Here is a 115,343-nt window from a genome sequence, read left to right as displayed (position 1 = left end):
CATCAAGTTTTTTTATTTCACTTTCCGAGACATCAATGATATAAAGCAGGTTTAAGTATTCAGCGAATTTGTACTGAATCATTCGGTAGATTTTTTCGTGAAGCTGAATTTTTAATTCATCAGGAGAAACACTTAACGGAAAATCGATGCCTTCATTTGCTAAATTAAAGTCCTTATTAATTTGCTCAATCAGGTTTAGATATAAATTTTCTTTTTCGGCATCAGCCAATAAAAAATCGGTATTTTCAGGAATTGGAAACATTGATGCTTTTTAAGAATTGACGCAAAGTTAAAACTAAAAAATCATTTAACTGTCGATTCTCTTTCAATGATTCTTGTAGGGAGTTCAATAATTTGGTGTGTTACAGGCCGGTGCTCTTTTATGTCAACAATTTCATCAATTAAAAGTGAAACTGCCTGATGTCCCATTTCAAATCCGGGCTGATCAATTGTTGTTAATTTTGGTGAAATAACCGTACTCATAAACCAATTGCTAAATCCGAAAACAGCCACTTGTTCGGGTGTTTTTATTCCCGCTTCATTAAAATATTTAATAATCCCGATGGCAACCAGATCGGTAATTGCAAAAATGGCATCAATGTCCGGATGTTCATTCATTATTTTCTGAGCATTTTCGTAACCATCTTCAAAATCGGTATTGTTATCACAAACGTACACCAATTTCGAATCGTACTCGATTCCGTGTGCTTCCAGAGCTCTTTTATACCCTAAAAACCGATCAATAGAATTTTGAGGAACATACGAACCTCTAAAATGTGCGATTTTTTTATATCCTTTATTAATAAGATAGGTAACAGCATCATAAGCTGCTTTGGCATCATTGATCACCACTTTGGAACAGTCGACTCTTTTTGCAATTTTATCAAATAAAACAACAGGAGTATTTTTTCGAATTGCTTCATTAATATGAGTAAAATCATCCGTTTCGTTCGAAAGCGACATCAAAACGCCATCAACACGTTTTTGAATTAATAAGGCAAGCTGTTTTTTCTCAAGTTCGTATTTTTCATTCGACTGTAATATAATGACCAAATAACCTCTTTTTTCCGCTTCTTCTAAGATGCCATTCAAAACGCTGGAAAAGAAATGATGAACCGTTGCCGGAATAATGACGCCAATGGTTTTGGTTTCGTTTGTTCTTAAATTTACCGCAACAGAATTGGGTATATAGTTCATCGTTTCGGCCATTTCGATAACTCGGGCACGGGTAGCTTTACTAATATCGGTATACCCTTTTAGTGCCTTTGAAACCGTTGTAACCGAAATTCCTAATGCCGAGGCTATATCTATTAATTTAGTATCATTCATGAAATAAAAGTACTAAAAATAAACTGCATTGATAAAATTTTAAGTTCCGAAAACGTTTTAGGTGTTTTCGAAAACGTTTTCGATTTTTAATTCCTATATTCCTTATAATTAGTTATTAAGTTTGACAGTGATAACCATAATTACTAACTAACCGAACAAAAAAATGAAAAAGCTACACCATTATTTAGGCACATTACTTTTGATGTTTTGCCTATTTTTTTTACCAAATAATCTGTTTGCCCAAAATCAAAATACTGTTTCAGGAAAAGTATTCGACGATAGCGGAGCAACGATTCCCGGAGCCAATGTATCTATTAAGGAAACAGGAAAAGCAACTATTACGGATGAAAACGGAGGATATTCATTCTCCAATATCGGCGCTGGAACTTATACCATTATCGCAACAAATGTGGGTTATAAAACTTTCGAGAAAAAAATTGCAGTAAAAGAAGGAGAATCAGTAGTGGCAGATTTACTGCTTGAAGGCGAATCGCAAAGTTTGAAGGAAGTTGTAGTTACGGGATCGTCAAGTCCAAGATCAAAGCTAGAATCCAGCGTTGCCATTACGACAATGGGAGCGAAGGCAATCGAAGACAGAGCGCCATCCAGTACAGCAGCTTTATTGCAGACAATTCCCGGATTTGTAGTGGAAGCCTCTGGAGGAGAAATTGGAAATAACCTTTTTGCAAGAGGAATTCCGTCAGCCGGAGCTTATGAATATGTACAAATTCAGGAAGACGGTTTGCCGGTTTTTGAAGATGGTGCCTTGCAATTTGCAAACGCTGATACCTTTTACAGATTAGACGAAACAGTAAGCAAAATGGAAGCTGTCCGCGGAGGTTCAGCATCTATTTTTGCCAACAATGCCCCAGGTGGAATTATCAATTTCATTTCGAAAACAGGTCAGAATGAATTTATGGGGAGAGCCAAATTCACGACTTCAGATTATGGAATGTTCAGAACAGATCTTAATTTGTCAGGTGCGTTAATTCAGGATAAATTATTCTTTAATGTCGGAGGTTTTTACAGAGCCGATAATGGTGTAAGAAATACAGGTTTTACAGCTAATAAAGGAGGACAAGTCAAAGGAAACATTACTTATAAATTTGATGATAACGATTATTTAAGAGTAAACTTCAAACACCTTGATGATCGAAATACATTCTATTTGCCAATTCCTTTAAAAAGCAATAACGGAAAAATTGAAGGTATAGACGGTTTCAATCCAAATTATGGAACGTTGACTTCAGTAAATTTCAGCCATTTAAATGTACCTCAATATGGTGGCGGAACATTTAGTGCTGATTTAGAGGATGGTTCTCATCCTGTTATCAACTCTATTGGAGCTGAATTCAAGAAGAAAATATCTGAAAAAGTAACTTTCAAAAATGCATTCAAACAAACTAATATTGATTTGAATTATAATGCGATTTTCCCAAATGGAGGTCCCTGGACACAAGACGCTTATGCAACAAGCGTTCAAAATACAACCGCCAGTAATTTAACTTATTCGTATGTAGACAACGGGCAAACCCTTGATCCAAATGCTTTAATTATGAGAGCAGACCTTTGGCACATCGAGAAAAAAATGAACAACTTTGCGAATAATTTCTCTTTTTCTTTCGATTTAGATCCTGTGCAATTGACCGCTGGTTACTATTACTCTAACTGGAAATCGAATCAATACTGGAACTGGAATTCTTATTTAGTAGGCGTTTCAGACAATCCAAGATTGTTAAACGTAAAAGATAATACAACCGGAGTTGATCATACCTGGAATGGTGTAGAGAGAATTACCTGGTTAGAAAGAGATGCCCAAACAAAAGGACTTTTGAATGATATTTATGCTGACGCAGAAATTAAAGCGACAGATAATCTGACCTTCAATGCAGGTTTAAGATACAATAAAGACAAATATTCAGGATACAGGGATAATGCGAGGTTTTTTGCAGAAGATTTAGGAATTCTGGACAACAATACAGCCGATGATGCGGTGACAACTGTAAAAGGAAATCCGTACACCTATTGGAGATATGATGTGAGCGAGTGGTCGTATACAGCTGCCGGAAATTATAAGTTTAATGACAACATGGCTTCGTATGTTCGTTACAGCCACGGTTTTAGGTCTCCAATTGAAGAGTCATTTTATGATAACGCAGCTGACTTAAGTAAGTTAGAAAATACAGAAGTAAATCAATTTGAATTGGGTTATAAGTATTCTAATTCATTCTTCAATGTGAACGCCAATTTGTTTCACATGAATTTGAAAAATGTGGCTTTTACCGATATTTTATCTGATGGATCTTCAGAAAATAAGTTTGCCGATGTAAACAATATTGGTCTTGAAGTAGAAACCAATGCGAGGTATGAAATGGTAAAACTGAACTTTACATTTACCGTTCAAAAACCGGAATATGATAATTTTACCGGAACAAATCCAGACGGTTCTACATTTGATTTTAACGGAAATACGGCGAGAAGAATCCCTAAGTTTTTCTGTAACCTAAGACCAGAAGTAGATATTACAAAAGATTTTACAGCTTACGTTCAGTTTTCTTATTACGATAAAAAATTCACGAATCAGGATAACAGACAAGTTTTGCCAGCTTATAAAGAGGTAGGAGCAGGTTTAAATTACACGTATAATAATCTTCGTTTTGCAGTTGATGCTTCGAACTTATTTAATGAAATTGGTTTGACAGAAGGAGATCCGAGACAAACAACATCTGCAGCAAGTGATGTGTTTATGGCAAGACCAATTTTAGGACGCGCCTTTAGATTTTCGGTAGCGATTAATTTCTAAATTTATATAAAATCAAATGGTATGCGGTATAGTAGAGGCGCACAGCAGTGCGTCTCTCACACCGTAACCACAAAGCATAGACAAACAAATAAAAAAATGAAAAACATAGGAATTAAGATCTCACTTTACCTCAATTATTTTGTCTTTGCTATTTTATTAAACAGCGTAGGTATTGTGATTTTAAAATCACAAAAAAATTACGGAGTCGATGAAGTTGAGGCTAGTATTTTAGAAGCTTTTAAGGACATGCCAATTGCCATTGTTTCTTTTTTTATAGCTTCTTTTTTACCAAGAATTGGCTATAGGAAATCGATGCTTATCGGTTTAGGTCTGGTTACTTTGGCTTGTATTTCTATGTATTTTGGAAACTCTTTTGATAACGCTAAAATTCTTTTTGCAACCGTTGGGGTTTCATTCGCTTTAATTAAAGTTTCGGTTTATTCGTTAATCGGAACTGTAACCGAAACCAAAAAAGAACACAACGCTTTAATGAGTAGTATTGAAGGATTTTTTATGGTCGGAATTGCATTGGCTTATTTTTTATTTCCGGCTTTTAATACCGAAAACGATCGGGATTCATGGTTAAATGTCTACTGGTTCTTGGCGGGATTATCATTCTTGTCATTTCTGTTTTTACTTTTTGTAAAATTCGAAGAATCCGAAGTTTCGGCCGGAGCAAATCTCAAAGACGATTTCATGCAAATGTTCAAACTAATGGCAAAATTGCTTACGGTTATTTTCGTCATTAGTGTTTTTTTGTTTGTCATGATCGAACAGGGAATTTTGTCGTGGTTGCCTACATTTAATACAAAAGTGCTTCATCTGCCAGAAAACATCAGTATTATGATGGCGAGTATTTTAGCCATTTCATTAGCTATAGGAAGATTGATTGCAGGTATTGTAACAAAAAAAGTAAATTGGATCTGGGTTTTAAGTTTCTGTATACTTTCTGCCATGTTGATTGTCATTTTTGTACTTCCAAAAACAGTGGGATTAGAAGTAAAGAGCATCAATACACTTTCGGATATTCCTTTAATTGGTTTTGCATTTCCTTTAATCGGATTATTTATTGCACCTATTTATCCGTTATTAAATTCGATTGTATTAAGCGCTTTGCCTAAAAATCTGCAAAGTTCAATGACCGGATTAATTGTGATTTTTTCTGCTCTTGGCGGAACACTAGGTTCCAGAATAACAGGTTGGCTGTTTAAAAACGAAGGACCGGAAAATGCCTTTTATTTTACATTAATTCCGATGACTTTTTTACTGATATCCTTTTTTATTCTTAAAAAAATAACTGCAAAAGATGAAATTTAAATTACATATAACTCAAACAATCGAAAAATTATTGGCTCAGGAAGATACTGATGGCGATAAAAAAATAACGATTGATGATAATGGTCCAAAAAGGTTTTTATTGAATGATGAAAACGGGAATTCTGCAGTTATTGAGGGAACGTATCAGCTTTCGAACTTGTTACAGGAATTGGCGCTAGCTAAAAAAAATAATACTGATTTTGCTGAAATCAATCTAAACGAAATTACCGAAGATCCTGTAAAAAGGATTTCCAGAAAAATAAAAGACTTATATTGGAATGGCCTTACCCGAACAATTGATGCTATTGGAGTAAAGAAGATTCTGGAAGATGATAAAATCGAAAATGAATTTGCCTATTTATATGTGCCTTTTGGAGATGAAATCGTTTTTGATTATTTCAGAAAGTTAGAAGCTGCTATTCCAAAATTAAAAGTGGTGCAAATGCCAAAGAGCATTACACCAGAATATGTATTGTCTCTCAATAAAAAACCCGGAATTTTAGCTTTGGCACTTCAAATAAAAAACAATGAAATTTCAGGAGTTCCGTTTGTGGTGCCAGGCGGAAGATTTAACGAGATGTACGGTTGGGACAGTTATTTTATTGCCAAAGGACTTTTAATCGATGGCAAAATTGATCTTGCTTTAGGTATTGCCGAAAACTTTAAATATCAAATTGATCATTACGGAAAGATACTGAATGCCAATCGAAGTTATTATTTAACCCGAACACAGCCACCACTTTATACTTCATTAATACTTGATGTTTTAGAAAAATCGAATCCTGATATTTTTTGGATTGAAAGACATTTAAAAACCGCCATAAAAGAATACCAAACCGTTTGGATGGAAGAAGGAAAACGACTTACTGCAAATGGACTGAATCGTTATAAAGCAGAAGGAATTGGGCTTCCGTTTGAAGTTGAAGAAGGACATTTTGATGATATTCTGGAACAATATGCGCCAAAATATAATTTGTCTACCCGCGAATTCGAAAAGAAATATCTCGAAAGAGAAGTTGTGGACGCTGAACTCGATAAGTACTTTATTCACGATCGAAGTATGCGCGAAAGTGGTCATGATACAACCAATCGATTGGTCGGAATTTGTGCTAATTTGAATACGGTTGCTATTAATAGTTTGCTTTATAAATACGAAACTGATATTGCTTTTTTGATCGGGAAATACTTTAAAAATGAATTTCAATATTTTGAAGACAAATCTTTTTCGGGCGAGTATTGGATTTCAAAAGCGACTTCCAGAAAAGAAAAGATCAATAAAATGTGCTGGAATCCCGAAAACGGAATCTATTTTGATTATAATTTTGTAACCGAGGAACAACATTTCTTTGAAGCTGCGACAACATTTTATCCGCTTTGGGCAAAAATAAGTACGTATGAACAAGCGGAGATTTTGGTGAAAAAGACGCTTCCAAAATTTAAAATGAAAGGCGGAATTTCGGGTAGTACCAAAGAATCAATTGCAGGTTTAGATCACAATTCGCCAATTCGCCAATGGGATTATCCTTTTGGCTGGGCACCGCATCAGATGCTTTTGTGGGAAGGTTTGCTAAATTATGATTTTACGGAAGAAGCGCAGGAAATGGTGTATCGCTGGCTTTGGCTGATTACAAGAAATGCTGTTGATTATAACGGAACCATTCCTGAAAAGTTTGATTTATCGATCAGTTCGCACAAAATTTTTGCTGAATATGGAAACGTAGGAACCGAGTTTGATTATATAACCGAAGAAGGTTTTGGATGGATGAATGCTTCTTATCAATACGGTCTAACAATTTTAGAAAAGGATTTAAAACAAAAACTATCGGATTTAGTAGATCCGGATGATTTATTTTAATTATGTTCAATTTTTTAAGATGTTATTCATTCCGTAGGAATGTCTGGTTGGTAGTAGATTTTTTTGATTGGATTCAAAAGGTATACGTTCCGTAGGAACGTTTGATTATGTTCACCCACATTCATTCCGCAAAACAGGTGTCCCTACAGGACACTGCGCAAATGCGTTACTATTTTTTACCAACCAAATATTCCTAACGGAATAATTTATTCAAAATAATAAACCCGACAAATTAAAAATGTTGGGTTTGTTGTTTACAAATGTGAATTTTTTTGCCACGAATTACACAAATCTCCACGAATTCATCATAATTGTATTTGATTCTGGATTTTACTGAAAACTGAGACTGAGACTAAATTTATACTTTTCTTCCCATTAAATTCTCGCCGAAAGTTCTTAAAATATTTTTCTTTTCAGCGTTAATATCCATTTTTTCTAACGTTTCAAAAGCTTTAAAAGTGTACATTTCTATCGCTTCCTGAGTCGCTTTTGAAGCTCCGGATTCGTTAAAAATTGCTTTTGCAGTTTCTATTTTTTCTGTATTATCCTCTAATTGCAATCCCAATAATTGTTGCAATTCTGCTGCTTTTTCTTCAGATGAAAACTCAATTGCTTTTAGATACAAATACGTTTTTTTGTTTTCGATAATGTCTCCTCCAACTTGTTTTCCAAAAGTTTCCGGATCTCCAAAAGCATCTAGATAATCATCTTGTAACTGAAAAGCCAATCCTAAATTAAGTCCGAAATCATAAATTAAATCAGCTTCTTTTTCAGAAGTTTTCGCTACGATCGCACCCATTTTCATGGCTGCGGCAACTAAAACAGCTGTTTTGTATTCTATCATTTTCAGGTATTCCGGAATGGTTACATTGCTTCTTTCTTCAAAATCAACATCCCATTGTTGCCCTTCGCAAACTTCAAGAGCCGTTTTGCTGAATAATTTCGCTAAATCCCTAAAAATAGTTGGTTCGTATTGCTCAAAATACTGATAAGCCAGAATTAACATCGCATCACCGGATAGAATCCCAGTATTGATATTCCATTTTTCATGAACCGTTACCTGCCCTCTTCGCAAAGGGGCATCATCCATAATATCATCATGAACTAAAGAAAAATTATGAAAAACTTCTACTGCCATTGCTGCCGGAAGTGCTATTTTATAATCGGCATCAAAAACTTCTGAAGTCATTAAGGTAAGTACCGGACGCATTCGTTTTCCGCCAAGCCCTAAAATATAGGTAATAGGTTCATAAAGATTCTTGGGTTCTTTGTCTATGCTTTGGTTTTCTAAATAGCTAATGAAAAATTCCTGGTACTGACTAATATCGTGCATAAAATGAAAATCTGTTTATCGAGGCTCAAAGATACAACTCAAATATGAATTATTCCTCGCTAAAATTTAAATGCAAAATCAAGCTTTAAAATCATACAGAATTGAACTCATTTTTAACCGGTTAAAATTATTTTAAAAAAAACTTGGAAACTTGTTTGGTGTTTAGAGTTTCCTGTTTATATTTGCATTTTTAAATGGAAACCCCGAACACTGTAAAAGTTTCCTTAAGAGGTTTAAAGATTTATAAACCAAACAAAACCAAATAATATGAAAACAACATGGACCTTAGATTCTAGTCAATCAGATGTTTTGATTAAAATGAGACATTCGATCATTGCCTACTTAGGAGGAACTACGAATAAATTTGACGGTTATGTTAATATTGAAGACAATGAAATTGAAGATGCTTCAGTTGAATTTTCATTAGATATTAATAATAAAAATGACAGTTTTCAGCACGTCGATTCTCATATGCAATTGAATGATTTATTCAATGTAAATGAGCATCCGATTATCAGTTTTAAATCGACTTCATTTCAGAAAATTAATGACAACATCAATTTTTTCAAAGGTGATTTAACTATAAAAGATGTTACTAAAGTAGTAGAACTTGATGCAGAATTTATTGGTATCAACTCTTATAACGGGCAAAAGAAAGTTGCTTTTGAAATTAAAGGTGATATTAAACGCAAGGATTTTGGTTTAGATTATAATGCATTTAACTACAACGGTGGTTTAGCATTGGGAAAAGATATAAAACTAATTGCAAATTTAGAATTTAGCATATAAATCTTACATAATGAATAAATTAATGTAAAATTATTACAAGTATAACGGAAACTGTTTTTTAGGTTTTAGTTTCCTAATTATATTTGTAATGCAATTTGAATTAAAATGAAAGAGAAAATCATATCAAAAGCGAGTGAATTATTCTTAAAACTTGGTTTTAAAAGTGTTACAATGGATGATATTGCAGGCGAAATGTGTATTTCTAAAAAAACGATTTACAAATATTTCTGTAATAAAGAGGTACTGATTGAAGAAAGTACTTCACTGGTTCATAAACAAGTCCATGAGGTTATTGATACCATTGTTGCAAAAAATTATAATGCGATTCATGAGAATTTTGAAATTCGTGAAATGTTTCGTGATATGTTTAAAAATGCAAGTGATACTTCGCCCCTTTATCAGCTGAAAAAACATTATCCGGAAATCTATCAAAATGTAATGACACATGAAATAGATCAGTGCAATCTTTATTTTAAAGATAATATCTTAAAAGGAATAAGTGAAAATTTATACAGAGCAGATTTGAATATTGATATCTATGTGAAATTTTATTACACCCTGATTTTTCATATTAATGAAACTACTGTCTCTGAAAGAGAAGCTCAAAAAATAGAATTAGAAGCTTTGGAATATCATACCAGAGCTATGGCAACCGAAAAAGGAATAATCGAATTAGAAAAACAACTTAAAAAAATTAGTACTTAATCAATCAATCTATATGAAACGAATAATTCTTATATTTTTGTGTTCAATCGGCTTGACTGCCAACGCACAAGTCAAAACCCTAACCTTAAAAGAGGCACTTACATACGCGTTGCAAAACAAAGCGGATGCTAAAAAATCTAAACTACAGGTTGAAAATAGTGAGTATCAAATTCAGGAAATTCGCTCAAGAGCTTTACCACAAATCTCAGGTAACGCAAGTTTAACTTATAATCCAATTCTACAAACGAATGTTATTGATGGAGGGTCTTTTGGACAGCCAGGAACTACTATTCAGGCTACTTTTGGTCAAAAATGGACTTCCGGAGCCGGAATTTCTTTAACTCAGGCATTGTTTGATCAGTCTGTTTTTACAGGATTAAGAGCTGCTAAATCTACTCGTGAATTTTATCAAATCAACGATCAGTTGACTGAGGAGCAAGTTATTGAAAGAGTTGCAAATAACTATTACGGAGTATATGTACAACGTGAGAGATTAATTTTATTAGATAGCAATTACGTTAATACTACTAAAGTTCGCAATATTGTACAAGGACAATTTGACAATGGCCTAGCTAAAAAAATTGACTTAGATCGTATTATTGTAAAAATGTCAAACATTGATACGGAACGTCAACAAATTAAAAATCAGATTACTTTACAGGAAAATGCTTTGAAGTTTTATATGGGGATGCCTATTGAAGCTCAAATCGAGATTCCAAAAGAAGAATTTGAAGTCGTTCCTGCTGCATTAACTGAAGTTCCGAATGTAGAAAACAGAACGGAATATTTGCTTTTGAAAAAACAAGAAGAATTGTTAGTGTTTAATAAGAAAGCTACTGAAGCATTGTATTATCCAACATTAAACTTGGTTGCAGGTTATAACTATATAGGTCAGGGTCCTGAAATGCCTCTTTTTGCTAAACCAAAAGATGGTGTGTATTGGTCTGATTACTCTTCAATTGGATTGAATTTACATGTGCCAATCTTTACAGGTTTTGGAACTCGTGCCAAAGTAAGACAAGCTGATGTTGAAATCAGATCGCTTCAGGAAGATATAAAAGATACCAAACTTTCATTGGATCTTGATTACAGAAACGCAATGGCTCAAATAGAGAACAACCTTATAACGATTAATAATCAAAAGGAAAACATGCGTTTGGCTAAAGAAATTTTAAGCGATACAAAAAACAATTACCTTCAGGGATTAGCATCATTAACCGATTTATTGGATGCTGAAAATGAATCTCTTGAAGCTCAAAATAATTTTACAAGAGCAGTTTTAAATTACAAAATTGCTGAAATAACATTAATCAAATCAAAAGGCGAACTAAAAACTCTTATTAAATAACTAATTACAATGAAGAAAACTATTATAACAATCGTAATCATAATCGCAGCCTTAGGGGTGATTGGATATGTCTTAAATAATAATAAGAAGGAGAATAAAGCTAAAACCGATATCGTTGCAGAAAAAAATGCTGCGGTTTCAGTAAAAATTTCTCCGGTAAAAACAGAAGAAGTTTCATTAGACTTCGTTGCAAATGGAAACTTCCAACCAATTCAACAACTTACTTTCTCTGCTGAGAAATCAGGTAAAGTAATCAGTGTTTTGGCAAAAGAAGGAGATTACGTAAGAGTAGGTCAAACTTTATTGACAATGAGAGGAGACGTAATTAATGTAAATGCACAACAAGCACAGGCTGTATATGCAAATGCAAAATCAGATTATGCGAGATATGAAAATGCTTTTAAAACAGGCGGTGTTACAAAACAGCAATTAGATCAGGCAAAATTAGCCTTAACAAATGCTCAGTCTAGCTTAACTGAGGCAAACATTAATGTTGGAGATACAAGAGCAAAAGCGCCAATCAACGGATTTATCAATAAAAAATATATTGAGCCAGGATCTATCTTGACAGGAATGCCGGCAACTGCATTGTTTGATATCGTAAACGTTTCTAAATTAAAATTAGTAGTTACAGTAAACGAAAATCAGGTTGCAAGTTTAAAAGTTGGAAATACTATCAATGTAACTGCTAGTGTTTATCCTGATAAAAACTTCTCCGGAAAAATCACTTTTATTGCTGCAAAAGCAGATGAAAGCTTAAACTTTCCTGTTGAAATTGAAATTGCAAACAACACCAATAATGACCTGAAAGCAGGTATGTACGGAACTGCAAATTTTGCTTCGAACCAACAAAAACAACATTTGATGGTTGTACCTAGAAATGCATTCGTAGGAAGTGTAAGCAGCAACGAAATTTTTGTAGCTGAAAATGGTATTGCAAAATTGAAAAAAGTAACTGCTGGAAGAATTTTAGGAGATCAGGTAGAAATCATCAATGGATTATCTGATGGCGAAAAAGTAATTACTACTGGTCAGATTAACTTACAAGACGGTAACAGAGTAGAAATTATTAAGTAAGCTTTAAGCTTTAGGCAATAAGCTATAAGCTTTTTAGAAAGCCTATAGCTTACAGCCTAAAGTCTAAAACAAAATAATGAATTAAACCTTAAAGCTTAAAGCCTACAGCCTAAAGCCTATAGCATTAAAAAATATGAAATTAGCCGAAATATCCATAAAACGTCCGTCGTTAGTAATTGTATTGTTTACAATTCTGACACTTGGTGGATTGTTCAGTTACAGCCAGTTAGGTTATGAGCTGATCCCTAAATTTGAGCAAAACGTTATTACAATTTCTACGATTTATCCTGGAGCTTCTCCAAGTGAGGTAGAGAATACGGTAACCAAGAAAATTGAGGATGCGATCGCCTCCTTAGAGAATGTCAAGAAAATTGACTCGAAATCATACGAAAGTTTGTCTATCGTTTCGATTACATTAACTTCAAATGCAAAAGTCGATTTCTCATTAAATGATGCGCAGCGAAAAATCAATGCGATTATTAGTGATTTACCAGATGATGCAGAAACACCTTCGTTAACCAAATTCTCGCTGAGTGATTTACCAATTATGACATTGGGTGCCAACGGAAAAATGGATGAAGCAGAGTTTTATGACTTAATTGATAAAAAAATTGCTCCTATTTTGTCTCGTGTGCAAGGTGTTGCTCAGGTTAACATTATTGGTGGTGAGGAACGTGAGATTCAGGTAAATCTTGATGCATTAAAAATGCAGGGTTACGGATTATCTATTCCTCAGGTTCAGCAAAATATTTTGAGTTCGAATTTAGATTTCCCAACAGGAAACATCCAAACCAGAAATCAAAAAATATTAATTCGTTTAGCGGGTAAATATAAAAGTGTTGAAGAATTAAGAAACCTGGTTGTTTCTTCTCAAAACGGAATTCAGGTTCGTTTAAGTGATATTGCTGATGTTCAGGATACTCAAAAAGTAGCTGAGAAAATATCTCGTGTAGATCAAAAAAGTGCGATTGTTTTACAAATCGTTAAACAATCTGATGCAAACGCGGTTGCGGTAAGTGAGCAATTATTGAAAACAATTGCTACACTTGAAAAAGATTATGAAAAAAATCATTTAAAACTAGAAGTAGCAAAAGACAGTACAATTTTTACTCTTGAAGCAGCAGATTCTGTTGTTCACGATTTATTAATTGCGGTAATTCTGGTAGCATTTGTAATGTTGTTCTTCCTGCACAGTATTAGAAACTCGCTGATCGTAATGGTATCGATTCCGGCATCTTTGATTGCAACATTTATTGGTATTTATTTAATGGGATATACTTTAAACTTAATGAGTTTATTAGGATTATCTCTGGTGGTTGGTATCCTTGTGGATGATGCGATTGTGGTATTAGAAAATATCTACAGGCATATGGAAATGGGTAAAAGCCGAATCCGTGCATCCTATGATGGAACAGCGGAAATTGGTGGAACGGTAACTTCGATTACTTTAGTAATTGTGGTGGTATTCTTGCCTATTGCAATGAGTTCCGGTTTAGTTTCTAATATTATTACACAATTCTGTGTTACGGTAATTATATCAACTTTACTATCACTTTTAGCTTCATTTACTATCATTCCTTGGTTATCATCTCGTTTTGGTAAATTAGAGCATATTGAAGGAAAGAATTTATTCGGAAGAATTATTCTTGGTTTCGAAAATTATTTAACACGTTTTACTAACTGGGTTTCTGAATTGCTAACCTGGTGTTTAGACCATTATGTTAAAACTATTTTAGTTGTATTGGTGTTGTTCTTCGGATCAACAATAGGGTTAATGGGCGGAGGTTTCATTGGAGGAGAGTTTTTCGCATCTTCTGATAGTGGAGAGTTCTTAGTACAAATCGAAATGCCAAAAGATGCTTCGTTAGAACAAACGAACTTCATGACTCAAAAAGCTGAAGCTTATTTGAAAGCTCAGGAATACGTTCACAGTCAAATTACAACGGTAGGACAAACTTCTGAAGGTTTTGGAGCATCACAAGCTACAGCATATAAAGCAGAGATTGACGTAAAAATGATCGAGCAAAAAGATCGTACAGATGATGCAAATGTTTACGCTGCAAAAATCAAACGTAAACTTGAAAAAGTATTAGTTGGAGCAAAAGTAAAAACGGTTCCGGTTGGTATTTTAGGTACTGCGGAAGATGCGACTTTAGGATTAATTGTAACAGGTCCTTCAACAGAAGCGGCTATGGCATTTGCTAAAAAAGCTGAAGCAGAATTACGTACCATTCCAGGAACAACAGAGATCAAATTAACAGTTGAAGACGGTAACCCTGAGATTAACGTTAAAGTAGATCGTGATAAAATGGCCGCTTTAGGATTGACATTACAAACAGTTGGTTTAACGATGCAAACTGCTTTTAGTGGAAATACAGATGGTAAATACAGAGCTGGAGAATACGAATATGATATTAATATCAGATACAATGCATTCGACAGAAAAAGTATTACGGATGTTAGTAATTTGATTTTCATCAACGCAACTGGTCAACAAATTAAATTATCTCAATTTGCAACAATTACAGAAGGTTCAGGACCTAGCCAGTTAGAGCGTAGAGATAAATCAGCGTCGGTAACTGTAAAAGGACAAAACGTTGGGGTTCCTTCAGGAACAATTGTTACGCAATGGCAAGCGAAGTTAGACAAACTTGAAAAACCAGCTGGTGTTAACTATATCTGGGGAGGTGATCAGGAGAATCAATCAGAAGGTTTTGGTACTTTAGGAATCGCGTTATTAGCTGCTATTATTTTGGTTTATCTTGTAATGGTGAGTTTGTATGACAGTTTCGTTCACCCGTTTGTGGTATTATTTGCGATCCCGCTTTCGTTTATTGGTGCGATGTTGGCATTGGCTTTGACAAATAACTCATTAAACATCTTTACCATTTTAGGTATCATCATGTTGATTGGTCTGGTGTGTAAGAATGCGATCATGCTTGTCGATTATACCAACCAAAGAAGAGCAGCCGGTGAATCAATCAGAACGGCATTAATTCAGGCGAATCACGCTCGTTTACGTCCGATTTTGATGACGACCATTGCGATGGTATTTGGTATGTTCCCAATTGCATTAGCATCTGGAGCCGGAGCTGAATGGAAAAACGGATTGGCTTGGGTAATTATCGGAGGATTAATTTCTTCTTTATTCCTAACCCTGATTGTGGTTCCGGTTATTTATAATATCATGGAGAAAATAATTGCTAAAGTTAGCAAAGGAGAAAAAATCGATTACGAAGCTGAAATGGTTGCCGATTATGAGCATACTGAATTAAGCGAAGACGGTTTTAATCCTAAGCATACCCATTAGGAAATTCCAATAAAGAAATTCCAAATTCCAATTCTTTGGAAGAATTTTAGAATAAAAAAAATCCCAAATTCCAATTAAGGAATTTGGGATTTTTTATTTAGATGAAAGTTCTCAAATTTGGATTTTGGAATTTCTTTATTGGAATTTCATTCAAGTTATTTCTTCACAATTTTGACTGTTTTCGTTTTGCCTTCAGATTTTACTTTTAACAAATAAACCCCTGAAGAGACATTTGATAAATCAATTTCAGAATACTCACTATTTATTGTTTTAGACAAAATAGATTGTCCGGTAACTGAAACTATTTCAACCTCATCAATTATAGAACTATTGCTTATCGTTAAATTATGCAATACTGGGTTTGGATAATATTTGAAATTTGAAAGCACAAAATCTGGTGTTGAAAGCGCTCCATTCAATTTTACAGTTACCGCAAGACGTTCTTTGCTTTCAATTCCGTTTATGGTTTGAGAGGCATAATAAGTTGTTCCGTCAACCAAAACTGTTGTTAAAGGCAAAGGATTTTCGTTAGTTTTACTCGTTTTTCCTTCTAAAGTATTAGGAGCGCTATACCATTTAATGTTTTGACCTTCAACAATAAGATCTGCTAAAGTTTGTTCAGGTTTAAAATCAACAGTTATAGCCTCTTTACTTTCTATTAAAGGAGCTGGCGGATTAATAACGAAATCAATAGTTACAAAACATCCATTTTTATCTTGTGTAATGATAGTGTAATTGCCAACTTCTAAATTGGTAAAGGTATTAACTGTAGAAAATGCTGCCAAATTAGTTGAAATAGCATAGACATAATTACCAGCGCCACCAGTTGCATTTACTGTAACAGAATTATTTTTAATATCAATGGTAGCTACTAATACAGCAGGTTCAGTTATAGTAACCACCATAGTAGAAGAACATTCATTACTGTCTTTTACAGCTATCGCATAATTACCAGCAAACAGATTAGAGAAGATATTGCTAGATTGATAAGTGCTTCCATTTAATGAATAGAGGAAAGGAGCTTTTCCTCCGGAAACAGTCATCTGTATAACAGCATCATTACTTCCATTGCAGTGTATTGGAGAAGTAACAGCAGTTGTCGCCACCAATGGATTTACAGCATTTAAAGTAGCAGAAAGGGTAATTATAGCACCTCTCGCATCTTTAACTTTTATGGTGTAAGTTCCTGCTTGTAAATTTGAAGCAATATTAGATGAACCGTAATTAATACCATTATCAAAAGAATATTGATGAGGGTATTTACCGCCTGCAGCATTTATTGTTATGCTTCCTAAAGCTGTGCAAGTAAGAGGTGTCGTCATAAGAGCGCCAAAAAGCGTTTCAGACGTGATTGTTATGCCACTTTTAGTGACTTTACATCCGAGTGCATCAGTTACTTCTATAGTGTATTTTCCAATAGATAAACCTTGAAAAATAGAAGAAGTCTGAGGGGCAACTATTTGTGAGCCATTTTCATATTTCAGAGAATAGGAATAAGGGGCCGTTCCGCCTGAAGCAGTAATTGTTATTGTTCCGTCATTACTGCTAACATTTGTAGTATTTGAACCCAAGTTCGACAAGGATAAAAGAACGGGTTGTGATATTGTAACGCTAGTGGCAGCAATACACCCAAAAGCATCTTTTACACTGACAGTATAGGTTTGAGATGTTAGATTAGTAAAAATACCCGATGCAGTATATCCATTTCCTATAGAATAGGTATAAGGTGCATTTCCTCCTACAGCAGTAGCAGTTATTGAAGCATTGCTTAAGCAATCTATAGCTTTAGTAACAACTGTTGTGATGGCTAAAGGATCAAGAGGTTTTATAACTGCAGTAGAAGATCCTGTAGCATTTTGAGCATCTTTAACGGTTACCGCATAACTTCCGGGAATTAAACCAGCAAATAAATTTGAAGACGTATATGTAATCCCATTATCTATTGAGTATTGATATGGAGCGACACCTCCAAGAGCAATTATATTAAGTTTTCCTGTCGTGCTATCGCAGGTTAAAGGTATTATTTCAAAATTTGCTAAAAGGGAGGTTGGCTCAGAAATGCTTATGTTAGAATGCATTGCTGTACAACCTTTATAATCTTTGATATAGACAGTGTAAATACCTTTTTTTAAATTAGAAAAAATATTATTAGACTGAAAAGTGATGCCATCCAGAGAATATTCATAAGAGCGGCCTTGACCGAGTGCTTTTACTGTAATAGTTTGGTTTTCGACAATTACTTTTGAGATAATTGGATCTGGTTCTTCGATTGTAAAATTCTGTGTGTCTGACGTGCATCCATTGGCATCTTTGATTGAAAACGTATAGGTTCCTGGCTTTAAGTTTTCATATAAATCATCATGTACTGCAAAAGGACCACCATTTAGTGAATAGGTATAAGGAGATTGCCCGCCCAATGCTGCAATGGTCACGCCACCGCCGTCCAGATCAGACGCAGAGCAAACTCCCTTATACGTATTATAGTAAAATGAAGGAGCTGTTTGAGCGGCAATTGTAGCAGTTAAGACTGTTGTGTTATTATCGGCATCACGTACTTTTAGCGTATAAGATCCTGATGTAAAATTGAATACATTCGAAGAGGAATAGGTAATTCCATTATCTTCAGAATATTGATAAGGAATAGTGCCGCCAGCAGCTGTAACAGTAATTGTTCCAATAGGATTGTTACATGTTATTTGCGTAACAGCAGCTGTTGCTGAAAGTGTATTTATTTTATGTATAATTGAAATATCAGTTTTTGAAGCAATGCACCCATTTTCATCCTTTACTTGAACACCATACAATCCTGCTTGTAAGCTGTCAAAAATATTTGAAGTTTGAAAAGCTCTAATTGTTATTCCGTTAAAATTTGTCAAAGCGTAACGATAAGAGGAAACTCCTCCCGTTGCTGCAACCGTTATTTTTCCATTATTATCGTTAATAGTGGTTGAGTTTTCTGCGCTGGCCGTTATTGTTATTGGAGAAGGTTGTTCAATATTAATGAAATAGGAATTTACACATCCATTTGCATCTTTTACAGTTACATTATAAACACCTGCGATTAAATTTGTAAAAACATTTGTTGGAACAAAACTACTGTTGTTGATTGAGTACACATACGGTGCTTTTCCTCCTTGTGCATATATGTCTATTCTTCCGTCGCTGGCTTGATAACAGCTTACATTTGTTTTTGATACAGAAATTATAGGAGAGCTTAAAGGCAAAACAGTTAAATTGTTTGAAGTTGCTAAATCGTTATTGGCATCTTTGACAACAATTGAATAGGTTCCTGCATTTACATTGTTAAAAACATTATTGAGCTGAAAAGTTACTCCTTCATTAATAGAATAAGAATAAGGAGGCATACCTCCGGCAGCATTAGCAGTTATTACTGCATTACTCATACAATCTGCTTCTTTAGTAATTACGACCGAAGCCGTTAATTGATTTACATTTTCAATAGTAACTTTAAAAACGAAAGATTGACAGCCTTTTGAATCTTTTATATAAACTTGATGAATGCCAGGGCTTAAATTTGTAAAGACATTATTAGTTTGAAACGGACTGTCGTCTACAGAATATTCGTAAGGCGCAGTTCCAGCCAGTCCATTAATAGTCAAAGTTTGCTTATCAATTAAAAAGTCAGCATAAATAGGCATTAACGGACTTACTGTTATTGATTTTGTATATAATTTATCATCGTTATCTTTTACTGTAATAGTATAAGTTCCAGCAACCAGATTAGTAAAAATATTGCTGGCCTGAAATGTTGTTCCACCATTTATAGAATAAACGTAAGGCGTAAATCCGCCGGTTGCAGTAACAGTAATTTCTGCATTACTTGTACATTCTATTGGTTTTGTAATTGCAAGAGCAGCCGAAATCGGAATCGCTATTTCAGCCCAAAAACTGCCTGGTTCGCAATTATTAGAATCCTTTACTCTCAAATGGTGTAATCCGACATTAACATTTGTAAAAATATTATTGGTTTGAAAATTACCGTTATCAATTGAATAAAAATAGGATCCGGTTCCTCCTTGCGCGCCGAGAATTGATATCGTATTTCCGTCAATTACCATGTCTGCATTTACAGCTGATGGTTCTGTAATCGTATACGGAAGCGTACTTGTACAGCCTGTAGCGTCGATTACTTTAATAGTATAATTTCCTGCTTTAAGATTGGCAAAAACATTGCCGCTTGTATAAGGACTATTATTTATAGAGTATTCGTATGGAGCTTGCCCGCCAACAGGATTAATTATTATAGATGCAGTACTGCCATAACATGAAATTGAAGTGTCTGACGCTGTTATAACTAAAGGCGAAGGAGATTGAACTATTTTTGATAGTATTGGTGAAACACAACTATTGCTGTCTTTTACAACTATATTATAAGTTCCAGTAAGAACATTAGTAAAAACATTAGCAGGGCCATAAGTTACTCCTCCATCTATAGAATAAATATAAGGTGCTTGTCCTCCTGTTGCCTGAACAGTTATTGAATTATTAATACAATCTGAAGGTGTAACCACAGCAGTTGCAGTTATCGGACTAAGTGAATTTACTACAATTGTGTTTGAATTAGAGACCGTATTTGCAAGGTCTTTAACAATTACAGTATATGTTCCGGCCGGAATATTAGTAAAAGTATTATTCAATTGATATGATACTCCTCCATTTATTGAATATGCGTATGGTGGTTGGCCACCGGTAGCATTAACAGCTATAGAAGCGCCACTTATACAATCTGATTCTTTAACGAGTATTGCCGAAGAAATTAAAGGATCCGGAACCACAACCGATGCCGAAAATGTTCTTGTACAGCCGTTAGAATCTCTTGCTTCTGTAAGATAATTTCCTGAAGTTAAAACAGTAAAAACATTACTAGATTGATAAGAACCTCCATCAAAAGAATATTGATAAGGAGGGGTTCCTCCAGATGAAGTTAAGGTTATGTTTTGACCGGAAGTTTCTAAAAGAACAGTTAAAGCTGTTGGTTGATTGATTACATGATCAATAGTTGACACACAACCAGCAGCATCTCTTACTTTAAGTGTATAAGTTCCAGCATTAAGTGTGGTAAAAATATTGCTACTTGTATAAATACCATTATTTATAGTGTACTGATATGGAGCTTTTCCACCACTAGCATTAATTGTTAAGGAAGCATCACTACCACCATTACATGATACTGATGTATTTGACGCTGTTATAAATAAAGGTGTAGCAGGCTGTATTGTTGTAGTTACAGATGAAGATAAACAACCCTTACTGTCTTTTACAATTATAACATAGGTACCAGGATTAGGAGTGCCAAAAACATTAGACGAGATAAAAGTCATTCCGCCATCAAAAGAGTAAATATAAGGCGCTTTTCCTCCTGTTGCTATCGCAGTTATTGTTCCTGTACTACAATTTGTTGGGTTTGTAACAACAGCAGTTGCGCTTAAAGCAACAAGTGGATTTATAGTTATTGCAAATGGATTTGAAATCGAATTTACAGCGTCTCTCGCGATTATAGAATATGTTCCAGGAATTAAATTATTAAAATTATTATTGACTTGAAAAGGACTACCATTTAAAGAATAAGTGTAAGGAGATTGTCCTCCGGCTGCAGTAGCAGTTATTACTGCATTGCTATTAGCGCTACAATCTATTTCTTTAGTAATAAAAGCTGTTGCAGTTAAAACGGGTAATATATTTGCTGGAACCGTAGTTATACAACCTTTGGAGTCTTTCACCATAAAAACATAATTTCCAGGTGTTAAGTTTGGAAAAAATGCACTTGATTGAAAATTAACTCCTTCTAAAGAATATTGATAAGGTGCAGTTCCTCCAATTGCTGTAATAGTTGCCATTTGACCGCTAACCATTGAAGTTGCATTTAAGGTCGTTGGTGCAGTTATTGTATAACTAGCCGTAGTTGGGCAGCTGGTAGAAGTATCTAATACTTGTATGCTATAAACTCCAGCCGATAAATTAGTGAAAGTATTGCTACTTGTAAAAGAGCCTCCGTTTAAAGAATAATAATATTGTCCATTTCCTGCAGAAACACTAACTGTTAATGATGCTTTGTCTCCACTACATAAAATAGCGGTATGAGTTGCTGCTATATTTAAAGCAGGAACAACTTTTACGTTAAAAGAATTGGTTGTAATAGTCCCATTATTATTAATTCTCGCATATATAGTTGTAGAAATTGCAGCAGTATTATAATTTGAAGGATTTGCAATTGCATTTGTATTATTGGTTGCATCTGCAAGGCTTAAATGATAACTAACAACGGTTTGATCAGGATCTAAATTGCCAATTAAGAGATATTTTTGCTTCGATAAATCAAAATTATTGTCTCCGGAGCAATGCACAATATCCTGAGCATAAAAAACAGTAGTAAACAAGAAAAGAAAACAAAGTAGAGTTTTTTTCATAGTATTAGATTTGTTAAAATGGACATAACAAATATAATACAATAAATATTGTTAAAATTGAGGTTTCCCGTAAAGACGTGAAAATTTGAACCTAAAGTGAAATTTTCATTTTAAATACAAATAATGATTGTAATAATCAATAATAGCCTTTCCCTCTAATAAAACATCAGCACCAATAATGCCGTGAACCGTCTTTGCTTTGTAGGCTTCTAAAGCTTCATTTACATGTGAAAGATCAAAAATAACCAAGCTGAAATCCGAGTTTTTCCAGCTACCGATTTGTAAAAGGTTATTGTCCGAAATTTGTGTTCTCATGCCCGTTCCTCCAGCTCCCGAAGCTTTGGTTTTTGATTTTTTTGCAGTAATACTAAAACGTTCAATACTTTCAAAACCTATGCAGGTATTAGAAGCTCCTGTATCAAGAATAAAATTCCCCGAAACACCATTGATTTTTGCTTTTATCAAAAGATGCTGTGTTTTGGTGACTTTGAATTTTATTTTCTTGTATTGCTCTTTTTTAAGAACCTCGTGAAGATTTTCCATTTTTGATAATGATTGAAAATCAAAAATAAACCAATTACAATCAATAAACTAATGATGTAATAGATATAATTTGATGCTTTTTCTTCCTGTGAAATTGAACCGTAATACACAAACGAGCTCCAGTAATAAGGAGATTTCTTCGCATTTGGAATCGATTTGTCATTCAAAAAAGCAATTTTAGCATTAGTATTAGCTTCAAAATAAGAAACATCATTTTTGACATTTTTATAAAAATCTGTCATAAAAACGGATGTTGTATAATCGTTTACTTTCCATAAAGAAAACAACAGATTCTGTGCGCCGGCAAACTGAAATCCTCTCGCAACGCTCATCGCACCTTCGGCTTTATACAATTTCCCGATTCCGGTTTCACACGCACTTAAAACCACTAAATCAGGATTGATGTTGAGATTGTACAATTCAGTATATAAAATTTCCTGATCATAAAATTTAATACTCGCCGGAGTTTCAATATCGCCCGAAGAAGCATGTGTACTCAAATGCAAAATCGAATAATTTGCAGCATTCTTTTTAAAATTAGAGAAACTGGCTTTCGAGTTTTCTAAATAGTTTCCTTTGAAATTATTTCGGATCGATTCTAATTCTTTCTTCGAATAAGTCAATTCATAAGCTGATTTTTCGAAAATTGGAAAAAGGCCTAAAACTGTTTTTTCTGAATTTGAAACAGGTTTTGAATTCAAATAAAAACTAGCCGAAGTATTATAAGCGATCTTAAAGTCATTCAACAAATAGTGCATTTTGGCAAAATTGGTTGTGTCTGATTCTTTGGTAATCAAAGCTTCAAAAGGCAGGAAATTTAAAATTCCATCAGGGATAATGATGAGGTTTTTGTAAATAGTATTTTGTGGCAATTTCAGCATATTATAAATAGTATTTCCAGTGTGATTATATCCGGAAATATCATTAACAATAGCATTTGCATTGTTGAAATAATCTATAAATCTTGCAATGATAGGAATTGCAGTATCTGTAATATTAATATACTGGAGATTAATTTTGTTATTTTGCAAGGTGAAATAAAACAAACTTTCATCACCCATAAAATAATAAACCATTACTGCTTTGTCTTTTTCCAATTTTGAAAGAAGAGCTTTTAAATCACAGTTTTCAGAGGAAGAATTAAAATCTTTAGATTGAATTTTTTTCAATAAAAGCATCAATTCGTTTTGCTTTTTTATTACCGAATTTATTTTTGAAATATTGGCTAACGCTCCTTTTTGCTGTTCTTTTAAAATGGAATTATTTAAGTTTTGAAGTTGCTTCAAAAGAGATTTTTCTTCTGCAGAAGCAGTTTTAATAGTCGAACGATAACGTTGCAAAATGCCGGATTTTGTTTTTTCTGATAATTGAAAAGCCTTTTCTAAATATTGAATTTTGTTTTGTTCCTGATACAATCGATCATAAATCAAAAGACATTTTTCAGTACGATTTCTTGCTCTCATCTGACTAATGATTTTGGAGTTTTCGTAAACTAAAATATTCATCATTAAATCTTCAAGATGAAAAGAAAGCAGATAAGCCAAAAGTGCTTTTTTGGGTTGATTTTGTTTGATATAAATATCAGCTTGTAAATCAAGAACATCTAATAAAGCCGTCTCAGCATACAAATCATTTTGTTGTGGAAGAATGTTTTTTGAATTATAGTTCGGAATTAAGACTTTAAAAACAGCTTCAATTTCTTTAGAACTTTCAGCATATTTTTGTTGTTCAAAAAGCAATAAAGCTTTTTCATAATATAATTTTGCGATTTGTCTTGGTTGTTGATTTGGAGTTTCAAAAAACAGTTTTTCTGCCTTTTTTAAATAAGAATTAGCAAGATCATAGTTTTGCCATCTTATGTTTAAGGAAGCCAAATTTCTGTAACAATTTGATAAAGTTTCAGATTGGCCTTTTTCTTTTTCCAAATATTTAATGGCGGCCTTAAATGATTTCTCTGTATTATCAGTTGAACTCACAACAAATAAAACCTTATTTGAATTCAGCATATAACTATTCCCCAGATTATTCAATAAAATGCCTTTCTGCGAATTCGATAATTTCTCCGTTTTTAAAGTATTTTCCAATAATTCAATCGCTAAAGAAGTTTTCCCTGAACTCTGATAAACATTCGATAGATTTAAAATCGCAGCAAATTTCTGTTTCTGAGCATCAGGATAATTTTTGGTAGTATTAACAATAAAAAAATATTGCTTAATCGTGTTTTCGGCGTTGTCATAATCCCCTAAAACAGTATATAAATTCCCCAAAGGTTTCAGGCAATATTCAATAATATCATAATTAGAAAGTTGCTGCTTCTGATAAATTTGCCAGGCTTTTTCATAACTTGAAATTGCTTTTTCAGTTTGCCCGAATTGATTTTCATAATATGCTTTATTGCAGTTTAAAACCACAATTGACAATAATTCGTCTTTGATTTTTGGTTTTGGACTTTTCCAGAAATCAGCTTCTGTATTGGTTAATTGTTGTAACGCTTTCGCGGAAGGATGAGCGACAAAAACATCAATTGCAGTATATATTTTATCTTCCTGAGAAATAGTTTTCTGCCCGAATAGAATCAGCGTAAAGAAGATGAAAATATGGCAATATAGTTTTTTCATAAATGATTATTTATTCCACAGAGATACACAAAGTTTTTCGCAGAGATTCACGAAATATTTTAAAGTTTTTTTGCCACGAATTTCACCAATTTTCACCAATCAACAAATGAAAGCAAAGTGTTAAAAAAATTAGTGAAAATTAGTGAAATTCGTGGAAAAACCTTTTATACATATCTCTGTGCAAACCTACGTGTATCTCTGTGGTAGAATCCTAAAACTTCCAAATTCCATAAAACTGAAAATAATTAAAATTCTGCTCAAAGTTGATTACATAACGTGCACCCAGACTCGGACCAATTCTTGCGAAACCAGCCGTTAAATCAAATAAAAGACCGGTTTTAAAATCAGCAAATGAATTTTTTACCGTATTGGATGTTGTAGTTGTACTAATTAAAAAACTCTCTTTGTCGCCTTCAAAAGTCTCGATTTTTATATTCTGATTTTGTTCTTCTGAGACATTTATATTCGCCTGAATTCCGGTACCAATTCCGATATAATTATTAATGTTGTACCGAATCAAAAGCGGAATTTCCCAATTAACATTTTGGTTTTCCGTTTCAGTAGTGGTGCGCACCAATTGTCTTACTCCGTTTGCGTTTGTGTTTATTTCATTTTTAATATCAACGTCACTGTCATATTTATTCAAAGCATTAACCCATTCTGCCTGCCAATAAAAACGATACGATTTAAAAGGCGAGATCGTGGCACCCACAAAATAACTCGTCGATTTTTCCAGATTTGGATACAAATTATATCCGGCTTTTGCACCAATCGAAATTCCGGGCAAGAATCGGGTAGTGGCGTAATTGGTAATTATGGGTTCGTTTTTATCAAAAATAATAGCGGTTCGGCTTCGGGTTTTTACTTTATGAAAGTCCTCTGCAAATTTCATGGAGTATTTTACAAAACCTTTTGTAGAATCTTTTTCATGTACATTTTTTTGTTCGCTTCCTGGTAAATAAATGTTTTTGAAAGTGAAGAAAATCTGCTTTTGTTTGATGATGGTGTCGAGACAACTTACGGTTGGTTCTTCATCTTTTGGACAAATCGGACATTTAGGATACATGTCTTCAATCTGAAAAGTCTTTTTATCAAACATGTCCGGAACATCTGTTTCTAGCCGAATCATTCTCGCGGGTCCTTCGCCGTTGTTTTGAAAACGGGTTTTAAAATTCACTCTTTTAAAACGCACCAATCTGTAATTCATAAAACTTCCATTAGATCCCATTTTGTTTGGATCATGAGAAGTCACAATTTCCATTTCCAGATTTTTTATTTTGTGATTTTTATAACTCCGATTCGGAACAAAAATCCCGCGCATTGTAACCGTAGCGCTGGTATCTTTTATCATTTCCGGAGTAGTTTTAAAGGTATAAAAAACATTGCGTGTTTCTCCCGGATTAGCACCGTCAAATTCTAAAACATTGACATTATGATATAATTTATTTGCTTCTAATAAGGAAGCATCCAAATCTTCTTCTGTCGTTGTATTCCGATATTTTTTGAGTTTTATTGTATTTTCGGCGGAAGCCAGATAATTTTTAGAATCGTCCAGGTCATCAACCGACGCAACAGCATTTTCCTTTACTTCGCGTTCGTTGGCATACGTTCTAAAATCGACCAATTCGAAATTGTTATTTTTGAATTGCTTCTCATTATAAAACAAATACAGTTTCCCGCTCGCAACATAATTCTCCAAGTTTTGATAACCTACTACGACTACCATTTCCTGTTCCGGAATGGGGTCGCAGTTTTTGATTATCGCAAATCCATTTTGATCTTCTATGGAAGCGATGTCTTTATAATTGGTATCAGTAATATCGTTTATCGCAACTTTTTTAGGTCGCGTTGCAGGTGGTTTTCCGTTATCGTAATTGTTGGTTACGGCAAGTCTTGTGGTATACGTTCCTTTGTTTTTATAGACGTGTTTAGGCTCGGCTTCTTTGCTGTAATGGCCGTCACCGAGTTCCCATAAATACGAATAACTTGGTTTTGGCGCACCCGCAATCGGAATCAAAGGTGGAGTTTCCGGTTTATAAGTAACGGCATTTCCATTTTGAATAAAACCAATAGTGGCTCTTCGGGTTATGGTGTCTTTTACTTTGGTTTGTCCTATTGCGAGAATAGAGAATAGAATAAAGAAAATAGACGTTAGTAATTTCATAACTAGAGGTTTTTTAGCTTTAAAATCATCTGAATTAATTTCAAAACAGGTTTAAATGTAAAAAAAAGTGATGAGCAAATCACCACTTTTTCTTAAAAAGTATTTTGTAAGTTACTGAATAGCATTGATTGCGGCCACCAGTTGCGCTTCTGTCCCAATAACAGTTTCTGCAAGTGTAAAGGTGTAAACATCGTTGGCTGCAACGGTTACGGCTTTTATTGCATAACGCCAATTGCCATTGTCCTCGGTCACAAAAATCACATGACATTTTAAACCAATTGGGATTTGACCGTAGTGTTCGCTGAATAATCCAGCCGTAGTATAGGTATCTAATTTAGCCAATGCGTTTGTTCCTTCTCCATCATAAGATAGATAAACAGCGCTATTATTATTGTCATAACCATCAGGAGCATCAACAAGAAGGGTTGTTTTAGGTCTTGGATCGCTGTAGAAACGATCCACATTTGTCCAGCCAAAGTTTCCAAAAGTTACATAATAGTTGGCGCCTTCACCCTGAACACCACCTTTTCCGCCATTAGCATCTTTAGCTTCTCTCCAGGCTAGTTCTCCTTTATCGTCGATTACACCAGCCCATAAGGTCATGGCATTGTCTAAACCATCTGTTAAATCAGTCGGAATCATCATATTCATAGAACAAGAGTTTTGAAGTTCAACGCCGCCCTGTTTTGCTTTGATGAAGATTTCTCCTCCTGAAATTAACAGGTTTTTCTTTCCGTCAGGCATAATTCCCATTGTTGGTTTGTTGGTCACCAACATGTTTCCTTTGTCAAAAAGTTCGATATATTCGATATCGACAGTTCCTGTTACCGGATTTCCGTTTTTAGTCAGACAGTTTCCGTTGATGTTTACTTTTACTCCTTTTGCAGAAGTAAAGGTTACCACTCCGGCTCCGGCTGTAATAGTAAAATTTTGTGTGTTTCTTTTAACTCCTTTTTCGTTGATGCTTTTAAAGGCTGCAGAAGTTGGTGGCGAAATAATAATGTCATCGCCGTCACTGTTGGTATCACAACTTACTAAAGTGATTACTAATAAAAATAAAAGACTGATAGTTTTAAATTTTGTGTTCATGATTTCTAGTTTTATAAATCTGTCTTGATTAGTTTCAAGTGGTTTCAGATTCTGGTTGTTAATTTTAATTTTATATTCTTATATCAATTCGGGTTTGATATTGTTACCCTAATTTTTAAAATTTATTTTTCTGCTTGTTTTATACGGTTATATCAACTCACGATAAAAATTGTTACCCCCTGTTTTTTAATTTTTTTTAATTTATACGGAGAGACATTTATCTTCAAAGAGGTTTCCATCTTCGTCGACAGCGACTAATATGTTTTTCTTCCGCGAAAGCGTAATTATTAAATACAGCCAAACAATCGACCAAAGCCCAAATGTGAGACAGGTAAGAAAGAGATGAAAGAATGTTTAATGGATTTTTTTTCTTTGGATAAAACCACATAAGGCAGCTTTTCATTATGTTCAATAATTACAAAACCATTTCGTTTTTTGGCCGAAATCATTTCGTAAAACTGATCCAGATTTTTATTATTTGTAAATTGATACGTTTTCATTTCTCTTAATTTTTTATGGTTTTAAAAGATTGTTGTACCGTTATATCAATTTGATTTTGTAATTGTTACCCCTGTAAATGAGATTTATTTCAGATTCTTTTTCTAAATTAGCTATCAAAAAGTTTTTTTATGGGCGCAAATAAAATTCATCCTGACCAAATGTATATTGAGGGACTTGCTGCAAATGATTCGGCAATCATTCAGTCTATATATAAGAAGTTCGTTCCAAAAGTCGTTTTTTTCGTCATGAATAATTCGGGCGATAAAGAACAGGCACAGGATATCGTTCAGGAAGTCATGATTTTGCTTTTTAATCAGGCGAAAGCCAATACATTAAAATTAACGTGTCCGTTTGATGCCTACTTTTTTTTATTATGCAAAAGGAAATGGCTCAATGAGTTAAAAAAAACATCCAATAAAGGGGTAACAATTAATGAAGACGTTGTATCTATGAATGAATCTGCACTTGAATTAATTGGACAAACAGAAGAATTTGACGAAAAACAACAACTTTTTGATACCATGTTTCAGAAATTGGGGGATAAATGTCAGGAACTTTTAAAACTGAGTTTTTCAATTAAGTCGATGGAAGAAGTTGCTGAAAAACTCAACGTTACTTACGGTTATGTCCGTAAAAAGAAATCGTTGTGCGTGGGTCAGTTAACGCAGTGGATTCAGGAAGCTAAAAATTTTAATTCTCTAAAAAACAATTAGTCATGAACGAAGAACGCTACATATTATTTGATCAATATCTTCAAAGCGAAATGACTGCTGTCGAAAAAACTGATTTTGAAAAACAATTAGCCGAAGATCCGGAATTTGCATCAGAATTTGAGACTTTCAAAGGGGTACAACTTCAATTGGAAAACAAATTTGGATTTGAAGCCGAAAGAGAAGCGTTTAAGGAAAATCTGACTCAAATTTCAGAAAAACATTTCAATAACAGTAAACCAAAAGTAGTATTAATGCGTCCGTGGTATTATGCAGCGGCAGCCTCTGTCATTATTTTATTTGGATTGTTCTTTTTTGACTACAATCAAAATCCGGCCTTTAATGATTACAATCACCCCGGACAAGCTCATTTTACAGAAAGAAGCACTACGAATGTGCATTTATTACAAGCCGAAAAAGCTTTTAATACCAGAAAATTTAAGGAAGCCGTTCCGTTTTTTGAAGCAGCTTTAAAAGAAAACAAAACACCGGAAGTTCAGTATTATTATGGTATTTCTTTATTACAAGTTAGTCACTATCAAAAAGCCGAAGCTGTTTTTAACGAATTGAAAGCCAACAGCCCTATTTATAAGGATAAGTCAATTTGGAATCTGGCTTTAATAAAATTAAAGAAAAAAGATTACGAAGGCTGCAAACAAATCCTGCAAACCATTTCTCAGGATTATGAGGATTATGACGAAGTTCAGGAGCTTTTAGATGCATTGGACTAGGAATTTATTTCGCAGAGATACACGAAAAAATACACAGAAAGTCGCAGAGTTTTAAAGAGCTTTGCGATTTTTTTTTAACCGCAAGGTGCGCAAAGGGTTTACGCAAAGATGCAAAGTTTTTAATTTTCTTTGCGTTCCATAGCGTAAACTCTTTGGTACCTTGCGGTTAAATTCTTTCTGGCCTTTACGTAAAACCGTAATTGAATTTGATTTTTAATAGCTACATTCGGTTTTAATTTATACCAAAACAAACCCAAAAACGATCTAAATTTAATGAAAAAAATTACCCTCTTTTTCTCTTACTTCTTTCACAAATTACCTTCGGCCAGGCCAAAATTACCGAAACCGAAAAACTTTCTGCAGTCTGCAAAGTTTGGGGATTCTTAAAATATTATCATCCGAAAGTGGCCAATGGCGATTTCAATTGGGATCAACAGCTTTTGGATATTTTACCAAAAATTGATAAGGCACAAACTAAAGCAGAGTTCTCTTTAGTTCTGGAAAACTGGATTGATGATTTAGGGCCCATAAAAGAAATTGGGCCAATTACTGTACCAAAAGATGTCCGGTTTTTTGATAAAAATTTTGATTTAAGATGGATTAACAGTAATAAATTGTTTTCAAAAAAGCTTTCGAAGAAACTTAAATTTATTGAAGAAAACAGATTTCAGGGCAAACAGTTTTATGTTGAAGGAAAAGAACATGTTGAGAATGTTTCTTTGATAAATGAGCGTTATGATGATCCCAATTTTAATGATAAAAATTCAAAACTGCGAATGATATTTATGTATTGGAATGTTGTCGAATACTTTTTTCCGTTTAAATATTTAATGAGTCAGAAATGGGATGAAACTTTAACAGAAACATTGCCTGAGGTTGTCAAAGCTGAAAGTCAGAATGATTTTTACACAGTAATGAAGAAGATGATTTCAAAAATGGATGACAGCCATACAGAGTTTTTTGTATATCCTTCAGCTTCTACAAGCGGAGAAAGAAGAAGATTTTTTCCTGCTGATGGAAAAATAATTGATGAAAAAATAGTGGTAACAGAAATTTTAGGCGACAGTCTGGCCGAGGCTTATAACATAAAAGTAGGCGATGTAATCACAAAAATAAATGACAAAACAATTAAGGATTTTATCTCAGAAAAAAGAGATTTAATCTGTGCTTCAAATGAGGCTGCTTATTTAGATAAACTAGCAAAGATTGTCTTGGTGAATCCCTCAGATAATGTTAAAGTAGAATTTTTGAAAGATGGAAAATACGAAACAAAAGAAATGATTTGGTTTGATTATCATGATTCTCACAGGAATGAATTTAAAAAGGGAGCCATGAAAAAGAGAGACAAGTTTAAGTTTTTGGGTAATAATATAGGCTATGTCGATATGGGGATTATAAAACCGAAAAATATTCCAGCAATGATTGAAGCTTTAAAAGCTTCCAAAGCAATTGTTTTTGATATGAGAAATTATCCAAACGGAACTTTTAGAGAGATATCGCAATTTTTAAATCCGCAGGAAAAAGAATTTGCCATTTATACCCGCCCATATTATGGTTATCCTGGTAAATTTATTTGGGATGGCTCAACGAAAAGCGGTTCTGAAAACAAAGATAATTACAAAGGAAAAGTGATTGTTTTGCTTAACGAAAAATCAATCAGTCAATCTGAATGGACGGCAATGTGCTTCCAGACGGCGGGCAATACGACAATTATTGGAAGTCAGACAGCTGGAGCAGATGGAAATGTAAGCCAGTTTGATTTTAAGGGATTTCATACCTTGTTTTCAGGAATTGGGGTTTATTATCCAGATGGAAGAGAAACACAAAGAATTGGTATCGTTCCGGATATTGAAGTAAAACCAACAATCAAAGGAATTAAGGAAGGAAAAGATGAGGTTTTGGATCGTGCTTTGGTTTTTATTGAAACTGGGAAATAACAGCTAGGTTGCGTCCAAAACATTTTCAAATAAAAAAATCCGTTTCAATCCGCGTTTTCACGAAGTGAATCCGTGTCATCCGCGTGCCATTTCCTCAAGATTGGGAAAGTTTTTAATATTGTCGTAATTTTGGCTTCTTAAAAATTATACCATTGAATTCAACACCCATAATTACCGATACACATACCCATTTATATTCTGAAGAGTTTGATCAGGATCGCGACGAAATGATGCAGAGAGCCATAAATGCCGGAGTAACACGTTTTTTTATTCCCGCCATTGATGCCGCTGCCACACAGTCAATGTATGATTTAGAGCAAAACTATCCGGACTATGTCTTTTTGATGATGGGTTTGCATCCTACTTACGTTAAAGATAATTATGAGGAAGAATTACAGCATGTAGAAACTGAATTGGCCAGAAGAAAGTTTTATGCTGTTGGGGAAATCGGAATTGATTTGTATTGGGATAAAACGCATCTGAAAGAGCAGCAAATTGCGTTTAGAAGACAAATTCAGTTAGCAAAACAATATAAGCTACCAATCGTAATTCATTGCCGTGAAGCTTTTGATGAAATTTTTGAAATTTTGGAAGAAGAAAAATCAGATGATTTATTTGGAATTTTTCATTGTTTTACTGGAACTCACGAACAAGCTTTACAGGCAATATCCTATAATATGAAGTTAGGAATAGGAGGAGTTGTAACTTTTAAAAACGGAAAAATCGATCAGTTTCTAAATCAAATCGATTTAAAACACATTGTTTTGGAGACTGATTCTCCTTATTTAGCGCCGATTCCATATCGTGGAAAACGAAATGAAAGTAGTTATTTAACCAATATTTTAGCAAAATTATCTTATATTTATAGTATTTCTGAAGAAGAAATTGCAGAAATTACAACGCAAAATTCAAAAGATGTTTTTGGGATTTAATTATCAACTAACAATACTTTAATTTTTTTTTTGTTCTTTTGCCCACCTAAATAAATAAAACAGATATTTATAATGCAGAGATTTGATGCCATTCGACCGTTTTATGATTCAGAAATAAATGAAGCACTTCATGATGTTGTGAATCATCCGATGATGAAAACCATGATGAACTTTACTTTTCCGGAAGTAAATGATGAGGTTTGGAAAGAGCAGCTTAAAAAAACACATTCAATTCGTGATTTTCAATGCAACTTTATATATAATACAATACAAAAGGTTCTTGAGAAAAGTTCTGAAGGTCTCACAACTTCAGGATTTGAGAAACTTGAAAAAAATACTTCTTACTTATTTATATCTAATCACAGAGATATTCTTTTAGATACAACATTGCTGAATGTTTGTTTATTTGAACACGGTTTAGTCATGACAGCCTCTGCAATTGGAGATAATCTTGTTAAAAAAGCATTCTTGAGTACTTTGGCAAAACTGAATAGAAACTTTTTGGTTTTAAGAGGTTTAACTCCAAGAGAAATGTTGCAGAGCTCTAAATTATTGGCTGAATATATGGGGCAATTATTGCTTCGCGAAAATCGTTCGGTTTGGATTGCACAGAGAGAAGGACGTACAAAAGATGGAAATGACGAAACTAATCCGGGAGTTTTAAAAATGATTGGAATGGGTTCTGATGAATCGAATTTGATGGATTATTTTAAGAAATTAAAAATCGTTCCGGTTTCAATTTCATACGAATATGATCCGACAGATGTTTTGAAAATGCCACAATTAATGGCAGAATCAAAGAACGAAGTTTATATTAAAGAGAAAAATGAGGATTTCATGACCATTTTAAGTGGTATTATGGGAACTAAAAAAAGAATACATATTTCCGTTGGAGATGTTTTAGATACTGAAATTGACCAAATTGTAGCAGAGAATGATAACGCAAACAAGCAAGTTCAGGCTTTGGCACAAGTTATTGATGACTCCATTTTATCTAGTTACCGATTATGGCCAACAAACTTTATTGCTTACGATATTTTAAACGAAACTGATAAATTTTCTCATTTGTACAGAGAAAGTGAAAAATCACTTTTTGAGCGTCGTTTAGAAATGAGAATCGGAAGCGATAATCCGGTTACAAGACAAGGATTTTTATCCATGTATGCCAACCCGGTTGTCAATAAATTAAAATACCAGGATGTCATCTAAAGCTAAAATACTTTTGATTTATACCGGAGGAACTATCGGTATGAGCAAAGACTTTGAGACGGGTGCGCTTAAGGCGTTCAACTTTGGAAAATTATTGCAAAATATTCCTGAAATCAAACAATTAGATTGTGAGATTGAGACGTTTTCGTTTGAAACACCAATAGATTCATCTAATATGAATCCTGAAATGTGGACGAAAATTGCCGAAATCATTGAAGAAAAGTATGCCGCCTTTGACGGATTTGTCGTGTTACACGGTTCAGATACCATGTCGTATTCGGCTTCAGCATTGAGTTTTATGTTAGAGAATTTGGCAAAGCCGGTAGTGTTTACAGGATCTCAATTACCAATTGGAGATCTTCGTACCGATGCAAAAGAAAACCTGATTACGGCAATTCAGATTGCTTCACTTCAGGAAAATGGGAAACCGGTAATCACTGAAGTGTGCTTGTATTTTGAATATAAATTATACCGCGGTAACCGAACATCAAAAGTAAATGCAGAACACTTTAAAGCATTTACAGCACCCAATTATCCTGAATTGGTAGAGTCTGGAGTTCACCTAAAATTAAACCGTCATTTATTTCTTCCGATAAAAGAAAATGCCAATTTGATCGTCCATAAAAACTTAGACAATCACGTTGCCATCATAAAAATGTTTCCCGGAATGAGCGAAGTGGTTTTGGCTTCAATTCTCGAAATCAAAGGTTTGCGAGGTATAGTATTAGAAACGTACGGTTCAGGAAATGCTCCAACTGAAGAATGGTTTTTGAATTTAATTCAGAAAGCAATTCAGTCCGGTTTGCACATTGTAAACGTAACGCAATGTTCCGGAGGAAGTGTCAATATGGGACAATATGAAACCAGTACAGCATTAAAATCCCTAGGCGTTATTTCAGGAAAAGATATTACTACAGAAGCCGCCATTACAAAATTGATGTATTTGTTAGGACATAATATTCAGCAGGAAAATTTCAAAACTATTTTTGAAACTGCTCTGCGCGGGGAGATTTCGCTGTAAAGTTTTCCACCATATAAGTAATATAAGTTCATTTTAGTTTTATGCCAAAAAAATGAATTCACATAGTTTGTCATTTCGAGGAACGAGAAATCTCCGCAAGTAGCTCGACAAAGATTGTCACCAATAGGAACGGAGCTGCTTGCGGAGATTTCTCGTTCCTCGAAATGACAAGATTGCGGATAATTGGAATTTGGAATTTTTTTTGTTTTGGAATTTCCTTCCCAAAGTTGGAATTTGGAATTTTTTTATTGGGATTTTTAAGGTTTAATCTTTATAACGAACCGGACAAGTTTCCAACTCTTCTTCAGAACTATGTCTTTTATAATAAACATAAACAATCACAGAAATAATACAAATGATTCCCTGAATCGCAACTGTGTTTCGAGTTCCAATAATGTGCGAAACATATCCAATTATCAAGCTTCCTACAGGAATCATTCCCTGATATGCCATTAAATAATAGCTAATACTTCTGGAACGCATATTAACAGTACTTTGTGTCTGCACATAAATGTTTATAGCAGAGGTTTGCGCCATCATTCCAACGCCACTTAATGCCATGCAAATAAGCGCTACGGTTAAACTATTTGAATACGCGAGTATAATTATACTAAAACCTAATAATAAGCTCGCAGCAATCATGATTTTGTTCATATTATCGGCTTTTTTAAGATTAGCCAAATAGATCGCTGATAAAATTGATCCAATTCCGGCGGCGCTTTCGAACCAACTGAAAGTTTGAGCATTTCCGCTGAAAAGATCTTTGGCGAAAACAGGCATTAAAGTATTAAAAGAGATCACGAATAAACTACTACACATTAACATCAAGAGCATTTTAGCCATTTCTGTTTCTTTTTTTACATAATCTAATCCTTCAATAAAATCATCCCACATTTTTAATTTGTCAATTGCTTTAATGTGGGGTGTGATTTTCATCATAAACAATGAAATTAAAACCGGAATATAACTTAGAAAGTTTCCAATAAAACAAATGTCTTCGCCATACTGGTGCAAAATAATTCCGGCTAAAGCCGGGCCGGCGATTCGGGCAAAATTATTTAATGTTGAGTTCAAAGCAACCGCATTTGGTAAATCTTCCTTGTCATTGACAATATCAATCATCATGGTTTGTCTGCAAGTCATATCAAATGAATTGATGATTCCCTGAAAAAGACTTAAAGCCAGAATAAAGTTGATGTTGTATATTTTTAAGTAAATCAGCAAAGCCAGAGCTCCAGCCTGAAACATAGATAACGATTGTAGCAAGATCATGCTTTTATGTCTGTCGTAACGGCCAATGATACTTCCGGCAATTGGCGCCAGAAATAAAGATGGAATCATACTTAAAAAAGTGGCTAAACCCAATAAAAAAACAGAACCGGTAATGCTGTAAACCATCCAACTTACAGCTGTTTTTTGAAGCCATGTTCCGATAACCGAAACAGATTGTCCGTAAAAGAACAATTTGAAGTTTTTTGATTTTAACGCTTTAAACATAACCTTTTATATTTTTTTACAAAGTTCGGAATTATGATTTCATTAGAAAAATTAATAATTTTACTGATAATAAGTAGTAAAACTTATCATTATGGAGATTTATCAACTTGAATATTTTATAAAAACAGCTGAAGTTTTACATTTTACAAAAGCAGCTGAATTGTGTTTTGTAACACAATCCGGATTGTCACAGCAAATTAAAAAACTCGAGGAAGAGCTCGGAATGCCTTTGTTTGTCAGGATCGGAAAAAAAGTACAGCTTACAGAGGCGGGTTCTGTTTTTTTAATTCACGCCAGGCAAGTCATCGAAAATGTTCAGAATGGAAAACAGGCCATAGATGATTTAAATCAGATGATTGGAGGAGAATTGCGAATTGGGGTAACCTATATTTTTGGACTTTTGGTTTTACCTGTTGTGAATTCATTTGCCAAAACCTATCCGAACTTAAAGATTGTGGTAGAATATGGCACAACAGAACCTTTGGAACAAAAATTATTGAATAACGAATTAGATTTGGTTTTGGTGATTTCTTCTAATGAAATTAAACATCCTTTTCAGAAAATTCCATTATTCTCTTCCAATTTGGTGATGGCCGTTTCAAGATTGCATCCGTTAGCGGTTTTAGATAAAATTGCATTTAAGAAAATCGAAGATGTAGCCCTTATTTTGCCTGTGAAAGGATTTAATTCAAGAGAATTTTTAGATGAATTATTTCTAAAAAACAACATGAAACCTAAAGTTTCGATTGAATTAAATGCCGTTCATGCTTTATTGCGATTAGTAGCTGATAGTGATTGGGCGACAATAGTGACGGAAAAAGCCATGAAAGGCTGGGATAATTTAAAGGCAATTCAGATCACCGGTGTAGGCACACAAAGGGATTCCTTTATATTGACCATTGAAGGTGCCTACCAAAAAAAGGCAGTAAAACTTTTTATAGAAGAATTTAGAAAAAGTATGTAAAGTAAATTTTTCTAACTCAATTTTTTTTGTGTTCTTTGCAGACCAATAAAGAGAGGTGTCCGAGTGGTTTAAGGAGCTAGCCTGGAAAGCTAGTATATGGGTAACTGTATCGAGGGTTCGAATCCCTTCCTCTCTGCGAAAACTAAAAACCGCAATTTCATATTTTCATGAAATTGCGGTTTTTTATTTAATAGAATACTGAGATAAATATGTAAATGCTAGTAAAAATCAGGTGTACCTCTTAACTTTTCAAAGTTTTTCTTACTACGTTCAATAGATTCTTTATCTGCTTTTTCAAATTCTTTGTCTGATACCTTATATTTCTTTTGTAAGGAATTCAAAATTACTAATAAATGTTCCTCTATTTGATTATAGGAATCATCGTCAATAAGATTCTTCAATTCGGTTGGGTCAGTTTTTAAATCGTAAAGTTCCCATTGATCGATATCATCATACATATGTATCAGTTTGTAGCGTTTTGTTCTTACTCCATATTGCTTTTTAACCATGTGAAAAGCAGGATAATCGTAATAATGATAATATATAGCCTCTCTAAAATCGTCATCGGATACTTTACCTTCTAAGAGAGTTTTTAATGATTTTCCCTGCATATTTTTTGGGATAGCGACTTGCGCGAAATCTAAAAAGGTTTCAGCAAAATCGAGGTTTTGAGTGAGTGCTGCTATTACAGTTCCCTTTTTAATTCGGGCTGGATACTTCATAACCAACGGCATCCTTAAAGACTCTTCATACATAAATCGTTTGTCAAACCAGCCTTTTTCACCCAAATAGAACCCCTGATCAGAGGTGTAAATAATAAGTGTGTTTTCAGAAAGATTATTGGCGTCTAAATAATCTAAAATTTTGCCAACACCTTCATCAACCGAAGCTATTGTTGCCAGATAATCCTGTAAATAGCGCTGTCCTTTCCAGATGGCAAGCTCTTTTCCTGACAAATGGGCGTCGTGCATGGCATCATTTTTTGGCTGATAGGCTTTATCCCATAGGGCACGCTGTTCAAATGTCATTCTGTCAAAATCAGTTTTCCAGGGATTGTTTGCTAATTCATTGCTGCCTTTTGCTACAGTCATTTTAAGATCATACCCTTCGTACATGTCTTTATAAATAGTTTGCAATTGCTGTTGTGATGCCAGTGAACCTTCATACGACGTAAAATAAGTTTCCGGAAGTGGAAATTTCACTGAATCATATTTATTTAAATGGCGTAACGCAGGCATCCAGTTTCTATGAGGCGCTTTTTGATGAACCATTAACATAAACGGTTGTTCATCATTCTTAACTTGTCTAATGTAATCAATGGCATAATCTGTAATTATATCTGTTACATATCCATTTATAACCGTGGTATCAGATAATTTACTGTTTTGCGGTGTTTTTTTCGCGCTATTTTTCTTTTTAATGTTTAAGGTATCCTGAATTTTAATAAACTGGGGATTGTAGTAATTCCCCTGATCGTTTAAAATATTCCAAAAATCGAATCCTTCAGGATACCCATGTAAATGCCATTTTCCAATAATCGCTGTCTTGTAACCTGCTTTTTGAAGTAGTTTTGGGAAGGTTTGCTGACTGTTATCAAAGCGGTCACCATTCATTCTAAAACCGTTAATATGGCTGTGTTTTCCGGTTAAAATTACCGCTCTACTGGGGCCACAAATAGAGTTGCTACAAAAAGCATTTTTGAAAATTACACCATCTTTGGCGATTCTGTCTATGTTTGGTGTCGGAGCTAACTTGCTAATAGGATGCCCATAGGCACTAATAGCCTCCGCCGCGTGATCATCAGCCATTATAAATATAATATTGGGTCTCCTCAATATTTTCCTGTCACCTACTTCTTGTTTCGTGCTTTTACAAGAGTGCAGCGCTGTAGCTATTAGAATAAAGCAAAAACATTTTTTAAACATTAATTTTTTTTTAAAATGAATTATATAGACCCAACGATAGCGATGTACAAAAGAGTTTTTAGTGATGTATAAAACTAATCAGGTACTTTTCTATCCGTGGATCGCATTAATGAACCTTAATTTTTAATTTCTCGAGAAATTTTTTGACTCGCTTCCTCTGGAATCCTGAATGGTCACAACATAAATTCCTCTCTTGTAACTGGAAACATTAATTTGATCCTGGTAAAGACCTGTTGTGGAAAACAATGTTTTTTGTAAAACCAGTTGCCCGTTAGTTACTTTCGTAATTTTTAATGTCGCACTAGGATCAGGAGACTCAAAAGTTACATTCAATAAACTTGAAGTCGGATTTGGAAAAAGGACGACATTATAAACAGGCGGAGGCGGAGGCAGAGTTTCACATAGTGCAACATGATTTTTACCGTCTAAACTCCAGGCTGGCTGAATAGGAACGCACATCCAGTTTAAGGCAGTAACGGCATTATCCGGTTCACGTGTTGTTGCAGCATAATCATTTACAGCGAAAGTATTAGACTGATCGGTTTGCCTTGTTACGGATCCAGTGATTGTAGCGTTATTGCCATTTGCACTAGAGTCTGTTAAAGTTGTCCCTGCAGTCTCATCACACTTATAGTTGGCCAATAACTGACTGTAAAACGGATGGCCTGAACTTACCGGTTTTGTTGCCCATTCTACTAAAACGTCATTAGGGATTACTGAATTCCAAACCCTGATATCTCGGTAGCTTCCATCGAACTTTAAACTATAGGTTGTGGTACCATCCTGATTAATAACAAAAGGCAAACCTGAGTTGATACTGTTAATGTTTTGCATTTTTTCATAGCCCACTACCGCTCCGTCTTCGTAAGCTGTCATTAGTCCATCCCTGTCAAAACTCACTGCCAGATGATGCCAAACGCCAGGCTGTAAATTACCGCCTTCAATATCTATTCTATCTGTTCCATCGCCCACATTTACTTTCCAGAATTTACCGCTTTGAGCAGAAATTACAAATCCCGCGTTGGCACCTCCGCCCCAGTTCTTGTTACTTATCAGTGCCGGATCGCCCGTATAATTATTGGCTTTTACCCAAAATTCAATCGTAAAATCCTGCGTTGTTCCAAACGAAAATGGTGTTTGATTAACTGGCTTGGCAAAAGATGTCGCCACAAAACGAGATTCATTAAAAGTTGCTGCATTACTAACAACAGTTTTACTAAGCTGCTGCGTTGTAAAATTTGGATTAGAGTAAATATTAAAAATGGTTCTTTCCTCGATTGTTCCTCCGCCATGCCCGGCCAAATTTCCCCCATGGTCTGTTGTAACCACTACCAGCCAGTCTTCGTTGGCATAATTAGGCCTGCTTTTCATTGCAGCAATTACCGCCGCTACATAAGAATCTGTCGTTTCAATAGTCGAAACGTACTGCGGGATTGTGGAAGCAAACCCATACGTATGACCTGCATGATCGACATCATCAAATGCTACGAAGAGCACATCCGGATTATCATTGGTTAATGCCAGTACTGCACCATTCTTCACTTCTAAATCTGTGGCGTAAGTGTTTTTTATATTGGCATTTTGTATAATGGTAGTATTAATTGGACCCCAATGTACACAGGAAATTGTTTTCAGGCTTGAGTTGAAAGTTTCGATCCTTGAAATAAAATCTGGATAATTGGTGAAATTCGCACCTGAAAATGTATTATCACTAACGCCATGTTTGGTATGCCAAACTCCTGAAAGCATAGTGCTCCATCCATTTCCACTCCAGGTTTTGTAAGCGCAAAGACCATCAGTGCTATAAACAGCATGGGTGAGCAAATCATCAATTGCCGGCGTATTGGCAGCAGTTAAAACATCGGCACGACAACCGTCAATTCCAATAAAGAGCACCTTGCGTGCCTGGCTTTGGACATTTAAAATGACAGTTAGAACTAAAATAAAAATAAATTTTTTTTTCATAATAAGATTTTTTATAAAGTCATTTAACCGCTTTATGTACAGCACAGAAGCGGAAAACAACGATAAGGGTTAGGGTTAGAAATTATTTATTGTATTGCATTATATTAAAGGTGAATTTGAGAATTCATAAATTGCTGTTTTATTGTTTTATAAACTTCTTGCAGTCACCTTTTTTTTCATCCTGAACCAGCAGAATATAAACGCCGTTATTCAATCTGGATACATCGAACTGGTCTTGGAAAATTCCGTTTTGGGAGAATATATTTTTTTCTAAAATAATTTGTCCACTAGTATTTATTACTTTCAATTTGCCTTTTTTGCCTTGAGATTTAAAATTTAAATTCAGAAAACGTGAGGTCGGATTCGGACTAAGGATAATTTTTAGCATATCAGAAACAGGTTTATTAATAGATAAATTATTACAGGGCGCAACATGGCTTTTTCCATCCAGATTCCATAACAGGAAAGAGTTAATTCAATTCCTATTAGGATTCTGTTTTAGTATTTGCTGGTTACTTTTTTGTAATCTTTGAGATTGTTTCTTCTTTGTCAGTAACTGTTTTGATAATATATATACCACCTGGAAGAGAATTTGTTTGAAGTCGAACGAAATTAGTTTTCGGCGTTTTCATTATAACTTCTTGTCCCATAATGTTATAAATAGAAACGTTCTGGATAAGATCACTAGATTCAATTGTCAAATTATCTGTAAACGGATTGGGATATACAATAGTTTTTTTTATTACATCGGTCACAGGTTTATTAATTGCCATCTTTTTAAGATTTGTCGGATTTCCAAGCGAATTGTTTACTGAAAACCAATTCGCTCCAAGATATTCAGGTAAGGAAGCTAGTCCGAATAACATAGTCGAAAAGTCTACAGCCTGAATATAAGAGGCTCTCGGCGTGGTGTTACTTCGCATGTATCTCCATAACACTTTTTTTGTTGGATTGCTGGGCAGGCTATATACAGCAGGTCCTGTTCCGTTATTATATAATGATAACAGATCTGATTTAGTATTAGAATAAATAGAGCTAAATCCTGCAATAATATGCGGTGAAACAATTTTGTTTGGATTATTGTTTATTTTGTCTGCAGAATATCCTCCTCCTGGTATTTCTCCGGCTCCACATCCCCATTCATAACTATTAGTTGCTCCTGCATTGGTGGCGAATAATTTGTCTGAACTTAACCAGTTGTTATAATAGCTCATATAATTGGCATCATTTTTAAAATAATTCACAAAATAGTAAGCAAACTGCGGGACAAAGCAGGAGGTGAATCCACCATCAGAAAGCGTTACATATCCATTGTAATTAGGATGAGCTACGGGTGCCGTTACCGGATTTGCAAAGTAAGTATTCCAAAATGTTTGGGATTTAGCATAACCAGGATTCGATGGATTTGCATTTTTAGCTAACCAGGATACCAGCATATATTCGTTAAACGGGGTGGTAAATGCAGAACCTACTTCGCCTGACTGATCCATAACCATTGCAATTTGTGTTGGATATATTGCTTTGGTATAATCCATAGCACCAAGTAAAGTATTTACATTGGCAACAATTGTTGCATTGCTAGAAAAATAATTCCTGCACATAAATAATCCCATTGCAAAAATGGCATTATCAACGGTACTATATTCGGTCGACCATGAACCATCCGGACCTCCGGTATCCCATTTAAAATAACGTGGAAACATTCCTGCTCCATTTACTTTGCCATTATTTTTAAAATCAATAAAGGTTTGCGTGGTTGCAATAACCTGATTTGCTGCTGTAGCATCCCAATTTACGGCATCCCCAGTTTTGGCGTGCATAGCACCAGATATACATAAAGATATAAGCCCAATTCCGTTTGCAGCTATGGCAGCCGGCTTAGGTCCGGCTCCATTAAGCGCCAAGGCATCCAGATAAACACCATTTGACTGGCGGATATCCTTAAAAACCTTATAACTATTTTGAAAAAGTTCTGTAATATAAGCCGGTTGATTAGAATCATTGTTGATTAGGATATCGTCAAAATATAAGGTGATATCCTTATTTAGTCCTACAGGATTGTTAAAATCCGGCATTAGGCTAATAGTAGTATAATTTCCGGTTAAACTACTGAAATCGAATACAAGATCTTCCCATTCATTTACTTTTGTCTGCGGACTCATACTCGCTATTTCAAGCGGTCCGTTCGGTCCTCCCTCTAATTTAAATTTAACCGGCGAAATTCGGGTTTTATACACTTTAACGTGTACATATTTATTTACCGTTAAATCTACTGTGAGGCTCGACCAAAAACCTTCCCAGGGTAATCCGTCTTTATCACGTAATAATTTGCAAACTTTATTACTGGTATTAATTCCCGTTTTAAAAGGATTATTAACAACAGTCAAAGTACTAAGATCATTCGAGCCGCCTTTTATTATATTCATCGTCATCGGCGTACCCTCATAGTTTTCTATCATTTGAGAATAAAGAAAAGGGGCATTTCCTAATAACAAAAACAGCACTATGCCTCTAAAATAATTTTTAGTTTTTTTCATTTTTATTTGGTTTTAGTTAGTAAATAAGGTTATTCAACTTTGTTATTTGCAGCTTTTTGTGATTAGAAAACTTTCTGCAAACCTGTAATTCGCACTTCAGATTAATTTTAAAAACCGTGTTTGCCAGAATGAAAACCGAGAGTAATTAAACCCTGTTTTACCTCGGGAGCATTCATGAACAAATTCCATAATAAACCGGTGCGGTAATTTTCTAACATGACTACTTCCGGTCCCTGATCAATGGCTAAATAGCGTTGGGCTGTCCATTGGTAATGTTGGCTGTGGGCATCATAAAATCCTGCCACTCCCCAGGTGTCGGTTTTATAATTCTCATATAAATTACGTATAAGCGCTTTAGATTCTGCCGGGGTATAAACAATAGAACTTATGGCTGCAGTGGGTGAAATAACGCCTTTGTCATTGCTTGGCATGTGGGCGTCATAACCTATTGAACCATCTGTATTTCGTGCATAAGAGGCAGTTAGACCCCAATAATTAGCCCCATAACCTTTATAATTTTTTGGATTGCTAACACAATATAAGTAATCGATCTTGGCATGGTTTACATTCAAATCCCAATAATTAGCATAGATATCTGATAGCTGAGTAGGATCTAAACCCAAATAGGAGTAATGCGCCCAAAACAAAGGGCCACCATACTCTTCAGCTCCATTATGTTTTAGAATTAAAGGCAGGTTGTATTTTACATTAGGCGAAACAATACCGCCACTTCTGGCCCAACCTTGATGATACGCTGCAGGAGAAATTGGATGTGAAGGTGAAGCAGCAGCCATGACATAGGTAATCAAACATTCGTTGTACCCTTCGAGAGGAAAATTCTTTTGCCATTCATAGTTGGGGGACCAGTGCCAAAATAATTTATTCTGATTGTTTGTGTACCATTGCCAATCGACTCCTTTCCATAGATCATCGTATTTTTGTGCCAGGGCTTTTTCGGTCGTTGTTCCGTTTTTAAGGTATTCGCGAACAGTAATCATTCCTGCAGCCAAAAAAGAAGTTTCTACTAAATCACCTCCATTATCCATAGTTCCAAAAGGAATAACATGACCTGTATTTCCATCTATCCAATGCGACCATGCTCCATGAAAGCGGTCAGCAGTAGAAAGGAAATTTGCCATTTTTTTTAATCGTTCTGTACCCTGATCTCGGGTAATATACCCTCGGGACATGGCTGACACTATAGCCATCAACCCAAAACCTGAACCGCCTGTTGTAACTGTATTTTGATCAAAAGCAGGATTTTGAGGATGGTATCGCTCTCTAGCCATTCCGGAATTGGTTTGGGCATAATCCCAGAAATAAGCAAAGGTTTGTTTTTGCACCAGATCCATAAGTTCCTCATCAGATAATTTTACTACCGGAGGAGTTACTATGGGAGGAGTTACAACGGGAGGAGGAGTAACCGTTTCCTTTTCTGAATCGGAACTACATCCCCAAAAACAAAAAAGTATTAATAAAGCAGATAATTTTGTCATGTTTAAATTTTTTTATAATTAGTACCAATTTTGTTTGGGGCAAAAACAAGAAATAGGTAGTATTGAAAAAACTCATTTATAGTCTTATAAAACAGCTTGCCATAGAAACCATCATGGCAAGCTTATTTGTATTATTTCTTTTTGCTGTATAAAGTGGTTACTTCAGCAGCAGTCAAAGCAGTAGAATACATTCTGAACTGGTCTAATCCACCAAGCCATGAAGACATCCAGCTGTCTGTGCCACATGCACCTCCGATACGCAAAGACGTAATTTTTGAATCGTCTAAATTGATAGCACCATGAGCACCCCAGGTTCTTGTGCTCACCGAAATACCATCTTTATAGAAGGTAAGACTGGAAGTGTTTGCATTATAAACAAAAGCACAGTGATGCCAGGCATTATCAAAAAGTCCCGAAACAGCAGAAGAGCCTTCCCAGGTGAGCCAGGTGTCTGCCATATATTTATCTACAATTACAAATTTCACGGCAGTGGCACCAGGAGAGCCTTCCATTAATAAAAACATAGCACCTCCGGACCAATGTCCGTTAGAAGATTTCAGACTAAATGCAAATTCAGCACCACTTGAAGCACCATTATGTTTTTCCCAAAATGCAATAGTAAAACTGCCTGCCGTCGTAGCAAAATCATTAGGTTTAGCAAATGAAACAAATTTTCCTGCTGTGCCCTGGGTTGCTTTACTTGCAGGGCCATCGATTACTGCGAATGGATTATCTGTAGGGAACTGCGCACGAATACTGTCTACGGCATTCATCAAAGGATTAGTGGTATTGCCATCAAAAGCAGCGTAAAATTTTAGTGGCCCGCCAACTGCATTGGCATCCTTAGGATAGTCTCCTAATGCCGGAGTATCCATTTCCTGACATCCAATAAATGCCAGTGAAATAAGCGCTATTCCAAAAGCTTTTCTAAAAAGTGATTTATTAATTTTCATTGTATATATTTTTATTAGTTTGAATAGTGTTAATAATTAGGATTTTGAATTAAAACACCGCCTGATTGATCAATTGCTGTTTGAGGAATTGGATAATATTTGTTTTTATCCAGGTATCCTAAACCACCTAATACAGATGCAGCATCACCCCATCTCACTAAATCGTAAAATCTTTCGCCTTCCATTGCAAACTCAATTCTTCTTTCTTGTTTGATAGCTGTTCTTAATGTAGTCTGACCGCCTGTAATGGCAGGTAAAAGGCTACTGTTTCCCCCTCTTGCTCTGGCACGAACTTTTTCTAAATAAGAAGCCGCTTTAGGGTTTCCAAGTTCATTAGCTGCTTCAGCCGCTATTAACAATACATCGGCATATCGTATTATTTTTATGTTTTTCCAAAAATTCTTATTAACGCCATAGCTGGCACGTAGAGAAGGAGTAGTGTAAGCTTTTTTATTCCAATATTTTTGAGCCAAAGGGGGGCTGGCCGGAAGCGTATTTCCAAATCCATCATTTTGCCCTGAAAATAGGATAGTTGTCGCTTTACGGGGATCACCAGTTTCGTAAGCATTAACTAAATCCGTTGTTGGTACATTGAATCCCCAGCCTAAATCCCAAGTACTTGTTCCTCGAACTCCTTGTGATTCCCAGTAATTATTGGCGTAATTAGTAGTCTGCAGTCTTAAAAACTGCACTTCGAAAACGGATTCTTTAGAATTATCACCAGCTTCTGAGAATAAAGTTTCATAAGAAGATACCAGAGCGTATTGTCCTGAATTAATAACTTCCTCACTTTTTGCCAATGCCTTTGCATAATTACCCTGATACAAATACAATTTTGCCAATAGACTATTTGCAAAACCTTTAGTGGCTCTACCTGGGTAGGCTGGCCAGTTTAAAGGTAAGTTGTCAGCTGCAAATTCTAAATCACTAATAATTTGAGCATCTATTTCGGCAACCGTGTTTTTTGCTTTGACACCATCGCTTGGTTTTATGATCTTGTTTAAAATTATTGGCACAGCACCATAGTCCCTGCGCAAATCAAAGTAAGCAAATGCTCTAATTGCTTTTGCTTCGGCACTGTTTACAATTGTTCCCTGATCTTTTAAGCCCGAAGCCTCAATATCAACAATCAAATCATTACAGGCATATATTAAGCTAAAATGACCATTCCAGTTACTGGCAAATTCTGTTTTTGCATATTGATATTTATCCATAACATTTCCTAATGTCGCTGCATCTGTTGGTGTACTGCCCTTGGCTGCATCATCTGATCGTATACTTTGAAACCAGTATCTGTTCCAATCAGCAACTCCTCCTTCGGTACGTATTTTTCCATACAATCCAAAAGCTTTTTCTTCATAACCACCGGCTGCTAAATCGCCATCTGTTGCTACCCCTAAAGGTTTCATGTTAAGAAAATCATCATCATTACAAGAATTTAATATTGGTAAAGCAAGCGCTGCGATGAATGATAATTTTATAATAAATTTATATTTTTTCATTTTTTTGTCTTTTTTATTTATTATTTAAAAAGTAACATTTAAGCCTAAAGTCGTAATAGCAGGAAGTGGGTAACCGCCAGAATCTCTGCCAAATGCAATAGGAGAACCACCAGCTTCCGGGGTAAATCCGGAATTATGTTTCCATGTTATGGGATTTTGAGAATTAATAAATAATTTCAATCCCTGGATATTCACTTTATTCAATAATTTAGAATTGAAATTATAAGCCAATTGAATGTTTCTTATTCTGATATAACTTCCATCTTCAATCATATAAGTTGAATTTTGCTTGTTATATCCTGAACCATCATTTAATCTTGGTTCCCAATTTGAAGTACCTGCACCAGTCCATCTGTCTAACCTGTCGGTTCTGTAGTTAAATTGCGCAAAAGTGGAACCATTACCCCAATCTCTCCATACCTCGTTACCGTATACGCCCTGAAAATCTGCAGCCAATGAAAAGCTCTTATAGGTAACGCTTCCAGAGAATCCGTACATAATATCCGGGGTTGGATTTCCGATAATTGTTCTGTCGTCTGTAGTGATTTTTCCATCTCCATTTACATCTTTATATTTTAAATCGCCAGGAGCATAAGTACCAAGTGCACTTGCCGGAGAACCCAAAATATCAGCATAAGATTGATAAACTCCTTCAGCAATATATCCGTAGAAAGATCCAATTGGAGCACCTGCAGTCAAGATAGAAGGTCCGTCTGAAACTTGAAAACCATCCTGATATACAGATTTTACTGTATTGTTTAAAGTGGTAAGATTTCCACTTATGGCGTATTCAAAATCGTTATTTATTCTATCATTCCAGGAAGCAGAAAACTCAAACCCTTTATTTTCTATTTTCCCGGCATTGGTATAAAATCTCTCGCTGCCTAAATCAACAAAAGTCAATAGGTTATCGGTTGTTTTGTTAAAGTAGTTCGCTTCAATTTTTAATCTGTTTTGTAGTGCACTCATTTCCAGTCCTCCTTCGTAAGAAGTAATGGTTTCCCATTTTAAATTTGGATTATTTCTATAAGATAAAATATAGGCTGGAACTAGTGATTCACCAAAAACTGCTGAGGAACCGGTCGTATAACTTGGGTAAGAAGGATAATGAATTGACGTATATTGATTCCCTAATTTGCCATAAGAGCCTTTTAATTTTAATGAATCAAAAATTCCAAGGTTTTTCATGAAATTTTCTCTTGAAATTTCCCAGGCTCCACCTACAGACCAGAAATTTTCAAATCTGTTATTTCCGGTAAAAGCAGAAGAACCATCTCTACGGAAAGAGGCATTTAAGATATACTTTCCGTCATAATTATATAATGCTCTGGCCAAATAAGAAACTGTCCCATCTTCATATTGATCTGAGCCTGATTTACTTTTTGAAGGATCACCGTATGGATATACATTTAAATACCACCATCTTTTATCATTAGGAATCGGATTTCCATTTATGTATTGTGAAACAGATCCGTTAACAGAATCATATCCAAAATAATATCTTGTATAACCAGCCATTGCAGCTATACTATGTTTTCCAATTGATTTATTGTAACTTAATAAATAATCCTGTTGCGTTTTTTGATAATTATTACTGTATTGGTTGACAGAAGTTTGCGAACTGCTCCCCGCATTAGTAACCTGATCGGTTTCGGCAGCATAAATATTAAACACAGGGCTATATCCGCGGCCTTTGTTATAACCTAAATCTGCATAATAGGCTGCTCTAAATTTTAAATCTTCAAATAATTTGAATTCAGCAAATACATTTCCAACAAATCTGGTTTCGCGATTTAACTGAGTGCCTTTTGTGCCCTCGACATATAATAACGGGTTACCAATTTGTGCCCCTCCAATTTGAACTGGTAATTGATTATAAATACCTAAAGCAGAGTTAAAAGCCTCAACAATTGGAGTGGCATTTATTGCAGAACCAAAAGAATGAAATTGGGCTGGTCTGGCATCAACACCACTAAACCCAACACCCACTTTTATACCATTTGTTAATTGTAACTCATTGTTTAAATTGAATGTGAATTTCTTGTATTTTTCATAATCAATTAAACCTTCGTCTTCTAAGTATCCTGCACCCAAATAAAATTTATTTTTATCTGTTCCGGTTGAAACACTAATGTTATGGGTAATTAAAGTTGCATTATCATTTGAAATTGCATCAATCCAGTCTGTGTCGCCGGTAAATTTGTCATAATAGGCATATGGTACAGCAGCTTCATTTACTCTCTGTTCATTATACAGGGTTTTAAATTCTGAAGCATTGGTCAACGATGGTTTTCCAACAATTGTTTTAACACCTAGTGTTGTATTATAATTGATGGTTACCTTTCCTTCTTTTGCTTTTTTAGAAGTAATAATAATAACACCATTTGCACCACGCACACCAAAAATAGCTAATGATGATGGGTCCTTTAAGACCTCCATTGATTCTATATCATTAGGATTGATAAAATTGATATTATCTGTAAATATTCCATCAACAACATACAATGGTTTTGTGTTATATCTGCTTACAGTACCTCTGATCCTGACATCTGGCTCAGCGCCCGGTCGTCCGGAATTTACAACTGACAGACCTGCGACCTTTCCCTGAATAGAAGCGATCGGATTTGAGTTTGGTTTGTCGGCGACAAGCTTTCCTTCTACTTTTACAATAGATCCTGTTAAATCTCTTTTCTTTGCTACCCCATATCCAATAACGACAACCTCTTTCAGTTCAGAATCCTTAAAATCTTTTAGCGTTATTGTCATCGGATTTGAGGTTGCGGTTACTGAAACAGTGTCAAATCCAATCATGCTGATTTTTAGGGCTTCACCTTCTTTGGCATTTATGGTAAATTTTCCATCAAAATCGGTATGAGTTGTAGTATTAGAATTAGTGGCAAAAATAGTTACGCCCGGAATGGCGAATCCTTGTGGATCAATAATTTTTCCTTTGATTACTTGACCAGACATATATGCCGGCAGCGCAATGAGTGCTAAAAAGCTTAAAATGTAATTTCTCATATATTAATATTTTGTTAAAGTTTAGTTAGGTCAAAGTAAATACATAAGAAAGCTATAGTGGTCACTTTTGAAATACTACACTAGTACATCAAAGAATAGAAAATTAAAAAAAACGCAATGTTTTCGGGCTCTGGGAAGGGCATAAAAAAACACATCACTCGCTTATGATGTACGAATGATGTGATTTAAAAACGCAAATAATTAATAAAAAAAGTATATTATCTGTAAAAAAATCAGCTTTTTTTTACAGATAATAAAAACCTCGAAAGGTTTTCTTCTGAAGTAAGGTTTAATTTCTTTCTCAATCGATAACGATGGAGATCAACTCCCCTGAAAGTAATATTCATCATTGGGGCAATTTCTTTTGAGGAAAGATTCATTACCAGATAAATGCAAAGCTTAATATCCTTTGGAGTCAGATTTGGATATTGTTGAGATAGATTAATAATAAATTCATTATGAATCTGATTCAGGTTTGCTTCAAATGTTTCCCATTCATGTTTATTAAGTGCATTGATTTTTATAGCTTTTTTAATTTCGCTTTTTATTTTATTAAGGTCCATATCCTGGTTCAAAATATCCTGAATATTGTAAATCATTTCACTTTGTTTTGCGATCGAAAGGGATTTAACGGCAACCTCAGATGATTTTGATTGTAATTCCAGCTCAAGAATATGTCTTTCATATTCCTGAATATTTAATTCGTTTTCTGCATGTAATTCGATTTCCAGAATTTTCTTCTGGTACTTCAATTCTTCTTCCTTCAATTCCAGTTTCTGGATGTATTTCATCTTATTCCATCGATAATAAACAGATAATATTATGCCTATTGCAATGAGATATAATAAAATCATCCAAAAAGAAAAATACCAGGGGTTTGCAACAACGAAATTAAAATCGGAAATCGTATTATAGTTCTGCCCATCATATCCGTAAATCGTAATAGTATGGGAACCGCTGTTGAGGTTATTTAAAAGGATTAGTCCTTCTTTTACAGGAATAAAAGATTTGGCATTGCGCAACTTATAAAACAAATCCTGTTTTGCTGTTCCGTATTTTCCGGATATTACATTTATTTTTAATTCAGAATTAAATTTTATCGTCGATCTGTCTTTTAATAAGTTATCATTATTGAAGGCTTCAATCTTAACCTTTATATTTGGTCTGTTGCCATATTTTATGTTCAGAGAAATAAACCCGTCGTCCAGATTTACTACATAATTTTCCTTGTTATTGAAAACATACACATCATCATTAATAATTTTTCCTTTATAATATTTCTCAGGAATACTATTCCAGACAAATTTATTTCCCTTCGCATAAATATGGTATAAAAGACCCTCCTGCAGCACTATAAAACGACTTTCATCAATAGCAACAATGTCTGAAATGTTTTTAAAGTGAGAATTAAACAACTCATTTTCTTCTAACTGACCAGTAATTGCATTAAAAGTGTACCAGGTATTATGAATCAAAAAGAGCATTTCATTTCTGAATTCAAATATTTTTATTCTATAATCATTTGTAATTTTATTCCGCTGGCTAATATTTTCAACTTCCGTTGTTTCGAAAGCATCGTTGTATAAAATTCGATACAATCCTCTGTATTTATCTGCAGCCCATATTTCATTTTTTCTATTTTGTGCAACATGTTTAATGGGATTTAAAAGTTTTTTCACCTCTATCTTGCTAGAGAGATCATTGATTTTATTATAAATCATTACACCACTATAAGTTCCTTGCAAATACGAATTATTAATGCTGCTTTTTGTTAAATTCCCACCTCCGTGTACGTTATGCAATTTCGAAAACACATTGTTCTTATAAACAAATATTCCTTCATCATGGCCAATAATATATTTGTCATTTATCTTACTGATAGACCAGGCCTGTCCTTCTGAATTAGGAATTAGGGAAAGCTGCTTGTCTTCATATTTGAAAACACCATGATTGGAAGCCATTAGATATCCTTTTGGAGTACTTGCCACAGAATATACGGATCCTAAAATCCCAGAGTTATCATTAAAAATTGAAATTGGAGAATTGACTTCAATGTGCGAAATTCCGTTATCCAGCCCCAGCCACAAATCATCTTCTTTGTCGAGGGTTAAATTTAAAATTGAATTGTTTGTTAAACCGTTATTTCGATTGATATTTTTAAAGGAACCATCATTCAAATCGACGATATAAAGCCCTTTATGTGCTGTTCCTATTATCAGTTTATTGTTTTTTATAAATCGGGCAGCATTTATATTAGCTGTTTTCAAAATGGTGTTTAATGAGCTATTCCATGGATTCAAAATACCGTTCCCAGTAACGAAAACACCATTTTTTCTGGTGAAAATATATATTTTGTTCTGGTATTTTTCGATGCCGTGAATGACATTGTTCTCCACAGCAGACCAGCCTTTAACTTTTTGAATATGATCATTGGTCATCTTATAAACCCCTTTGTCTACTGCAGCAATCAGTAACTGATTGTCTATCGTATAACAATAGGAAATAAGAAATGGCAGTTTAACTTTCTTAATCTGTTTGCCATCATACCAAAAAACTCCGGTAAACGATTGAAAGTAAATTTTGTTATTAAACTTGAAAATCTTCCAAATTTCTTCATTCTCCTTTTCATCAAAAACCTTTTTCCCATTAGAAATGGAAACATAATGCATCTTTCCATCTTTTCGAAACCAATATCCAAATTCTTTATAAGATCCTGAGTAAATCTTATTGCCATCAGCCAATATAGATCGAATAATCGTTTTATGGGGTAACATGTTTTTCTCCCATTTTACCCCATCGTAACGCAATAAATAATAATGATTCGCAAAATACATCGCATCGTCATTTCCTTGGGTCAAACTCCAAATATGATTATCACCCTGGTAATTCGATTTGCCGAAATTTTCTACAAAAGGAAGTAATTCCTGAGAATAGAGTAGAGGTGATAAAAAATTCAACAAGATGAGTATTAATGCTTTATATTTCAAAATAAGGGAGGGTTATGTTCAAATATAAATACATTTATTTAATATGCAAATGGTCGCAACTACCTTAACTTGTCCTTGCATATTTTTTTCTTTGGAATAAAATAATGCTGACAAAACATTTTGAAGATTTACAAGAAAAGCAAGATGACCACCGTTTTAGGCACACCAGTAAACAATTTAGAGGCCTTATCGTTGTATAAATTTTAATTTTGTCGAAGCTGATCGATATTAATAGGATCAAAAAAATATAAATTTTTGTAGTATTGTAATGAAGATATGTACTATTTCTCTTAGGTGACGTCTGATTCTTATTCAATAAGTACCTGAAGATACTCTTGAAAAAAGTTTCGCCGTTTTTGCCCGATATATTATTGTAGAAATAAGGACCAGATAAAAATTATAAAAAGCCTATCCAAAGTTGAATTGAAAGGCTGTTTATATAAGAGAGACTGTCTTTTTTAAAGTTTAATTTCAAACAAGCTAAAAGAACCTTCTTTATAATGTTCGGGCAACTCATTAGTCCATTTGATAGTACTGATTCCTTTGTAATCGAAACCGCAACTTGTGTAATATTTATTTATTCTTTCGTTTCCGCTGTGGGTGTCAAGTCTGATATAGTGTTTACCATTTTCCCTAGCATAAATTTTAGCCCATTCTATGATTTTTTTGACATAGGATTGCCCTCTGAATTTTGGATTTGTTGCAATACGATGTAAGTATATTGCAGGATCTTTAGCAGCTTCTTTCCAAATAATTAAATCATTAAAAGTAAGTACAAAGGTGCAGGCTACTTCATTTCCTTCTTTGATAATAAAATGGCGATTTTCAGCAATTTCTTTTTCGATCAGGGTTCTTTCAAAACCTCTCCAGCTTTTATTATTAACTGTTTTTTGATAAGATGTAGCTTCGTTATAAATATTGAAAACAGCATCAATATCTTCATTTGTAGTTTTAAAAAATTCCATTATTGAGAGGTATACTGTAGATTAATTACTCCTTCAAAGGTAAATCTTCAGCCGTTTAAAGTTTGGTGAATTGTATTAGTTTTAACTTTTTTTATCCGTATTTAACCAAACTACATTTTGCTCTGATTCGTGATTTTGACCAATAATATCTCGATATAATTCTGGCCTTCGGGCTTTTATATAACGATTTCCTCCTGCCTGAAAACATTTTTCAGGAGTAATTACAGCTGTTGCGAAAGAGTTTTCAAAAGTTCTGCATTCGGCTAAAACATCTCCAAAAGGGTCAATAATCATAGAGCAGCCATTTTTTAACTGATCATCATCCATGCCAATCGGGTTAGAAAATATCGCATAAATTGCATTGTCGTATGCTCTTGCAGGTAACCATTTCATTAGCCAGTCGCGACCTTTCATTCCGTCGAATTCTAATCGTAAAGAAGTGGGATCAGCTTCGCGGTTTTCCCAGAGCTGAGGCGCAACAAAACCAGCGCCGGGGCGGGTAGAAGGGGTGCACATTGTAACATGGGGCATAAAAATAATATCGGCGCCTAAAAGCTTTGTTGCACGCACATTTTCGATAATATTGTTGTCGTAACAAATTAAAATTCCGCATTTCCACCCTTCAATTTCAAAAACGCAATATTCATCTCCCGCTGTGAGATATGGATTTATAAACGGATGAAGTTTTCTGTATTTTGCAACTAAACCATTTTTATCTACACAAACATAAGCTTTGAAAAGATTGTCGTTTTCATCTTTTTCAAAAAGGCCGGCCAGAATTACAATTTCATTCTTTTTCGCAATTTCAATAAGTTTCAAAATGCTTTCTCCAGTCGGAATAATTTCTGCTAAATCCAGCATTTGTTCTTTCGATAAATGCCTCGCAAACGTATATCCTGTAATTGAACATTCATGAAAAGAGATAACGTCGCAGCCTTCACCGGAAGCTTTTTGCGAAAGTTTTTCGATTACAGATAAATTGTATTTTTTATCACCGCTTTTATTCTCAAACTGAGCGGTAGCTATTTTTAAATTTTTCATTTTTTAAGCTATTAATTTGAGTCAAAAATAGCAATAGGAAAAAGCTATAAATTGTATAAAACCGACATTTTATAGTGTAATGGAAGGAAAGGTTTTCAGAAGATTATTAGCCAATTTTCCTGTATTATGTAAATATTCTGTTGGAGTAATTCCGGTTTGTTTTTTAAATTCTTTTATCAAATGCGATTGATCTGAAAATCCTGCATCGTAACAAATTGCTGTCAGATTAAGATCTTCGGATTTGTGGTTTAATAATTTTAGAAAATGATGTAGCCTTACAACGTTGCCAAATTTCTTCGGATTTAATCCGATGCATTCCTTAAATTTTCTTTCCAGATGCCTTTCCGTATAACCGGTATGATTAACTAATTGTTTTACAGAAACATATCCTTTATTGGCAAGAATAAATTCTAAAGAACTATTTATTATTAATTGGTTTGATTCTGATTTTTTAGAGATAAGGGTTTTAAAAAATTGATTTAAAAGTATAATTTTTTCATCATTATCATTTTGTTCAGATAATCTTTCCTCAAGAGAAATACCTTTTTTGCCAAAAACAGCATCTGTACTAATAATAGAATCCTGAAATTCATTGGCCGGAATTTGTAACAACTTATTTATTCCGTTAGGTTGAAAAACGACAATTACTAAAGCAATTTCATTATCAGAATAAATATCTTTAAAACCGTTGAGTTGTCCGTACAAAAAAGAGCCTGGCAAATAGTTTTTTATTTCATGATTATTAATATCAGAAATGAGTTTGCTTTTTAAAGAAAACACAACACCCATATTGCCATCAGAAAACAAACGAAGTTTTTGAATCGTCGTTTCCTTATTATCCAAAAAAAGATAATGTTTGATATAAGGAGATAATTCTTTTGAGGGTAAAACTTGCATGAAAGTAATTTAATCAAATTTAAAAAGAAATTCTGAATTTGGTTTTAAAACGATGAAAAACAGCATCAATTTATCTGGAATTCGGAAATATCTTAATTCTGCAAAGCCATTTTTACCTGAGGCAGCATTTTTTCTACAAACATTTTATAAGCTAATTCAGAAGGGTGTAATCCATCTGAAGCTACTAAACTGGTATTGCTTAATCCTTGTCTGGTAATATCAGTAATAGAAACAAAAGTGATTCCATTCATCATACAATAATTCTCAGCGAAAGTATTGTATTTGTTTATTTCGGAACTAATTTTTTCCTGATTCATTGACATTTTTCCAAAAGGGGTGTAGGCGTAATCAGGGATAGAAAGAACGATCACATTTTTTTTATCGCCTTTTACTAATGTAATTGCTTTATTGACCAATTCAGGAAATTCCTTTTCATAGATAGAGAAATCTCTGCCCTGATATTGATTGTTTACACCAATTAATAATGTAACCAAATCATAATTTGGGTCAGGATTTTGAGTGTTTATTGCCGAAATTAAATTCGTAGTTGTCCAGCCTGTAGTCGCAATTATTTTTAAGGAAAAGCTGCTTTGTGGATAAATTGATTTTAAACTTGCTTTGAGCTGTTCCGGAAAACGGCAAGTTTCGCACACACTTTGCCCAATAGTGTAACTGTCGCCTAAGGCCAAATAATTTATTGAACCTGAAATTGGTATAGTTGGAACTTGTGTCGTTGGAGGAATAACAGGCACTGGTGTTGTAGCCATTTCTGAAGGAGTTTCTTCAGCGCTGCAGCTTAATAGAAATATAGAGAGAACAATAGTAACTATTTGTTTGAAATGCGGTTTCATAATTTTTATAAATTAAGTTTTAGGGTTATTCTAAACAAATAGTTACGTTAAATAACTTCTTTTGGTTTTTACGGCATCGCTGTTTTTTGTAGAATTGGATTGAATTGAATAGAGCTAATTTTGATTATGGTTGGGCTTCTTTATAAATGTTTCTGTCCATGACGATATTTAATCTTTCCAACATTTCAGAAATATTAAAACCTTCTTTTTTATATTCGGCCTGAACCGTTTCTTTTGCTTTTTTCAAAACAGCTTCGTTTTCCCAAACGGCAATTGTCATATAAATTAAATTTCCCTTTTCATCAGTGCTTTCATAAGCGTCATCTTTTATAAATCCGTTTAAGTGTTTGATAAAGTTTCTGTTGATGCGTACTCTTTCTAAGAATTCTTGTTTTGATTTTTCGGGAACGATAAATTTATCGATAAAAATTTGCTTCATGGCTTCTGATTTTTTGGCTTCTGTTTGTGAGTTTACAATTGCTGTTTGTGCATGTGTTTTACTGGTAAATAATGCCAAACAGATGATTCCGATTAAAAGATTTGTTTTCATAATTCTTAATTTTTGTTGATGTAAAATTCAGAATTGCAAGCACCAAATCATTGTAAAAAATCAGTGATTTACCAGAAGGAAGGAAATTTGAAAAATTCAGACGGAGTTTGTCCCGTAAATAACCTGAAGTCTTTATTGAAATGTGGCTGGTCAAAATATCCTGCATCAAATGCCAGTTCAATCAGGTTTTGATTGTCTTGTTTTTGATCGATAATTGATTTTATTCGAACAACATAACAAAACTGTTTTGGAGATGATCCAATTGTTTTTCTAAACCTTTTTTCAAAAGCATCCTGACTGATATAAAGTGTGTCGGCGAGTTCTTTTATTCTGACAACACCTTTTTTAGATTGAATTATAGCAACTGCTGCAGAGATTAATTTATCGGGTTTGTAGTCGTGCAACCTCGATAAAAGAAATTGTTCTATGATAGCAATTTTTTGGTTGTTGGTTTTTGCTTCCGCCAAAAGTTCTTCTATGATTGCTATTTTTTCCTGCGGAATAAAATTATCCAGTGAAACACTTTCTTCAAATAATTCGTGAAGCGGTTCTTTAAAAAAGGCTTTGGCTCCAGCTTCTTTAAATTGAATTACTATGGTTGCCGTATCTTTTGAGTAATTGATTAAACGCACAGATTTACGAATTCCGGAAATTGTAGAAATTGGTAAATTATCATAACGATTTTCCCTGATATAATTTACATTTCCTTTGCAGCGAAAGGCTATAGCAAGAGAAGTGTTGGGCAAAACCCGATTTACCAATTCATCCTGACTTTCTATAATTTTGTAAGTCCTTACGAAAGGTTTTAATTGGTCTGTTGGGATGAAATCTACAATTTTCATTTTGTATGTAGTTTACAGTCAATGGATATCAAAGATAAGGAAAACAATTTTTAGAATAAAACGGTATTGTTTAAATAATAAAATCCCAAAACTTAAAATGAAGCAACGTTCAATTAAGTTTTGGCATTATTTTGATTAAGTATTGAATCAATACTATTGTTCTGGTTTTATACCATCTCTGCTTTCATGACGATTTCTTCTTCAATGGCATTCCAAAGACCAATTCGTTTTTCTAAGGCTAGAATTGAAATTTCTTCGACATCTTTCCATTTTTGAGCATCCTCTTCGCATAAATCGGTGATCATTTGCATTGCCATTGGTCCGTGTTCATCTGCATCCAATTCAATATGTCTTTCAAAGTAATAAAGCAGTTTACTTAAATCGGTTTCGGGTAGGTTTTTTTGAAAGTTTTTTAGGATTGCAGTAAACATACTCGGAATCAAATCTTCCCTTCCAAAAGTAAAAGCAGCGGCAATTTCATGTGGTTTTCCTTGTTCGATAACTCTGAAGGTAAAATCTAAAAAAGCTTTTACATCCGGATGTAAAGAACTTTGTTTTATGGCAACAAAAATATTATGCAGCGAATGTACTTCTGATAGAAATTTATTGATTCCAGTGGTGTCAGCTCCACAATCTTCCATGGCTTCAAGATACATTTCGTAATGACTTTGTCTGCGTCCGTCAATTGTTAAATCAGTTTCTTCGGCAAGAACAATTTCGTTGATTAAGTATCTTGTTTCAGGATTTTTTGTAGCAAACCAGGGGGTTGTTGTGCAGGTAAGTTTGGCCTGTAAAGCTTTTAATAGTGACATAAAATCCCAAACGGCAAAAACATGGTTTTCTAAGAAAACATGCAAATCATCAATGCTTTGGATTTTGTTGTATAAAGAATGTTGTAAAAGTTGTTCTTTTTGAGGTTGAATGCTATTATTTATAGTTTCAATATTCATTTGCGGTATTTTTTGCAAAGATAAAAAGCTTCCCGATAAGAAGAAGCTTTTAGTATTGTTTTTGTTTATATTTTAATAGTCTCTATTATTTAAAGGCCGAAATTCCAGTTACATCCATTCCGGTAATTAATAAATGAATGTCATGAGTACCTTCATAAGTAATAACACTTTCAAGATTCATCATGTGTCGCATAATCGAATATTCTCCCGTGATTCCCATTCCGCCTAACATTTGTCTGGCTTCTCTGGCAATATGAATCGCCATATCAACATTATTACGTTTTGCCATCGAAATTTGAGCAGTTGTAGCTTTTCCTTCGTTTCTTAAAACACCTAAACGCCAGGTTAATAACTGGGCTTTGGTAATTTCGGTGATCATTTCGGCTAATTTTTTCTGTTGTAATTGCGTTCCTCCAATTGGTTTTCCAAACTGAATTCTTTCTTTAGCATAGCGTAAAGCAGTATCATAACAATCCATCGCTGCGCCAATTGCGCCCCATGCAATTCCGTATCGCGCTGAATCTAAACAACCAAGTGGTGCTCCTAATCCGGATTTATTTGGTAAAAGATTTTCCTTCGGAACTTTTACATTATCAAAAATTAATTCTCCGGTTGAAGATGCACGAAGGGACCATTTATTATGCGTTTCCGGAGTTGTAAAACCTTCCATACCACGTTCAACGATTAAACCATGAATTCTGCCTTCTTCATTTTTGGCCCAAACGACAGCAATATCTGCAAAAGGAGCATTTGAAATCCACATTTTGGCACCATTTAAAAGATAATGATCTCCCATATCTTTAAAATTGGTGATCATGCTTCCGGGATCTGATCCATGATCTGGTTCCGTTAAACCAAAACAACCCATGAATTCTCCGGTTGCCAGTTTTGGTAAATATTTCATGCGTTGTTCTTCATTCCCGTATTTCCAAATAGGATACATTACTAATGAAGACTGAACAGATGAAGTCGATCGTACGCCAGAATCACCGCGTTCAATTTCCTGCATAATTAAACCGTATGAAATTTGGTCTAATCCTGCGCCACCATATTCAACCGGGATATAAGGTCCGAAGCCGCCAATTTCTCCAAGTCCTTTTATAATTTGTTTAGGAAATTCTGCTTTTTGAGCGTACTCTTCTATGATAGGAGAAACTTCTCTTTTTACCCATGCACGTGCAGACTCACGAACTAATTTGTGTTCGTCTGTCAATAAATCGTCAAGGTTGAAATAATCTGGAGCCTGAAATAAGTCTGGTTTCATTTTTTGATAGTTTTACAGAACAAATTTACGTAATAAAAATATAACAAAACAAAGCTAAATTGTTATATTTTTTTAATTTCGTAACAAAATTAACAACAGTATGGCAAATAAATTTTAGTTTATTGAAAATTTAAGCGTTATTTTTGAAATCCAAAAACAAATAAATGAGGCTAATCATCTCTTTTTTACTATTTTTTGTTCTAAATATTGGTTTTTCTCAAAAAAAACAAATTAGCGAACAGGAATATTTACGTTTACAAGATAAAATTCGACTTCATTTTAATGCAAATGTCGACAGTGCTCTTGTATACGCCTACCAAATGGAGAAATCAAACAATAATAAACATTTGGCCTTTGCAAATGGGGTAATGAGTGTTTTTTTTCAAAGAAAGGGTAATACAAAAGAAGCACAAAAAAGATATAAAGCTGCATTTTATTATCTTGAAAAGATTCCTGAATCTAATGAGAAGATTCAGATGAAGTCTTATATTTATAATTATGGAGGATTAGCAGAGTGGACAAGAGGTAATTTTAGTAAAGCTCTTGAAGATTATCAAACCGGCTTGAAGTTTTCTACTCAAATAGGTGATGTTAAGCAGATTATTAAAATTAAGGGTAACATTGCACTAGTTAATGAGGCAGTTGGAAATTACCAATTATCTATTAAAAATCTAAAATTTCTTACTGTTTTTGTTGATGAAAATGAAGGTGTTTTTACTAAAGTGGAATTATTGAATTATAAAAGTAATTACAATCTTGGTTTAGGAACAGCTTATGAAAGCTATTTCATGAAAAACCTAAGTAAAAGATACTTACTCGATTCGGCAGAATATTATTACAAGAAAGCAATTAATTATTCTCAAAATTTTGTCGATAATAAAATTTCCGCGCAATTGAGTTTAGGAAATTTATACAATTGGAAGCACGATTTTAAAAGTGCAGAAAAAACATATTACGATGTTATTTTTTTGGCACAACAAAACAATATAATAGATGCGGTGTGTATCGCAAATTATAATTTAGGAGATATTTATTATACGACTAAAAAATATGATAAAGCTTTGGTTTTCTTTAAAAAATGTGACTCAGTTGCAGCAATATCAGATACCAATAAGATTGCTTATTTAAAATCTAATTTTTATCAGGCCAAAATCTATAATATTCTTAAAAAACCAGATTTAGCATATAAACATTCCAAAATTTATTTGGATAACTATGAATTGTATGAAGCGAAATTAAGTAAAGAAGCTTTAGAAGTAAATTATAAACAAGGCGTTGATGGTTTGGCAGCTGAAATGATCTCTATTGAAAAAAAATATCAAAATGATGTTTTTTTAAGTAGAGGTTTGAAAGTTTTTTATGTGTTGATGTTTGTTGGAATTGTTTTTTTATTAATTAAAAATATAAGAGATAAAAATAAGGCACATAAAAAGATGAATGCTTTAATTGAAGAATTTAAAGCAAACATTGAAAAGAAAAACAATACTGAATTTGAGATTGAAGAAAAAGAAGAATTGGTTTTCGAACAGGAAGAAATTCAGCTTAAAAAGGAGAACGTTAATTTAAGTATCGACGAGGCTAAAGAGAATAAAATAGTCGAAAAATTACTGGCACTTGAAAGTAAACATGAATATTTAAATGCCGATTTTACATTGCCATACGTGGCCAAAAAAATAAAAACAAATACAACTTATTTATCCTATGTAGTAAACAAGCGATTTGGTAAATCTTTCGGTGAATACTCCAATGAATTAAAAATTAATTATGTAATCAACGAAATGATTACCAATCATATGTATAGAAAATACTCTACACAGGCTATTGCAGAAAGTGTAGGTTTTAAAAATGCAGTTTCTTTTGCAAAATCCTTTCGTAAAAGAACGGGAGTTTCTCCGGCTCAATTTGCGAGCAATGTTTAATTTCGTAATGTTCCCGATTACTTCGACCCTTTCAAAAACAAATTCAATACGATTAATTATCTGTTTGTTGTCTTTTTTTGTTTTCAATTCAGCACTTTCTCAACAAAAAAATACGGTTATTGAAGATGATTACGAAACATTAAAGGAAAAAATTCGACTCTATTGGAATATATCTGTGGATCGTTCATTACTATATGCCGAACAAATGGCGAAATCTACTAATTATGAACATTTGGCTTTTGCAAATGGAGCAATATCGTGTTTAGTACAGTTTAAAGACGAAACAGAAAAATCTAAGAAAAAATATAAAGAGGCACTCTTTTACTTAAATAAAATTCCAAATTCAAATGATAAAAAACGTTTGACGGCAGATATATACAATTATGGTGGATTAGCCGAATGGAGTAGAGGAAATTTTGGTCTTGCACTGGAAAAATTTCAGGATGGGATTAAAGTATCGTCACAAATTGGTGATGTGAAGCAAATTATAAAATTCAAATCTAATATTGGCTTAATTAATGAAGTTGTTGGGAATTATAAAATGGCGATTAAGTACGCTAAAGAGTGCCTTGACTTTATTGATAAAAATGAAAATCAATATACCAAAGTTGAAATTGTAAATAAAAGAAGTAACTTAAATCTTGCTTTAGGAGGTGCCTACGAAAGTTCTTTTATGGCAAATCAGGATAGATGGCAACTACTTGATTCGGCGGCATATTTTTATAAACAAACAATTAGATATTCAGATGTATATCCTTATAATTTAACGAGCGCAAAATTAAGTTTAGGTAATATTTTCAATTGGAAAAGTGAGTACAAAAATGCAGAAAAAAAATATTTTGAAGTTGTGTCCTTGTCAAAACAAAATAAGATATATGATTTATTGTGTGTTGCTTATTACGACTTAGGGGACATTTATTTAACAGCCAAAAAGTATAATAAGGCGCTTCTTTTTTATCAAAAAAGTGATTCAGTTGCGATTTTAACCAATTTAAATGAATATACCTACTTTAAATCAAATTGTTATCAGGCGAGAATTTATAATATACTCAACATGCCTGAACTGGCTCACAAACATTCTAAAATTTATTTGGATAGATTAGATAAATTTGAGAGTAAATTAAGAGAAGAAACAGTAGAAGTAAACTATAAACAGGGAGCAGATGATTTGACTGCCGAAATGCATTCCATTGAAAAAAAATATAAGCAGGATCTTTTTTTAAAAAGAGTACTTAATGTATTTTATGTGCTTTTATTTCTTGGAATTGTATTTTTTCTGATAAAAAACATAAGAGATAAAAAGAAAACTCGTAAAAGAATGATTGCAATAATTGAGGAAGGACAAGTAAATAAAAATGATATTAATCAATTTGATGATCAACCGGATTCTATTAAAACAAAAAAGTAAAGTCAATTTAATAATTGAGGTTTTATTTTTCAAAAATAAATTTATGAAGTCAATTTTCTATTTTCTATTCTTTCTTATCCTGACTACTACATTTGGCCAGCAAAAAAATGCGGTAATTGAAGATGATTACGAAATATTGAAGGAAAAAATTCGATTATACTATAATGCAGATAATGATCGTGCCCTGATGTATGCCGAGCAAATGGCGAAATCCAGTAATTATGAACATTTGGCTTTTGCCAATGGAGTAATGTCTTGTTTGTTGCAAAGAAAAGGTGAAGTAGAAAAATCGAAGGAAAAATATAATAAAGCATTTGTTTATTTAGCGAAAATACCAGATTCTAAAGCTAAAAAAAGTCTTACGGCTGACATTTATAACTATGGAGGTTTAACAGAATGGATTAGAGGAAATTTTAGTGCCGCCTTAGAAGAATTTCAAAAAGGGATCGAAATTTCTTCACAACTAGGTGATATTAAGCAAATTATTAAATTCAAGGCGAATATCGCATTAGTGAATGAATCTGTTGGGAATTACCAATTATCAATTAAAAATTCAAGAGAGCTACTTGAATTTATTAATAAAAATGAAGGATTATTTACTGACGCCGAACTCTTAAATAGAAAAAGTAATTTATATCTTGCTCTGGGTAGTGCTTATGAAAGTTATTTTGTAGATAAGGGCAAAATGGAAATACTTGATTCTCTAGCGTATTTTTATAAAAAAACAATTCAGTACTCTGAAAAATTTCCTTACAATACAATCACTGCAAAATTAAGCTTAGGAAATGTTTTCAATTGGAAAGGAGATTATAAAAACGCAGAAAAAACCTATCTTGAAGTTGTATCGTTGGCAAAACAGAATGGAAACAGCGACTTGAGTGCTGTTTATTACAATTTAGGAGATATCAATCTTACAGTTAAAAAATATAATAAGGCATTGTCTTTTTATAAAAAAAGCGATTCAATTTCGCTTTTAAATGATGTAAATACACTAAGTTATTTGAAATCAAATTGTTATCAGGCAAGAATCTATAATATACTTAACATGCCTGAACTCGCTCACAAGCATTCCAGAATTTACTTGGATCAATTAGATGAGTATGAAAGCAAATTAAGAGAGGAAAGATTAAAAGTAAATTATAAACAGGGTGAAGAAAATCTCACTGCAGAAATGCTTGCTATAGATAAAACATATAGGGAAGATCTTTTTTTCAAAAGACTCCTTAGTGCTTCATATTTTATTATATTTTTCGGAATTATTTTTCTGTTGATAAAAAATATTAGAGATAAAAACAGAATACGTAAAAAATTAATTGGTTTAATTGCAGAACCTAATGCAAAAGCATAAATAAAAAATATTCATTTAATAAATTACAACCTGAAGAACTTGCTCTGAGAATAAAAAATCAAAAATGAATATCCTTTTGTATAATTATTTCGCAAAAGAACTGAAGTATCTCCAGTTCTATTTGCGAAATGTTTATTATCTACAATGAGTAATAATTATAGTATGGTTAGAATTTAGTTTTAATTAACTATTTCATTTTCTATTTTATCCTAGACCGGTTCCTTTTTTGTTTTCCGGATCAGTTTCTCCATCTCCCCCTCGAACCATTTTTTGTTGGTTCTTAGATAATTTTTCTGTCTCGAAATCTTCGAATTTTAATTTTTGATTTGCCATGTTATTAAGTATTAGGATTATTACATACCAAAACTAGACAAAAAGCAAAACGCTTCATCGAGATTCGGGCTTTAAGGGGGTGTAGTGAATATTTAAGCTCGTAATTAATTGGTAATCAATAATTTGTGTTTTTATTCAGACTGATATAATTTATAAATTGTATGTAGTATAATTAATAAAATGTCTGTGTTGAGCGTTTTTTTTTGGATAAAAACACTAATCTTTGCATTGTAATTATGATTTAAACGATCAAAAACGATGTTAAAACTTGTCCAAAAATTTTTACAAATTAATAGATACTCAGATATAAAAAATGAGTTTAAGGATTTGTTTCTTTCTCATCCCAATTATCCAAGTCTATTTGCGATAACAGATTCGTTAGATCTTTTGTCAATAGAAAACGCAGCAATAAGAGTTCCGAAAGAACAGATAGTAGATTTGCCGGCAAATTTCTTAGCCTACTTTCAGGATGAACTTATATTGGTAGAAAAGGCTAAAAATGATGTGCGTATTACAACAGAAAAAAAAGGGCCATTTAAAATGGCTTATGAAAAATTCCTTTTAGATTGGAATGGAGTAATTGTTGCAATCGAACCAAATAATGTAATTGCAAGAGAGAATTTGAAAGTAGAATATAATTGGTTAAAATATTCTTTACCTCTTTTTCTTTTGATTGGTTTATCATTTTTTTATAATACCTATAATTTGTTTAGTCTTGTTTTTTTAACAACATCTATACTAGGTTTTATGGTTAGTATATTTATAGTACAGGAGAAGTTAGGTTTTAAAAATAGTATAATTTCAAAATTTTGCAATCTGAGCTCCAATTCTTCATGCAATTCTGTTATGAATGCCAATGAAGGAACTCAAAACAAATTATTTAATTTTTCAGATTTACCGTTGATTTTTTTCGGTTCAGCTTTGATTTCAATTTTAGTAAGCCCATTTAATTCTGCAATTTTTGTTGGATTTTTAAGCATGCTGGCTATTCCTATTATAGTATCGTCTATTTGGATTCAGAAATTTGAGATTCAAAAGTGGTGCGTGATGTGTCTGGTAGTTTCGCTCTTAATTTTTACGCAAAGTGCAATATGGTTTGCATCAGATTTTTTTACACTGACTTTTGCTTTTGAGAGTATATTTCCATTCTTGTTTTCTTTGGTTCTTCTTGTTCCAATGTGGCTTGTTGCAAAGCCAATGATAAAAAATATATTGAAAAGTGATAATTCTATTAAAGATCTGAAAAAATTCAAAAGAAATTATTCCTTATTAAACTTCTTGTCCAGAAAAGTTATAAATACAAATGGTTTTGATGATTTGAGAGGTTTGAATTTTGGCAACAGAAATGCAGCAGTGAAACTTTCTGTAATTATTAGTCCGAGTTGTTCACATTGTAATACGACATTTCAGGAAGCATTTGATTTGGTTTTGAAATTTCCGGACAGAATATTTTTAAAAGTTTTATTTAATATCAATCCGGAGAATACGGATAATCCATATAAAGCAGTTGTAGAAAGGCTATTAACAATAAACAGATCAACACCCGGAAAAACGGTAGAGGCAATTTCGGATTGGCATATCAAGAAAATGAACCTAAAAAAATGGTTAAAAAAATGGCATGTAGAATCTGTAAGCATGATGATTAATCAGGAGATTAATAAACAATACGAATGGTGTTCTAAGAATAATTTTAATTATACACCGATTAAAATTGTAAATGAAAAATTATTCCCGAACGAATATGAGCTAAACGAATTGAAATATTTTCTAAACGATTATGTTGAAGATATTGAGATTCTTGAAAAAATCGCCTAACAGGAGAAAAGAAAAAAGACAGAAGCTTCAAATGTCTTAAAAGGATTGAAGCCCAAAAAAATAGAACCTATGTTAAAGAATATTTTAAACCTCGAAGGAACACAGGAATTAACAGCAAATGAGCAAAAAATGATCATTGCTAATAATGTAAAAGAAGCAGCTCCAAGATGTGAGGCCTGGATTAATGACGAAGATTGTACAGCATAGTCTTTGGTTAAAAAAAGTTATAGCAATTAAATTTGATTAAAAATTAAAGTACAATTCGCTTTTGATTTTTTAATTTTTATAAGTATTACAATATAAAGCCTTATCAGAAATTTAGTCATGTTTTTTTTTGAATTTGTAGGCGCTCGATCGTGGAACATTGAGCAAATATCCCAACATTGATGATTGGTGTCGGGATTCTCAGGAAATTGGTCACTGTGTTGATTTTATTTGGTTAGGGTTAACCAGTGCCATGTCCTAGAGAAATTATAATGCTTAATTAATTAATAATAACAAGAAGAGTTTAGCAGTTTTTACTGTTAAAAAATAAAACATTAAGCCTTATCAAAAATTTAGTCATGTTTTTTTTTGAATTTGTAGGCGCTCGATCGTGGAACATTGAGCAAATATCCCAACATTGATGATTGGTGTCGGGATTCTCAGGAAATTAGCCGCTGTGTTAGTTTTATTTGGTTAGGGTTAACCAGTGGCACGTCCTAGAGAAAATCTTTATTGCTAAAATTTTATTTTTTAGATAGTTAACAGAGAAGATTTATTTCTTCTCTGTTTTTTTTTTACTATTAAATCAAAAAATATAATCTTAAATTGCTCCTGAATAAATTAATTAAAAATTGAAAAAATTTACGCACTATAAACAAGCTGATTTTAAAGATTGCGGACCAACATGTTTGAAAATTATTGCCAAACATTATGGCAAAACAATCAATATTCAGGATTTACGAGACATTAGCGAAACAACTCGTGAGGGAAGTAATTTGCTTTTTTTAAGTGATGCTGCAGAGAAAATTGGCTTTAGGACTTTGGGCGTAAAATTGAATTTAGAGAGATTACAAGAGGCACCTTTACCGTGTATTTTGCATTGGAATAAAAATCATTATGTAGTTCTCTATAAAATCAGGAAAAATACTTATTACATTTCAGATCCGGGTTTTGGACTCATCGAATACAATAAAGAAGATTTTATTAAATTCTGGATTGGAAATAATGCCGATAATATGACGAAGGAAGGTGTCGCATTATTGATGGAAGCAGCACCTAAATTTTACCAGTCTGAATTTGATAAAGAAGAAAATAAAGGATTAGGTTTTAGATTGTTATCACAATATGTATTGCGTTATAGATCTTTTCTGACTCAGTTGAGTATTGGCTTGGTTGCGAGTAGTTTATTAATGCTTATTTCACCGTTTTTAACCCAGAGTATTGTTGATGTTGGTATACAGAATCAAAATCTTCATTTTATTTATTTAATACTTTTTGCTCAATTATTTCTTTTTGCAGGAAAAACTGGTTTAGAACTTATTAGAAGTTGGATATTATTGCATCTATCTACCCGAATCAATATCTCGCTCATTTCAGATTTCTTTATTAAACTAATGAATCTGCCAATTTCGTTTTTTGATATCCGAATGACAAGTGATATCATGCAGCGAATTAATGATCATCGGCGTATCGAGAAAATCCTGACGACATCATCTTTAAATGTCTTGTTTTCAATGATTAATATGGTCGTTTTGGGTGCTGTTCTGGCTTACTTTAACCTAAAGATATTCCTGGTGTTTTTTATAGGAAGTCTGCTGTATTTTGGATGGATCACTTTATTTTTAAAAAGAAGGGAAATTTTAGATTACAAACGTTTTGCCGAGGTCTCGCAAGAGCAAAGTAAGGTGATGGAATTGATAAACGGAATGCAGGAAATCAAACTTCATAATGCTGAAAAACAAAAACGCTGGGGTTGGGAATATGTACAGGCAAGACTTTTCAGGGTTTCAATAAAAGGCCTCATTTTAGAGCAAACCCAGACAACAGGCTCTTCATTTATTAATGAATTGAAAAATATTTTCATCATATTTCTTTCGGCTAAATTAGTTATCGACGGCTCAATTACACTCGGAATGATGCTGGCGATTAGTTCGATTGTTGGAAGTTTAAATGGGCCAATAACACAACTAATAGAATTTGTTCGGGAATTGCAGGATGCCAAAATATCATTGGCACGACTATCTGAAATTCATGAGAAAGAAGATGAAATACAACAAGAAGTGCATCAGACAAATGAAGTCCCGATTGATTGTGACATTACGTTAAAAAATGTTTCCTATCGTTATTTGGGATCAGATATTCCTGTTTTGGATGATTTGAATTTAATAATTCCGGCCAATAAAGTAACAGCAATTGTAGGTGTTAGCGGAAGCGGCAAAACAACGCTGATGAAATTGCTTCTTAAATTTTATGAACCTGAAAAAGGAGAAGTAAACATAGGAAATGCACAACTAAAAAATATTGCCCAAAAAGCCTGGCGGTCTAATATTGGCGCGGTGATGCAGGAAGGTTTTATTTTTAGTGATACGATTGCTCATAATATTGCTTTTGGAGTTGATAAAATAGATAAAGATCGTTTGGTATATGCGTCAGATGTCGCCAATATAAAAGAATATATTAGCGGGTTGCCATTGGGCTACAATACAAAAATTGGTGCAGAAGGAGTGGGAATGAGTACCGGACAAAAGCAACGTTTGCTTATTGCAAGGGCCGTTTATAAAAACCCGGAGATATTATTTTTTGATGAAGCAACTTCGGCCTTAGATGCTAATAATGAAAAAGCAATTATGCAAAAACTGGATATTTTTTTTAAAAATAAAACGGTTATCGTGATCGCACACCGACTAAGTACGGTAATGAATGCGGATCAGATAGTTGTTTTGGATAAAGGGAAAATTATCGAAATTGGAAATCATTCAGAGTTGGTAGAACAAAAAGGAAATTATTTTGAGTTGGTTAAAAATCAATTGCAATTAGGGAATTAATTATGGCAGAAGATAATACTACATTCGAATTAAGAAGTGAAGAAGTTCAGGACATTCTCACCAAAGTGCCACATTGGATGATCCGATGGGGAACTGTTTTGATATTTGCCATCATTTTTATACTCTTTTTTGTGTCCTGGTTTATAAAATATCCTGATGTTGTAAATACGGAGATTGTAATTACAACCAATATTCCACCGGAGAAGATTGTGTCAAAATCATCGGGTAGAATTGAAGCCATTTTGGTAAAAAATAAAGCGATAGTTTCAAAAAATACTACACTTGCTATTATTGAAAATACGGCCAATTATAAAGATGTTTTTTTACTGAAAAGTATCGTTGAAAATTATAATATCAATGATTCAAAAAAAGCGTTTCCGTTCGCTGTTTTGAGAAATAGCCAATTAGGAGAAATTGAAAGTGCTTTTGCTGTTTTTCAAAAAGATTATGAAGCAGAGCAGCTTAATAAAAATTTACAGCCTTTTGAAGTAGAAAACAGGGCACAAATTTCTGAGAAGGTTCAGATAAAAGAAAGACTGGATATTTTGCAACAACAAAAAGTAATTAACGAAAGCGAACTTCAGCTTCAGAAGAACGAAATTGCCCGTTTTGAAACCCTGTTTAATAAGGGAATTATTTCAGCTCAGGAAATGGAAGCTAAGAAATTAGGGTATCTTCAGGCTCAAAAGAGTTATAAGGGCTTATTAACGTCAATATCTCAATTAAGGTCCTCTTTGATTGATAACAAAAAATTGAGCCAGAATTCGCAGATAAGCGGCACTAAAGAAGAAGTTAACCTTGGTCGTAGCATGGCACAATCTTTTTATCAGCTTAAAAAAGTTATAAAAGACTGGGAATTGGCCTATACATTAAAATCATCAATCAGCGGTGTGGTTACTTTTTTACAGGTCTGGAATGAAAATCAAACCATAAATTCCGGCGATAATGTATTCTCGATTATTCCTGATGCAAAAAATGGTTTTATCGGAAAAGTAAAAGCTCCGGCACTAAATTCCGGAAAAATAAAAGTCGGACAGAAAGTGAATATCCGCCTGGCGAATTTCCCAGATAGAGAGTTTGGTGTATTGAAAGGTAAGATTCAAAATATATCGCTGGTTCCGGATAAAGACGGAAATCTGCTTTTGGATGTCGCGCTCCCAAATGGCTTAAGGACATCATATAACAAACAAATTGTATTTCAGCAGGAAATGAAAGGAAGTGCTGAAATTGTTACCGAAGATTTACGATTGATCGAAAGAATCTTATATCAGTTTAGAAGTGTTTTTGAGCAAGTTTAAATATAAATTTAGCCCCTCTATTTACATCTTCAAATAAAACTCTTTAGTCAACTCAATATATTCAGAAGTGTAAACATGCCTGTCGATTTCGATGATTAATTCATCGATTTCAATTTTTGGATTTTCATTTCGGCTAAAAGCCAACAAACTGCGTTTGATTTCAGATTTTGGAGTTCCTTTTACACGGGTAATTTTTATTGGATACAATTCATATTCTTTTGCTAGAGCGATAAATTTTTCTTCTTCTTTGAATGGGATAATTAAAGCAAATATTCCGTTTTCTGAAAGTAGTAAATCGGCAGCTTCAACAAGTTCTTCAAAAGGCATTGCATCTTGAAAACGGGCTAAATCGCGTTGTTCATTTTCTGTTTTATAATCTTCAGCATAAAAAGGCGGATTTGAAACAATCAGATCATATTCGTCTTCAGGCTCTTCAATAAACTCATCTAAGCCGGCATGAAAACAAAATAAACGATCTCCCCAAGGAGAATTTTCGAAATTATCTACTGCTTGTTCATACGCGTCTTCATCAATTTCTAAGGCATCAATTTGTTCCGCATGAGTTCGCTGAGCAAGCATCAAAGCAATGATTCCGGTTCCTGCACCAATATCCAAAATGCTAAACGGATTGTGATGAATTGGAGCCCAGGAACCCAATAAAACACCGTCAGTTCCAACTTTCATGGCAGTTTTATCTTGTTCAATAGAAAATTGTTTGAATGTAAACATAAAAAAGAAATTCCAATTTTTTAAATTCCAAATTCCAACCAAATAATGGAAATTCCAAAAATAAAATTCCAAATTCCAATTGAAAAAAGTAAACCTTGAGATTGATTTGTCTTGCAAAAATAAGATTAAAATCTCAATTAATTATTTTGATGTTTTAGTGATTATTGACGATAAAATTTTTCTCAATTCTTCTACTTCATATAGCAAAGAATCTGAATTTATTTTTTGATCAGGATTTAATTCGTGTAATAATCTTAACCAATATTTTGATTCTTTAGCTTCTTTTCGAGAAATTTTTAATCTAAATATTAAATCTTTATCGCCAAGTTTTTCATTTGCTTCAATATAATTTGCTCCTATCGAACCGGAGGATCTTACTAATTGTTTGCCATCCTCGATATTTGATGTTGTTTTAGCTAAAGTTCGAATATAAAGTCGACACTCTTTTGCAAATAAAAAAGTTCTTTCTTCTAAATTGTATGGTTTGTTCATTTGATATAAATCCCAATATTTTAAATCCAATAAAGATAAGAATATTTAAAATAAATAAGTTTTTTCCTTCAATAAAAATATAAGACAAATTTTTACAACACAATATTTGAAATTTATAGTTGACAATGATTGGAATTTAAAAGAATTGGAATTTATCTTTTGTTTGGAATTTGGAATTTAAAATATTGGAATTTTAACCTTAAAGATACATCTCTACCAATCCTTCTGGAAGATTCATGATAACTTTCTTGTTTTCTCTGTCAATTTTTACAAGAAAATGATCGATCATCGGAATTAGCATTTCGACTTCGCCATTTAAAACTTCAAAAAGAGGTTGTGCTGTAGTATCGTTTACAGCGACTATTTTTCCAAAAACGCCTAAACGCTGGTCTTCGATTTCAAAACCAATAACCTCGTGGAAATAAAATTTGTTGCCGGAAAGTTTTGGCAGCATATTTAAAGGAAGATAGATTGCGTTACCCATAATGGCATCTGCATCTTCTTCGGTATTCATGTCTTCAAAACGAATTCTAAGAAAATCGTTTTTGTGTAATGAACTTTTTTCAATAAAAAAAGGAACCAGGTGTTTGTTGCATTCAACAAACACTGATTCCAGGTTTTCGTATAACTCAGGTTCGTCCGTGTCTAAATAAGCCAGAACTTCACCTTTGAAACTAAATTTTTTAGCGATTTTACCTAAATAAAAACATTCTTCTTTACGCATTCTCGCTAAGTAAAATTATGCTTCAGTTGTTTCGTTATTTTCTTCAGCAGCAGGAGCTTCTTCAGTTGCAGCTTCCGCTTCAACTTCAGCAACTTCTTCTTCTTCAACTGCAGGAGTTGCAGCAGCGATAGCATCAGCTTCAGCCTGAGCCGCAGCAGCTAAACGTTTAGCATTAACTTCTTGTTCTGCTTTAAAAGCTTTAGCTTTAGCATCAGCTTGCGCTTTTGTTAAACCGTCTTTTTTAGCATCAACTTTTCCAGCTTTAGCTTCTAACCATGCAGCTAATTTAGCATCAGCTTGTTCTTGAGTTAAAGCACCTTTACGAATACCTCCATCAAGGTGGTGTTTCAATAAAGCACCTTTGTAAGAAAGAATTGCTCTGGCAGTATCAGTAGGCTGTGCACCATTGTGCAACCATTTTACCGCGCTATCAATGTTTAATTCGATAGTTGCAGGGTTTGTGTTTGGATTGTAAGTACCGATTTTCTCTAAGTATTTACCATCTCTTTTTGAGCGTGCATCTGCAGCTACAACCCAGTAAAAAGGTTTTTGTTTTTTACCGTGTCTTTGTAATCTAATTTTTACTGACATAATCTTATGATTAAATTTTGAGGTACTCGACCTCTGTTAATTAAGGGCGCAAAGATATAATTTTTTTGTGAATTATACGTTCCAAACAATATTAAATATATTTGAGATGGATTTTTGCTGTTTTTTGAGGTTTTTCGACTCTAATTTTTAAATATCTATTTCAAATAAAACGGTACTTTTGCATCAAATTCATTCTATATGAAAAAAATCTTTTATTTTTTATCACTTCTTTTTATCGTTACATCTTGTACTGAAGACGTAAAATTCAATAATCCGGCATTTCAAACCTTAAAGGATAATGTTTTTTGGAGGGCTATTGGGTATAAAGCACAATCAGTGACAAATGGGAATATGATTATTGAAGGAACTTTAGGATACGAAAAAGTAAGTTTGCAAATACCGTCACCCATAGTACAAACATACGTTCTCGGACGTGATAATGTTGCAAAGGCATCTTATTCAAATACTTTTCCGAGGCAATTAGCAGAATTTAATACCGGCGAAAATAAAGGTACGGGTCAGATTGTTGTTACAGAATTTAATACTGAAACAAATACGATTTCAGGGACTTTTAAATTTACGGCTATTAATAAGGACGAAACTGAAGTTGAAAACCCTAAAGTTATTTTTACAGAAGGTGTTTTTTACAAAGTTCCTGTTTCACCGACGAGTAACTTTCTTGCAAATTAATTTTTTAATTTGTGATAGCATTGATTTTAGTGGATTCTGCTTTTTAAATCAAAATAAAAACATAAATAAACTAATATATAGTAGATTACGGAAAAATAAGACTACATTTGCTACATTATTATAAATAAGTACATATGAACATTTTTGTTGGAAGCCTTCCATTCAGTATTGAGGAAGCAGATTTAAGAGAGTCTTTCGAGGCTTACGGAGCAGTAGATTCAGTTAAGATCATTACTGATAAATTTACAGGAAGAAGCAAAGGTTTTGGTTTTGTTGAGATGCCAAACGATGCTGAAGCTCAAAAAGCAATTGATGAATTGAACGGAGCTACTGTTCAAGGTCGTGCAATTGTGGTTAATAAATCTGAACCGAAACCAGAAGGCGAAAGAAGAAGCTTCAACAATAACAGTCGTGGTGGAGATTCACGCGGAGGTTATGGTGGAGGAAACAGCCGTGGTGGAAATGACCGTGGTGGTAACAGAGGAGGATATTAATATTTTTTTCTAAATATATAAAAGGGATCAACGCAAGTTGATCCCTTTTTTTATGTGGTAAAAATTATTGTTTTTTTCCGTAGAGATGCACAGCAGTGTATCTAACACAAGCAGAAGACGCACTGCTGTGCGCCTCTACATGAAACTTGAAACAAATAAAACTTGAAACAATATTATAAGTTAGCTACAAGCCAATCTCCAACTTCACTGGTTTTGTATGCTTTTGATCCTTTTGGAGCTAAATCTTCAGTAACAATTCCTTGTTCTAATGATTTATTTACAACCGCTCTAATAGCTTCAGCTTCGTCTTTTAATCCGAAAGCATCTTCAAACATCATGGCTGCTGATAAGATAGTGGCTAACGGGTTTGCAATATTTAATCCGGTGGCTTGTGGATAAGATCCGTGGATTGGTTCGTATAATGAAGTATGTTCTCCAACAGAAGCAGAAGGCATTAATCCCATAGAACCTGAAATTACAGACGCTTCGTCAGTCAAAATATCTCCAAATAAATTTTCTGTAATTAATACATCATAAGAGTTTGGCCATTGAACCAAACGCATGGCAACAGCATCAACAAATTCGTATGAAACAGTAACTTCAGGATAATCTTTTTCCATTGCCTGAACTGTTTCTCTCCATAAACGTGAAGTTTCCAAGACGTTTGCCTTATCAACACAACAAAGTTTTTTGCTTCTTGTCATGGCTAATTCAAAACCTTTTTTAGCCAAACGCTGAACTTCGGCTCTTGTGTAAACACAGTTGTCGAAAGCAGTTTCTCCGTCGTCTCTTCTTCCTTTTTCTCCAAAGTAGATTCCGCCAGTTAATTCTCTTAAGAAAACCAAATCAGTCCCTTCGATTCTTTCTCTTTTTAAAGGAGAATTGTCAATTAAAGAAGGAAAAGTAAAAGTTGGACGTACGTTAGCAAACAATCCTAATTTTTTACGCATCAACAATAATCCTTGTTCAGGACGTACTGGTGCGCTTGGATCATTATCATATTTTGGATGACCAATTGCTCCGAATAAAACAGCATCGGCTTTCATACAAACTTCGTGAGTTTCATCAGGATAAGGAACTCCAACTGCATCAATTGCACAAGCTCCTGTTAAAGCTGGTGTCCATGTTATTTCGTGATTGAATTTTTTTGCAATAGCATCAGACACTTTTACAGCTTCATTTATTACTTCTGGTCCGATTCCGTCACCGGCTAAAAGGGCTATATTAAATTTCATTTTTTAAGTATTTATTATTTTAAGGTTCAAAGAGGCAAAGGTTCAAAGGTTCAAAGTTTTAAAAGCAGGTTATAAAAACCTCTGTGCCTTTGCCTCTTTGAACTTTTGTGCCTAAGTATTAAGTAATTACATTAAGCATTTTTTGTGTTGCAATTATCGCTGCAACGGTTTGATCTGAATCTAATCCGCGGGTTTTAAATTCTTTTTCGTTGTTTACCCAGGTGATGATCGTTTCGCACAAAGCATCAGAACTACTTCCGGGCGGAATTCTCACAGCGTAATCAATTAATTTAGGAAGCGTTAGCTTTTTGCTTTTGTAAATTTTTGATAAAGCATTCATAAAAGCATCAAACTGACCGTCTCCCTGAGCATTTTCTTCAATGACTTCGCCGTCAATTTTTAAAAGTAAAGTAGTTGACGGACGCATTCCTTTTGAATGCACTAATATATAGGATTCAATTGTAATTTTATCTTCGTAAGTATGACTGTCCAAAACATCTGAAATAATATAGGGCAAATCTTCTTTAGTAACCGTTTCTTTTTTATCACCTAATTCGATGATTCTTTGTGTAACCAATTTCAAATCTTCCTGGTTTAGTTTCAAACCTAATTCCTGAAGATTTTTTTCGATATTGGCTTTTCCGGAAGTTTTTCCTAAAGCGTATTTTCTTTTTCTTCCGAAACGTTCCGGAAGCAAATCATTAAAGTATAAATTGTTTTTATTGTCTCCGTCAGCATGAATTCCTGCTGTCTGTGTAAAAACGTTATCTCCAACAATTGGTTTGTTCGCCGGAATTCTATATCCGGTAAAAGTTTCAACCAATTTACTCACAGAATATAAAGATGTTTCTTTGATATTGATGCTTACTTCTGGCAAGTAATCATTAATTACTGCAACAGTGCTTTCAAGAGGAGCATTACCAGCGCGTTCTCCCATTCCGTTTACTGTAACATGGAGTCCGTGAATTCCGGCCTTTATTGCTTCCATAACATTGGCAACACTTAAATCGTAATCATTATGTGCATGAAAGTCAAAATGTATATGAGGATATCTAGATGTAATTTTCGAAATAAATTCAAATGCTTTCGACGGAATTAATACCCCAAGCGTATCCGGAAGTAGAATTCTTTTTACCGGCTGCTGTGTCAAAAAATCCAAATATTGAAAAACATAATCAGGAGAATTTCGCATTCCGTTGCTCCAGTCTTCCAGATAAACATTAGTTTCTATGTTGTTTTCCTTTGCTAATGCAATAGCCTGAGCGATTTCAGAAAAATGCTGTTCCGGTGTTTTTTTTAATTGATGAGTAAGGTGATTCAGAGAACCTTTAGTTAATAAATTCTGAACTTTAGCTCCGGATTGTTTCATCCATTCAATAGAAAGGCCTCCGTCTACAAAAGTTAAAACTTCGATTCGGCTCGTGTATCCTTTTTCCTGAGCCCACGACATAATGCCTTTTACACCTTGAAATTCGCCTTCACTTACACGAGCAGATGCAATTTCTATTCTATCAATATTTAATTCTTCCAACAATAATTGTGCAATGGTGAGTTTTTCTGCAGCAGAAAAAGATACTCCGGAGGTTTGTTCACCATCACGAAGTGTCGTATCCATTATTTCAATTTTTCTTTTTTCCATATTGATTTTCTATATTTCTTTAATTGAATTATAGGTGTATTAATATTTTTCCCTTCATTTAATTTAGAAAAACCCGACAGGTTTCAAAAAAATCTGTCGGGTTTAATAGATTGAACAAGATTTTGTTAGTAAGGAAGTTTATCGGCGAAAGCCACAATATCTTCTTTAATATTTTGTAAATAATCAATGTCATCGAAGCCATTAATCATATTGTTCTTTTTGTATCCGTTAATTGCAAAAGATTCTGATTGGCCAGTTGCCAATAAAGTAATCGTTTGGTTTGGCAAGTTGATTTCTAATTCTGTCTTAGGATCAGCTTCGATTGCTTTAAAGATTGTATCAGCAAATTCAGGGCTAACCTGAACTGGCAAAACACCAATATTCAAACAATTTCCTTTGAAGATATCTGCAAAGAAACTTGAAACCACAGCTCTAAAACCGTAATCGTAAACCGCCCACGCAGCGTGTTCTCTTGAAGATCCTGAACCGAAGTTTTTTCCTCCAACCAGGATTTTTCCACTATAAGTTGAATCGTTTAAAACGAAATCAGCTTTTGGAGTATCATCTCCGTTATATCTCCAGTCTCTGAAAAGATTATCTCCAAAACCTTCACGTTTTGTAGCTTTTAAGAAACGAGCCGGAATAATTTGATCTGTATCTACGTTCTCAATTGGCAGTGGTACTGCACTGCTGGTAAGTATATTAAATTTATCGTATGCCATTTTGATTTTTGCTTTAGGCTGTAGGCTGTAAGCCTTAGGCTTTTCCTACAGGGAGTATTATGTATTGTGTTTTTTGCTTAAAGCCTATAGCTTATAGCGTAAAGCTTTTTAAAAAAGCTCTCTAGGGTCTGTTAGTTTTCCGGTAACAGCAGCAGCGGCAGCCATAATTGGACTTGCTAATAATGTTCTTGAACCAGGACCCTGACGACCTTCAAAGTTTCTGTTTGATGTACTCACAGCATATTTTCCAGCAGGAACTTTATCGTCGTTCATTGCTAAACATGCTGAACATCCCGGTTGACGTAATACGAAACCAGCTTCAGTTAAAATATCTAAAATACCTTCTTCTTTAATTTGAGCTTCAACAACGTGAGAACCCGGAACTAACCAGGCGGTAACATTCTCTGCTTTTTTTCTTCCTTTTACAATTTCAGCGAAAGCTCTAAAATCTTCAATACGGCCATTTGTACAACTTCCTAAGAATACATAATCAATTGGTTTTCCAATCATCACATCATCTTCCTGGAAGCCCATGTAAGCAAGGGATTTTTTATAAGTTTCCTCACCACCTTCAACTTGGTTGGCATTCGGAATATGTTTTGAGATACCAATTCCCATTCCAGGGTTAGTACCGTAAGTAATCATTGGTTCAATATCTGAAGCGTTAATGTTTAATTCAGCATCAAAAACTGCGTCAGCATCTGTTTTTAGAGTTTTCCAATACGCAACCGCTTTATCCCAAGCCTCGCCTTTTGGAGCATATAATCTTCCTTCAAGGAAATCAAAAGTTTTTTGGTCAGGAGCGATCATACCACCACGAGCACCCATTTCGATACTTAGGTTACAAACGGTCATACGACCTTCCATAGTCATGTTTTCGAAAACATCTCCGGCGTATTCAACAAAATATCCAGTTCCTCCAGAAGTAGTTAATTGCGCAATAATATAAAGTGCAACGTCTTTTGGACCAACACCTTTACTCAATTGACCATTTACGTTGATACGCATTTTCTTTGGTTTTGGCTGCATAATACATTGTGTAGAAAGCACCATCTCCACCTCAGAAGTTCCAATACCAAAAGCAATAGCTCCAAAAGCACCGTGAGTAGAAGTGTGTGAATCTCCACAAACAATAGTAGCACCTGGCAAAGTAATTCCGTTTTCAGGACCAACTACGTGTACAATTCCATTTTTAATGTGACCTAATCCCCAGTGTGAAATTCCGTATTCGGCAGCATTATCTTCAAGTGCTTTAAGCTGATTTGCAGATAGTGCATCTTCAACTGGTAAATGTTGGTTTATGGTTGGTGTATTGTGATCTGCAGTTGCAAAAGTACGCTCTGGGTAAAGAACCTTAACGCCTCTGGCTTTTAATCCTAAAAAAGCAACAGGACTCGTAACTTCATGAATGAAATGACGGTCAATAAAAAACACATCTGGTCCATCTTCAATTTTACGCACTACATGTGAATCCCATACTTTGTCAAATAATGTCTTACTCATTTTTTATTTTTTTTAATTGTAATTTCTATAATCACAGCGATTTTCTGATAATAGCAAAACAAAAGTAAAAAAAGATACAAAGTGGTCAATTTCAATATTTCATTATATACGATACCCAAACTAAATACAAATTGCTATTCGTAATTTATACGTTTAATTTTGGTCGGAAAATGAATGATAAATCGCTTTTGTTTTCTTTTTTCAGATTAATTTTGACTGGTTTGCTATTAATTTTAATAGTTTGCAAATTTATCTCAAAATCACTATAAAATACCGGTTTTCATTTAAAAAAATGTAACAAAATGAATGAAAATAGTAATAATTGTTAGTTTTTGATTCTTTGAAGTAATTTAAGAAGTTATCAATTAATATCATTTTAAAGGGTAAAAAATCAATTTAGAATGGATATTGGTAAGTTCAATTTAAATTCAAATACTACGACATCCAAGAAGTGCATTTTTATGAAAATTTATGAATTTTAAGAGAAAAATTGAGTTGGAATATGGTGAGAATTTATTCAAAAACTAATTCAGTGAATTTTTAAACTCTAATGGTGTCAGGCTGGTTTTCTTTTTGAATAGTTTACTGAAAGACTGAGGATATTCAAAACCAAGTTGATAGGCTATTTCTGCTACGGAAAGATTAGTAGAAATCAGGAAGTCTTTAGATTTTTCAATCAATTTTGAATGAATGTGTTGTTGCGTATTTTGTCCGGTTAAATTCCGAAGCATGTCACTGAGGTAATGTGTGGAAACATTAATTTGGGAAGCAAGAAAATCTACTGTAGGCAATCCTCTTTTTAAGGTTTCGGCATTATTCAAATAATTGTCAAGTGTTTCTTCTACTTTAAGCAATAAATCGCTGCTGATTGTTTTTCGTGTAATGAATTGACGTTTGTAAAAACGATTGCTATAATTAAGTAGAACGTCGATATAGGAAACGATTACGTCCTGGCTCATTTCGTCTATAGCAGTATGAAGTTCATTATCAATACTGGTTAATAATCCTATAATAGTTGTTTTTTCGCTGTCAGAAAGATGCAGTGCTTCATTGGTATCATAGGAGAAGAAACCATATTTTTTGATGTTTTTCCCCAAAGGATAATTTCTAATAAAGTCGGGATGGAAAAACAGCGTAAACCCATGGTATTCGGTTCTCTCTTCATTATCCGTAAAAATCAACTGATTGGGTGAAGTAAACATTAATCCGCCTTCGTTAAAATCATAATAACCCTGACCATAACCCATTTTTCCGTTGGTCGAATATTTATAAGATATTTTATAGAAATCAAGTAGGAAAGCGTTATTTGTCAATTCGGCATTTATAACCAGTTTGGTATTATCAACCAAGCTAATCATAGGGTGAAGCGGTTTTGGTAACCGAAATAAACTATGAAATTGCGATATAGAAGAAAGTCTCGACGGATTGTTGTTTTTCTTTTCCATGATATAAAGGTATAAAAAATCAAAAACCAATACCGCGCAGCATATCAAAATCTGAACGGTATCGGTTAGGAATAAATGAATTATGCTCCTAAAAATTGTTTCCCAAAAGCAGCACGAAAAACTTCATCTCCTTGTTCCAGTCTTTGTTTGTAAAGTGCTTTGGCATCTTCTCCGGCCACATATCTAAGTTTGTTTTTTCCATCCGTAGCTGCTTCAAATACAACATCGGCAATTTGTTCCGCAGTAGATGCCATTTCAAACATTACATCTACATTCTCAAACATTTTGTTTGCCATGGCTTCATATTCAGGTTTAACTCCTGTATCAAGCGAGCCGTGCAGGAATTCTGTTTTGATACCGCCCGGAGAAACTGTTTTAATGTTTACTCCAAACGGATTTAATTCGTAAGCCATACTTTCGCTCCAGCCTTCAAGTCCCCATTTTGTTGCGTGATATACAGAACCTAAAGGAAAAGAAATTAAGCCGCCAATAGACGTAGTTGAGATAAACAATCCGCTTTTTCTTTCTCTGAAATACGGAATAAAAGCATTTGTAACACGAATTACTCCTAATAAGTTGGTGTTAAGTTGTTTGGTGATCTGATCATCAGTAAGGCTTTCCAAAGGACCAATCAGGCCATATCCTGCGTTGTTAAAAACAACATCAATATCGCCCAAGTCAAGAGCTTTTTGAACTGTGTTTTGTATTTGGTCATAATTGGTAACATCCAGTGGTAAAAGTGTTACGTTTTTTAAATTAGAAAGTTCTGTTTCCTTTTCAGGATTTCTCATTGTTGCGATTACATTCCATCCTTGTTTGTGGAATAATTTTGCCGTTGCTTTTCCTAATCCGGAAGAAGCGCCTGTGATAAAAATTGTTTTCATGATAATTTGTTTTAATTTGATAAGGCAAAGTTCAGAATAGAGTCCAGTTTAAAAGTGTTCATTTTGGCGCGATGAGTATCCAAAATGAATAATCGAATTTTTTAGTGTCAAATAATCGAATTTTTATCATTTTTATTGGTTTTTAACAGTTTCTAATGATGATTTTGATTAATACTTTTTGTTTAATTCTTTATTTCCTGAAGCCAAAAAAAAGCGTAAATTTGGACTTCCTCCATATTTTACATATCGTTTTTCATAGTCCATATAATCAATGATTTACAATGGTAAGAATTGGAATTTGGAATTTATAAAATTGTCTTTTTACAAAACTTATGTATTTAATATTCGATACCGAAACAACCGGATTACCAAAACGCTGGGATGCTCCAATAACCGATTCTGATAACTGGCCTCGCTGTATCCAGATCGCATGGCAGCTGCATGATGAAATGGGGCAACTTATCGAACATCAGGATTATTTGGTAAAGCCGGACGGATTTAATATTCCGTATGATGCCGAACGTATTCACGGTATTTCGACCGAATTGGCTGAAGCCGATGGAATTTCGCTTTCTGAAGTTTTAGAGAAATTCAATATCGCTTTAAGCAAAACCAAATTTATTGTTGGACAGAATTTAGGTTTCGACGTTAACATTATGGGAGCTGAATTCCATAGAATGGGCGTGGATTCTCCCATGAGTACGATGCCGGTTTTGGATACCTGTACCGAAGTTACGGCTTCATTGCTACAACTTCCCGGAGGTCGTGGAGGAAGATTCAAACTGCCAACCTTAACCGAATTACACAGTTATCTTTTTAATAAACCTTTCGCGGAAGCGCACAACGCAACTGCCGATGTTGAGGCAACTACGCGTTGTTTTTTAGAGTTAATCAGAAGAGAGGTTTTTACCAAAGAAGAGTTAGATGTTCCGAAGGATTATTTCAAGGAATTTCAGGATAGAAATCCACAGGAATTTCCGTTAATCGGATTAAAACACATCAATTTAAAAGCGGCTTCTGATAAAATCAGGGAGCAAATAAAAGCGTTACAATCTGATGACAAACAAACTACGGTTTCAGAGTCAGACAGAGCCGATTTTAAAGCGGCAAAATATGCGCATTTGCATAATCATACGCAGTTTTCGGTTCTTCAATCGACTATCGGAATTGGAAATATTGTGGCTGCTACAGCCAAAAACGGAATGCCGGCCGTTGCAATGACCGATACAGGAAATATGATGGGGGCTTTCCATTTTGTGAGCGCTGTTATGAACCACAATAAAGCAGCATCCGGAAAAAATAAGGCTTTGGTTGAAGCTGGAGAGGAGCCTACAGAAACCGAAATAAAACCAATTGTAGGTTGCGAATTTAATGTTTGTGAGAATCACTTAGATAAAAGTAAAAAAGACAACGGAAATCAGGTTGTGCTATTAGCCAAAAATAAAAATGGTTATCACAATCTGGCAAAAATGTCATCGATCGCTTTTACCGAAGGTTTTTATTATGTTCCGAGAATTGATCGAAATATCATCGAAAAATACAAAGAAGATATTATGGTTTTGTCCGGGAATTTATATGGAGAAATCCAAAGTAAAATTCTGAATATCGGTGAAAACCAAGCCGAAGAAGCTTTGATTTGGTGGAAAGAACAATTTGGAGATGACTTTTATCTGGAAGTCATGCGCCACAATCAGGAAGATGAAAATCGTGTAAACAAAACCCTGATTGAATTTTCTCAGAAACACAATGTCAAATTAATTGCGACCAATAATACTTACTATTTAAATAAGGAAGATGCCAATGCGCACGATATTTTATTGTGTGTAAAAGACGGAGAAAAACAAGCAACGCCAATTGGTCGTGGCCGGGGTTACCGTTACGGATTACCAAATCAGGAATATTATTACAAGTCGGAAGAAGAGATGAAAAAACTCTTTGCCGATTTGCCGGAAGCCATTATCAATATTCAGGAAATTATTGATAAAGTTGAAGGTTATTCGCTTTATCGTGATGTATTGCTTCCAAAATTTGATATTCCGGAAGAATTTATTGTTCCCGAAGATGAAGCTGATGGTGGTGTAAGAGGTGAAAATAAATATTTGCGACACCTTACCATGGTGGGTGCAAAAAAGAGATATGGTGAAATTACAGAATCGATTCAGGAACGTTTGGATTTTGAGTTATTAACGATTTCAAATTCCGGATATCCGGGTTACTTTTTGATCGTTCAGGATTTCATCGCCGAAGCCAGAAATATGGACGTTTCGGTAGGTCCGGGCCGTGGTTCTGCAGCTGGTTCTGCAGTGGCGTACTGTTTAGGAATTACGAATATCGACCCGATTAAGTACGATTTGCTTTTTGAGCGTTTCCTAAATCCGGATCGTGTATCCATGCCCGATATTGATATCGATTTTGATGATGAAGGCCGTGGTCGTGTTATGGATTATGTAATCAATAAATACGGAAAAAATCAGGTGGCACAAATTATCACTTATGGTAAAATGGCAACCAAATCTGCGATTCGTGATACAGCGCGTGTATTGGATTTACCTTTATTTGAAGCCGACAGAATAGCAAAACTTATTCCGGCAATGATGCCATCAAAATGGAATTTGGCGCGTTTTATTTCTGAAAACGAAGATGAAGTTAAAAAAGCGCTTCGTTCTGATGAATTCGAGAATGTAAAAGAATTGATCGCCATTGCCAACGAAGATGATTTGGCTGGAGAAACAATTCAACAAGCAAAAATTCTGGAAGGTTCGATGCGAAATACAGGAATTCACGCCTGTGGTGTAATTATTACGCCATCGGATATTACGAATTTCGTTCCGGTTACCACAGCAAAAGATTCTGATTTATATGTAACGCAGTTTGATAACTCGGTTGCAGAAAGTGCGGGATTACTAAAAATGGACTTCCTGGGTCTAAAGACCCTTACCTTAATAAAAGATACGGTCAAACTGGTAAAATACAGAACCGGAATTGATTTGGATCCGGATACTTTCCCGATTGATGATGTTGAAACGTATGCACTTTTCCAAAGGGGAGAAACGGTTGGAATCTTCCAATACGAGTCACCCGGAATGCAGAAATACATGAAAGATCTGAAGCCAACGGTTTTTGGAGATTTAATTGCCATGAACGCCTTGTATCGTCCGGGACCTTTAGAATATATTCCATCTTTCGTTCGAAGAAAAAATGGAGAAGAGGAAATCAAATACGATTTAGATGCGTGTGAAGAATATTTAGGAGAAACGTACGGAATTACGGTTTACCAGGAACAGGTAATGCTTTTGTCACAATCGCTGGCAGGTTTTACAAAAGGTGAGGCCGACGTTTTGCGTAAAGCGATGGGTAAAAAACAAAAGGACGTTCTGGATAAAATGAAACCGAAATTTGTTGAACAGGCTGCCCTAAAAGGTCACGATGCCAAAATTTTAGAGAAAATCTGGAAAGACTGGGAGGCTTTTGCGAGTTACGCCTTCAACAAATCGCACTCGACTTGTTATGCCTGGATCGCTTACCAAACAGCTTACTTAAAAGCGCATTATCCTGCGGAATATATGGCGGCGGTACTTTCAAATAATATGAACGATATCAAACAGGTTTCGTTTTTCATGGAAGAATGTAAGCGTATGGGATTGCAGGTTTTAGGTCCGGATGTGAATGAGTCGTATTATAAGTTTACCGTAAATGATAGTTACGCTGTCCGTTTCGGAATGGGAGCGATTAAAGGTGTAGGTTCCGGAGCTGTAGCAACAATTGTAGAAAACAGAAAAGACGGCAGATATAAATCAATTTTTGATTTAGCCAAACGAATTGATTTGCGCGCTGCCAATAAAAAAGCGATTGAAAACTTAGCACTTGCAGGAGGCTTTGATTCTTTTGAAGGAACAACAAGAGCGCAATATTTTCATGATGATGGTGACGGAATTACATTTTATGAAAAGGCGATACGCTATGGATCCAAGTTTCAGGAGAACGAGAATTCATCACAGGTAAGCTTATTTGGTGAAGCAAGTGAAGTTCAGATTGCAGAACCAGTTGTACCTCCGTGTGAAGACTGGAGTACAATGGAAAAACTAGCCAAAGAAAAAGAAGTTGTCGGGATTTATATTTCCGGACATCCTTTGGATGATTTTAGATTTGAAATGAAATACTTCTGTAATGCCAGATTGGAAGCGTTGAAAAGTATGGAACTTTATGTAGGTAAAAATCTAAATTTTGCCGGAATTATTAATAACGTGCAGCATCGAGTGGCTAAAAATGGAAAAGGCTGGGCAGTGTTCAATTTAGAAGGCTATGATGAAAGTTATGAGTTTAAGATTTTTGGGGAAGAATATTTAAAGTTCAGGCATTTCCTGATTCAGAATAATTTTGCTTACCTGAAAGTTTTAATAAAGGACGGATGGGTTAATCACGATACAGGGAAAAAGTCAGAACCAAGATTACAGTTTGTTGAGGTTAGACAACTACAGGATATATTAGAGGTTTTTGCCAAAAAGTTAATCTTGTTATTGAATATTAAAGATTTGCAAACTGATTTTATTCATACACTGAGTCATTTATTCAATGCTTATAAAGGAGATAATACGGTGACTTTTGAGATCATGGAATTAGAAAACATAAAACGTTTGGTTGCGGTTGAAACCAATACCGATTTTGAAGAAACTGAAGACGCTGTTTTTGTGGATGAAAATGAAGATGTTGATTCTCCATTAGGAGAAACCAAAATTCAGGAAGTAAAAGAGGTCGAAGAAATAAAGGTAGTTACTAAATTAACAATGCCAAGCAGAAGATTAAAAGTAAGAATTTCTACTGAATTATTACAGGAATTAGAAAAACTCCAGGTCAACTTTAAGCTGAATTAAATTTTAACAGTTAAAATTTAGAGCTATGCGAATTTTTTATGTTAAAAATATGCATGCATAGTAGTTTTTTAGTAATATTGCCCGAAATTACAACGATTTCGTCCCAAGTCCAACTTTGCAAACCAAAAGAATGTGTTAAAATATTATAAGTTTGCATAAATTAATTAAATCAGAATTATGAAAAAGAACCTATTTTTATTAGGATTATTAGTTTGCTCTATGGCCACAATGGCGCAAACAGAAAAAGCAGATAAACCAGAAAGCTGGTATTTTAAATTAGGAGGATCTTATTTTGTTCAAACAGCTGCTACAGAGTTTCCAATTGTAAATGGTGCATTACCTAATACAGATGTTTATGCTGCAGATGGTACAACTTTACTTTCAAGAGAAACAAATCATGGCTCATTTGGAGAAGGTTTCCGTACAGGTTTAACTGCAGGATATCGTTTTTCAACTCGTTTAGGTGTAGAAGTAGGATTTAACTATTTCAGTAGTGCCAGTAAAACTATGGTTGAAACCACTAATAGATTAGTTGCTGCTGGTCCTGTTTTTGCTACTGGAAAAGCAGTAGGAAAAATTCAGGCTTTTGATGTTGCTCCAGCTCTTGTATTGTTTTTAGGTGAATCTCACGGCTTTGAACCTTACACGAAAGTAGGAGTTATTGTTCCTGTTCATGGAGATTTGACAATTAAAACAAATAGAACTTATACAACCCCAGCAGGTATTGTGAATAGTTATGCTAAAGATGTAGTAAAGCCTAACCCAACAGTTGGATTTTTGGCTGCATTAGGAACATCTTATAAATTAGGAACACACATTGCTATTTTTGGAGAATTAGAATACCGTAATTTTACCGTTCATGGTAAAACTAAAGAAACTGAGGTATATACTGAAAATGGTGTAGACAAGTTAAACACTCCTACTAATTTCCGTGGAGACGCTTCATACTCTGCGAGTCATGTTGATTATGTTAAGCAATTAAACACAGGTTCTAATCACTATTTGTTTAATCCAAATACAGCAACAACAAACATTACTACTGACACAACTAGACCTAATGATGCTATGAATGATATTAGTTCTTATGTTGGAATTTCAGGTTTAGGTATGACTTTAGGTTTAAGATACAGCCTATAATTCTAAAGGAATTTATAGTTTATAAAAAAAGAGGATATTCATTTGAATAACCTCTTTTTTTGTTGTCATCCTGAGGAACGAAGGATCACACTAGAAACTCCGCAAAGAATGTCGCCAATCTTTGTCGAATCCCGAGTGTGATCCTTCGTTCCTCAGGATGACAACACTAGCGATAAATTATTATTTCAAATTCCTAAACTCCTTCAAAACTTCATCAATTACCCAGCTTGTTCTTGCGGCTGAGGTTCCTTTTGAAGGATTAGCACCTTCGCTACCCAGAATTTCAGCAACAACAGTTTCAACAAGAGGTTGTTGAATATGAAGCGGGTTTTCAATTGTAATACTTTCTTTTTCTCCACTTGCATATTGAATGTGAATTGGATCATTTCCGAAAGTAGAAAAGGATATTTTTCCTTTGTCACCTACAATATCGGTATTGTCGTAACGCTCAAAACTGGCAAAATTCCATAACCCGGTTCCGTGAATTCCGTTTTCGAATAAAAAAGACATGGAAACTGAATCTTCGGCAGGATAAGCTTTAAGTTGTGAACTCGCATGCCCACGAACAGACTTAATCGGTCCGAAAACAAAATCCAGAAAGTCTAAAGTGTGACAAGCCAAATCAACAAATATTCCACCGCCTGAAATATGCGGTAAAACGGTCCAGGGCAAATTGATTTCGTCATCATAACGCTCTTCAAAAGGATGATATAAAACACAGTTTACGTGTCTTACAGTTCCAATTTTATTCTGATCGATTAGTTCTTTTATTTTTAGGAATCTTGGTAAACTTCTTCTATAATAAGCCACAAACAAAGGAACATTATGTTCTTTGCAAACGCTGATCATTTCGTTGCATTCTTCAAATGTCAATGCCATTGGTTTTTCTACATAAACCGGTTTTCCTGCTTTCGCGCACAATATCGTATATTCTTTATGAGAAGATGGAGGAGTGGCGATATAAACGGCATCAACTTCCGGATCATTGATTAGATCAATTGCATTAGAATACCATTTTGGAATATTATGACGTTTGGCGTAATCTTCGGCAAGTTTGGCATCTCTTCGCATTACAGCTACCAATGCTGAGTTTGGAGTTTTTTGAAAAGCCGGACCGCTTTTAACTTCAGTTACATTTCCACAGCCTATAATTCCCCATTTTATGATTTTCATTTTTTGGTTTTTTTAGTTTTTCAAATTTAAAAAAGGTTTGCCACGAATTGCACGAATTTTAACTAATTCTTTGCGGTTAAAAAAAGCCACGAATTCACGAATTATTTTTTCACGCAGATTTAAAAAAGATTTAAGCAGATGCACACAGATTTTTTTATCAAATAAAATCTGCGTGAAAACACATGTAGCAGCGTTAAAAAAGAAAGCCACGAATTTCGCGAATTTCCACAAATTTAATTCGTGGAAATTCGTGAAATTCGTGGCAAAAGAAAGTCACAGATTAGAAAATCATTTTAATCTGTGGCTAAAACAGTTTGTGTTTTTACTTTTTAGGCAAAGCAGTAAAGCCCATATTGTAAAGCGTGAATGCCTGAACATCTACATTTTCCTGAATGCTGGCAGCAACAGATTTTCCTGCTCCGTGACCTGCTTTTACATCAATACGAATTAAAACCGGATTGTCGCCAGTTTGTTTTTCCTGTAATTCAGCTGCAAATTTAAAACTGTGTGCAGGAACAACGCGGTCGTCATGATCTCCGGTTGTTACCATTGTTGCAGGGTATTTAACGCCTGCTTTTACATTTTGAACTGGAGAGTATCCTTTTAAATATTCAAACATTTCTTTATTGTCCTGAGCGGTTCCATAATCATAAGCCCAACCTGCTCCGGCTGTAAAAGTATGGTAACGCAACATATCCATTACACCAACCGCTGGCAATGCAACTTTCATTAAGTCCGGACGTTGTGTCATGGTTGCACCAACTAATAAGCCTCCGTTAGAACCTCCACGAATCGCTAAGAAATCTGATGAGGTATATTTTTGGGCGATTAAATATTCGCCGGCAGCAATAAAATCGTCAAATACATTTTGTTTTTGAAGTTTGGTTCCGGCATCATGCCATTTTTTTCCGTATTCACCACCACCTCTTAAATTGGCAACGGCATAGACGCCTCCGTTTTCCATCCAAACTGCATTTGCAATGCTGAAAGCGGGTGTTAAACTGATATTAAATCCGCCGTATCCGTAAAGAATCGTTGGGTTTTTACCGTTTAATTTTAGTCCTTTTTTATAGGTAATAATCATCGGGATTTTTGTTCCGTCTTTTGAAGTATAGAAAACTTGTTTGGACTCATAATCTTCACTTTTGAAATCTACTTTAGGTTTTTGATAAATTTCAGATTTACCAGATTTTGGCTCTAATGAGTAAATCGTTCCAGGAGTAGTATAGTTGGTAAAACTGAAGTATAAAGTTTTTTCGTGTTTTTTTCCACCAAATCCGCTTGCAGTTCCTACTGCCGGAAGTTTGATCTCGCGAACTAATTTTCCGTTGTAATCGTATTGTTGTACAAACGAAACAGCATCTTTAGTATAATTGGCAAAAAAGTATCCACCACCTGTTGAAGGCGATAAAATGTTTTGTGTTTCTTTAATGAAATCTTTCCAGTTTTCTGGTTTCGGGTTGCTTACATCAACAGTAACAACACGTTTGTTTGGAGCATTTAAATCGGTTTCGATAAACAATTTGCTTCCTTCATTTTCGATAATTGAATTGTCGCTGTCAAAGTTGTCTACAATAGTAATGATTGGACTGTTTACAACAGTTAAATCTTTAATATATAATTCATTTCCGTAAGTAGAATTCGATGCTGAAATCACTAAATAACGATCGTCTTCAGTTACATAACCTCCAACATATCTTCTTTTCTGATCTGCGCCAAAAATTAGTTTATCTTCTTTTTGAGGAGTTCCAAGTTTATGAAAGTATAATTTATGCTGATCTGTTTTAGCAGATAATTCACTTCCTTTTGGTTTGTCATAACTAGAATAATAAAAACCCTCATTTCCATGCCATGAGATTCCGCTGAATTTCACATCAACTAAAGTATCTTCTAAAACTTTTTTAGACAAGGCATCAATAATAATCACTTTTCTCCAGTCGCTTCCGCCTTCAGAAATCGCATAAGCTGCTTTTGATCCATCTTTAGAAAAATCCATTCCACCAAGTGAGGTTGTTCCGTCTTTAGAAAAAGTATTTGGATCCAGGAAAACTTCTTCTTTTTCATTAGAATCTTTTCTGTAAATAACCGATTGATTTTGAAGGCCATTATTTTTCGAATAATAGGTATATTTTCCTTCTGTAGAGGGAGCACTTATTTTTTCATAATTCCAAAGTGTTTCCATTCGTTTTTTTAGTTCATCACGAAACGGAATTTTATCCAAATAGCCATAAGTAACTTTGTTTTCAGCTTGTACCCAGGCTCCGGTTTCAGCAGATTTATCATCCTCAAGCCAACGATACGGATCGTTTACTTTAGTGTCAAAATACACATCGACAGTTTCGCCTTTTTTTGTTTCCGGGTATTGAATTTTATTTTGTCCAAATGAAATTCCAGCAGTTGTAATAGCCATTATAAGAAATGTTTTTTTCATAGTTTATGTTTCTCAATTGTAACAAAAATAGTGGTTTTTGTGAGACTGATAAATATTTAACCGCAAAGTACACAAGGTTATTTTCGCAAGGAGCGCAAAGTTTAAATAAAGCCTTGCGAACCTTGCGGTTTAAATTAAAAGTTACAGATTAAAATTTACTCCTAAAACAATGTTTCTTCCAATATTCGGGATACCGTCTGTTTTTAACCTTGAAAGGTGAGCAATATATTCTTTATCAAATAAGTTGTTTCCGTTCAGGTTAACATCAAAAGCAGTTTTACCTAATTTTACTGTTCCTCCAAAGCCTAAGTTCACCAAAGTATAGCCTTTTGAAGCCGTTTCAAAGCCACTTACATTATCCTGTTTAAAAGTGGATGAAACATTTAAAGTTGCAAAACCTTCCTGGAACCAATCTTTGATTTTGAATTCGGTTCTAATGGTATTATTCCAATTATTAGCCGGAATTAATGGCAAATAATCTTTGTTGTCTTTTTTACCGGTTACGGTTTCAAAACTCGTTTCAAAGTGCAACCAGTCTAATGGATGCGGGTGAAAATGCAATCCGGCCTCACCACCATACAATTGGGCGTTATCCTGTACATAGGCAAAAACGTCATTATTATCAATAATATCTCCGGTTGGCGAAGTGTAGATGTAATTGTTTATGTGATTGTAAAATCCATTTACGAAGAATTCAAAGTGCGAATTTTTATATTCTAAGTTTAAATCCGTCTGAACGTTTTGTTCGGTTTTCAAATTAGCGTTTCCAATTTCATAACGATTTGTTCCTTCATGAACTCCATTTGAAGTCAATTCGGCTAAATTTGGCGCTCTAAATCCAGTTGCCACATTTAATCGAAGTGTTAAAGGTTCTGCTAATTTGGTTTTATATCCCAAAGAAGCATTAAAGCTGTCAAAAGATCTGTCTAAGGCTTCAAAATAACCTTCTTCACCTGCGATTCCATGCGCTTCTGACGTAACGTTTCTATTGTCAAAACGTAGTCCGGCTTGTAAAACACTATTGTTCCATTCGTAATTTGCAGTTCCAAAAACACCAAAATCGTTTGTTGTTGCATCCGGAATCAAATATTCTTCACCAAAATTAGTATTCGTCTGATGCATTCCCTGAACGCCTAAAATCGTTTCAATCTTGCCCATTTTAGGAAAATGATATTTGGCGTTGTAATTGAAAGTATTCAGTTTCATTCGTAAAGAGGCGTTATTGCTGTCTTCAAATTCGCTTCTGTCATTTGCTATATAGCCCAAATCAACATCTAATTTTGAGTTTTCAAAAAAGATCACATTGTTTAAACTCAATAAATGATTGAAAATTCCTTGTCTCGGAAACATTGTATTTTTGCTCGAAGATTGTTCTGCGATTCCGTCTTCCGGAATTCCAAGATCCAATTTGTTGTAGTTATATCTTAGCACACTTGAAAAACTTGAATTGCTGTATCCAATTCCGGTTTTAAAATCGGTTTCATTGTAACGTGAATTCGTTACACGGTCACCATCGGCAATTTTATAATCAGAGTGTGTGTTGAAACTTCCTCGGGCTAAAAATTTCCAATTGTCTGTAGACGTTTTTAATCCAATTGATGAATTGCTTCCTTGTGTATTCGTGAAATATTTTTGACTGAAATTAGCCTTGAAAGTATTCGCATCGGCAAATTTTTCAGGATTGAAATACAAAACCCCACCCAAGGCATCAGAACCATATAATAAAGAGGCAGGTCCTTTAATTACTTCGACACTTTCAATTCCGGCATCGTTTAAACCTAAACCGTGTTCGTCTCCAAACTGCTGATTTTCGATACGAACACCTTGAGAATAAACCAAAACACGATTACCGCTCAAACCGCGAATAACCGGTTTCCCGATAGAAGTTCCGGTTGAAATTTGTGAAACTCCGGGAATTGTTGCCAAACCTTCAATCAAAGTTGAGGTTCCTTTTTGCTGTAAGGTTTTAATGCTTTCATGCTCTACTTTCATAACGTTTTGCGATTGCAATTTGTTGAAAGGAGTCGAAACAACAACTTCATCCATTTCAAAAACAGATTCTGAAAGTGTAATATCTAAAGTGTTTTCTTTTAGTAATTTAGTAATTGTCTTGTTTTGAGTGGTAAAACCAACAAAAGTAAAAGCAACCCTGAAACTTCCGTTTGGAAGATTGGTGAATTCGTATTTTCCGTTTGCGTCAGTGGTTGTTCCTTTGTGTAATTCCGGTGCATAAACCGAAACACCCGGTAATGGTTGATTTTGAAGATCAGTTACTGTTCCGGTAACAGAATTTTGAGCAGTTAGTATGCCCGAAAACCCTAAAATAAGGGCTAATATGATTTTTTTCATTTGAAAATGATGCTATAGTTTAATTGATTTTTTTTAGAATAAAAACAGAAATCAGATCAAACTTGCCAATCCTGATAGGTTTCAGGATGGAAAATTTATTCTTTTTCGAATTTTATAATAAGAATTTGAGTTTACTTCGAATATTTCGAAATCTAAGAAACTATAACTGTAGGAGGACCACGTAATAAATAAGCACTTCCTGAAAACGAAAATATGTTCTCTGAAAAGGTAAAGAAAAAAGGTATTTCTTCATGAAAAGTTTGAAATGAAAAAGAAAAATTTTCAGGAACAATATAACTTCCAAAAGCAAAATGACACACATAACACAAATCATAATCATGATGCTGATGCGTTATTTCACCACTCGGATCACTATAGTCGTGATGACATTGTTTTTCTGAAAGTTGCTTTACAATATGCTCATAACTGTGTATCGACTGAAACAATATCGAGAACAATATTGTCAGCGCGAAAGAAACACTTAATATGAGCTGCTTTTTTTTCATGCAGGACAAAGGTATAAAAGAGCAATGAAAAATTGATTCATTTTTTAGATTCTGTTGCTAATTTGTTGAAAAAAAAGCAACAAATAGTTTTATTCGTCGTGAAAAAGAGAATAATTACTTTCAAATGGTATCCTGAACTGGCATTATATTATATTTGTGTGAAATAAATTAACGCTAAAAAACGTTTATTTGAAAACCACTTTAAAACCAAAATACGATATGCGATTCCTTTTTAGTTGTTTGTTTTTAGTTTCGTTTTTAAACGTTTTTTCGCAGGACGAAGTGAAACCTGAAATAAAACCGGTGATTAAAATTGATTCCTTATATCGTGAAGATCAGTTTTATTTCTCCGTTACGTATAATCTTCTGGTTCAGGGGCCGAATGGCTTAAAACAAGATAAATTTTCTGCCGGACTTTCCGGTGGTTTTCTACGCGATTTTCCTCTCAATAAAAAACGAACATTTGCGATAGCTCCTGGTTTAGGAATAAGTTATCAGAATTATTATCAAAATCTGACGGTCTCAAAAAGTGCTGACGGATCATTAATTTATGGTGTCAATAGTTATGATGAATTTGTTGCAAATAGATTCAGGCAATATTTAGTTGATGTACCAATAGAATTTAGATGGAGAAATTCAACTTATGAAAGCACCAAATTTTGGAGAATTTATGCGGGTTTAAAATTTAGCTATGTTTTTGCTGCTAAATCAGTTTTAAAAGATGGTGAAAACACTTATAAAATTAAAAATAATCCTGATTTAAATGATTTTCAATACGGGGTTTATCTTTCAGCGGGATATAATACCTGGAATATTTATGCCTATTATGGCTTAAATACATTGTATAAATCTGATGTTAAGACATTAAATGGCGAAGATGTCAGTATGAGAACATTGAATCTGGGTTTGATTTTTTATATTTTATAACCACAAATACAAAAACAATAACTGCGGTAATACACCCAATAATAAACCAATTAGTACTTCTTTGCCCGTGTGTGCTTCCATTTCCAGTCTTGAAGAAGCCACAACTCCAGTCATTAAAATCATAAAAGCAGCCCAATACGGATTTTGCATTTGCAAGTGGATGTTCAAACCAATCACAAAAATGGTAAAACCACTCATAGCCATGGTATGTAAACTTGCTTTTATTTTAAAAAGCGAACATATCAAAGCTAAAATAGTACTGAACAATGCACCCAGAAAAAAGAAATGAAGTTCAGGATAACGCATAATTACAATGCTTCTTTTTACCAGTAGGATATATAAAAAACACTGTAAAACAAGTGGGATTTTACGTTGCGATGTTTCTGCTACCATTATAGAATCGACATGTCCTGTGGAGCGAAGCAGCAAGAAAAATAAAACCGGAACTAAAATCGTAATAATCAAAATTTGAAATAATACATAATATTTCTCCTGATTGGTAAAAATATCTCCTTTGCAAAAAAGATAAAACAAAGTAGCATACATCGAAATAAAAATCGGATGTAATATATAGGAGAATAGTGGAAGTATCTTTTTCAAAATGCTATATTTTGTGGTATTCAACAAATATAATAATGTTTTTTGCCACGCATTACACAAATTTTCACAAATTATATTTAAAATCTTTACCTCATTTTAGAAGTGAATAAGAATTAAATCTATGAAAATCTCTTAATCTGTGGCTAATTATTTAAGCTAAATATTAGTGAAAATTTGTGAAATTCGTGGCAAACCTTTTTCTAAATTTGACAAAAGAAACTTTCTAAATGAGCATAAATTTAAAAAACCTTATTTCGGTTCTTGACGCCAAATGGATCGGTCTGGGCACTGATATTTTTGTTGACCATATTTCTATCGACAGCCGTTCGTTGCAAAACGGATCAGAAACATTATTTTTTGCTTTATCAGGTGTTAATAATGATGCTCATTTATATATTCCGGAATTGATAGAAAAAGGTGTTCAGAATTTTGTGGTTCACCACATTCCGAAGAATAGTGAAGGAAAAGCTAATTTTTTGGTGGTAAAAAACACGCTCAAAGCTTTGCAGCAATTTGCAGGTTATTACCGTGATATCTTTGATTTTCCGATACTCGGAATAACCGGAAGCAATGGAAAGACGATTGTAAAAGAATGGCTTAATTTTTTATTAAGTCCTGATTATAATGTTATCAGAAGTCCTAAAAGTTATAATTCTCAGGTTGGCGTTCCACTTTCGGTGATTGCCATTAACGAAAAACATAATTTGGGTATTTTCGAAGCCGGAATTTCGACGGTTAATGAGATGAATAAACTCGAAAATATCGTTAAGCCTACAATTGGTGTTTTAACCAATATTGGTCCCGCACACGATGAGGGTTTTGAGCATTTAGAACAGAAAATCAAAGAGAAATTATTGCTTTTCAAAAAATCAAAAGTTATTATTTATCAAAAAAACAAACTTGTTGATCAATGTTTAAAGGTATTTTCTGAGCAATATCCGATAAAGGAAAGGGAGCTTTTTTCCTGGAGTTTTAGCGATAATTCTGCAGATGTGTTTATTCTGGAAAAGGAAAATAGAAATGAAAAAACCACTATTCAATATCAATATCAAAACGAATTTTTCGATTTAGAAATTCCTTTTCAGGATTCTGCTTCTATCGAAAACGCGATTTCCTGTTTATTGGTTTTGCTTTATTTTAATTATGATTTTGAAACGATTCAGGGTCGCATGAAAATGTTGTATCCGGTCGAAATGCGTTTGGAAGTAAAAAACGGAATCAACAGTTGCAGTATTATTGATGATAGTTATAGTTCCGATTTTCAGTCCCTAAAAATCGCTTTGGATTTTCTGGAAAGTCAGCAGAAAAAGAACGCAACAAAAACCGTAATTTTATCAGATATTTTCCAAAGCGGATTTTCAAATGAAGAGCTATACTCAAAAGTAGCACAACTTATTGCTGATAATAAAGTCAACAGGGTAATTGGAATAGGAAAGACTATCACATCTTTCAAAAACAAATTTCCCAACATTGTTACATTTGAAAATACAGCCGAATTTATTTCGAAGTTCGAAAGCTTGAATTTCAATAATGAGACGATTTTAATTAAAGGTGCGAGATCGTTTCAATTTGAAGAAATTGTTTCTTTACTTGAAGAAAAAACGCATGAAACGGTTCTCGAAATAAACCTAGATTCAATTAGTCATAACCTGAATTTCTTTAAAGCTAAATTGAATCCTGAAGTAAAAATCATGGTGATGGTGAAAGCTTTTGGATATGGAAATGGAGGTCTTGAAATTGCAAAATTACTTGAACATCATAAAGTAGATTATTTAGGTGTGGCATTCGCCGATGAAGGAATCTCATTGAAAAATGGAGGAATTAAATTGCCTATTATGGTTTTGAATCCGGAGTCCACCAGTTTTCCTTCTATAATCCAATACCAATTAGAACCTGAAATTTATAGTATAAAAGGATTAAATGCCTTTTTGAAGATTGCCCGTGAAAAGAATCTGAAGAATTTCCCGATTCATATAAAATTGGATACAGGAATGCATCGTTTGGGTTTTGAAGAAAATACAATTGATGAATTGATTGAAACTTTAAAAGGAAATACAACCGTTCGTATTCAGAGTGTTTTGTCGCATATGGCAACGAGTGACGAAATGAAGCATTATGAATTTGCGCTTTCGCAGATTAATTTGTTCGAAAAGTTGTCTTCAAAATTAATTTCAGAATTAAGCATTAATCCAATTCGCCATATTCTGAATACTTCCGGAATTAGTAATTTTCCGAATGAGCAATATAATATGGTACGATTAGGAATTGGTTTATACGGAGTTTCCAATGATCCATCGGAACAAAAATATCTGGAAAATGTGGGGACATTAAAATCGATTATTTCCCAGGTGAGAACAATTCCTGCTAATGATAGCGTTGGTTACGGACGTCGTTTTATGGCAGAGAAAGAAACAAAAATTGCCACAATTCCAATTGGTTATGCTGACGGAATTTCGAGATTATGGGGAAATCAGGTTGGATTTGTTACAATTAAAAATCAAAAAGCATTTATTGTTGGAAGTGTTTGTATGGATATGTTGATGGTTGATGTAAGTGAAATTGATTGCAAAGAAGGAGATTCAGTTATTATTTTCGGTGAAAGCCCAACCGTGATGGAAATGGCAGAAGCGTTAAAAACGATTCCGTATGAAATTATGACAAGTATTTCACAACGAGTAAAAAGGGTATTTTTCAGATAGTTTTCAGTATTTTTTAAAGAAAAATACGTATTTTCGATATACTTAATTATAAATTTAAAGAAACAATTATGAGTGTACTTTCGGAATTTAAGGAATTTGCAATGAAAGGCAACGTAGTCGATTTGGCTGTCGGTGTAATCATTGGAGCTGCTTTTGGTAAAATTGTAAGCTCATTAATTGAAAATGTAATTACTCCATTGATGTTAAAACCGGCATTAGATGCGGCGCATTTATCTACAATCGAAGAGCTAACTGCTTTTGGAGGTGTAAAATATGGTTTGTTTCTATCGGCAGTAATTAACTTTGTAATTGTAGCTTTTGTATTGTTCTTAATTATTAAAGGAATAAATAGAGTAAAAAAGAAAGAAGAAGTTGTTGCGCCACCTGCAGGACCAACGCAAGAAGAATTGCTTACTCAAATTAGAGATCTGTTAAAAAATAAACAATAATATACTATACCGCTACACTAAGTCTAATTTAACCGTTCCTTAATTGGAGCGGTTTTTTTGTTTTTGTTTAATTTGTAACATTTTGTTATTTTTTGTGAAGCGTCTTGTTTTGACTTGTATTATGTATACTTTTGCATTATAATTTAGATTTAATTCATACTAAAAATATAAAAATGAGAATAGCGGTTGTAGGTGCCACTGGTATGGTTGGCGAGGTAATGCTTAAAGTTTTAGCAGAAAGAAATTTTCCGGTTACAGAATTGATTCCTGTTGCATCTGAAAGATCAGTAGGAAAAGAGATTGAATATAAAGGAACAAAATATAAAGTTGTAGGAATGCAAACAGCAGTTGATATGAAAGCTGATATTGCAGTTTTTTCTGCCGGAGGTGATACTTCATTAGAATGGGCTCCAAAATTTGCTGCAGCCGGAACAACAGTTATTGATAATTCATCTGCGTGGAGAATGGATCCTACTAAAAAATTGGTAGTGCCTGAAATCAATGCTTCAACACTAACTAAAGAAGATAAAATTATTGCAAACCCAAACTGCTCTACTATTCAAATGGTATTGGCATTGGCTCCTTTGCATAAAAAATACAACATTAGAAGAGTTATCGTTTCTACTTACCAATCGATCACCGGAACTGGTGTAAAAGCGGTAAAACAATTAGAAAACGAATACGCAGGAATTCAGGGTGATATGGCTTACAAATATCCAATTCACAGAAATGCGATTCCACATTGCGATAGTTTTGAAGAAAACGGATACACTAAAGAAGAAATGAAGTTAGTTCGCGAAACTCAAAAGATTCTTGGTGATAACACGATCAGAGTTACGGCTACTGCAGTACGTGTTCCTGTTGTTGGCGGACATAGTGAGGCAGTAAATGTTGAGTTTACCAATGATTTTGATGTAAACGAAGTTCGTGAAATTTTGCACCACACTGATGGAGTAGTAGTGCAGGATAATTTAGACACTTTTACATACCCGATGCCATTATATGCAGAAGGTAAAAATGATGTTTTTGTTGGAAGAATCCGTCGTGACGAAAGCCAGCCAAATACATTAAACATGTGGATTGTTGCTGATAACTTAAGAAAAGGTGCAGCTACAAACACCATTCAAATCGCTGAATATTTAATTGCAGCTGGTTTGGTATAAAAAGAGAGATTAAAGAAAATTGTTATAAAGGAAAAGCCGTAATTGCAGTAATGTAATTACGGTTTTTTTGATTTAATCAATTTGATGAGTAGCTACTAATTGAATATATTCATTTCTTCGAACTAAATAAATAATATGTTTATTTATATAATTTTGATGATTCTGCAAATTTTTTAAAGCAAAGAACCTCTCGAGGCTTATTGCACTTTACATCCTTATGTTTTTTAAAATAAACTGCACCTTCCTTGCATCATAATTATTCTTAATTATGTATCGTTTAGGTTCATCATTTTTAGATGTAAAAAGATACTTGCCATCTAATTTAAAAAAAAAGCGTGTCTTTCCTTTTTCCTGAGCCCTTAAGGTATTCATAGGAAAGAATGATAAAATAATTATAATAATATATATATTCACTAGATGCTTCTTTTACTTATTCAATTTCATAACTTGATTTTACTTGAATGTATTTCTTTTTGCTATCTACCTCCTTGACTAAAAAAACAAAATAATCTCTAAGGTATTTCCAAAGTTCGTAATCATTTAATTTTGGGTCTGTGTTTTTATCAAAATATTTTGAGGAACGTACAAATTTCCTAAGACAAATTTCTTTTGATTTTATTTTTTGATTTTCCAAAGTTTTAACTTCCGTAAAGTAAAAAGCACCATTGTTAGTGCCATTGCTATCTTTTAAATAAAAATGATTTGGAATCTTAACATAGGTTCTAATGTAATTTTTATCGTAAGAAAAGAAAAGCGTGTCTTTTGGATTTTCTTGAGCCGCTATAAATGTTGAAAATAGAGACAGTAAAATAAGAGCAACTGTTTTCATAATATTTTTTTTGAATTTAATTAGTACAAGGAGTCCCTTTGCTTAACATAGTCGTTCTGCTAGCAAGAGCTTCTATTACTGCTTTTTTGTCCGCAGGTAAATCTGACCACGCTTTTACATTGTTTTCACGTAATCCACCCCACGCTAATGCTTCATAGAAAGCATCATTTGGAACTTCACCATAATATTGAGTGTATTTATTATAATCATCAACAAGAACATTTTTATGAAATGTCTTTAAAGCTTCTTTCATGCTATTAAGATATAAATTTGCGATAGTATTATGTTGATTTCCATAGGCATCAAATGTTGTTTTAAAATCTAATCTTTCTGCATTTGTTCCGAGTTTTGTTTCTAATTTTCTAAAAATATCTGCATGAATGTATTCGTGCAAAATTGTTCTAGCAACTTCAAGAGAAGCATTACTATTAGATTTTGATGTACTAATCTCTATTGTTATTGATTTACCTTCTGGGGGTAAAGTTCTTCCATTAATTTCTCTCTCCACGCCCTGACTATCCTTACCTGTAATTACATCTTTAGAAACAATCAAAACATCAAACTCCGATTGACCCTGAAAATTAGATAATAAATTCTGAACAAAAGAGTCTCCATTTTTATTTAATAAATCATTAAGACATTTTGCTTTTCCTATAAGTGCATCTATAATTTTTACCGGTGAAGGTGCTGTAATACCTCCACCACCGCTACTCCCCCCGCCACCATTAGGTGAGGTATAGCCACCTGTAGTTGAACCTCCAATTACAGGTGAACGTGGCCCGTAGTATACGATTGGAGTCCCTTTACTTGGAGCATTTACAATAACCGGTCTTAGAGGAGTTGCGGTATCACCGCCTGATTTACCACCACATCCACCATCACCAAAATCAGCATAAATACAAGGAGCTTCAATTGGAGCTTTGTTTGTTGTGTTTCTTTGAGTATAATCTATAACTTCGACACTTCCAGTTTCTACAACCTGATTGTTTTCAAATCTGGCAGCTCTGACAAAACCATTTTTTAAATCCCAAACACTCATGAACCCTGTAAAATCAACACCATCGATGGATTGACTACTCGGTTTAACCTCTTTATTAGTATATATTTCGTAAACCAATGCCTTATAATCTTCTTGGCCTGTTTTATAAATATACAATCTTTGTTCCCAAAAGTCGCGTTGATCTTTTTTCAATTCATTGACGGGAACAATAATTGTCTCTGTTCCGTCTTGTGATTTTGTAATCTGAGCATCGTCCCAGTTGTAATCTAGATTTTGCATCAATACAATATTGTCACCTTTATCGTGATAATCATCAAACCACTTTTTAGCTGATTGAATATTTTTAGCCTGAGAAATTTGTGTACCAGATGATGAGCTATCATTTTCACAGCTAAATAAAATTAAGACAAAAGAGATTAAAACTACTCTTATAGTCCTTTTTAATGGTTGCTTCATATTTATACAAATTAATTATAATTATTTAAAGAAGAAAGGTTATTAAATTTTATTTTATAGGTTTTCAACTATAAAATAAAAGCTTTTCAAAACTAATGAAAAAATTAATAATGTAAAAAAAACACTACATAATTAATATCTAAATTGTTTAAGACTTTTCTATTTCAATCGATGAGATTATGATATAAAAAAAGCGAGAACCTAATTCTCGCTTTTTTGTATTTTAATATTTCGGAGTCAGATAGTTCCAAACAAAAATTCCAAATTCCAATAGTATGAATGTTCTATTGGAATTTGGAATTTTACAATATTGTAATTTATTATTTTAATATTCAGGAGCCAGCTCTAATTCCAGTCCTTCTAATTCTGTAGTAATCGGAATCTGACAGCCTAAACGACTATTAGATTTAACATAAAATGCCTCCGAAAGCATGGCTTCTTCATCATCGCCCATTTCTGGTAATGCAACATCATTTAGAACATAACACTGACAAGAAGCACACATGGCCATTCCGCCACAGGTTCCTTCAACAGGAAGTTCGTATGCCTTGCATAACTCCATTATATTCATTGCCATATCAGTTGGAGCCTGTAACTCGTGTATAACTCCTTCTCGATCCTTAATCTTTATTAATACATCCATTTTAATTAATTGGAATTTTATGGGTCAGGATTTTATAACGTGAAAAAATCCTTGTTTATAGTTAGTTAACTAGTTGGTTTTAGACTGAATGCGTATTCCTTTTTACTGCTCTCTTTAAGATGCATTTTTAAGCCAAGTGTGTTACCGCTTTTTTCTAATATTGTCACTATCGCAATAACCGAATAATAATCTTTGTCTGACTGAAAAATTAAAGTTCCCTCATATGTTGAGTTTACTACACCTTGTTTATCAGTTGTTACAGTTAATTTTCTCGGATGTGAAAATTCTGCAGCGCTATATGTTGCCTTGTTTGAAAATTTTGCTTTTCCTTCACAGATATCATATAGAAAATCATAATTGCCAATTCTTAAACTTCCTTCTTCAGCTGCAGGATTAATTGAAAAAACAATTTGTCCTGCATATTTAAAATCTGACCATTCTTCTGAATCATTTACCCAGGCTTTGTCAACAATTAAAGTTTGACTTTGTTGTGCGTAATTTACAGACACAAGAAAGAACAATAAAAATAGAACGTAAAATTTCTTCATAGTTTAAGATTTAGGGATGTTTACAAATTTAAGTTAAATCTGTAATAATTCCTTAAACAAAACTCTTAAATCTTTAAGTTGTTTTTTAATAATTTCGCAATATCTGTCATTGTTTTCAATGTTTTATTTCGAAATTATAAGATAAATGCGTAAAAGGCATACTATTCTTGTTAATGACACAAAGTCTTAAAGAGCAGAAAAGTACTTTTTTATTACATAATATTTACCACAGTTTCTATCTGCGGAGCGTATTTTTTTATCGTTGTTTCAACTCCTGCTTTTAGCGTCATCTGATTTACACTACAGCTAATGCATGCTCCTTCAAGACGAACTTTGACATGTTTGTCATCGTCTATGGAAATAAGCGTAATATCTCCTCCATCAGAATTTAAAAAAGGTCTGATCTCATCCAGAGCTAGTAATACGTTGCTTGTTAATTCTTCTGTTGTCATAATTTTATTTGTCAATTAAACAATGTGCCAATTAGAAAATGAGATAATTAGATAATTTTCTAATTGGCACATTTTCTAATTTTCTCATTATCTCAATTATCTAATTCTTTTTAACCGCTGAACATCCAGCCATTGTTGTAATTTTAATGGCTTCTGTTGCAGGTAAACTATCGTTTCTGTTTACTACTTCCTGTACCACATTTCTGGTAATTTCTTCAAAAATAGTTTCAATTACAGAGGCTGTCTGCAAAGCTGCCGGGCGACCGTAATCTCCTGCTTCACGTATTGACTGTACAATTGGCACTTCTCCTAAGAATGGAACATCTAAATCTTCTGCAAGATTTTTAGCTCCTTCCTGTCCAAAGATATAGTATTTATTGTCAGGTAATTCTTCTGGTGTAAAGTACGCCATATTTTCAATAATTCCCAAAACAGGAACATTAATATTGTCCTGCATAAACATCGAAACTCCTTTTTTAGCATCGGCAAGAGCCACGGCCTGAGGTGTACTTACAACTACAGCTCCGGTAATTGGCAATGATTGCATAATCGAAAGGTGAATGTCTCCGGTTCCGGGAGGTAAATCGATTAGCATGAAATCCAATTCTCCCCAATCTGCATCAAAGATCATTTGATTTAGCGCTTTTGCAGCCATAGGACCTCTCCAGATTACTGCCTGACTTGGTGCTGTAAAGAATCCGATAGAAAGTATTTTGACTTCAAAACTTTCAATTGGTTTCATTTTTGATTTTCCGTCAACGGTAATAGAAATTGGTTTTTCATTTTCAACGTCAAACATAATTGGCATCGAAGGCCCGTAAATATCAGCGTCTAAAACTCCAACTGAAAAACCCATTTTGGCAAGTGTTACGGCAAGATTTGCGGTAACAGTTGATTTTCCCACACCACCTTTTCCAGAAGCAACGGCAATAATATTTTTGATTCCCGGAATGGCTTTTCCTTTTATTTCATTAGGATTTTCCTTCGCTTCTACCTTGATGTTTACTTTAACTTTAGCTTCAGGAGATACCAATTTATGAATTGTTTTTTTGATATCATCTTCAGCTCTTTTTTTAATGTGCATTGCCGGTGTGTGTAATAGTAAATCTACGACAACTTCATCACCAAAAGTAATAACATTGGCAACAGCACCACTTTCAACCATATTTTTTCCTTCTCCGGCTATGGTAATTGTTTCCAGAGCTTTAAGAATTTCTTTTCTATCTAATTTCATTTTTAATGTAGGTGTTTCTATTGGTGAAACGTATTTAAACACTATGTTTATTTAAACTCGTTTCAGACTGCAAAGATAACAGATTATGTTTGGATTTCTGCCCTTTTTGAATCGTATTTATCGATATCGAAATTATTCAAAATGATACTATTGCGCTTTTTAGGCCAGCAAATAAAAATTATGAAGTCTGACAACTTAGTTTTCTAAGAAAAGAAACCCGTCAGATTTACTAAATCTGACGGGTTTCTTAAAAAAAATGGTCTACAAGTCTATTCGTATTTTAAATATTTTAAAATGTCTATTTTGGTTACCTGATAGGCTTTTGCCAAAACAATCATTAAAGTCAAAACTAATAAAGAAACTAACGCAATGCTAAAAGGAACTATTGAAACATTGATTCTGAAAGCGAAATTCTCCAGCCATTTTTGTAACAAAATATAGGCAGGAACAATTCCGATTGCAAATCCCATCAAACAAAAAATCACATATTGTTTTGATAATTCTTTAAGCAGAATATCTGTTTCTGCGCCTAAAGTTTTTCTGATCGCAATTTCTTTTAATCTTCTTTCCATCGAAAATGATGCCAAAGCAAATAATCCAAAAATGGCAATCACGATAACAACAAGATTTAAGATAAAAAACAAATCTTTTTGTTTCACCTGTTCCTGATAGGTTTTAGCAAAACCTTTATTTACAAATTCATAGTCAAAAGGATAATCCGGATTTACATTTTTCTCCCAGTAGCTTTTAAGTTTTGCTAAAGTTTCGCTTAAATTATTGGGAGAAACTTTTATGTAAACATTATTAAAGTTATTCCACTTTAAAGTTTTAAGGTTGACAAAAACCATAGGCGGAACTTTGTCCTGAAGCCCTGTAATATGAAAATCTTTTACAACACCCACGATTTTAAATTTTAAATTTTCTCCGCCTTCGTCTCCCCAACCAGATGTTATTACTGTGTTTATTGGGTTTTTAAGGTTTAAAGTTTTTACCAAAGTTTCGTTCATCAGCATATTACTAACCGTATCTGAAGCAAACTCAGGAGATAAATCACGACCCTGAACAATTTTGATTTTCATCATTTCAAGAAAACCAAAATCCATTTCAACATTTCTTGGTTGAACGACAATACCATTGTGTGTGAACCCTGAACTCGAATTGGTACTGTTTCCAAAAGTTCCTGCAAAAGTAGAAATTTCCTGAACTCCTGAAATTTTCCTGATTTCTTGTTTCATCGTCAGGTATTGGTCTGTTCTTTGTTTTCGTTCAGGAGTATTAAACTGAATCCTTAATACCTGATCACCATTAAAACCAAGTTCCTTGTTCATCATATAATCAACCTGCGAATTTACAATTAAGGCACCAATGATAAAAAAGGCAGCAATTCCAAACTGAAAAATCAACATGGAATTTCGGATCCAGATTCCGCTTTTGCTTCGGGAAAAATTACCTTTTAGAACTTTTAATGTTTCAAAATTGGAGATATAAACAGCAGGGAAAATACCCGCAAGAACAATTACTAATCCAAATATAAAAATGAGCTGCAGGTAAAATTCACCACCATTCATGGTTAAAGTTTTCTTCAAAAAGTTGTTATAATAAGGCAGGGAAAGCTCAACAATTGCCAAAGCGAATATTATCGATAGAATAACAATTATGGATGTTTCAAAGATAAACTGCGTTGTAATCTGGCCTTTTGTGGCGCCCACAATTTTACGCACACCAACCTCTTTTGCGCGTTTTATAGCTGAGGCTGTAGCCAGGTTAATGTAATTTACCAGAGATAAAACCAGAATCAAAATAGACAAACCAACCATGATGTAAAGCAATTGCAAATTACCTCTTCCTTCCGGAAAATTAATTCCCTGAGAAGATTTTGTTCCATGCAAACGGGCCGTTTGTAATTGATCTATTATAACTGTCGTTTCGCCATTTTCCTTAACATATTGTGCTACAGTCTGACCACTTTCTTTTGCGTCTTTAGCTGTTCTGTTGACAAAGTTTACATTCTGCATCTTCTTTAAAAGGGCAACAGGATCAGTACCTTTTTTGGCTTTAATCATCATGCCATAATTAAAGTTTCCCCAACTCGTTTTGTCGCCTTCGCGTTGAACACCTCCAAAAACGTAGTTAGGTTGTATAGAAGACGGTTTCATTAAACGATAAACCGATTTTACAGTATAAAATTTATTGCTATAATTGATCGACTGACCAATTGGGTCCTGATTGTTAAAGAGCAATTTCGCCGTTTCTTCAGAGATTGCAACACTGTTGTCTTCTTTCAGGATATTAGTTTTGGCTCCTTGTACAATTGGAAATGGAAAAACATCAAAAAAGCCATTGTCGGCAACAGTGATTTTGTCCGCCATTATTTTTTTGTTCTGGAATTTTATTGGAGCATTGTCATACCAGGTATTGTTAAAAAAACAAACAGATTCAATTTCAGGAATTGTGGCTTTGCAGGTTTCTCCAAAGGGAATTGAATTGGATGCCCAGGTATTGCCCGTCATTCCTATTTTGTTCAGCACCTGATAAGTGTTTTCTTTTTCAGGATTCCATTGATCATAAGCGTTTTCATTGTTCCAATATAATATTGCGAAAATCACACCGGCAACCCCAATGCTTAATCCCAAAACATTTAAAAACGAAAACAGTTTGCTTTGCTTTAAATGATAAATAAATATTTTAAACCAGTTAAAAATCATGGTGTATCTTTTATAGTTGTTAGTTTTTTTATAAAGTCTAAAAGGTTTTTGGACCCATTAGATTTTTTAGATCATTGCTAATATTTGGCAAACCAATCCAATTAGGATTGTGATTGCGGTTACAATAAATTTTATCATTTTGAAATTATTTAGCGTCCATAAAAACATCTACATTTCTCTGATTTAATCGTTCAGAGAATATTACGCCATCTTTCATATGTATCGTTTTTTGAGAAAACGAAGCATCATAATCAGAGTGGGTTACCATCAAAATTGTCGCACCTTTAGCGTGCAAATCAGTTAAAAGTTCCATTACTTCATTACCGTTTTTACTGTCCAGATTTCCGGTTGGCTCATCGGCCAAAATGATTTTCGGATCATTTACCAAAGCTCTTGCAACGGCAACTCTTTGTTGTTGACCTCCTGAAAGCTGTTGCGGATAATGTTTTAAGCGGTGAGAGATATTCAATTTCTCAGCAATAGCCTCAATTTTTTGTTTTCTGTCTGATGCTTTTACATTGTTGTAAAGCAAAGGCAATTCGATATTGTCGTAAACAGAAAGCTCGTCGATTAGGTTGAAATTTTGGAAAATGAATCCGATATTTTCTTTACGAACCGCGGCTCTTCCTTTTTCTTTTAGGCCAATCATTTCCTGATCTAATAATTTATAACTTCCATCGGTAGCGCTGTCCAAAAGCCCGATGATATTCAATAAAGTCGATTTTCCACAACCTGAAGGCCCCATGATAGTTAAAAAATCACCTTTTTTAATTTCTAAAGAAATACTGCTTAATGCTGATGTTTCTACTTCTTCGGTTCTAAAAACTTTGGTTAAATTTTGAATTGTTATCATAATGCTTAAGGTGTTAAATGTTATTATTCGTTTTTTGATTGATGATTTTGATTGATGATTGAAACTTCTATTTTTTTGCCACGAATTACACTAATTTCCGCTAATTATTTTTTTACTTAGAATGTAAAAATTCGTGGCGAACTTTTTTTAATTGCATGCTGAAAACTGTGACTGAAAACTGCTACTGAGAACTAATAGACAATTCTTCTACATCTTTATAATCTGTATAAGAGGATGTAATCACAGATTCGCCTTCTTTTAAGCCTTCCAGAATTTCATAGTATGAAGGATTTTCTCTGCCTAATTTGATGTTTCTTCTTTCGGCTTTATTTCCTTTTACCACAAAAATCCATTTTCCGGCCGTTTCCTGATTGAAGCTTCCTTTTGGAACCACTAATGTTTTGTTTTTCTCTGATAAAATCAGTTTTACGCCAAAACTAAGTCCGTCTTGTAGAACGATTTCTTCTTTAGAAGTGAAAGCCAATTCAACTGTAAAGTGCCCGCTTTTTACTTCCGGAATTACTTTAGTTACTAAAACTTCTAATGTTTTTCCTTTAAATTCAACCTGACCTTTTAAGCCTTCGCGAACTTTTTCCAAATAAAACTCATCAACATCGGCAGCCAATTTGTAACCTTTTTTCGAATCGATTTTTCCGATGCTTTCTCCTGCCTGGAATGTTTTTCCTAAAACAGGTTCAAATGAAGTTAATCGACCAGTTTCCGGCGCAGTAATCAAAAAGTTCTTTTTGTTGTTTCTTAAAATATCCAAACTTTTTTCCATCGTCTGAATCGAACGGTTGATTTGAGAAATCTGAACCTGATTGGTTTGTTTTTCTTTCTGAATACTTTGTTGAATCGTTCTTTTGCGTTCTTCCTGAAAACGTAAACTTTCCTTAAACGTGTTCCAGTCGTTTTTCGAGATTACTTCTTTCTCGTACAATCTCGCATTCATATCGTATAATCTTTTGGCATCGTTATAATCGTGTTCGATCAAAACTAAATCTTTATTTAAATTCAATTCCTGATTTCTAATGTTTAGTTTTCCTGTATTCAAATTATTGATTTGCTCAATAATGGCTGTTTCCTGAGTCAGATAATTCAATTCTGTGTTGGGGTTGTACAAACGAGCCAGTGATTGTCCTTGTGTAACCATGGCGCCGTTTTCAACAAAAATCTCTTTTACAGATCCTCCTTCTGTAACATTTACAAGCATCACGTTCAAAGGTTCAACTTTAGCCTGAAAAACCACAAAATCTTCAAAAAAGGCTTTTTCGATTTTTTGAATTGATAGTTCTTCTGCTTTTACATTTAAACTTCTTTTGGTGTTAAATGAAAAAAAGATGATGACAGCCAAAACTAAAAAAACTCCAATTGCTATTGTGAGATATCTAAATTTTCTATTTTTACGAGGAATTACCTTGTCCATTTTATAAATAATTTGTTGATTACCAATAGGTAAATATTGTGCCACAAAATTTATTATTTGTAAGGCCTTGATTTTAAAGAAGCCTTATAAACCATTCAAAAAAAGGAGTGTTCGATAATGAACAGTTGACCGTTCAAAATCGGACAAAAAAAGACAGATGCGAAAAAAACTAGCCCAAATATTAATTGTTGACGATCAGGAAGAAATTCTTTTTTCGGCAAAAATGATTCTCAAAAAGCATTTTGAAACTATTTTTACGACAAACAATCCCAAAAAAATCATTTCTCTTTTAAGTGAAAATGAGATAAATGTGGTTTTATTGGACATGAATTACCGAATTGGTTTTGAAGACGGACGCGAAGGAATTCATTGGCTGAAAGAAATTAAAACACTTTCGCCTCAAACCATTGTGATTTTAATGACAGCGTTTGGTAAAATTGAAACAGCTGTTGAAGGAATAAAAATAGGTGCTTTTGATTATGTTTTGAAACCCTGGCACAACGAAAAATTACTGGAAACGATTGATAAGGCTGTCGCCGAAAGCAGAAAAAATAGCAAAAAACCGGTAATCGAAAAAACCGAAAAAAGATATTTCGTCGGAACTTCCCAAAAAATAAAACAAGCCTATTCTATTGCTGAAAGAGTAGCGAAAACTGATGCCAACGTTTTGATTTTAGGCGAAAACGGAACCGGAAAATATGTTTTTGCGGAGTTTATCCATCAACATTCTGAACGAAAAAAACAGCCTTTTGTGCATGTTGATTTGGGTTCTTTGAGTGATAATTTATTTGAAAGTGAACTTTTTGGCTACGCAAAAGGTGCTTTTACCGATGCCAAAACTGATACTCCCGGAAGATTCGAAATGGCTTCAAATGGCACTATTTTTCTCGATGAAATTGGGAATATTCCGCTTCATTTGCAAGCCAAATTATTACACGTTTTACAAACAAAAACCGTTACACGTTTGGGTGAAAGCAAGCCAAGACCTTTAAATGTCCGAATTATTTCGGCTACAAACAGCGATATTAAGGCTGAGGTAAAAAGCAAAACCTTCCGTGAAGATTTGCTGTACCGAATCAATACAATGGAAATTCATTTGCCATCCTTGAGAGAACGAAAAGATGATATTGTTCCGATGGCCAATTTTATCCTCGATCAGATTGCTGAAAAATACAATCATGGTCCCGAAGCTTCGGGATGGCAATTTGAAGAAAATGCAGGTCCGTATTTAGAAAAATATCCATGGAAAGGAAATGTCCGCGAAATGGAAAACAAGATCGAGCGCGCTTTGATTTTAGCCGACAATAATACAATTACGGTTCACGACTTAGATATTCTGGATTTTGAAGATATTCAGCAAAACGACGAAAATCCGTTATCTGAAATGGAAAAAACAGCCATCGAAAAAGCCTTATTCAAACACCACGGAAACATCAGCAAAACTGCTGAGGAATTAGGTTTGTCAAGAGCCGCTTTGTACAGAAGAATTGAGAAATACGACTTGAAGAATACTTAGTCAGGGTGTTGATTTTACCGCAAAGCACGCAAAGTATTTTTTTCGTTGTGTTTGTAATTGAGATTATTAAGTTCGCAAAGCTTTGTGTAGCGACCTTTGCGGTTAAATTTTAAACATTATTAAGAAAAAATAAATGAAAAATTGGAAGTTTTATAACGCCTTATTTGTGAGAGTCTTGTTTGTTATGGCGCTCTTTTTCTTTTGCGTTTTTCTAATTTATAAAATGTTTTATTACAACGCCATTTTGGTCGGGCTTTTTGCGGTTGTAATGTTATTTGAAATGTATTTTTATGTCAAAAACCAATTGCTGTTTTATGACAGAACTTTGCTCTCTATGCTTCAAAAAGACTTTTCGACCAATTTTCCGGAAGAGAATAAAAAAGACAATTTCAAAAGTTTATATCTTTTATACGAAGCTTTAAAAATCCAGCAGCAGGAGCAAACCTCAAAGGAATTAGTATATCAATCTATCTTAAATAGTATCGATACCGGCGCTTTAATTTTAGAAAAAGAAAATGACGAGTGGAATATCTTTTTAATGAATGATTGTTTCTCCAATTTATTCAAAGTGCCAAAAGTGAGTCATTGGAGTTACTTAAAAAACTATTTGCCATCACTTTGTAATGAAATCGAAAAGTCTGATTTTGCCGAATTAAAATCGGCGATTTCGATTAAAATTGAAGAGCAGGATCTGCAGACTTTTATGCTCCAAACATCGCTTACCAAAACGTATAACAAAGAATATTTCATTATTTTATTAGACAGTATTCAGCGTGTGATTGAGAAAAAGGAAAAAGAAGCCTGGATCAATTTGATGAAAATTATCTCCCATGAATTAATGAATTCCTTAACTCCAATTCGTGCGCTTTCGCAGAATTTACTCCAGATTGTCGATCAGGAAAAATTGGAAGAAGATGATTTTGACGACATCAAAAGCAGTATTTCTACCATTATAAATAGGAGTGACCATATTCAGGTTTTTGTGGAGAATTACAGAAAGTTGGCCATGCTTCCAACTCCAACAAAAGTAATGACGCCAATAAACGCACTTTTCGATGATTGCCTCCGAATCATGAGTCCGATTTTAAAAGCGGAGAATATTGAATTGATCAATGAAATAAA

84 protein-coding genes and 1 tRNA gene (2 of these 85 running past the window's edge) are annotated in these 115,343 nt (G+C 34.0%); 33 read left to right on the top strand and 52 right to left on the bottom strand.

The genetic code is table 11. The features are described from left to right. Both IHE43_RS01405 and IHE43_RS01400 read right to left on the bottom strand, forming a co-directional pair. A protein-coding gene (locus IHE43_RS01405) for a hypothetical protein (protein WP_192186340.1) crosses the window boundary here: on the bottom strand, positions 1-262 show its 5' portion. It extends 92 nt beyond the left edge of the window; the window shows 262 of its 354 coding nt (coding positions 1-262); the start codon lies at positions 260-262; its stop codon lies off the left edge, out of view. Positions 263-303: 41 nt separating this feature from the next. Next, a complete protein-coding gene (locus IHE43_RS01400; protein ID WP_192186339.1) occupies positions 304-1,329 on the bottom strand; it encodes a LacI family DNA-binding transcriptional regulator in 1,026 nt (341 codons plus the stop codon). 163 nt (positions 1,330-1,492) lie between these two features. Here IHE43_RS01400 and IHE43_RS01395 point away from each other — a divergent pair, with 163 nt between their 5' ends. The 3 genes from IHE43_RS01395 to IHE43_RS01385 all read left to right on the top strand — a co-directional run bounded on the left by IHE43_RS01395 (position 1,493) and on the right by IHE43_RS01385 (position 7,304). After that, positions 1,493-4,132 (top strand): TonB-dependent receptor, encoded by a 2,640-nt coding sequence (locus tag IHE43_RS01395; protein WP_192186338.1) that lies wholly within the window; start codon positions 1,493-1,495, stop codon positions 4,130-4,132. 96 nt (positions 4,133-4,228) lie between these two features. After that, on the top strand, positions 4,229-5,449 hold the full coding sequence (locus tag IHE43_RS01390) for a sugar MFS transporter (RefSeq protein WP_192186337.1): 1,221 nt from the start codon (positions 4,229-4,231) through the stop codon (positions 5,447-5,449). Then, on the top strand, positions 5,439-7,304 hold the full coding sequence (locus IHE43_RS01385) for a trehalase family glycosidase (protein WP_192186336.1): 1,866 nt from the start codon (positions 5,439-5,441) through the stop codon (positions 7,302-7,304). The genes IHE43_RS01390 and IHE43_RS01385 overlap by 11 nt, the downstream gene beginning before the upstream one ends. A 358-nt stretch (positions 7,305-7,662) precedes the next feature. Here IHE43_RS01385 and IHE43_RS01380 read toward each other — a convergent pair whose 3' ends face one another. Beyond that, positions 7,663-8,637 (bottom strand): polyprenyl synthetase family protein, encoded by a 975-nt coding sequence (locus IHE43_RS01380; protein ID WP_192186335.1) that lies wholly within the window; start codon positions 8,635-8,637, stop codon positions 7,663-7,665. A 267-nt stretch (positions 8,638-8,904) separates the two neighbouring features. Between IHE43_RS01380 and IHE43_RS01375 the strand changes: the two genes are divergently transcribed. The 5 genes from IHE43_RS01375 to IHE43_RS01355 all read left to right on the top strand — a co-directional run bounded on the left by IHE43_RS01375 (position 8,905) and on the right by IHE43_RS01355 (position 15,866). Further along, positions 8,905-9,426: a YceI family protein gene (locus tag IHE43_RS01375; RefSeq protein WP_192186334.1), complete on the top strand. Its 522-nt coding sequence runs from the start codon at positions 8,905-8,907 to the stop codon at positions 9,424-9,426. Between the two features lie 105 nt (positions 9,427-9,531). Next, a complete protein-coding gene (locus tag IHE43_RS01370; protein WP_192186333.1) occupies positions 9,532-10,131 on the top strand; it encodes a TetR/AcrR family transcriptional regulator in 600 nt (199 codons plus the stop codon). A gap of 13 nt (positions 10,132-10,144) precedes the next feature. Further along, positions 10,145-11,479 carry a TolC family protein gene (locus IHE43_RS01365; RefSeq protein WP_192186332.1) on the top strand — a complete coding sequence of 445 codons (1,335 nt, stop codon included), beginning with the start codon at positions 10,145-10,147 and terminating at the stop codon, positions 11,477-11,479. Positions 11,480-11,488: 9 nt separating this feature from the next. After that, positions 11,489-12,556: an efflux RND transporter periplasmic adaptor subunit gene (locus tag IHE43_RS01360; protein ID WP_192186331.1), complete on the top strand. Its 1,068-nt coding sequence runs from the start codon at positions 11,489-11,491 to the stop codon at positions 12,554-12,556. A 133-nt stretch (positions 12,557-12,689) separates the two neighbouring features. Further along, positions 12,690-15,866, top strand: a complete 3,177-nt coding sequence (locus IHE43_RS01355; protein WP_192186330.1) for an efflux RND transporter permease subunit — start codon at positions 12,690-12,692, stop codon at positions 15,864-15,866. Between the two features lie 155 nt (positions 15,867-16,021). On the opposite strand, the gene IHE43_RS01350 is transcribed toward IHE43_RS01355, so the two are convergent. The 6 genes from IHE43_RS01350 to IHE43_RS01325 all read right to left on the bottom strand — a co-directional run bounded on the left by IHE43_RS01350 (position 16,022) and on the right by IHE43_RS01325 (position 29,208). Then, on the bottom strand, positions 16,022-22,294 hold the full coding sequence (locus IHE43_RS01350; RefSeq protein WP_192186329.1) for a T9SS type A sorting domain-containing protein: 6,273 nt from the start codon (positions 22,292-22,294) through the stop codon (positions 16,022-16,024). A 105-nt stretch (positions 22,295-22,399) separates the two neighbouring features. After that, positions 22,400-22,837, bottom strand: coding sequence for a retropepsin-like aspartic protease (locus IHE43_RS01345; protein WP_192186328.1), 438 nt, complete (start codon positions 22,835-22,837; stop codon positions 22,400-22,402). Then, positions 22,789-25,455, bottom strand: a complete 2,667-nt coding sequence (locus IHE43_RS01340; protein ID WP_192186327.1) for a CHAT domain-containing protein — start codon at positions 25,453-25,455, stop codon at positions 22,789-22,791. The genes IHE43_RS01345 and IHE43_RS01340 overlap by 49 nt, the downstream gene beginning before the upstream one ends. 211 nt (positions 25,456-25,666) lie before the next feature. Then, a complete protein-coding gene (locus IHE43_RS01335) occupies positions 25,667-27,619 on the bottom strand; it encodes a PKD domain-containing protein (protein ID WP_192186326.1) in 1,953 nt (650 codons plus the stop codon). Positions 27,620-27,730: 111 nt separating this feature from the next. Beyond that, positions 27,731-28,708 carry a hypothetical protein gene (locus IHE43_RS01330; protein WP_192186325.1) on the bottom strand — a complete coding sequence of 326 codons (978 nt, stop codon included), beginning with the start codon at positions 28,706-28,708 and terminating at the stop codon, positions 27,731-27,733. Between the two features lie 287 nt (positions 28,709-28,995). Then, the gene (locus IHE43_RS01325; RefSeq protein ID WP_370526679.1) at positions 28,996-29,208 is read right to left on the bottom strand and encodes a hypothetical protein; all 213 of its coding nucleotides are present in this window, start codon (positions 29,206-29,208) and stop codon (positions 28,996-28,998) included. Between the two features lie 129 nt (positions 29,209-29,337). Here IHE43_RS01325 and IHE43_RS01320 point away from each other — a divergent pair, with 129 nt between their 5' ends. The 6 genes from IHE43_RS01320 (at position 29,338) to IHE43_RS01295 (ending at position 35,749) form a co-directional block, all read left to right on the top strand. Beyond that, positions 29,338-29,922 (top strand): RNA polymerase sigma factor, encoded by a 585-nt coding sequence (locus tag IHE43_RS01320; protein WP_192186324.1) that lies wholly within the window; start codon positions 29,338-29,340, stop codon positions 29,920-29,922. A 2-nt stretch (positions 29,923-29,924) separates the two neighbouring features. Next, positions 29,925-30,650 (top strand): tetratricopeptide repeat protein, encoded by a 726-nt coding sequence (locus IHE43_RS01315; RefSeq protein WP_192186323.1) that lies wholly within the window; start codon positions 29,925-29,927, stop codon positions 30,648-30,650. A gap of 404 nt (positions 30,651-31,054) precedes the next feature. Continuing rightward, complete coding sequence (locus tag IHE43_RS01310) at positions 31,055-32,587, top strand: S41 family peptidase (protein ID WP_225585336.1); 1,533 nt, start codon at positions 31,055-31,057, stop codon at positions 32,585-32,587. Between the two features lie 152 nt (positions 32,588-32,739). Then, positions 32,740-33,519, top strand: a complete 780-nt coding sequence (locus IHE43_RS01305; RefSeq protein WP_192186322.1) for a TatD family hydrolase — start codon at positions 32,740-32,742, stop codon at positions 33,517-33,519. Between the two features lie 72 nt (positions 33,520-33,591). Beyond that, on the top strand, positions 33,592-34,728 hold the full coding sequence (locus tag IHE43_RS01300; RefSeq protein WP_192186321.1) for a 1-acyl-sn-glycerol-3-phosphate acyltransferase: 1,137 nt from the start codon (positions 33,592-33,594) through the stop codon (positions 34,726-34,728). Continuing rightward, on the top strand, positions 34,718-35,749 hold the full coding sequence (locus IHE43_RS01295) for an asparaginase (RefSeq protein WP_192186320.1): 1,032 nt from the start codon (positions 34,718-34,720) through the stop codon (positions 35,747-35,749). The genes IHE43_RS01300 and IHE43_RS01295 overlap by 11 nt, the downstream gene beginning before the upstream one ends. Before the next feature lie 264 nt (positions 35,750-36,013). On the opposite strand, the gene IHE43_RS01290 is transcribed toward IHE43_RS01295, so the two are convergent. Continuing rightward, a complete protein-coding gene (locus tag IHE43_RS01290; protein WP_192186319.1) occupies positions 36,014-37,246 on the bottom strand; it encodes an MFS transporter in 1,233 nt (410 codons plus the stop codon). 91 nt (positions 37,247-37,337) lie between these two features. Here IHE43_RS01290 and IHE43_RS01285 point away from each other — a divergent pair, with 91 nt between their 5' ends. Beyond that, positions 37,338-38,210, top strand: a complete 873-nt coding sequence (locus tag IHE43_RS01285; RefSeq protein WP_192186318.1) for a LysR substrate-binding domain-containing protein — start codon at positions 37,338-37,340, stop codon at positions 38,208-38,210. Positions 38,211-38,259: 49 nt separating this feature from the next. Continuing rightward, positions 38,260-38,346, top strand: a tRNA-Ser gene (locus tag IHE43_RS01280). An 82-nt stretch (positions 38,347-38,428) separates the two neighbouring features. On the opposite strand, the gene IHE43_RS01275 is transcribed toward IHE43_RS01280, so the two are convergent. The 17 genes from IHE43_RS01275 to IHE43_RS01195 all read right to left on the bottom strand — a co-directional run bounded on the left by IHE43_RS01275 (position 38,429) and on the right by IHE43_RS01195 (position 61,956). Next, the gene (locus IHE43_RS01275) at positions 38,429-40,135 is read right to left on the bottom strand and encodes a sulfatase (RefSeq protein ID WP_192186317.1); all 1,707 of its coding nucleotides are present in this window, start codon (positions 40,133-40,135) and stop codon (positions 38,429-38,431) included. A 123-nt stretch (positions 40,136-40,258) separates the two neighbouring features. Then, on the bottom strand, positions 40,259-42,100 hold the full coding sequence (locus tag IHE43_RS01270) for an alkaline phosphatase family protein (RefSeq protein ID WP_192186316.1): 1,842 nt from the start codon (positions 42,098-42,100) through the stop codon (positions 40,259-40,261). Between the two features lie 139 nt (positions 42,101-42,239). Next, positions 42,240-42,488, bottom strand: coding sequence for a T9SS type A sorting domain-containing protein (locus tag IHE43_RS01265; protein WP_192186315.1), 249 nt, complete (start codon positions 42,486-42,488; stop codon positions 42,240-42,242). Between the two features lie 124 nt (positions 42,489-42,612). Continuing rightward, on the bottom strand, positions 42,613-44,637 hold the full coding sequence (locus IHE43_RS01260; RefSeq protein WP_192186314.1) for a T9SS type A sorting domain-containing protein: 2,025 nt from the start codon (positions 44,635-44,637) through the stop codon (positions 42,613-42,615). 107 nt (positions 44,638-44,744) lie between these two features. Next, positions 44,745-46,133, bottom strand: a complete 1,389-nt coding sequence (locus IHE43_RS01255) for a glucoamylase family protein (protein WP_192186313.1) — start codon at positions 46,131-46,133, stop codon at positions 44,745-44,747. Between the two features lie 131 nt (positions 46,134-46,264). Next, the gene (locus IHE43_RS01250; RefSeq protein ID WP_192186312.1) at positions 46,265-47,086 is read right to left on the bottom strand and encodes a LamG domain-containing protein; all 822 of its coding nucleotides are present in this window, start codon (positions 47,084-47,086) and stop codon (positions 46,265-46,267) included. 29 nt (positions 47,087-47,115) lie between these two features. Beyond that, positions 47,116-48,588: a RagB/SusD family nutrient uptake outer membrane protein gene (locus IHE43_RS01245; RefSeq protein ID WP_192186311.1), complete on the bottom strand. Its 1,473-nt coding sequence runs from the start codon at positions 48,586-48,588 to the stop codon at positions 47,116-47,118. 24 nt (positions 48,589-48,612) lie between these two features. Further along, positions 48,613-51,609: a TonB-dependent receptor gene (locus IHE43_RS01240; RefSeq protein WP_192186310.1), complete on the bottom strand. Its 2,997-nt coding sequence runs from the start codon at positions 51,607-51,609 to the stop codon at positions 48,613-48,615. Positions 51,610-51,842: 233 nt separating this feature from the next. After that, positions 51,843-54,566 (bottom strand): histidine kinase, encoded by a 2,724-nt coding sequence (locus IHE43_RS01235; RefSeq protein ID WP_225585334.1) that lies wholly within the window; start codon positions 54,564-54,566, stop codon positions 51,843-51,845. Between the two features lie 488 nt (positions 54,567-55,054). Next, positions 55,055-55,561 (bottom strand): GNAT family N-acetyltransferase, encoded by a 507-nt coding sequence (locus tag IHE43_RS01230; protein ID WP_192186308.1) that lies wholly within the window; start codon positions 55,559-55,561, stop codon positions 55,055-55,057. Between the two features lie 81 nt (positions 55,562-55,642). Beyond that, the gene (locus tag IHE43_RS01225) at positions 55,643-56,602 is read right to left on the bottom strand and encodes a nitrilase family protein (protein WP_192186307.1); all 960 of its coding nucleotides are present in this window, start codon (positions 56,600-56,602) and stop codon (positions 55,643-55,645) included. Between the two features lie 69 nt (positions 56,603-56,671). Then, complete coding sequence (locus tag IHE43_RS01220; protein WP_192186306.1) at positions 56,672-57,499, bottom strand: helix-turn-helix domain-containing protein; 828 nt, start codon at positions 57,497-57,499, stop codon at positions 56,672-56,674. A gap of 92 nt (positions 57,500-57,591) precedes the next feature. After that, positions 57,592-58,350, bottom strand: a complete 759-nt coding sequence (locus IHE43_RS01215; protein WP_192186305.1) for an SGNH/GDSL hydrolase family protein — start codon at positions 58,348-58,350, stop codon at positions 57,592-57,594. A 124-nt stretch (positions 58,351-58,474) separates the two neighbouring features. After that, positions 58,475-58,900 (bottom strand): antibiotic biosynthesis monooxygenase, encoded by a 426-nt coding sequence (locus IHE43_RS01210; RefSeq protein ID WP_192186304.1) that lies wholly within the window; start codon positions 58,898-58,900, stop codon positions 58,475-58,477. Positions 58,901-58,968: 68 nt separating this feature from the next. After that, positions 58,969-59,742 carry a helix-turn-helix domain-containing protein gene (locus tag IHE43_RS01205; RefSeq protein ID WP_192186303.1) on the bottom strand — a complete coding sequence of 258 codons (774 nt, stop codon included), beginning with the start codon at positions 59,740-59,742 and terminating at the stop codon, positions 58,969-58,971. Between the two features lie 167 nt (positions 59,743-59,909). After that, entirely contained in the window at positions 59,910-60,692 is a 783-nt protein-coding gene (locus IHE43_RS01200) for a DUF3050 domain-containing protein (RefSeq protein ID WP_192186302.1), read from the bottom strand. 85 nt (positions 60,693-60,777) lie between these two features. Beyond that, a complete protein-coding gene (locus IHE43_RS01195) occupies positions 60,778-61,956 on the bottom strand; it encodes an acyl-CoA dehydrogenase family protein (protein WP_192186301.1) in 1,179 nt (392 codons plus the stop codon). A 164-nt stretch (positions 61,957-62,120) separates the two neighbouring features. Here IHE43_RS01195 and IHE43_RS01190 point away from each other — a divergent pair, with 164 nt between their 5' ends. The 3 genes from IHE43_RS01190 to IHE43_RS01180 are packed head-to-tail and all read left to right on the top strand — an operon-like array spanning position 62,121 to position 66,631. Continuing rightward, positions 62,121-63,875: an AraC family transcriptional regulator gene (locus tag IHE43_RS01190; protein ID WP_192186300.1), complete on the top strand. Its 1,755-nt coding sequence runs from the start codon at positions 62,121-62,123 to the stop codon at positions 63,873-63,875. Beyond that, complete coding sequence (locus IHE43_RS01185; RefSeq protein WP_192186299.1) at positions 63,868-65,283, top strand: lipopolysaccharide assembly protein LapB; 1,416 nt, start codon at positions 63,868-63,870, stop codon at positions 65,281-65,283. Before IHE43_RS01190 ends, IHE43_RS01185 begins: the two co-directional genes overlap by 8 nt. Positions 65,284-65,326: 43 nt before the next feature. After that, positions 65,327-66,631 carry a tetratricopeptide repeat protein gene (locus IHE43_RS01180; protein WP_192186298.1) on the top strand — a complete coding sequence of 435 codons (1,305 nt, stop codon included), beginning with the start codon at positions 65,327-65,329 and terminating at the stop codon, positions 66,629-66,631. A gap of 204 nt (positions 66,632-66,835) precedes the next feature. Here IHE43_RS01180 and IHE43_RS01175 read toward each other — a convergent pair whose 3' ends face one another. Continuing rightward, complete coding sequence (locus tag IHE43_RS01175) at positions 66,836-66,964, bottom strand: rSAM-modified peptide (protein ID WP_192186297.1); 129 nt, start codon at positions 66,962-66,964, stop codon at positions 66,836-66,838. A 258-nt stretch (positions 66,965-67,222) separates the two neighbouring features. On the opposite strand from IHE43_RS01175, the gene IHE43_RS01170 reads away from it, so the two are divergent. The 4 genes from IHE43_RS01170 (at position 67,223) to IHE43_RS01155 (ending at position 73,106) form a co-directional block, all read left to right on the top strand. Then, on the top strand, positions 67,223-68,779 hold the full coding sequence (locus IHE43_RS01170; RefSeq protein WP_192186296.1) for a vitamin K epoxide reductase family protein: 1,557 nt from the start codon (positions 67,223-67,225) through the stop codon (positions 68,777-68,779). 69 nt (positions 68,780-68,848) lie between these two features. After that, positions 68,849-68,986, top strand: coding sequence for a hypothetical protein (locus IHE43_RS01165; protein ID WP_192186295.1), 138 nt, complete (start codon positions 68,849-68,851; stop codon positions 68,984-68,986). Positions 68,987-69,615: 629 nt separating this feature from the next. Beyond that, a complete protein-coding gene (locus IHE43_RS01160; RefSeq protein WP_192186294.1) occupies positions 69,616-71,808 on the top strand; it encodes a peptidase domain-containing ABC transporter in 2,193 nt (730 codons plus the stop codon). A 2-nt stretch (positions 71,809-71,810) separates the two neighbouring features. Next, complete coding sequence (locus IHE43_RS01155) at positions 71,811-73,106, top strand: HlyD family secretion protein (protein WP_192186293.1); 1,296 nt, start codon at positions 71,811-71,813, stop codon at positions 73,104-73,106. 21 nt (positions 73,107-73,127) lie between these two features. Here the strand turns inward: IHE43_RS01155 and IHE43_RS01150 are convergent, their stop codons facing one another. The 4 genes from IHE43_RS01150 to IHE43_RS01135 all read right to left on the bottom strand — a co-directional run bounded on the left by IHE43_RS01150 (position 73,128) and on the right by IHE43_RS01135 (position 75,642). Continuing rightward, positions 73,128-73,835 (bottom strand): tRNA1(Val) (adenine(37)-N6)-methyltransferase, encoded by a 708-nt coding sequence (locus IHE43_RS01150; RefSeq protein ID WP_192186292.1) that lies wholly within the window; start codon positions 73,833-73,835, stop codon positions 73,128-73,130. Between the two features lie 141 nt (positions 73,836-73,976). Continuing rightward, positions 73,977-74,357 carry a four helix bundle protein gene (locus IHE43_RS01145; protein WP_225585331.1) on the bottom strand — a complete coding sequence of 127 codons (381 nt, stop codon included), beginning with the start codon at positions 74,355-74,357 and terminating at the stop codon, positions 73,977-73,979. A gap of 169 nt (positions 74,358-74,526) precedes the next feature. Further along, positions 74,527-75,051, bottom strand: coding sequence for a ribosome maturation factor RimM (rimM, locus tag IHE43_RS01140; RefSeq protein WP_099710390.1), 525 nt, complete (start codon positions 75,049-75,051; stop codon positions 74,527-74,529). A gap of 15 nt (positions 75,052-75,066) precedes the next feature. Further along, positions 75,067-75,642: a 30S ribosomal protein S16 gene (locus IHE43_RS01135; RefSeq protein ID WP_192186291.1), complete on the bottom strand. Its 576-nt coding sequence runs from the start codon at positions 75,640-75,642 to the stop codon at positions 75,067-75,069. Between the two features lie 198 nt (positions 75,643-75,840). Between IHE43_RS01135 and IHE43_RS01130 the strand changes: the two genes are divergently transcribed. Both IHE43_RS01130 and IHE43_RS01125 read left to right on the top strand, forming a co-directional pair. Next, positions 75,841-76,332 (top strand): DUF6252 family protein, encoded by a 492-nt coding sequence (locus IHE43_RS01130; protein WP_192186290.1) that lies wholly within the window; start codon positions 75,841-75,843, stop codon positions 76,330-76,332. A gap of 134 nt (positions 76,333-76,466) precedes the next feature. Further along, positions 76,467-76,826, top strand: coding sequence for an RNA-binding protein (locus tag IHE43_RS01125; RefSeq protein ID WP_026982652.1), 360 nt, complete (start codon positions 76,467-76,469; stop codon positions 76,824-76,826). A 173-nt stretch (positions 76,827-76,999) separates the two neighbouring features. Here IHE43_RS01125 and leuB read toward each other — a convergent pair whose 3' ends face one another. The 6 genes from leuB to IHE43_RS01095 form a co-directional block, all read right to left on the bottom strand. Continuing rightward, complete coding sequence (gene leuB, locus IHE43_RS01120) at positions 77,000-78,061, bottom strand: 3-isopropylmalate dehydrogenase (protein ID WP_192186289.1); 1,062 nt, start codon at positions 78,059-78,061, stop codon at positions 77,000-77,002. A gap of 118 nt (positions 78,062-78,179) precedes the next feature. Next, the gene (locus IHE43_RS01115; protein WP_192186288.1) at positions 78,180-79,700 is read right to left on the bottom strand and encodes an alpha-isopropylmalate synthase regulatory domain-containing protein; all 1,521 of its coding nucleotides are present in this window, start codon (positions 79,698-79,700) and stop codon (positions 78,180-78,182) included. 125 nt (positions 79,701-79,825) lie between these two features. Then, entirely contained in the window at positions 79,826-80,422 is a 597-nt protein-coding gene (gene leuD / locus IHE43_RS01110; RefSeq protein ID WP_026982656.1) for a 3-isopropylmalate dehydratase small subunit, read from the bottom strand. A gap of 108 nt (positions 80,423-80,530) precedes the next feature. After that, positions 80,531-81,925, bottom strand: coding sequence for a 3-isopropylmalate dehydratase large subunit (gene leuC, locus IHE43_RS01105; protein ID WP_192186287.1), 1,395 nt, complete (start codon positions 81,923-81,925; stop codon positions 80,531-80,533). A 524-nt stretch (positions 81,926-82,449) separates the two neighbouring features. Then, positions 82,450-83,370, bottom strand: a complete 921-nt coding sequence (locus IHE43_RS01100) for an AraC family transcriptional regulator (RefSeq protein ID WP_192186286.1) — start codon at positions 83,368-83,370, stop codon at positions 82,450-82,452. Positions 83,371-83,450: 80 nt separating this feature from the next. Then, the gene (locus IHE43_RS01095; protein ID WP_192186285.1) at positions 83,451-84,254 is read right to left on the bottom strand and encodes an SDR family oxidoreductase; all 804 of its coding nucleotides are present in this window, start codon (positions 84,252-84,254) and stop codon (positions 83,451-83,453) included. Between the two features lie 332 nt (positions 84,255-84,586). Between IHE43_RS01095 and dnaE the strand changes: the two genes are divergently transcribed. Continuing rightward, a complete protein-coding gene (dnaE, locus tag IHE43_RS01090) occupies positions 84,587-89,125 on the top strand; it encodes a DNA polymerase III subunit alpha (RefSeq protein ID WP_192186284.1) in 4,539 nt (1,512 codons plus the stop codon). Between the two features lie 177 nt (positions 89,126-89,302). Further along, the gene (locus tag IHE43_RS01085) at positions 89,303-90,262 is read left to right on the top strand and encodes an outer membrane beta-barrel protein (protein ID WP_192186283.1); all 960 of its coding nucleotides are present in this window, start codon (positions 89,303-89,305) and stop codon (positions 90,260-90,262) included. A gap of 180 nt (positions 90,263-90,442) precedes the next feature. Here the strand turns inward: IHE43_RS01085 and IHE43_RS01080 are convergent, their stop codons facing one another. The 4 genes from IHE43_RS01080 to IHE43_RS01065 form a co-directional block, all read right to left on the bottom strand. Next, positions 90,443-91,435: a Gfo/Idh/MocA family protein gene (locus IHE43_RS01080; RefSeq protein ID WP_192186282.1), complete on the bottom strand. Its 993-nt coding sequence runs from the start codon at positions 91,433-91,435 to the stop codon at positions 90,443-90,445. A 322-nt stretch (positions 91,436-91,757) separates the two neighbouring features. Then, positions 91,758-93,866, bottom strand: coding sequence for a prolyl oligopeptidase family protein (locus IHE43_RS01075; protein ID WP_192186281.1), 2,109 nt, complete (start codon positions 93,864-93,866; stop codon positions 91,758-91,760). A 141-nt stretch (positions 93,867-94,007) separates the two neighbouring features. Continuing rightward, positions 94,008-96,215 (bottom strand): TonB-dependent receptor, encoded by a 2,208-nt coding sequence (locus tag IHE43_RS01070; RefSeq protein WP_192186280.1) that lies wholly within the window; start codon positions 96,213-96,215, stop codon positions 94,008-94,010. Between the two features lie 152 nt (positions 96,216-96,367). Continuing rightward, on the bottom strand, positions 96,368-96,721 hold the full coding sequence (locus IHE43_RS01065; RefSeq protein ID WP_192186279.1) for a hypothetical protein: 354 nt from the start codon (positions 96,719-96,721) through the stop codon (positions 96,368-96,370). Positions 96,722-96,910: 189 nt separating this feature from the next. Here IHE43_RS01065 and IHE43_RS01060 point away from each other — a divergent pair, with 189 nt between their 5' ends. Further along, complete coding sequence (locus tag IHE43_RS01060; protein ID WP_370526678.1) at positions 96,911-97,648, top strand: porin family protein; 738 nt, start codon at positions 96,911-96,913, stop codon at positions 97,646-97,648. Here IHE43_RS01060 and IHE43_RS01055 read toward each other — a convergent pair. Further along, positions 97,643-98,248, bottom strand: coding sequence for a hypothetical protein (locus IHE43_RS01055; RefSeq protein WP_225585329.1), 606 nt, complete (start codon positions 98,246-98,248; stop codon positions 97,643-97,645). The genes IHE43_RS01060 and IHE43_RS01055 overlap by 6 nt on opposite strands. Before the next feature lie 227 nt (positions 98,249-98,475). Here IHE43_RS01055 and IHE43_RS01050 point away from each other — a divergent pair, with 227 nt between their 5' ends. From IHE43_RS01050 to IHE43_RS01040, 3 genes are all read left to right on the top strand, one after another. Beyond that, complete coding sequence (locus tag IHE43_RS01050; protein WP_192186278.1) at positions 98,476-100,947, top strand: bifunctional UDP-N-acetylmuramoyl-tripeptide:D-alanyl-D-alanine ligase/alanine racemase; 2,472 nt, start codon at positions 98,476-98,478, stop codon at positions 100,945-100,947. Positions 100,948-101,015: 68 nt separating this feature from the next. Further along, positions 101,016-101,396: a large conductance mechanosensitive channel protein MscL gene (mscL, locus tag IHE43_RS01045; RefSeq protein WP_192186277.1), complete on the top strand. Its 381-nt coding sequence runs from the start codon at positions 101,016-101,018 to the stop codon at positions 101,394-101,396. Positions 101,397-101,569: 173 nt separating this feature from the next. Continuing rightward, positions 101,570-102,559 carry an aspartate-semialdehyde dehydrogenase gene (locus tag IHE43_RS01040; RefSeq protein ID WP_192186276.1) on the top strand — a complete coding sequence of 330 codons (990 nt, stop codon included), beginning with the start codon at positions 101,570-101,572 and terminating at the stop codon, positions 102,557-102,559. Between the two features lie 430 nt (positions 102,560-102,989). Here the strand turns inward: IHE43_RS01040 and IHE43_RS01035 are convergent, their stop codons facing one another. The 9 genes from IHE43_RS01035 to IHE43_RS00995 all read right to left on the bottom strand — a co-directional run bounded on the left by IHE43_RS01035 (position 102,990) and on the right by IHE43_RS00995 (position 112,705). Beyond that, positions 102,990-103,388: a hypothetical protein gene (locus tag IHE43_RS01035; protein WP_192186275.1), complete on the bottom strand. Its 399-nt coding sequence runs from the start codon at positions 103,386-103,388 to the stop codon at positions 102,990-102,992. Positions 103,389-103,404: 16 nt separating this feature from the next. Then, positions 103,405-104,844 carry a hypothetical protein gene (locus IHE43_RS01030; RefSeq protein WP_192186274.1) on the bottom strand — a complete coding sequence of 480 codons (1,440 nt, stop codon included), beginning with the start codon at positions 104,842-104,844 and terminating at the stop codon, positions 103,405-103,407. Positions 104,845-105,169: 325 nt separating this feature from the next. Next, complete coding sequence (locus IHE43_RS01025) at positions 105,170-105,487, bottom strand: 2Fe-2S iron-sulfur cluster-binding protein (RefSeq protein WP_007805184.1); 318 nt, start codon at positions 105,485-105,487, stop codon at positions 105,170-105,172. A gap of 65 nt (positions 105,488-105,552) precedes the next feature. Then, on the bottom strand, positions 105,553-106,035 hold the full coding sequence (locus IHE43_RS01020) for a hypothetical protein (protein WP_192186273.1): 483 nt from the start codon (positions 106,033-106,035) through the stop codon (positions 105,553-105,555). 212 nt (positions 106,036-106,247) lie between these two features. Then, positions 106,248-106,487, bottom strand: coding sequence for a NifU family protein (locus tag IHE43_RS01015; RefSeq protein WP_026982674.1), 240 nt, complete (start codon positions 106,485-106,487; stop codon positions 106,248-106,250). Between the two features lie 100 nt (positions 106,488-106,587). Next, positions 106,588-107,721: an Mrp/NBP35 family ATP-binding protein gene (locus tag IHE43_RS01010; RefSeq protein ID WP_192186272.1), complete on the bottom strand. Its 1,134-nt coding sequence runs from the start codon at positions 107,719-107,721 to the stop codon at positions 106,588-106,590. Positions 107,722-107,990: 269 nt separating this feature from the next. After that, complete coding sequence (locus tag IHE43_RS01005; RefSeq protein ID WP_192186271.1) at positions 107,991-110,426, bottom strand: ABC transporter permease; 2,436 nt, start codon at positions 110,424-110,426, stop codon at positions 107,991-107,993. Positions 110,427-110,571: 145 nt separating this feature from the next. After that, on the bottom strand, positions 110,572-111,279 hold the full coding sequence (locus tag IHE43_RS01000) for an ABC transporter ATP-binding protein (protein WP_192186270.1): 708 nt from the start codon (positions 111,277-111,279) through the stop codon (positions 110,572-110,574). Between the two features lie 181 nt (positions 111,280-111,460). Next, positions 111,461-112,705 carry an efflux RND transporter periplasmic adaptor subunit gene (locus tag IHE43_RS00995; RefSeq protein ID WP_192188130.1) on the bottom strand — a complete coding sequence of 415 codons (1,245 nt, stop codon included), beginning with the start codon at positions 112,703-112,705 and terminating at the stop codon, positions 111,461-111,463. A 157-nt stretch (positions 112,706-112,862) separates the two neighbouring features. Between IHE43_RS00995 and IHE43_RS00990 the strand changes: the two genes are divergently transcribed. Both IHE43_RS00990 and IHE43_RS00985 read left to right on the top strand, forming a co-directional pair. Next, complete coding sequence (locus tag IHE43_RS00990) at positions 112,863-114,221, top strand: sigma-54 dependent transcriptional regulator (RefSeq protein ID WP_192186269.1); 1,359 nt, start codon at positions 112,863-112,865, stop codon at positions 114,219-114,221. Between the two features lie 133 nt (positions 114,222-114,354). Continuing rightward, positions 114,355-115,343 carry the 5' portion of a PAS domain-containing sensor histidine kinase gene (locus tag IHE43_RS00985; RefSeq protein WP_192186268.1) on the top strand. The gene runs 337 nt beyond the window's last position, so 989 of the gene's 1,326 nt are visible here — the first part of the coding sequence; its start codon is at positions 114,355-114,357; its stop codon lies beyond the right edge, outside the window.

The sequence above is a fragment of the Flavobacterium sp. MDT1-60 genome (assembly GCF_014844035.1).
In the GTDB taxonomy this organism is placed as follows: domain Bacteria; phylum Bacteroidota; class Bacteroidia; order Flavobacteriales; family Flavobacteriaceae; genus Flavobacterium.
The sequence above is the reverse complement of the archived record's forward strand: the minus strand, read 5'-3'. Positions and strand labels throughout refer to the sequence as shown.

Bases quoted from the DNA above. Each gene is read 5' to 3' on its own strand.
- IHE43_RS01070 (WP_192186280.1), bottom strand. From the start codon at position 96,215: ATGAAAAAAATCATATTAGCCCTTATTTTAGGGTTTTCGGGCATACTA.
- leuD (WP_026982656.1), bottom strand. From the start codon at position 80,422: ATGGCATACGATAAATTTAATATACTTACCAGCAGTGCAGTACCACTG.
- IHE43_RS01315 (WP_192186323.1), top strand. From the start codon at position 29,925: ATGAACGAAGAACGCTACATATTATTTGATCAATATCTTCAAAGCGAA.
- IHE43_RS01050 (WP_192186278.1), top strand. From the start codon at position 98,476: ATGAGCATAAATTTAAAAAACCTTATTTCGGTTCTTGACGCCAAATGG.
- IHE43_RS01225 (WP_192186307.1), bottom strand. From the start codon at position 56,602: ATGAAAAATTTAAAAATAGCTACCGCTCAGTTTGAGAATAAAAGCGGT.
- IHE43_RS01390 (WP_192186337.1), top strand. From the start codon at position 4,229: ATGAAAAACATAGGAATTAAGATCTCACTTTACCTCAATTATTTTGTC.
- IHE43_RS01165 (WP_192186295.1), top strand. From the start codon at position 68,849: ATGTTAAAGAATATTTTAAACCTCGAAGGAACACAGGAATTAACAGCA.
- IHE43_RS01385 (WP_192186336.1), top strand. From the start codon at position 5,439: ATGAAATTTAAATTACATATAACTCAAACAATCGAAAAATTATTGGCT.
- IHE43_RS01065 (WP_192186279.1), bottom strand. From the start codon at position 96,721: ATGAAAAAAAAGCAGCTCATATTAAGTGTTTCTTTCGCGCTGACAATA.
- IHE43_RS01240 (WP_192186310.1), bottom strand. From the start codon at position 51,609: ATGAGAAATTACATTTTAAGCTTTTTAGCACTCATTGCGCTGCCGGCA.
- IHE43_RS01215 (WP_192186305.1), bottom strand. From the start codon at position 58,350: ATGAAACCGCATTTCAAACAAATAGTTACTATTGTTCTCTCTATATTT.
- rimM (WP_099710390.1), bottom strand. From the start codon at position 75,051: ATGCGTAAAGAAGAATGTTTTTATTTAGGTAAAATCGCTAAAAAATTT.
- IHE43_RS01265 (WP_192186315.1), bottom strand. From the start codon at position 42,488: ATGCTAAAAATTATCCTTAGTCCGAATCCGACCTCACGTTTTCTGAAT.
- IHE43_RS01115 (WP_192186288.1), bottom strand. From the start codon at position 79,700: ATGGAAAAAAGAAAAATTGAAATAATGGATACGACACTTCGTGATGGT.
- IHE43_RS01040 (WP_192186276.1), top strand. From the start codon at position 101,570: ATGAGAATAGCGGTTGTAGGTGCCACTGGTATGGTTGGCGAGGTAATG.
- IHE43_RS01075 (WP_192186281.1), bottom strand. From the start codon at position 93,866: ATGAAAAAAACATTTCTTATAATGGCTATTACAACTGCTGGAATTTCA.
- IHE43_RS01275 (WP_192186317.1), bottom strand. From the start codon at position 40,135: ATGTTTAAAAAATGTTTTTGCTTTATTCTAATAGCTACAGCGCTGCAC.
- IHE43_RS01175 (WP_192186297.1), bottom strand. From the start codon at position 66,964: ATGGCAAATCAAAAATTAAAATTCGAAGATTTCGAGACAGAAAAATTA.
- IHE43_RS01260 (WP_192186314.1), bottom strand. From the start codon at position 44,637: ATGAAAAAAACTAAAAATTATTTTAGAGGCATAGTGCTGTTTTTGTTA.
- IHE43_RS01375 (WP_192186334.1), top strand. From the start codon at position 8,905: ATGAAAACAACATGGACCTTAGATTCTAGTCAATCAGATGTTTTGATT.
- IHE43_RS01095 (WP_192186285.1), bottom strand. From the start codon at position 84,254: ATGAAAACAATTTTTATCACAGGCGCTTCTTCCGGATTAGGAAAAGCA.
- IHE43_RS01255 (WP_192186313.1), bottom strand. From the start codon at position 46,133: ATGACAAAATTATCTGCTTTATTAATACTTTTTTGTTTTTGGGGATGT.
- IHE43_RS01155 (WP_192186293.1), top strand. From the start codon at position 71,811: ATGGCAGAAGATAATACTACATTCGAATTAAGAAGTGAAGAAGTTCAG.
- IHE43_RS01380 (WP_192186335.1), bottom strand. From the start codon at position 8,637: ATGCACGATATTAGTCAGTACCAGGAATTTTTCATTAGCTATTTAGAA.
- IHE43_RS01270 (WP_192186316.1), bottom strand. From the start codon at position 42,100: ATGAAAAAAAAATTTATTTTTATTTTAGTTCTAACTGTCATTTTAAAT.
- IHE43_RS01170 (WP_192186296.1), top strand. From the start codon at position 67,223: ATGTTAAAACTTGTCCAAAAATTTTTACAAATTAATAGATACTCAGAT.
- IHE43_RS01210 (WP_192186304.1), bottom strand. From the start codon at position 58,900: ATGAAAACAAATCTTTTAATCGGAATCATCTGTTTGGCATTATTTACC.
- IHE43_RS01020 (WP_192186273.1), bottom strand. From the start codon at position 106,035: ATGAAGAAATTTTACGTTCTATTTTTATTGTTCTTTCTTGTGTCTGTA.
- IHE43_RS01365 (WP_192186332.1), top strand. From the start codon at position 10,145: ATGAAACGAATAATTCTTATATTTTTGTGTTCAATCGGCTTGACTGCC.
- IHE43_RS01335 (WP_192186326.1), bottom strand. From the start codon at position 27,619: ATGAAATTACTAACGTCTATTTTCTTTATTCTATTCTCTATTCTCGCA.
- IHE43_RS01190 (WP_192186300.1), top strand. From the start codon at position 62,121: ATGAGGCTAATCATCTCTTTTTTACTATTTTTTGTTCTAAATATTGGT.
- IHE43_RS01400 (WP_192186339.1), bottom strand. From the start codon at position 1,329: ATGAATGATACTAAATTAATAGATATAGCCTCGGCATTAGGAATTTCG.
- IHE43_RS01250 (WP_192186312.1), bottom strand. From the start codon at position 47,086: ATGAAAATTAATAAATCACTTTTTAGAAAAGCTTTTGGAATAGCGCTT.
- IHE43_RS01230 (WP_192186308.1), bottom strand. From the start codon at position 55,561: ATGGAATTTTTTAAAACTACAAATGAAGATATTGATGCTGTTTTCAAT.
- IHE43_RS01080 (WP_192186282.1), bottom strand. From the start codon at position 91,435: ATGAAAATCATAAAATGGGGAATTATAGGCTGTGGAAATGTAACTGAA.
- IHE43_RS01125 (WP_026982652.1), top strand. From the start codon at position 76,467: ATGAACATTTTTGTTGGAAGCCTTCCATTCAGTATTGAGGAAGCAGAT.
- IHE43_RS01130 (WP_192186290.1), top strand. From the start codon at position 75,841: ATGAAAAAAATCTTTTATTTTTTATCACTTCTTTTTATCGTTACATCT.
- IHE43_RS01350 (WP_192186329.1), bottom strand. From the start codon at position 22,294: ATGAAAAAAACTCTACTTTGTTTTCTTTTCTTGTTTACTACTGTTTTT.
- IHE43_RS00995 (WP_192188130.1), bottom strand. From the start codon at position 112,705: ATGGACAAGGTAATTCCTCGTAAAAATAGAAAATTTAGATATCTCACA.
- IHE43_RS01030 (WP_192186274.1), bottom strand. From the start codon at position 104,844: ATGAAGCAACCATTAAAAAGGACTATAAGAGTAGTTTTAATCTCTTTT.
- IHE43_RS01370 (WP_192186333.1), top strand. From the start codon at position 9,532: ATGAAAGAGAAAATCATATCAAAAGCGAGTGAATTATTCTTAAAACTT.
- IHE43_RS01180 (WP_192186298.1), top strand. From the start codon at position 65,327: ATGAAGTCAATTTTCTATTTTCTATTCTTTCTTATCCTGACTACTACA.
- IHE43_RS01085 (WP_192186283.1), top strand. From the start codon at position 89,303: ATGAAAAAGAACCTATTTTTATTAGGATTATTAGTTTGCTCTATGGCC.
- IHE43_RS01360 (WP_192186331.1), top strand. From the start codon at position 11,489: ATGAAGAAAACTATTATAACAATCGTAATCATAATCGCAGCCTTAGGG.
- IHE43_RS01330 (WP_192186325.1), bottom strand. From the start codon at position 28,708: ATGAACACAAAATTTAAAACTATCAGTCTTTTATTTTTATTAGTAATC.
- IHE43_RS01000 (WP_192186270.1), bottom strand. From the start codon at position 111,279: ATGATAACAATTCAAAATTTAACCAAAGTTTTTAGAACCGAAGAAGTA.
- IHE43_RS01200 (WP_192186302.1), bottom strand. From the start codon at position 60,692: ATGAATATTGAAACTATAAATAATAGCATTCAACCTCAAAAAGAACAA.
- IHE43_RS01290 (WP_192186319.1), bottom strand. From the start codon at position 37,246: ATGTTTAAAGCGTTAAAATCAAAAAACTTCAAATTGTTCTTTTACGGA.
- IHE43_RS01100 (WP_192186286.1), bottom strand. From the start codon at position 83,370: ATGGAAAAGAAAAACAACAATCCGTCGAGACTTTCTTCTATATCGCAA.
- IHE43_RS01025 (WP_007805184.1), bottom strand. From the start codon at position 105,487: ATGGATGTATTAATAAAGATTAAGGATCGAGAAGGAGTTATACACGAG.
- IHE43_RS01150 (WP_192186292.1), bottom strand. From the start codon at position 73,835: ATGTTTACATTCAAACAATTTTCTATTGAACAAGATAAAACTGCCATG.
- IHE43_RS01345 (WP_192186328.1), bottom strand. From the start codon at position 22,837: ATGGAAAATCTTCACGAGGTTCTTAAAAAAGAGCAATACAAGAAAATA.
- IHE43_RS01015 (WP_026982674.1), bottom strand. From the start codon at position 106,487: ATGACAACAGAAGAATTAACAAGCAACGTATTACTAGCTCTGGATGAG.
- IHE43_RS01035 (WP_192186275.1), bottom strand. From the start codon at position 103,388: ATGAAAACAGTTGCTCTTATTTTACTGTCTCTATTTTCAACATTTATA.
- IHE43_RS01285 (WP_192186318.1), top strand. From the start codon at position 37,338: ATGGAGATTTATCAACTTGAATATTTTATAAAAACAGCTGAAGTTTTA.
- IHE43_RS01300 (WP_192186321.1), top strand. From the start codon at position 33,592: ATGCAGAGATTTGATGCCATTCGACCGTTTTATGATTCAGAAATAAAT.
- IHE43_RS01325 (WP_370526679.1), bottom strand. From the start codon at position 29,208: ATGAAAACGTATCAATTTACAAATAATAAAAATCTGGATCAGTTTTAC.
- IHE43_RS01220 (WP_192186306.1), bottom strand. From the start codon at position 57,499: ATGCAAGTTTTACCCTCAAAAGAATTATCTCCTTATATCAAACATTAT.
- leuC (WP_192186287.1), bottom strand. From the start codon at position 81,925: ATGAGTAAGACATTATTTGACAAAGTATGGGATTCACATGTAGTGCGT.
- mscL (WP_192186277.1), top strand. From the start codon at position 101,016: ATGAGTGTACTTTCGGAATTTAAGGAATTTGCAATGAAAGGCAACGTA.
- IHE43_RS01320 (WP_192186324.1), top strand. From the start codon at position 29,338: ATGGGCGCAAATAAAATTCATCCTGACCAAATGTATATTGAGGGACTT.
- IHE43_RS01245 (WP_192186311.1), bottom strand. From the start codon at position 48,588: ATGAAAAAATATAAATTTATTATAAAATTATCATTCATCGCAGCGCTT.
- leuB (WP_192186289.1), bottom strand. From the start codon at position 78,061: ATGAAATTTAATATAGCCCTTTTAGCCGGTGACGGAATCGGACCAGAA.
- IHE43_RS01195 (WP_192186301.1), bottom strand. From the start codon at position 61,956: ATGAAACCAGACTTATTTCAGGCTCCAGATTATTTCAACCTTGACGAT.
- IHE43_RS01135 (WP_192186291.1), bottom strand. From the start codon at position 75,642: ATGTCAGTAAAAATTAGATTACAAAGACACGGTAAAAAACAAAAACCT.
- IHE43_RS01205 (WP_192186303.1), bottom strand. From the start codon at position 59,742: ATGAAAATTGTAGATTTCATCCCAACAGACCAATTAAAACCTTTCGTA.
- IHE43_RS01355 (WP_192186330.1), top strand. From the start codon at position 12,690: ATGAAATTAGCCGAAATATCCATAAAACGTCCGTCGTTAGTAATTGTA.
- dnaE (WP_192186284.1), top strand. From the start codon at position 84,587: ATGTATTTAATATTCGATACCGAAACAACCGGATTACCAAAACGCTGG.
- IHE43_RS01340 (WP_192186327.1), bottom strand. From the start codon at position 25,455: ATGAAAAAACTATATTGCCATATTTTCATCTTCTTTACGCTGATTCTA.
- IHE43_RS01185 (WP_192186299.1), top strand. From the start codon at position 63,868: ATGTTTAATTTCGTAATGTTCCCGATTACTTCGACCCTTTCAAAAACA.
- IHE43_RS00990 (WP_192186269.1), top strand. From the start codon at position 112,863: ATGCGAAAAAAACTAGCCCAAATATTAATTGTTGACGATCAGGAAGAA.
- IHE43_RS01005 (WP_192186271.1), bottom strand. From the start codon at position 110,426: ATGATTTTTAACTGGTTTAAAATATTTATTTATCATTTAAAGCAAAGC.
- IHE43_RS01395 (WP_192186338.1), top strand. From the start codon at position 1,493: ATGAAAAAGCTACACCATTATTTAGGCACATTACTTTTGATGTTTTGC.
- IHE43_RS01010 (WP_192186272.1), bottom strand. From the start codon at position 107,721: ATGAAATTAGATAGAAAAGAAATTCTTAAAGCTCTGGAAACAATTACC.
- IHE43_RS01295 (WP_192186320.1), top strand. From the start codon at position 34,718: ATGTCATCTAAAGCTAAAATACTTTTGATTTATACCGGAGGAACTATC.